At 67.9% G+C, this 105685-nt stretch carries 80 protein-coding genes, 3 tRNA genes and 2 pseudogenes; 47 read left to right on the top strand and 38 right to left on the bottom strand.

The features are described 5' to 3' along the window. Positions 1-95 precede the first annotated feature (95 nt). Positions 96-1346, bottom strand: coding sequence for a parvulin peptidyl-prolyl isomerase (locus AB1L88_RS21245; protein WP_367098705.1), 1251 nt, complete (start codon positions 1344-1346; stop codon positions 96-98). Between the two features lie 192 nt (positions 1347-1538). On the opposite strand from AB1L88_RS21245, the gene ggt reads away from it, so the two are divergent. The 5 genes from ggt to AB1L88_RS21270 all read left to right on the top strand — a co-directional run bounded on the left by ggt (position 1539) and on the right by AB1L88_RS21270 (position 6606). After that, positions 1539-3368, top strand: coding sequence for a gamma-glutamyltransferase (gene ggt / locus AB1L88_RS21250; RefSeq protein ID WP_367098706.1), 1830 nt, complete (start codon positions 1539-1541; stop codon positions 3366-3368). 211 nt (positions 3369-3579) lie between these two features. Then, the gene (locus AB1L88_RS21255) at positions 3580-3966 is read left to right on the top strand and encodes an HU family DNA-binding protein (protein ID WP_367098707.1); all 387 of its coding nucleotides are present in this window, start codon (positions 3580-3582) and stop codon (positions 3964-3966) included. Between the two features lie 128 nt (positions 3967-4094). Then, a complete protein-coding gene (locus tag AB1L88_RS21260) occupies positions 4095-4466 on the top strand; it encodes a cupin domain-containing protein (RefSeq protein ID WP_367098708.1) in 372 nt (123 codons plus the stop codon). A gap of 28 nt (positions 4467-4494) precedes the next feature. Next, positions 4495-4579, top strand: a tRNA-Leu gene (locus AB1L88_RS21265). 440 nt (positions 4580-5019) lie between these two features. After that, positions 5020-6606, top strand: coding sequence for a TolC family protein (locus tag AB1L88_RS21270; protein WP_367098709.1), 1587 nt, complete (start codon positions 5020-5022; stop codon positions 6604-6606). A gap of 91 nt (positions 6607-6697) precedes the next feature. Here the strand turns inward: AB1L88_RS21270 and AB1L88_RS21275 are convergent, their stop codons facing one another. From AB1L88_RS21275 to AB1L88_RS21285, 3 genes are all read right to left on the bottom strand, one after another. After that, positions 6698-9826: a CusA/CzcA family heavy metal efflux RND transporter gene (locus tag AB1L88_RS21275; RefSeq protein ID WP_367098710.1), complete on the bottom strand. Its 3129-nt coding sequence runs from the start codon at positions 9824-9826 to the stop codon at positions 6698-6700. A 46-nt stretch (positions 9827-9872) separates the two neighbouring features. Further along, positions 9873-11171 carry an efflux RND transporter periplasmic adaptor subunit gene (locus tag AB1L88_RS21280; protein WP_367098711.1) on the bottom strand — a complete coding sequence of 433 codons (1299 nt, stop codon included), beginning with the start codon at positions 11169-11171 and terminating at the stop codon, positions 9873-9875. Between the two features lie 210 nt (positions 11172-11381). Further along, positions 11382-11765 (bottom strand): hypothetical protein, encoded by a 384-nt coding sequence (locus tag AB1L88_RS21285; protein WP_367098712.1) that lies wholly within the window; start codon positions 11763-11765, stop codon positions 11382-11384. Positions 11766-12177: 412 nt separating this feature from the next. Here AB1L88_RS21285 and AB1L88_RS21290 point away from each other — a divergent pair, with 412 nt between their 5' ends. The 4 genes from AB1L88_RS21290 to AB1L88_RS21305 all read left to right on the top strand — a co-directional run bounded on the left by AB1L88_RS21290 (position 12178) and on the right by AB1L88_RS21305 (position 16318). Continuing rightward, on the top strand, positions 12178-13746 hold the full coding sequence (locus AB1L88_RS21290) for an amino acid permease (protein ID WP_367098713.1): 1569 nt from the start codon (positions 12178-12180) through the stop codon (positions 13744-13746). A gap of 17 nt (positions 13747-13763) precedes the next feature. After that, the gene (locus AB1L88_RS21295) at positions 13764-14591 is read left to right on the top strand and encodes a CDP-alcohol phosphatidyltransferase family protein (protein ID WP_367098714.1); all 828 of its coding nucleotides are present in this window, start codon (positions 13764-13766) and stop codon (positions 14589-14591) included. Positions 14592-14748: 157 nt separating this feature from the next. Next, positions 14749-14822 (top strand) — tRNA-Arg (locus AB1L88_RS21300). A 236-nt stretch (positions 14823-15058) separates the two neighbouring features. Next, the gene (locus AB1L88_RS21305) at positions 15059-16318 is read left to right on the top strand and encodes a glycosyltransferase (RefSeq protein WP_367098715.1); all 1260 of its coding nucleotides are present in this window, start codon (positions 15059-15061) and stop codon (positions 16316-16318) included. Between the two features lie 318 nt (positions 16319-16636). Here the strand turns inward: AB1L88_RS21305 and AB1L88_RS21310 are convergent, their stop codons facing one another. Next, a complete protein-coding gene (locus tag AB1L88_RS21310) occupies positions 16637-17734 on the bottom strand; it encodes a PA0069 family radical SAM protein (RefSeq protein ID WP_367098716.1) in 1098 nt (365 codons plus the stop codon). Positions 17735-18021: 287 nt separating this feature from the next. Between AB1L88_RS21310 and AB1L88_RS21315 the strand changes: the two genes are divergently transcribed. The 4 genes from AB1L88_RS21315 to AB1L88_RS21330 all read left to right on the top strand — a co-directional run bounded on the left by AB1L88_RS21315 (position 18022) and on the right by AB1L88_RS21330 (position 21054). After that, entirely contained in the window at positions 18022-18252 is a 231-nt protein-coding gene (locus AB1L88_RS21315; protein WP_367098717.1) for a hypothetical protein, read from the top strand. A gap of 119 nt (positions 18253-18371) precedes the next feature. Beyond that, positions 18372-19403 (top strand): transglutaminase domain-containing protein, encoded by a 1032-nt coding sequence (locus AB1L88_RS21320; RefSeq protein ID WP_367098718.1) that lies wholly within the window; start codon positions 18372-18374, stop codon positions 19401-19403. Between the two features lie 45 nt (positions 19404-19448). Next, positions 19449-20090: a nicotinamide riboside transporter PnuC gene (gene pnuC / locus AB1L88_RS21325; RefSeq protein WP_367098719.1), complete on the top strand. Its 642-nt coding sequence runs from the start codon at positions 19449-19451 to the stop codon at positions 20088-20090. After that, on the top strand, positions 20026-21054 hold the full coding sequence (locus tag AB1L88_RS21330; protein WP_367098720.1) for an AAA family ATPase: 1029 nt from the start codon (positions 20026-20028) through the stop codon (positions 21052-21054). The genes pnuC and AB1L88_RS21330 overlap by 65 nt, the downstream gene beginning before the upstream one ends. Positions 21055-21087: 33 nt before the next feature. Here the strand turns inward: AB1L88_RS21330 and AB1L88_RS21335 are convergent, their stop codons facing one another. The 3 genes from AB1L88_RS21335 to AB1L88_RS21345 all read right to left on the bottom strand — a co-directional run bounded on the left by AB1L88_RS21335 (position 21088) and on the right by AB1L88_RS21345 (position 25152). Continuing rightward, complete coding sequence (locus tag AB1L88_RS21335) at positions 21088-21549, bottom strand: hypothetical protein (protein WP_367098721.1); 462 nt, start codon at positions 21547-21549, stop codon at positions 21088-21090. A gap of 57 nt (positions 21550-21606) precedes the next feature. Beyond that, the gene (locus AB1L88_RS21340) at positions 21607-23883 is read right to left on the bottom strand and encodes a sialidase family protein (RefSeq protein ID WP_367098722.1); all 2277 of its coding nucleotides are present in this window, start codon (positions 23881-23883) and stop codon (positions 21607-21609) included. A 279-nt stretch (positions 23884-24162) separates the two neighbouring features. Beyond that, positions 24163-25152 carry a prolyl oligopeptidase family serine peptidase gene (locus AB1L88_RS21345; RefSeq protein ID WP_367098723.1) on the bottom strand — a complete coding sequence of 330 codons (990 nt, stop codon included), beginning with the start codon at positions 25150-25152 and terminating at the stop codon, positions 24163-24165. A 460-nt stretch (positions 25153-25612) separates the two neighbouring features. Between AB1L88_RS21345 and AB1L88_RS21350 the strand changes: the two genes are divergently transcribed. Continuing rightward, on the top strand, positions 25613-26371 hold the full coding sequence (locus AB1L88_RS21350; protein WP_367098724.1) for a hypothetical protein: 759 nt from the start codon (positions 25613-25615) through the stop codon (positions 26369-26371). A 108-nt stretch (positions 26372-26479) separates the two neighbouring features. On the opposite strand, the gene AB1L88_RS21355 is transcribed toward AB1L88_RS21350, so the two are convergent. Next, positions 26480-26950 carry a hypothetical protein gene (locus tag AB1L88_RS21355; protein ID WP_367098725.1) on the bottom strand — a complete coding sequence of 157 codons (471 nt, stop codon included), beginning with the start codon at positions 26948-26950 and terminating at the stop codon, positions 26480-26482. A 189-nt stretch (positions 26951-27139) separates the two neighbouring features. Further along, positions 27140-28240: a DUF1559 domain-containing protein gene (locus AB1L88_RS21360; protein ID WP_367098726.1), complete on the bottom strand. Its 1101-nt coding sequence runs from the start codon at positions 28238-28240 to the stop codon at positions 27140-27142. A 694-nt stretch (positions 28241-28934) separates the two neighbouring features. Between AB1L88_RS21360 and AB1L88_RS21365 the strand changes: the two genes are divergently transcribed. After that, a complete protein-coding gene (locus tag AB1L88_RS21365) occupies positions 28935-29294 on the top strand; it encodes a hypothetical protein (RefSeq protein WP_367098727.1) in 360 nt (119 codons plus the stop codon). A 111-nt stretch (positions 29295-29405) separates the two neighbouring features. On the opposite strand, the gene msrA is transcribed toward AB1L88_RS21365, so the two are convergent. Further along, entirely contained in the window at positions 29406-30143 is a 738-nt protein-coding gene (msrA, locus tag AB1L88_RS21370) for a peptide-methionine (S)-S-oxide reductase MsrA (RefSeq protein WP_367098728.1), read from the bottom strand. A 217-nt stretch (positions 30144-30360) separates the two neighbouring features. On the opposite strand from msrA, the gene AB1L88_RS21375 reads away from it, so the two are divergent. Further along, on the top strand, positions 30361-31902 hold the full coding sequence (locus AB1L88_RS21375) for a hypothetical protein (protein WP_367098729.1): 1542 nt from the start codon (positions 30361-30363) through the stop codon (positions 31900-31902). Here the strand turns inward: AB1L88_RS21375 and AB1L88_RS21380 are convergent. Further along, positions 31877-35575, bottom strand: a complete 3699-nt coding sequence (locus tag AB1L88_RS21380) for a HEAT repeat domain-containing protein (RefSeq protein ID WP_367098730.1) — start codon at positions 35573-35575, stop codon at positions 31877-31879. The two genes, AB1L88_RS21375 and AB1L88_RS21380, sit on opposite strands and share 26 nt — an antisense overlap. Before the next feature lie 341 nt (positions 35576-35916). Between AB1L88_RS21380 and AB1L88_RS21385 the strand changes: the two genes are divergently transcribed. Together AB1L88_RS21385 and AB1L88_RS21390 are read left to right on the top strand one after the other, a co-directional pair. Then, on the top strand, positions 35917-36267 hold the full coding sequence (locus AB1L88_RS21385) for a hypothetical protein (RefSeq protein WP_367098731.1): 351 nt from the start codon (positions 35917-35919) through the stop codon (positions 36265-36267). 230 nt (positions 36268-36497) lie between these two features. Continuing rightward, positions 36498-37265 (top strand): hypothetical protein, encoded by a 768-nt coding sequence (locus AB1L88_RS21390; RefSeq protein WP_367098732.1) that lies wholly within the window; start codon positions 36498-36500, stop codon positions 37263-37265. On the opposite strand, the gene AB1L88_RS21395 is transcribed toward AB1L88_RS21390, so the two are convergent. The 4 genes from AB1L88_RS21395 to AB1L88_RS21410 all read right to left on the bottom strand — a co-directional run bounded on the left by AB1L88_RS21395 (position 37262) and on the right by AB1L88_RS21410 (position 40501). Then, positions 37262-38092: an MIP/aquaporin family protein gene (locus tag AB1L88_RS21395; RefSeq protein WP_367098733.1), complete on the bottom strand. Its 831-nt coding sequence runs from the start codon at positions 38090-38092 to the stop codon at positions 37262-37264. The genes AB1L88_RS21390 and AB1L88_RS21395 overlap by 4 nt on opposite strands. Before the next feature lie 65 nt (positions 38093-38157). Further along, positions 38158-38832, bottom strand: a complete 675-nt coding sequence (locus tag AB1L88_RS21400; protein WP_367098734.1) for a DUF1080 domain-containing protein — start codon at positions 38830-38832, stop codon at positions 38158-38160. A 74-nt stretch (positions 38833-38906) separates the two neighbouring features. Beyond that, positions 38907-39230, bottom strand: a complete 324-nt coding sequence (locus AB1L88_RS21405; protein ID WP_367098735.1) for a hypothetical protein — start codon at positions 39228-39230, stop codon at positions 38907-38909. Between the two features lie 41 nt (positions 39231-39271). Then, the gene (locus AB1L88_RS21410) at positions 39272-40501 is read right to left on the bottom strand and encodes a hypothetical protein (protein ID WP_367098736.1); all 1230 of its coding nucleotides are present in this window, start codon (positions 40499-40501) and stop codon (positions 39272-39274) included. A gap of 501 nt (positions 40502-41002) precedes the next feature. Here AB1L88_RS21410 and AB1L88_RS21415 point away from each other — a divergent pair. Next, positions 41003-42433 carry an Nramp family divalent metal transporter gene (locus AB1L88_RS21415; protein WP_367098737.1) on the top strand — a complete coding sequence of 477 codons (1431 nt, stop codon included), beginning with the start codon at positions 41003-41005 and terminating at the stop codon, positions 42431-42433. 167 nt (positions 42434-42600) lie between these two features. On the opposite strand, the gene AB1L88_RS21420 is transcribed toward AB1L88_RS21415, so the two are convergent. The 6 genes from AB1L88_RS21420 to AB1L88_RS21445 form a co-directional block, all read right to left on the bottom strand. After that, entirely contained in the window at positions 42601-43140 is a 540-nt protein-coding gene (locus AB1L88_RS21420; protein WP_367098738.1) for a hypothetical protein, read from the bottom strand. 205 nt (positions 43141-43345) lie between these two features. Beyond that, complete coding sequence (locus AB1L88_RS21425) at positions 43346-43726, bottom strand: helix-turn-helix domain-containing protein (protein ID WP_367098739.1); 381 nt, start codon at positions 43724-43726, stop codon at positions 43346-43348. A gap of 1437 nt (positions 43727-45163) precedes the next feature. Next, a complete protein-coding gene (locus AB1L88_RS21430; RefSeq protein ID WP_367098740.1) occupies positions 45164-47047 on the bottom strand; it encodes a hypothetical protein in 1884 nt (627 codons plus the stop codon). Between the two features lie 310 nt (positions 47048-47357). Next, entirely contained in the window at positions 47358-48080 is a 723-nt protein-coding gene (locus AB1L88_RS21435; protein WP_367098741.1) for a YqaA family protein, read from the bottom strand. Positions 48081-48212: 132 nt separating this feature from the next. Beyond that, positions 48213-48680, bottom strand: coding sequence for a biopolymer transporter ExbD (locus AB1L88_RS21440; RefSeq protein WP_367098742.1), 468 nt, complete (start codon positions 48678-48680; stop codon positions 48213-48215). A 99-nt stretch (positions 48681-48779) separates the two neighbouring features. Beyond that, positions 48780-49730, bottom strand: a complete 951-nt coding sequence (locus tag AB1L88_RS21445; protein ID WP_367098743.1) for a MotA/TolQ/ExbB proton channel family protein — start codon at positions 49728-49730, stop codon at positions 48780-48782. 286 nt (positions 49731-50016) lie between these two features. Here AB1L88_RS21445 and AB1L88_RS21450 point away from each other — a divergent pair, with 286 nt between their 5' ends. Then, on the top strand, positions 50017-50361 hold the full coding sequence (locus AB1L88_RS21450; protein ID WP_367098744.1) for a hypothetical protein: 345 nt from the start codon (positions 50017-50019) through the stop codon (positions 50359-50361). A 53-nt stretch (positions 50362-50414) separates the two neighbouring features. Here AB1L88_RS21450 and AB1L88_RS21455 read toward each other — a convergent pair whose 3' ends face one another. After that, positions 50415-51185 (bottom strand): hypothetical protein, encoded by a 771-nt coding sequence (locus tag AB1L88_RS21455; RefSeq protein ID WP_367098745.1) that lies wholly within the window; start codon positions 51183-51185, stop codon positions 50415-50417. A 413-nt stretch (positions 51186-51598) separates the two neighbouring features. On the opposite strand from AB1L88_RS21455, the gene mqnE reads away from it, so the two are divergent. After that, positions 51599-52750 carry an aminofutalosine synthase MqnE gene (mqnE, locus tag AB1L88_RS21460; RefSeq protein WP_367098746.1) on the top strand — a complete coding sequence of 384 codons (1152 nt, stop codon included), beginning with the start codon at positions 51599-51601 and terminating at the stop codon, positions 52748-52750. Between the two features lie 494 nt (positions 52751-53244). Here the strand turns inward: mqnE and AB1L88_RS21465 are convergent, their stop codons facing one another. The 9 genes from AB1L88_RS21465 to AB1L88_RS21505 form a co-directional block, all read right to left on the bottom strand. After that, on the bottom strand, positions 53245-55263 hold the full coding sequence (locus AB1L88_RS21465) for a prolyl oligopeptidase family serine peptidase (protein WP_367098747.1): 2019 nt from the start codon (positions 55261-55263) through the stop codon (positions 53245-53247). Positions 55264-55366: 103 nt separating this feature from the next. After that, a complete protein-coding gene (locus tag AB1L88_RS21470) occupies positions 55367-56074 on the bottom strand; it encodes a hypothetical protein (protein WP_367098748.1) in 708 nt (235 codons plus the stop codon). 22 nt (positions 56075-56096) lie between these two features. Beyond that, on the bottom strand, positions 56097-57002 hold the full coding sequence (locus tag AB1L88_RS21475; protein WP_367098749.1) for a UbiA-like polyprenyltransferase: 906 nt from the start codon (positions 57000-57002) through the stop codon (positions 56097-56099). A 16-nt stretch (positions 57003-57018) separates the two neighbouring features. Further along, complete coding sequence (locus AB1L88_RS21480) at positions 57019-57660, bottom strand: flavin prenyltransferase UbiX (protein WP_367098750.1); 642 nt, start codon at positions 57658-57660, stop codon at positions 57019-57021. Continuing rightward, a complete protein-coding gene (ubiE, locus tag AB1L88_RS21485; protein ID WP_367098751.1) occupies positions 57657-58409 on the bottom strand; it encodes a bifunctional demethylmenaquinone methyltransferase/2-methoxy-6-polyprenyl-1,4-benzoquinol methylase UbiE in 753 nt (250 codons plus the stop codon). The genes AB1L88_RS21480 and ubiE overlap by 4 nt, the downstream gene beginning before the upstream one ends. Before the next feature lie 144 nt (positions 58410-58553). After that, positions 58554-58769 (bottom strand): type II toxin-antitoxin system HicB family antitoxin, encoded by a 216-nt coding sequence (locus tag AB1L88_RS21490; protein ID WP_367098752.1) that lies wholly within the window; start codon positions 58767-58769, stop codon positions 58554-58556. 8 nt (positions 58770-58777) lie between these two features. Beyond that, on the bottom strand, positions 58778-58966 hold the full coding sequence (locus tag AB1L88_RS21495; protein ID WP_367098753.1) for a type II toxin-antitoxin system HicA family toxin: 189 nt from the start codon (positions 58964-58966) through the stop codon (positions 58778-58780). Between the two features lie 90 nt (positions 58967-59056). Further along, complete coding sequence (locus tag AB1L88_RS21500; RefSeq protein WP_367098754.1) at positions 59057-59509, bottom strand: hypothetical protein; 453 nt, start codon at positions 59507-59509, stop codon at positions 59057-59059. A 122-nt stretch (positions 59510-59631) separates the two neighbouring features. After that, entirely contained in the window at positions 59632-60117 is a 486-nt protein-coding gene (locus AB1L88_RS21505) for an AAC(3)-I family aminoglycoside N-acetyltransferase (protein WP_367098755.1), read from the bottom strand. Positions 60118-61144: 1027 nt separating this feature from the next. Here AB1L88_RS21505 and AB1L88_RS21510 point away from each other — a divergent pair. After that, on the top strand, positions 61145-62446 hold the full coding sequence (locus tag AB1L88_RS21510) for a hypothetical protein (protein ID WP_367098756.1): 1302 nt from the start codon (positions 61145-61147) through the stop codon (positions 62444-62446). A 458-nt stretch (positions 62447-62904) separates the two neighbouring features. Then, complete coding sequence (locus tag AB1L88_RS21515; protein ID WP_367098757.1) at positions 62905-64755, top strand: UbiD family decarboxylase; 1851 nt, start codon at positions 62905-62907, stop codon at positions 64753-64755. A gap of 39 nt (positions 64756-64794) precedes the next feature. On the opposite strand, the gene AB1L88_RS21520 is transcribed toward AB1L88_RS21515, so the two are convergent. Beyond that, complete coding sequence (locus AB1L88_RS21520; protein WP_367098758.1) at positions 64795-66075, bottom strand: Nramp family divalent metal transporter; 1281 nt, start codon at positions 66073-66075, stop codon at positions 64795-64797. 45 nt (positions 66076-66120) lie between these two features. Next, a complete protein-coding gene (locus AB1L88_RS21525) occupies positions 66121-68397 on the bottom strand; it encodes a CehA/McbA family metallohydrolase (protein ID WP_367098759.1) in 2277 nt (758 codons plus the stop codon). Between the two features lie 298 nt (positions 68398-68695). Between AB1L88_RS21525 and AB1L88_RS21530 the strand changes: the two genes are divergently transcribed. Both AB1L88_RS21530 and AB1L88_RS21535 read left to right on the top strand, forming a co-directional pair. Continuing rightward, on the top strand, positions 68696-69982 hold the full coding sequence (locus AB1L88_RS21530) for an AsmA-like C-terminal region-containing protein (protein WP_367098760.1): 1287 nt from the start codon (positions 68696-68698) through the stop codon (positions 69980-69982). A gap of 164 nt (positions 69983-70146) precedes the next feature. Next, positions 70147-70869 carry a DUF1080 domain-containing protein gene (locus AB1L88_RS21535; protein ID WP_367098761.1) on the top strand — a complete coding sequence of 241 codons (723 nt, stop codon included), beginning with the start codon at positions 70147-70149 and terminating at the stop codon, positions 70867-70869. A gap of 478 nt (positions 70870-71347) precedes the next feature. Here the strand turns inward: AB1L88_RS21535 and AB1L88_RS21540 are convergent, their stop codons facing one another. Further along, positions 71348-72001 carry a CHRD domain-containing protein gene (locus tag AB1L88_RS21540; RefSeq protein WP_367098762.1) on the bottom strand — a complete coding sequence of 218 codons (654 nt, stop codon included), beginning with the start codon at positions 71999-72001 and terminating at the stop codon, positions 71348-71350. A 602-nt stretch (positions 72002-72603) separates the two neighbouring features. Here AB1L88_RS21540 and AB1L88_RS21545 point away from each other — a divergent pair. From AB1L88_RS21545 to AB1L88_RS21595, 11 genes are all read left to right on the top strand, one after another. Beyond that, positions 72604-75621, top strand: coding sequence for a zinc-dependent metalloprotease (locus AB1L88_RS21545; protein ID WP_367098763.1), 3018 nt, complete (start codon positions 72604-72606; stop codon positions 75619-75621). 311 nt (positions 75622-75932) lie between these two features. Then, positions 75933-76778 (top strand): class I SAM-dependent methyltransferase, encoded by an 846-nt coding sequence (locus AB1L88_RS21550; RefSeq protein ID WP_367098764.1) that lies wholly within the window; start codon positions 75933-75935, stop codon positions 76776-76778. A 112-nt stretch (positions 76779-76890) separates the two neighbouring features. Further along, the gene (locus tag AB1L88_RS21555) at positions 76891-77871 is read left to right on the top strand and encodes a S1/P1 nuclease (protein WP_367098765.1); all 981 of its coding nucleotides are present in this window, start codon (positions 76891-76893) and stop codon (positions 77869-77871) included. Between the two features lie 500 nt (positions 77872-78371). After that, the gene (locus AB1L88_RS21560; protein ID WP_367098766.1) at positions 78372-79127 is read left to right on the top strand and encodes an ABC transporter permease; all 756 of its coding nucleotides are present in this window, start codon (positions 78372-78374) and stop codon (positions 79125-79127) included. A 122-nt stretch (positions 79128-79249) separates the two neighbouring features. After that, positions 79250-80563 carry an ABC transporter ATP-binding protein gene (locus AB1L88_RS21565; protein ID WP_367098767.1) on the top strand — a complete coding sequence of 438 codons (1314 nt, stop codon included), beginning with the start codon at positions 79250-79252 and terminating at the stop codon, positions 80561-80563. Positions 80564-80783: 220 nt separating this feature from the next. Further along, positions 80784-82064 carry a polysaccharide pyruvyl transferase family protein gene (locus tag AB1L88_RS21570; protein ID WP_367098768.1) on the top strand — a complete coding sequence of 427 codons (1281 nt, stop codon included), beginning with the start codon at positions 80784-80786 and terminating at the stop codon, positions 82062-82064. 44 nt (positions 82065-82108) lie between these two features. Continuing rightward, positions 82109-82915, top strand: a complete 807-nt coding sequence (locus AB1L88_RS21575) for a hypothetical protein (protein WP_367098769.1) — start codon at positions 82109-82111, stop codon at positions 82913-82915. Between the two features lie 12 nt (positions 82916-82927). Beyond that, entirely contained in the window at positions 82928-84109 is a 1182-nt protein-coding gene (locus tag AB1L88_RS21580) for an acylneuraminate cytidylyltransferase (protein ID WP_367098770.1), read from the top strand. Further along, positions 84102-84986, top strand: a complete 885-nt coding sequence (locus tag AB1L88_RS21585) for an N-acetylneuraminate synthase family protein (protein WP_367098771.1) — start codon at positions 84102-84104, stop codon at positions 84984-84986. Before AB1L88_RS21580 ends, AB1L88_RS21585 begins: the two co-directional genes overlap by 8 nt. Positions 84987-85246: 260 nt before the next feature. Beyond that, positions 85247-86716 carry a DUF1501 domain-containing protein gene (locus AB1L88_RS21590; protein WP_367098772.1) on the top strand — a complete coding sequence of 490 codons (1470 nt, stop codon included), beginning with the start codon at positions 85247-85249 and terminating at the stop codon, positions 86714-86716. Between the two features lie 104 nt (positions 86717-86820). Continuing rightward, positions 86821-87066, top strand: a complete 246-nt coding sequence (locus AB1L88_RS21595; protein WP_367098773.1) for a hypothetical protein — start codon at positions 86821-86823, stop codon at positions 87064-87066. A 108-nt stretch (positions 87067-87174) separates the two neighbouring features. Here the strand turns inward: AB1L88_RS21595 and AB1L88_RS21600 are convergent, their stop codons facing one another. Both AB1L88_RS21600 and AB1L88_RS21605 read right to left on the bottom strand, forming a co-directional pair. Further along, positions 87175-88161, bottom strand: coding sequence for a DMT family transporter (locus AB1L88_RS21600; protein ID WP_367098774.1), 987 nt, complete (start codon positions 88159-88161; stop codon positions 87175-87177). Positions 88162-88308: 147 nt separating this feature from the next. Then, positions 88309-90051 (bottom strand): ATP-binding protein, encoded by a 1743-nt coding sequence (locus AB1L88_RS21605; protein WP_367098775.1) that lies wholly within the window; start codon positions 90049-90051, stop codon positions 88309-88311. A 549-nt stretch (positions 90052-90600) separates the two neighbouring features. Between AB1L88_RS21605 and AB1L88_RS21610 the strand changes: the two genes are divergently transcribed. The 11 genes and pseudogenes from AB1L88_RS21610 to AB1L88_RS21660 all read left to right on the top strand — a co-directional run bounded on the left by AB1L88_RS21610 (position 90601) and on the right by AB1L88_RS21660 (position 104703). Next, positions 90601-90674 (top strand) — tRNA-Arg (locus AB1L88_RS21610). Between the two features lie 376 nt (positions 90675-91050). Then, entirely contained in the window at positions 91051-91860 is an 810-nt protein-coding gene (locus AB1L88_RS21615) for a hypothetical protein (protein ID WP_367098776.1), read from the top strand. Between the two features lie 293 nt (positions 91861-92153). After that, on the top strand, positions 92154-92777 hold the full coding sequence (locus tag AB1L88_RS21620) for a hypothetical protein (protein WP_367098777.1): 624 nt from the start codon (positions 92154-92156) through the stop codon (positions 92775-92777). A 271-nt stretch (positions 92778-93048) separates the two neighbouring features. After that, positions 93049-94458 carry a DUF1501 domain-containing protein gene (locus AB1L88_RS21625; protein ID WP_367098778.1) on the top strand — a complete coding sequence of 470 codons (1410 nt, stop codon included), beginning with the start codon at positions 93049-93051 and terminating at the stop codon, positions 94456-94458. Positions 94459-95052: 594 nt separating this feature from the next. Continuing rightward, positions 95053-95607, top strand: a pseudogene (locus AB1L88_RS21630) (CocE/NonD family hydrolase); the annotation flags it as partial. A 490-nt stretch (positions 95608-96097) separates the two neighbouring features. Next, positions 96098-96904, top strand: a complete 807-nt coding sequence (locus tag AB1L88_RS21635; RefSeq protein ID WP_367098779.1) for an Hpt domain-containing protein — start codon at positions 96098-96100, stop codon at positions 96902-96904. Positions 96905-96907: 3 nt separating this feature from the next. Then, positions 96908-100000, top strand: a complete 3093-nt coding sequence (locus AB1L88_RS21640; protein WP_367098780.1) for a chemotaxis protein CheW — start codon at positions 96908-96910, stop codon at positions 99998-100000. Between the two features lie 11 nt (positions 100001-100011). Beyond that, positions 100012-100485, top strand: a complete 474-nt coding sequence (locus tag AB1L88_RS21645) for a chemotaxis protein CheW (protein WP_367098781.1) — start codon at positions 100012-100014, stop codon at positions 100483-100485. Positions 100486-100523: 38 nt separating this feature from the next. After that, positions 100524-102767, top strand: a complete 2244-nt coding sequence (locus AB1L88_RS21650; RefSeq protein WP_367098782.1) for a methyl-accepting chemotaxis protein — start codon at positions 100524-100526, stop codon at positions 102765-102767. Beyond that, positions 102764-103849 carry a chemotaxis-specific protein-glutamate methyltransferase CheB gene (gene cheB / locus AB1L88_RS21655; protein WP_367098783.1) on the top strand — a complete coding sequence of 362 codons (1086 nt, stop codon included), beginning with the start codon at positions 102764-102766 and terminating at the stop codon, positions 103847-103849. The genes AB1L88_RS21650 and cheB overlap by 4 nt, the downstream gene beginning before the upstream one ends. Beyond that, positions 103846-104703 (top strand): protein-glutamate O-methyltransferase CheR, encoded by an 858-nt coding sequence (locus AB1L88_RS21660; RefSeq protein WP_367098784.1) that lies wholly within the window; start codon positions 103846-103848, stop codon positions 104701-104703. The genes cheB and AB1L88_RS21660 overlap by 4 nt, the downstream gene beginning before the upstream one ends. Here AB1L88_RS21660 and AB1L88_RS21665 read toward each other — a convergent pair. Continuing rightward, positions 104637-105685 (bottom strand): annotated as a pseudogene (locus tag AB1L88_RS21665) (hypothetical protein); the annotation flags it as partial. The gene AB1L88_RS21660 and the pseudogene AB1L88_RS21665 overlap by 67 nt on opposite strands.

The raw sequence follows: 105685 nt of genomic DNA on the forward strand, positions 1-105685 counted from the left end.
GGCGAAGCGACGCAAGACCGCCGAGACTCGATCGAGTCTCGGGCCGCCCGTTCTGTTTCCCGCCGACGGATGGGGTCAGAGCCGACTCGAGCCGATCACTTCGGCCCGGCCGGGTTCGCGTCGGTGCTCGGCAGCGCCGGGGCGTCGGGGGCGCCGACCGGGCGTTCGACGTTCCCTTCGGCATCGGCCGGCGATTGCTGCAAGGCGCGGAGCTTCTCCTGGGCTCCCGAGGGAGGCAGGTCGACGTCGGGCTTCGACATGCGGGCCCGGCTCACGTCCTCGTCCTTGACGACGACCTCGGCCTCCTGGACGCCGGAATGCTTGACCTGGCCGGTCAGGTGGTTCTCGACGGCCGCCTGGACGAACAGCTCTTCCATCACGGTCTTCATCTCGGCCTGGAGCTTGGCCTCGAAGATCGAGGTCTTCACCTGGGCGACGAGGTTCTCGTCGTCGGTGTTGTACTCCTGGCCTTCTTCCACCCGTTCGCGCTGGAAGATGACCCAGGCGGTCTCGTTCACCTGAATCGGGCCGGTGTAGTCGCCGTCCTTGGGCTTGTGGGACGGGTCCTTGTCTTCCGGGTCGCCGTCGACGAGCTGCGCGAAGGCGGCCTCGGAGACGTGCAGGGGGTCGGCGAACCGGGCGATCGGCTGGGCCAGCAGGCCGCCGAGCACGCGGGAGTCCTGGTCCATCGACAGCTCCTGGGCCAGCTTCGAGAAGCCTCCCGGATTCTCCCGGACCCGGTTCCAGACGTCCTTGGCCTTGGCGAGGGTGTCGACCAGGATCATCCGGACGACGAGCTTCTCGCCGTAGAACGCCTCGAAGGCCTTCTCGACGTCCTCGTCGGTGACCTGGACGCGCGGTTCGGCCAGCTTGCGGAGCGCGACGCCGGGGAAGGCGATATACTCGGCATATTGCCGGGGGCTGACGTTCCGCTCGCGGGCCAGGGCCCGGAGGAAGTTCTCCCGGTTGATGCCGGCCCGGGCGGCGTCGCGGTCGATCTCGGCGTCGATCTCGGCGGCCGAGACGGCCATGTTCCGGTTCTTGATCGCCTGGTCGAGCAGGCTTCGCATGATCAGGGTGTCGAGGACTTCCAGCCCGTGACGAGAGACACACTCGTCGGCCAGCCGCTGACGAGAGATGATCTCGCCGTTGACGACGGCGATCGGGTCGTTCGGGTTCGCCGGCACGGCCCGGGGGACCAGCGTCGCCTGGTTCTGGGGCTGGGCCGTCCTGGCCTCGGCAGCCTGGTTTGCTTGCTGGGCCTCGGCGGTGGTGCCCAGGCCGAAACTCGCGGAAATCAGGGCGGCGAAGGCAACGAGCCGCCCTCCTCGGATCCGATCATCCATGTCGTCCCTCCTTGAACTGCTCGCGCCGGGGAACACCGACCGCGATCCGGCACGTTTCGGGCGTTACGATAGCCTCCATCCCCCTGCGGTCAACGCCGATTCGGGGCAATCCGGGCCGCCCCGGCCATTTTTTTTCACGCGAACCCCGCTGCTCGACCGATGATCGACCTTCGCCCTCGGAGAATCCTCGCCATGATGCCCCAGCGATTTGCCCCCGGCCCCCGGCCCTTCCGGCGTGTTCCCGGCCCGAAGGGTCGCCACGCCCAGCCCCTCGCGGTCCGGCGCGTGACGTTTCGCCGATCGATCACCGTGATCCTGGGGGTCGTGCTGACGGCCGTCGCGCCGGCCCGGGCCGATGAGTTCCGGTCGCATGTCGTCGTCTCGCAGGAGGCGAACGCCTCGGACGTGGGCCGCGACGTGCTGCGCAAGGGGGGCAACGCGATCGACGCGGCGATCGCCACGGCGTTTGCCCTGGCGGTCACCCACCCGGCGGCGGGGAACATCGGCGGCGGCGGCTTCATCGTCGCCTACCTGGCCGAGCAGGAGGAGGTGATCACCGTCGACTTCCGCGAGCGGGCCCCGTTCGCGTCCACCGAGCGCATGTATCTGGATGAGGGCGGCCGTCCCGTCCGGGGCTACCGAGCCGGCCCGAGGGCCGCCGGCGTGCCGGGGACGGTCCGGGGGCTGGCCCTCGCCCACGAGCGGTTCGGCTCCCTCCCCTGGGCCGACCTGGTCCGCCCGGCCGTGGCCCTGGCCGAGGACGGGTTCCCGGTCTCGGAAACGCTCGCCCGGTCGCTCAACGCCCAGTTGTTCGTCGACGACGGCGCGGCCGACCTGCTCGACGGCAGCGGCCGGGTCGATCGCCTGGCCGACTTCCCCAGCTCGGTCGCGGCCTTCCGCAAGGCCGACGGCACCCCCTGGCGAGAAGGGGACCGCCTGCGGCAGCCGGACCTGGCCGCCACCCTTGCCCGGATCGCCGAGAAGGGCCCCGACGGGTTCTACGGGGGCAAGACCGCCGAGCTGATCGTCGCCGCCATGCAAGACGGCCGGGGGGTGATGACCGCCGAGGATCTCGAATCGTATCGGGCCGTCGAGCGTCCCCCGGTCCGGGGCCGGTTCCGGGGGTTCGAGGTCTACGGCATGGGGCCGCCGTCGTCGGGGGGGATCGTCCTGGCCTTGATGCTCAGGATCCTCGAGCGGTTCGACCTCGCCGCCGACGGCCCCGACGCCCCCGAGACGCTCCACCGCATCACCGAGGCGATGCGGCGGGCCTTCTTCATCCGGGCGACCCGGATCGCCGACCCCGATTTCGTCGAGGTCCCGGTCGAGGAGCTGACCTCCCAGGCGCTCGCCGACGACCTGGCCGGGACGATCACGGCGGAAGCGACCCCGAGCCAGGACCTGGCCGATTTCCCCATCAGCGGCCTGGCCGAAGGCCCGGACACCACGCACCTCTCGGTGGTCGACCGCTTCGGCAACGCCGTCGCGCTGACCTACACGCTGGAGCTCGGCTACGGCTCGAAGTTCGTCGTGCCGGGGGCGGGGTTCCTGCTCAACAACGAGATGGGGGACTTCAACCTCGTCCCGGGCGTCACCTCCGCGTCGGGCCTGATCGGGACGCCCGCCAACCGGATCGCCCCGGGCAAGCGGATGCTCAGCTCCATGTCGCCGACGCTCGTCCTGAAGGACGGCAAGCCCCGGCTCGTCACCGGGTCGCCCGGCGGCCGGACGATCCCGAACACCGTGCTCTGGGTCGTGCTCAACGTCCTCGAATTCGGGCGATCGCCGCGCGAGGCGGTCGACGCCCCCCGGACGCACCACGCCTGGTTCCCCGACGCGATCACCGTGGAAGGCCGCTCGTGGCCCGCGGAGACCCTCGACGACCTGCGCCGCCGGGGCCACCGGGTCCGATCGACGGCCCTGCAGGGCGATGCCCACTCGATCGTCATCGACCCCGAGACCGGCGTCCTGCACGGGGCGAACGACCGCAGGAGGCGGACCTCGAAGGCCTCCGGGGACTGAGTCCCAGCGCCTTCGGGGTCGACCAAAGGCGGTATTCCCGCGAAAAAGACTGCCGGGGCGCAGTCAGATCGCAATTTTTCCTGTATATTTCGGGCCAGAGCGTCGATCTGGTTCCGCAGGAGCGTCGTTCGAGCCTCCCCATTGCGGGTCGGGGCCGCCAGGAGCGCTCCCACACGGATATTCGCACATCGATCAGGAGGGGATGCGACCCATGGCCGCGAAGAAAGCTGCCCCCAAGGCTGCGCCTGCGAAGGCGGAAGCCGCTTCGGCCAAGCCCAAGGCCCGGCCGATGACCAAGAACGAACTCTACACGACCATGTCGGAGAAGACCGGCCTGGCCAAGAAGGACGTGGCCAATTTCTTCGAGCAGCTCGACGAATTGGTCCGCGTCTCGCTGACCAAGCGAGGCGGCCCGAAGCAGTTCGTCCTGCCCGGCATGCTCAAGATCCGCCTGGCCGAGAAGAAGGCCACGCCCGCCAAGAAGGGTCGCAACCCCCAGACCGGCGAGATCATCGACATCCCCGCCAAGCCCAAGCGGAACACCGTGAAGGTCACCCCGCTGAAGGCCCTGAAGGATGCCGTCCTGACCGGCAAGTGATCGGACGATCGCCGAGGAGGAGGCAGAGCCGCGCTCGGCCCTCCTCCTCCCATCCCGGTCGGTCGGTCGGCGGCCGGTGTCCCTCCCCCTTCGTCCTGCCCCGATCTCCCTTGCGACGGATCACCGCGATGGACACCCCCGTCCCCCCCCAGGCCGGCCCGGGCTACCTCGTCCGACGCCTCGACGAAGCCCCCACGGTCCCTTGCCCGTGCGGCCAGAGCACCCGCCTGTTGACCTTCGAGGACGCCTCCCCCGCCAACTTCCACGTGACCTTCATCACCGATTCGGCCCGGCATTATCACGCCCGCTGCACCGAGCTGTATTACATCCTCGAAGGGACCGGCGAGCTGGAGCTGAACGACGACCGCGTCGCCGTGGAACCCGGCATGCTGATCCTCATCGAGCCCTACACCCGCCACCGCCTCCGCAGCGCGGACGGCGTCCGGACCCTCGTGCTCGGGATCCCCGCCTGGCACCCCGAGGACGAATACTTCGACTGATCGACCCCGCCCCAACACAGACACCCTGGCCGGCGTGGCGGAATGGCAGACGCAGAGGACTTAAAATCCTCCGGGGGGGAACCCCCGTGTGGGTTCGACTCCCACCGCCGGCACTCAACTCAAGTGATCGAGGCCCCCGGCCGAGGCCGCCATCCGGCTCGGCAGCGTGGGGATCGCGGCGTCCAGAGGTCCGGATCGCCCGGAGGATGCAGGCGGTTCCTCGCGAGAAGCCCCGCCGATGAGGGGGATCGCCTCGCCCTGCGCAGCATCCGTCGGCAACGCGGTGCCGCCAGGTCGCTTGCTTCAAGGCGCGAGGAGGGGGGGCGAGGAATCCCGGCGCAAGGGATGCAGGAGTCGGGATGATCCTGCCGAAAACTACGGTATGACACTCAGGAACGTGCCCGGTCCTGGCGCGTTTGCGGCGCGGAGACAGAATCGGATTCGGAGCGGCGGGGGCCCGTGACCTCCGGCCCGCCTGTTGCGTCCGCAAGATCGTGGTCGAGCACACAATCGGCATCCCGACCCGAGGGTGGCGTTTGCCATCGGAAATCTCATGACCAGACGCTCGAACAACCTGGCCGGCGTGCTGGCCCTGGCGATGATCTCGGCATCGTCTCCCGCGATGTCCCAGCAGGCGGGCGATCCGCCGGCGAGCACCTTCGGTCAGGGGTTGCAGGAGTCGGCGCTCGGGCGTGCTCCGGGTTCGATGACCACGCAGATGCCCTCCGATCGGCCCGACCTGCAGGGGACGATCGGCAACCGACCGGGCCCCGGCACGCCTCGCGTCCCCTTCTCGATCACCACGCCGGAATCGAGCCTCGCGCCGCCGGGGCTGGAGCGCGTGCTGCCGCTGCCGGAGCTGCCGATCGCGGAGATGCCGCTCTACGGGCCCCTGGAGCTGCCCACCGACCCCGACGCCCCGTTCGACCCGAACGCCCTGACCCTGGACCAGGCCATCCAGCGCCTGCTCGAGGTCAACCCGACCCTGCAAGCCCTGGCGTTCGAGCTGCCCCAGGCCGAGGCCGACGTCCTCACGGCCGGGTTGCGGGCCAATCCGATCCTCTTCACCGATGCGCAGATGATCCCCTATGAGCCGTTCACCGACGCTCGGCCCGGGGGCCAGACGCAGTACGACCTGAACATCTCGTATCCGCTCGATCTCACCGGCAAGCGCCGGGCTCGGATCCGGTTCGCCAGCCGGGTCCTCAGCGTGATCGAGGCCCAGTATCAGGATGCCGTCCGACGCGAGATCGACAACCTCTCCATCGCCTTCGTCGACGTGCTCGCGGCCCGGGAGACGGTGCGCCTGGCCGAGGCCGGGGCGCGAGGGCTGGAGAGCGTCCTCGAACTGACCCAGACGCTCCAGGAACAGGGGCTCCAGACCGAGGCCGACGTCAACCGCGTCCGGATCCAGCAGACCGACGCCGAGATCGCCCTGGCCGACAGCGAGGAGGCGCTCCGCCGCACCAAGCGGACCCTCGGGTCGCTCCTGGCCATCCATCCGGCGGAGGCCGAGACCATGCCGGTCGAGGGGCAACTCGTCGACCCGATCCCCGCCCCCCCCACGATCGAGGAGCTGACCGACCTGGCCCTGGCCGCCCGTCCCGACCTGCTGGCCTACCGGCTCGGGATCGATCGGGCCAAGGCCCAGGTGGATCTGGAGGTCGCCAACCGGTTGTCCGACGTTTTCTTGCTCTACCAACCGTTCACCTATCAGGACAACTCTCCTTTTGATTTGCCGGGGGCCACCTCCTGGGCCCTCGGCATCACCATCCCCTTGCCGGTCTTCAACCGGAACCAGGGGAACATCCAGCGGGCCCGGGTGAACTTCTCGCAGAGCCGGTCCGAGTACGATGCCGTCGTGCAGCAGGTGGTCGTCGAGGTGCGGCAGGCGGAGCGCGAGTTCCACACCTCTCGGGACGTCTTGCGCCGCGTCGAGGCCGAGCAGCTCCCGGCCGCCCGGCAGATCCTCGAATCGACCGATCGTCTCTTCTCGAGCGGAGAGATCGACGCGGTGGCCTACCTCAACGTTCGGCGCGAGTACAACGACGTGGTCCGTCGCTGGCGCGACCTGCTGGTCCGCCACCGCCGGAGCATGCTCGCCCTGAACACGGCGGTCGGCCAGCGCGTCTTGCCGTGACGGTCGGCCGCATCAGGGTGAGCGGTGGCCCCCGGGGAGGACGATCCCCGAGGGCCGCACGAGCAACCGAGCAGGCTCGCCTCGTCTCAGCTCAAGGGCCGGCCGTCGGCCCTTCGATCGGCTCGGGTGCCGCGTCGCGATCGTCGCGGGGGTCGTGTCGAGGCCCCCGGCCGAACATCGAGTACAGGACCGGCAGCACGATCATGGTCGTCAGGGTGCTGAATCCCATCCCCGCGACCACCACGGTGGCCAGCGGGCGCTGGACCTCGGCGCCGAACCGCTCGGAGGTCGCCATGGGCAGGAACCCGAGCGCGGCGACCGTCCCGGTCATCAGGACCGGGCGAAGGCGTTCCAGCGCCGCCTCTCGGATCGCCTGATCCTTGGGGACCCCGGCCTCGATGCGATTGCGAATCGCGTTGACGAGCACCAGGCCCATCAGCATCGACGCCCCGGAGAGGGCGATGAATCCCACCCCCGCCGAGATGGTGAAGGGCATCTCGCGCGACCAGAGCCCGAAGACCCCGCCGCTGGACGCGAACAGCACCCCTGTGAAGATCAAGGCCGCGTCTCGCGCCGAGCCGAAGGTCAAGTACAGCAGGCTGAGCGTGAGCCCCAGGGCCAGCGGGACGACCAGATACAGCCGGTTTCGCGCCCGGATCAGGTTCTCGAACTGGCCCCCCCAGTCGATGGAGTAGCCGGTCGGCAAGGTCAGTTCCTCCTCGATCCGCCGCTGGGCCTCCGCGACGAACGAGCCGAGGTCGCGCCCTCGGACGTTCGATTGGACGACGATCCGGCGCTGTCCCCAGTCGCGCTGAATCGTCGAGGGGCCGATCGTCTCCTCGAACCGCACGAGCCGGGACAGGGGGATGCGGGCCCCCGAGGCGGTCGGGATGACGATCGCCTGCAAGGCTCCGGGGTGGTCGCGGTAGCGTTCGGGCAGCCGGACGACCAGCGGGAATCGGCGGCCCCCCTCCTCGGCGAAGATCTCACCCACCGGGATCCCGCCGGCGGCCCGGACCGCGTCGAGGACCACCCGGGCCGGGACGCCGTGCCGGGCCAGGGCCGATCGATCGACCACGACCCGGAGCACCGGCAGCCCGGTCACCTGCTCGACGCTCACGTCGGCCGCGCCCGGGATGTCTTCGAGGATCCGGGCGATCTCGCCGGCCTTGTCCTGGAGCACGTCCAGGTCGTCGCCGAACAGCTTGACGCCGAGGTCGGCGCGGATGCCCGCGATCATCTCGTTGATCCGCTGCTCGATCGGCTGGCTGAAGACGGCCTCGGTGCCGGGCAGTTGCTCGACGACCTCGGCCATTTGATTGACGATCTCCTCCTGGCTGGTCGCCCGGGTCCAGCGGTCTCTCGGCCGGAGCGTGACGAAGACGTCGCTCAGCTCCAGCCCCATCGGGTCGGTGGCGACCTCGGCGGTGCCGATCCGGGTCCAGAGGTGGTCGATCTCGTCCGGGAACTCCTCCAGGAGGATCCGCTCCAGCTCGGTGCCGTAGCGTTGCGACTCCTCGTAACTGACGCTCGCCAGGCGGACGGTGTTGAAGACGATCGCCCCCTCGCCGAGGCGGGGGATGAACTCGGAACCGAGCCCCGTCGCCAGCCGGATCATGACCGCCATCATAGTCACGGCGAGCAGCAGGGTCTTCAGCCGGTTCTTCATCGACACGCGGAGGATCGGCCGGTAGACCCACAGCGCGATCCGGTCGAGGATCGTCTCCTTCTCTTCCTTCCCCTTCGAGAGGCCGAGCGAGGCCAGGACCGGCATCAGGGTCAGGGAGAGGATCATCGAGCCGACGAGCGCGAAGACCACGGTCAGGGCCATCGGCCGGAACATCTTCCCCTCGACCCCTTCGAGGGTCAGGATCGGCAGATAGACGATGATGATGATCAGCTCGCCGAACATGGTGGGCTTGCGGACCTCGATGGCCGCCTGGCGGACGATCTCCGTCTTCGAGCGGCTCGTGCGGTCCTCCGAGAGCCGTCGGACGCAGTTCTCGACCATCACCACCGAGCTGTCGACCACCAGGCCGAAGTCGATCGCGCCGAGGCTCATCAGGCTGCCGGCGATCCCGACCCGCTCCATCATCGACAGCGCGAAGATCATCGACAGCGGGATCGCCGAGGCCACGATCAGCCCGGCCCTCAGGTTGCCGAGGAACGCGAACAGGACGGCGATGACGAGGACCGCCCCCTCGAACAGGTTCGCCTCGACCGTGTGCAAGACCCGGTTGATCAGATCCGTCCGCCGGTACACGACCACCACCTCGACCCCCTCGGGCAGGAGACGGCGGACCTCCTCCATCGCGGCATCGATGGCCAGGCTCACGTCTCTCGAATTTTCTCCCATCCGCATGAAGGCGAGGCCGAGCACGACCTCTCCCTGGCCCTCGGCCGTGGTGCCTCCCCGGCGAATGGCGTGGCCGATGGTCACGTCGGACACGTCCCGGATCCGGATCGGCACCCCTCCGACCGAGGTGATGACCAGGTCGGCGATATCCTCGGTCGATTGCACCAGGCCGACCCCCTGGATCAGCGCGAGCTGGCCGCCCTGATCCACCGGGCCGCCGCCGACGTTCTGGTTGTTCTCCCGGAGCGTCTGCGAGATGTCGTCGAAGGTCAGGTTGTATTTGGCCAGCAGCGACGGGTCGAGTTGGACCTCATATTGCTTGGCCAGGCCGCCGAGCGTGTTGATCTCGGCGATCCCGGCAACGCGCATCAGGCGAGGGCGGACGACCCAGTCGTGCAGCGTGCGCAGCTCGGTCAGATCATGCACCTGGCTCTTGAGATAATAGTGGTAAATCTCGCCCAGGCCGGTGGCCACCGGCCCCATCTCGGGAGGGTCGATCCCCTCCGGCAATTGCAGGCCGGACAGGCGTTCCGAGATCTGCTGGCGGGCGAAGTAGATGTTGGTCGCGTCGTCGAAGATCGCCACCACCTGCGAGAGCCCGAACTTCGAGACCGATCGGACCTCTTGCAACCCCTTGAGCCCGCCGAGCGAGAGTTCGACCGGGTAAGTCACCAGCAGCTCCATCTGCCCGGGAGACAGGGCAGGGGCCACGGTGTTGATCTGCACCTGATTCGGCGTCGTGTCCGGGAACGCGTCGAGCGGCAGCTTCAACGCCGCGTTCACCCCCACGAGCACGAGGATCAGGGTCATCATCAGGATGAGGAAGCGGTTATTCAGACTCGCGTTGATCAGCGCATTGAGCATGCGAAATGTTCCCGACAAAGAAGGCCGATTCGAAGGGGAATTCCGGTCAGTCGCCCGCCAGCTCGGCCCGGCGCATCTCCGACATCAGGAAGAAGGCCCCCGTGGTGACGACCGGGTCTCCCGCTTCCAGGCCCCGCACGACTTCAATCATTCCCGGCTCGCGGATCTGGCGGACCTCGACGCGACGAGGCAGATAGCTTCCGTCGGACTGGTCGAGGAAGACGACCGTCGTGCCGGGGGTGACCACCTGCACCGCCTCTCTCGGGATCACGACCGATTCCCGGGGCTCGGCCACGGCGATCGAGCCCCAGCCGAACTGATTGGCCCGCAGCCGCCCCTCGGGATTGCCCAGGGTGGCGAGCACCCGGACGGTGCGCGTGACCGGATCGACCGAGGAATCGACCCACTCGACGGTCCCCTCGGCGGGGGGCTCGGCCCCGACCTTCGTGTCGAACGTCACCGGTTGCCCGGCGCCGACCCGGCTGAATTCGGCTTCCGGCACGTCGATCCAGACCCAGAGCGTCGAGAGGTCCGTGAGGAGGAACATCACGGTCCTCGGCTCCAGGGCCTCGCCGATCACGGCGTGCAGGTCGACGAGCGTCCCCTCGATCGGCGCCACCACGTCGAGCAGCGAGGAGGTGTCGTTCTCGGCGGTGATCGCCTCGAGATCGTCGTCGGAGAAGCCGAAATTGCGGAGCCGCTGCGAGGCCCCGAGCAGGTCGGCCCGCGCGGTGTTCAGGGTGGCCCGGGCTTCCAGCTCCCGGGCCTTCGGGAGGGCGTCGCTGGCCGAGAGGGTGATGGTCCGCTCCAGGGTCGCCTCGGCCAGCTCGGCCATCGCCCGAGCGGAGAGGTAGGTGGCCTTCGCCGTGCCGACCTCGGCCGAATCCACCACGGCCAGGCGATCGCCGGGCCGACATCGAGCCCCCCGGTCCACGAGGACTTCCCGCACCACGCAGGAGACCCGGGGGACGATCTCGGCATACCGCTGGCCGTTGTATTGGGTCTCGGCATTCCCCTCGACCCGTTCGACGAGCGTCCGGCGCTCGGCCGGGGCGGTTCGCAGCCCGATCCGCTGGGCGACCTCCGGGTTCCTGAGCCGAACCGGGGCAAGGCGAACCCCGGAGTCGCCCTCGTTGGCCGGGCCCGGCCCGGGGGCGTCTTCCTGCGCCCCGGTGGGTTCGATCACCGCCCGATCGGCCGATTCCCCGGCCTCGGGCTCATGCTCCTCCGCCAGACTCGAGAGGCTCGGGATTTCCACCAGATCCGGGCGGAGGACCGCCAGCAAGATGACGGCGATCACGGCGTAGGCAATCAGATTGCCAAGCCACGAGAAGAGGCGACTCATGGGATCGTGTCCTATTCGGGGCCGGAGATCGGTTGAGGGGGGACGGGTGGCTCGACCGCCGACGCCGAACGCGAGGCGCAGGGCCTCCCGTTCGCGACTCGACACGCCGCACCCGAGGGTTGGAAGGGCAGGGGGGTACCCGACGTTCGCGGACCAGGGGCATCGAGGAATGACGCCTCGGTTCGCGAGCGGAAAGGAGGGGACCGCGTTCTAGCAGCGGAAGTTCTGGAGCACCGCGCGCACCGCGAGAACATCGCGCTGTCGCGTCGCGAGAACCAGCCGAGCGTCCAGCTCGATGTCCGGCCGATCGACGGATCGGGTCAGGGGCATCGCCCACTCGTCGAGCGGCTCGCCGGATCGATCGACGACCAGGCAGGGGGAACAGGTCGAGGTGGGGGCCCCGTCGCAGATACAGGGGCCGAGGTCGGGGACCGAGAAGGGGTCGGACAGATCATCCGAGGGGATGGTGGCCGCCCCCGCCCAGCGGTAGAAGGCAAGCGACGACCAATCGTGGAAGCTTTCCCCGCTCAGGCACGGGCAAGCCACGATCCGGAACAGGAGCCAGCATTTCAACAGCACCCACAGGTGCGGCATGCCAACGTCACCCAATCACATGGGTCCATCGAACGCCTGAGACGCGACGCCTCCATTGATCGTATAAGGCGGCCCCCCGCGACGCAAGCTGGGCGCGTTTGACTCCTCAAAGTTCATTGAGGAAATCCTCGACGAGCGGCAGGCCCCGGCCCGCTCCGACCCGGGACGGTGCGGAGGCGAGCCGCTCGTCGGCGATCGCCCTCCGTTCCCCGAGGGCCGGGGAGGGGACATTCCCCGTCGAAACGGCCCCTCGGGGTGGGACCGGGCATGGGAGGTCCCGGAGGAAAGGCGAGTTGCGTTGACAACAGGTCGCGCAATCCCGGACGCTCTATGCTAAAACATTACCGTTCTTTCGCCGGACGTTCATCGTTTGTCTCCCCCCCCGATTGGCCTGATGACGAGGATCTGCCGCGTGTCTCAGGAGGCACCCACCGAAGACACCCACGAACTGGCCGGCTTCGGGTACCGGCAGAAGCTCGACCGGACCCTGGGGAGCTTCTCCTCGTTCGCCGTTGGCTTCTCGTATCTGTCAATCCTGACCGGCCTGCCGCAGCTCTTCTACATGGGCTACGCCGCGGGCGGGCCGGCCTTCTTCTGGACCTGGCCGGCGGTCTTCTTCGGCCAATTCATGGTGGCCCTCTGCTTCGCCGAGCTGGCGGCGCGGTATCCCCTGTCCGGGGGCGTCTACCAGTGGTCGAAGCACATCGGGTCGGCGGGTGTCGGCTGGATGGCCGGCTGGGTCTACCTCGCCTGCTCGGGGATCACGCTGGCGGCGGTGGCCCTGGCGCTCCAGATCACGCTGCCCCAGCTCTGGCCCGGGTTCCAGATCATCGGCTCGGCGGCCAATCCCGATGACGCCGCGAAGAATGCCGTGCTGCTCGGCTGCATCCTGATCGTCTTCAGCACGGTCGTCAATTCGGTCGGCGTCCGGCTGCTGTCCCGGATCAACAACGCGGGCGTCTTCGCCGAGATCGTCGGGGCGATTTTGCTGGTCGGCCTGATGGCGTTCGCGGCCCGGCGCGGTCCTGCCATCGTCCTGAATGTCGAGGGCCTGGGCGAGGGGCGGTCGCTCGGCATCCTGGGGGCGTTCCTGGCGGCGGCCTTGCCGGCGACCTACGTCATGTACGGCTTCGACACCGCCGGCTCGCTCGCCGAGGAGACCGACAACCCCAGGCGGCGCGCCCCTCGGGCCATCTTGCTGGCCCTGGGTTCGGTCGGGCTCGTCGGGGCCCTGCTGATCGTCACCGCCCTCTGCGCCGTCGAGAATCCGGCCGACCCGCAACTGGGCCTGGTCAGCGGCGGGATGCCGTACGTGATCAAGCAGGTCCTGGGCGACCGGCTCGGCCGCCCCTTGCTCTGCCTGCTGGTCGTGGCGATCACCGTCTGCACCCTGACCGTCCATGCCGCGGCCGTCCGGCTGATGTTCGCGATGGCGAGGGACAACAACCTGCCGTTCTCCGAGACGCTCGCCCACATCTCCGAGACGTCCCGCACACCCACCTGGCCGGCCGTCTTCCTGGGGGCCTGCGCCATCCTGATGCTGGTGGTCAACGTCAACTACCCGCAGGTCATCGAGGTGATGGCCTCGGTGGCGATCGTCTGGGCGAACCTCGCGTACCTGATGGTGACCGCCCCCTTGCTCTCTCGGCGGCTGCGCAAGGCATACCGGGGCGCCCACCCGCACCACTTCTCCGACGCGTTCTCGATGGGCCGGTGGGGCTTGCCCGTCAATCTGGTGGCCGTGGCCTGGGGCATCTTCGTCATCGTGAACCTGTCCTGGCCCCGCACCGAGATCTACGGGACCGACCCGGCTCGTCGTTACAGCGCCCCTCTGGCGACGGCCGCGATGCTGCTGGCCGGAGGCTCGTATTACTGGCTGGTCCGCCGACACAAGACCGGCGTTCTCGAAACCCACCGCGCGCCCGTCACACTCGCGCCGGCGACGATGGTGCTTGATCCTGAGGGAGGCGAACGAGGATGACATCCCGAGAGTCCGTGATGGGAGAGAACTTGACCACCAACGAGCCGGACGCCGAGCAGGGCAGCCCGGACGCCGGCGACCCGCTCCGCACCGTGATGGCCTGGGGCGTGCACCTCTACACGGCGCTCGGGCTGGTCATCGCCGCCTCCATCGCCGTGCTCCTGGTGCGGGGAGACGCCGACGCCTTCCGCTGGTCGTTCGCCCTGATGCTCCTGGCCACCCTGGTGGACGCCACCGACGGCACGATGGCCCGCGGCGTCGGCGTCAAAAGCGTCCTGCCGAATTTCGACGGGCGCAAGCTCGACGACCTGACCGACTTCCTGACCTACACATTCCTGCCCCTGCTGCTCATCTGGCGGGCCGAGATCCTCCCCGCCGGCATGGAGGCCTGGCTCCTGCTCCCGCTGCTGGCCAGCGCCTACGGCTTCTGCCAGGTCGAGGCCAAGACCGACGACGGCTACTTCCTCGGCTTCCCGTCGCACTGGAACGTCGTCGCCTTCTACCTCTACGTCCTCCCCATGCCCCAGTGGGCCGCCCTGGCCACCCTCATCCTGTTCGGGTTCCTGACGTTCATCCCCAGCCGCTACCTCTACCCTTCCCAGCCAGGCCGCCTGAACATGATGAGCAACTTCCTGGCCGTCCCCTGGACGTTCCTCCTGATCTGGATCCTCTGGCGCATCCCCTCCGAAGGCCCGCCCGTCTGGACCACGGAGATCCAGACCCTGACCCTCATCTCGCTCTACTATCCCGCGTTCTACATGGGTGTCTCCTGGTTCATCACCCTGCGACGCTGGATCGTCGACACCCCTCTGCGACGCCTGGGAGCGTCCGAATCCTCCCACTGACGCTTCCCTCCCGGCGAGCGCCGACCTTCCCCCGGTCGGCGCTCGCCCGTGCTCTTCTCTCCAGGCCTTTCCGCACTCCGATCACCCTCATCACGGTCGATTGGGCACCACCCGCTTGACACGGCGCCCGCAATCGGAACAATATCAGCAGTCCAACGTGCCCGTAGCTCAATTGGATAGAGCGTTAGCCTCCGGAGCTAAAGGTTGCAGGTTCAAATCCTGCCGGGCATACTTGCCGCAGCGCAGACGTCGCAACGAGGGCTGTTGCCGTCTGTCCGTTGAATGTGGCAGAGAAATAGCGGTTCTCGGCTCAGCTTGCAGGGTTGGGATGAGACGGGGGCCGGGCTCGGGTGGCGGCAAGGCCACCGGGCGTGAACCGACGGACGGATTGAGCGACTGCATCGTGCAGGGGGCGAACGATCGGCTCGCCCGGGACGCGCGGAAGCTCAACCGGATCGTTCGTCGCCATGAGAATCACACTGCTGACGGTCGGCACGATGGGAGATGTGCGGCCGTTCGTCGCGCTCGGGCTGGGCCTGAAACGGGCGGGGCATACGGTCGTCCTCACCACCGGCACCAATTTCGAACGATTCATCACCGGGCACGGCTTGCACTTCGCTCCCATGCAGGCCGATTTCCTCGCCCTCGTGCAATCGGACGAGGGGAAGGAACTGCTCCGGGGCAGTCCGCTGGCGGCCTTCAAGGCGCTTCGGACGACCATGCCGCCGCTGGTCCGGCAGATTCTCGACGACTCCTGGGCCGCCGCCCAGGGGGCCGATTGCCTGATCTTCCACCCGAAAGTGATCACCGGGTGGGACATGGCCGACTCGCTCGGGATCCCCGCGTTCGAGGCGGTCTATCTGCCGATGATTGTCCCCACCCGCCGGTTCCCCTTCCCGCTGCTCCCGGCCAGGACCCTGGGAGGCTCGCTGAATCGCCTGAGCTATGCGCTCAATCCTCTGATGACCCTGCCGCTTCGAGGGACGGTCGATCGCTGGCGGAAGGATCGGCTCAAACCGCAGACCCGACCGCGTCCCGGCAAGGGCTCCGGTGAGGGAGCCTCGCGGCCGGTGCTCCATTGTTTCAGCCCGAGCGTCATCACTCCGCCGGACGACTGGCCCGAGACGGTTCACACCACGGGGTTCTGGTTCCTCGAAGAACCGGAGTACACTCCCCCTCCCGAACTCGTCGCCTTCCTGGAGTCCGGCCCCCCGCCGGTCTACGTCGGCTTCGGGAGCATGGCGAGCCAGCAGCCCGAGGAGGTGACCCGGCGGGTCGTCGAGGCGATTCGAACATCGGGCAATCGTGGGCTCCTGGCGACCGGCTGGGGAGGGGTGGGGCCGGTCGAGGCGTCCGACGACCTCTTCTGCGTGGATTCCGCCCCCCACGACTGGCTTTTCCCACGAATGGCGGCCGTCGTGCATCACGGAGGGGCCGGCACGACCGCCGCGGGGCTTCGATTCGGCAAGCCGACGGTCATCTGCCCGTTCGCCGTCGATCAGCCGTACTGGGGGCGAGTCGTCGCCGGCCTCGGCGTCGGCCCCGAGGCGGTCCCCCAGCGCCGCCTGACCCCGGATCGACTCGCCCGGGCCATCGGCCAGGCCACCCGAGACGACGCGATGCGACGACGCGCCGAGCGCCTGGGCGAACGCATCCGGGCCGAGGACGGCGTCGCCCAGGCCGTCGAGGTGATCGAGACGACCCTCGACCGATCAAAAAACGGGTGAATGTCCCGCGCCTGGACTCGGGACAATTCCCCCCCCCGTCGACTCGCCCGGCAGGCCCCGGCCGATTCCAGGCGGCCGCCGATTCCGCCCTGGCCTCGAGGCACCTCGGGCAGTACCACGGGGCGGGCGTCTTCACGGGTCTCGGGCTGCGTTTGCGGCACGAGGCGCAGCGGTACCGCTTCCCCTTCACGGCGGTCTTCGGGCGGTTTCGCTTGCCCGACTGCGGGATGCACTTGGACATCGGAAAAGCCTCCGCGAACGTGAAATCCCCGCCTCTTCAGACGCCGCCACGCCGCCAGGGGTTCGGGCCGCCGCCCCTCAAAAGAACCGCAACTGATCGGACCCGGCCACCGGTCGTCGGAACAGGGCGGTCTCGTGCGGCGGCAAACCGCCGTCGAGGCCGAATTTGCGCGCGAAGAGCCGGAAGACGTTGCCAATCTGGTTCGCAATCTCCCCCTCGCCCTGCATCCGCTTGCCGAATTCCACGCTGTTGAGCCGACCATCACGCATGGCTCGGAGCCGCTGCTCGACCTTCCGCTGCCGTCCGGGTTGTTCCCGGGCGAGCCACTCCCGGAAGATCGGCGCGACGGCCAGGGGCAACCGCAGCATCTGGTATCCCGCGGCCCTCGCGCCGGCGTCGCGACTGGCCCGCAGGATCGCCGGGATCTCCGAGTCGTTCAGGCCGGGGATCACCGGGGCGATCATCACCCGCACCGGAACCCCGGCGTCCGCCAGGGCTCGGATCGCCCGAAGCCGCGCCGGGGGCGTGCTCGTCCTCGGCTCCATCGATCGGCAAAGGCCCGCATCGAGCGTCGTCAGGCTGAGATTCACGTGCACGAGGCGATCCGACGCGAGACGCCCCAGCAGGTCGCGATCCCGCACGATCAGGGCGTTCTTGGTGATGATCGACGCCGGCTGCCGGAACTCGGCCATGACCTCCAGGCACCGCCGGGTGAGCCGGAATCGGCGTTCGCCCGGCTGATACGGGTCCGTCACCCCGGACATGACGATCGGCTCGGGCGTCCAGGCCGGTCGGGAGAGGAACGCCCGCAAGAGCCCCGGGGCGGCTTCCTTGACCAGGATCTTCGCCTCGAAGTCGAGCCCGGCGTCGAACCCGAGGAACTCGTGGGTCGGCCGGGCATAGCAGTACGAACAGCCGTGCTGGCACCCTCGGTACGGGTTCAGGCTGTACATAAACGGGATGTCCGGGCTGTCGTTCCGGGAGACGACGCTGCGAGAATGATCGGGGAGATACTCCGTCGACAGGTTGCGCAGGGCGGCGAGATGATCGTCCAACGCCTCGGGGTCCGACTCGATGTGCTCGAAATCATCCTCATACGTCGGCCCTCCAAAGCGATTCGCCGGACGAATCTGCGAGCCTCGCCCCCTGGCAAACCGATCCGACTGCTCCGACATGGATCACCCTCCGGCAGACGCCCGTGTGTTCAGCCGTATCGTATCATGCCGGAGGCCCCCGTGAGGATCTCATCGCCTCGAAATCCTCGAAATGTCGGCGCGAATCGGACCCGAGTCGCCGCCGCGGACCCAGTGGACTCCGGAGACCCCGCCGAAGACAATTGAGTCGCGACCCGATCTCCCGTCGACGCGACCGCAGCATCCGTCCCGGCGTTTCCGGCGGTCAGCCGGCGCTCCGGGGCGGGGACCGTGACCCACCCCTCTCCCTCGAGCACGACGAGGCGGCCATGGCAACAGACGACGAACGCAAGCGAGCGCTCAGGGCCTTCAAGAAGCGTCTGAAACTGACCCGACTCGACGACGAATCGGGCCTGAGCCGGGGCGGCGGCAAGCGATCGGGGATCACCGGCATCACCCCACCGCCCGGCTATCCGCCCGAAGTCTGGGAAGAGCTCGTCGCCCTGGGCAAGTTGAAGCGCGACATGGGGGGGACCTACGCCCTGAAAGACGGCGTCTGATGACGATGACCCTGCCCGGGTTGAACCCGCACGGTCCCGCCGCGCATCCATGACTTCAGGGCCGTCGAGTCGCCCCCGAATCCCGCGGCCCTCCCCTCTGCGATGGACGAGAACCGACCATGAGCTTCGCGACGCATGTTCAACTTGCCACAATCGTCATCGCCTGCTGCCACCCCGTGCCGGCCCCGGGGAGGACGGCCGAGGACGACGGCCGACACTCACGGACCGTGGTCCTGACCTATCAGGCGACCGCCCGGGACATCCCCCCGGAAACCGAGATCCTGGACCTGTGGATCCCGGTGCCGCAGGACGACGCGAACCAGACGATCCACCGGCTGACCATCGATGCCCCGGGCGCCGTCAGCCTCTCGCGGGAGTCGACGTTCGGCAACCTCATGCTCCACCTCCGTCGCCATCGCCCCGAACCCGAGGTGAAGGTCACGCTGACGATTGTCGCGACCCGCGACGAGAATCGGGGCGGCGCAGATCCCCCAGGCCCCGACGAGCGATCGCGCCTGCTGGCCCCCGAACCCCTCGTGCCCCTCGACGGCCCGATCCGGCGGCGGGCCCTCGCCGCCACCGAGGGGATCGAGGACCAGGCAGACCGGGCCCGGGCGCTCTACGACGCGGTCCTCGACGCGATGACCTACGACAAGTCCGGCTCCGGCTGGGGCCGGGGCGACGCCCGATTCGCCTGCGAGGTGGGGCGGGGAAATTGCACCGACTTTCATGCCTTGCTGATTGGGATGGCCCGTGCCTCGGGCATCCCCGCGCAGTTCGCGATCGGCTTCTCCCTTCCCCCCGAGACGCGCGAGGGCACCATTTCCGGCTACCATTGCTGGGCGGAGTTGTACGTCGACGGCGTCGGCAGCGTTCCGGTCGATGCCAGCGAGGCCGACAAAAATCCCTCGCGTCGCGAGTACTTCTTCGGGAACCACGACCCCCACCGGCTGGAATTGAGCCGAGGCCGGAACCTGACGCTCGCCCCCCCCCAACACGGCCCGCCCCTGAACTTCTTCGTCAACCCTTATGTCGAACTCGATGGCCGTCCCTTCCCGAATATCGACCTCGACGTGACGTTTCGCGACGCCCAGCCTGACGAAGCCCCCGCGATCGGCCCCCGCCAGGATTCACCGGGAAACGACCCGTGATGCGTGAATCGTTGCCGCGTCGACGTCTCTCACGATGGGATCACCATGAGCACGATCGAGGTCATAGCGGTCGGATTCGGCTTGCTCTGCGTGGGGCTGACCATCCGCCAGAACATCTGGTGCTGGCCGGCGGGGCTGGTCCAGGTGTCGCTTTATATCCTGATTTTCTACGAAGTAAAGCTCTACTCCGACCTCATCCTCCATGTCGTCTACGTCTTCCTCCAGCTTTATGGGTGGTACTACTGGCTCCGGGGGGGCACGCGAGGCGGGCGGTTGCCCGTGACCCGACTCGGCCGGGCCGGGTCGCTTGGCTGGGTCGCGGTCGCGATCGCCGGAACGGGGGTTTGGGGATTCGTCATGGCCTCATACACCGATGCCAGCCTCCCCTACTGGGATGCCCTGACCACCGTCGCGAGCCTGGTGGCCCAGTGGCTGATGTCGAGAAAACGGCTCGAATCATGGCTGTTCTGGATTGCGGTCGACGTGGTCGCGATCGGCGTCTATCTCAGCAAGTCGCTCGTGCTCACCTCGGGCCTCTATGCCGTGTTCCTGGTCCTGGCCACGCTCGGCTATCGTGCCTGGCGGAACGCGATGACCGACCGATCGGAGGAGACGGACCCCGATGACGACCGGATTGACCCTCGGCAAATTTGCCCCGCTGCACCGGGGGCATCAACGGGTCATTGAGCACGCGTGCAAGCAAACCGATCATGTGATCGTGGTCGTCTACGACGCCCCCGAAACGACCCGCGTCCCCCTCCCGGTCCGCGCCGGCTGGATCCGGGACCTCTACCCCGAGGTCGAGGTCCTCGAAGCCTGGGACGGGCCGACCGTCGTCGGGAGCACCCCCGAGATCATGAGGCGTCACGAGGAATACCTCCTCAAGATCCTCGGCGGCCGGACGATCTCGCATTTCTTCTGCAGCGAATTCTACGGGGAGCATGTCAGCAAGGCGCTCGGCGCCCTGGATTGTCGGGTAGACGAGGCCCGATCCCGCGTGCCGATCTCCGGGTCGACGATCCGGGACGATCCCTTCCTGCATCGGCGGTTCCTCGCGCCCGAGGTCTATCGCGACCTCGTGGCGAGGGTCGTCTTCCTGGGGGCACCCTCCACGGGGAAGACCACCATCGCCCGGGCGCTCGCCCGCCTGCATCAGACGCAATGGATGCCCGAATATGGCCGCGAGTACTGGGAGGCCCATCAGCGCGACCGACGTCTGACCCCCGAGCAGTTGGTCGACATCGCCGAGGGCCATCTCGAACGCGAGGACGCCTTGATCCTCGATGCCGACCGCTTCCTCTTCGTCGACACCAATGCCACGACGACCTTCATGTTCGCGCAATGGTACCACGGCCAAGCCCACCCGCGACTCGCCCGGCTCGCCGACCAGTGCGTGCAACGCTACGATCTCGCCTTCCTCTGCGACGACGACCTGCCCTACGAGGACACCTGGGACCGGTCGGGGCTCGCCCACCGGACCATTTTCCAGAAGCAGATCCGAGCCGACCTGCAACGCCGACGCATCCCCTTCCTCACCCTACGCGGCCCGCTCGACGCCCGGATCGAAGGCGTGCAGCGCGTCCTTCGGGGCTTCGATCGCCATGCGCCTCTCGGTGATTGGCTCAGGGGCCAAGTGGGCCCACCCCCGTGACGAGGCCGCCCACCCGGGCGACCCGAGGACAGCTCACGGCTCGACGATCGCTTTCGCGGACGAGGCGGCGAGCACCCCTCCCGCGATGATCAGGAGACTCGCCAGCAGCAGACGCCCCCAGTGCACCTCACGCCACTCCGAGAAGACAAGCAGCCCGAGCAGGACGGCGACCAGCGTGTTCATGTTATAAAGCGGCACGAGCTGGCTGATCTGCGCCCCGTGGCGCCGCAAGGCAACGGCGATGCACCCGATCCCCCCCGCCCAGAGGGCCCCGAACAGGGCGGTCAGGGCCACGCCCTTCCGGCTGACGACGGCCTCGTGTTCGACCGCCGTCAGCAGGCCTCCGACCACCAGCACGGCCAGGCCCGTGATCACGAGATACGGCCCGGTCCCGATCCCGGTCCGCGCGCACGCTTTCTGCATCACCCCCGAGAGACCGAACAGCACCGCGGGCAACAACCCGCCGATCACCGCCGCCAGCATGGGATGTTTCAACCCTTCGGTCCTTCGCAGGAGTTCCGGAGCGATGTACAGCGGACACCGTGCGCGCGTTCAGTCTTCCGGCGACGCCGACGACGCCTTGTCGACCAGGATGCGCAGGCCGAGACTCGGGGATTCCGAGTCCTGGCCTCGCACATCCTCCTCCTTGAATCGTGCCATCAAGATCTCCCGCTCCTCGCGGCGCGAGTAGTCGTAGATGACGAAAACGGTCCCGTCGTCCCCCTCGACCCCGTCCGGATACGACACCCCGTCCCGCTCGTCGAGCAGCAAGCCGCCCGTCCAGGTCGAGCCGTCGTCCTCGGACAGGAAGGCCATCAGGTGCGACCTCCCGGTGGATTCGTCGATGGGCCCGTGCTTGACGAGCAGGAGATTCCCCGAGGAGAGTCTCCTGAGGAAGAACCGGGCCGACGGGTGGGCAATCCCCGACGGGGCCAATTCGGACCAGGTCCGACCGCGATCGGTCGATCGGCTCTCGCCGATCCCGTACGTGGTCCGGGCCAGCATCCAGAGCGACCCGTCGCCACGCTCGACGATCATGTGCTCATCAAACGACCTGACGTCCTTCGGCACGTTGCAGCCGCCCCTGACCGCCCACGTCCGGCCCCGGTCCGGGGAGACGACCATCCGGGCGCTCCGGTCCGTCTCCCTCCAGGTCGACGCGGGCAGGCACCACTCCCCCGAGGAGAGGACGAGCGGCTTGCCCATCATCACCCCGTCGGTCAGCCGCCTCGGCTCGGACCACTCCGCGTCCTCGTCGTCCGGATTGTCGCTGACCATCGCCCAGACTCCCCCGACACTCGCCCCGTGACCGACCGCCTGCGCCCAGAAGGCCCACATCCGCCCATCGGGGTCGGCCCAGACCTGGGGATCGAAGGCCCGGACCGGCCCCTCGCCATCCGGATCGACGATGACCTGCTTGCGGGACCAGGTCTGGCCGTCGTCGCCGCTGCTCGCGAGGATGACGTAATTATTCCGGTCCTCTCCCGGGGTGGGTCCCCCGTACCAGGTCGCCCAGAGCCTCCCCCCCTCGCTCCGGGCCAGGCTCGGGATCCCCTGGAACCGTCGCGATGCGCCACCATGGCTCGGGCCGGGGTCGGTGATGACCTTCGGGGGCTGCAGGAAGGCTTCGGACCCGTACTCGTCGAGCCAGGCGGGCAAGGTCCCGTCCCCCGTGAGTTCCCCATCGAGGATCCACGAGAGATTCAATCGCGCAAGCTTCCCACCCACGTATTGCGACGACTCATCCCCGTATTCGTACAGCAGGTATATCCAGCCCTCGCTCGGTGTCCCCGGCCGGCCCGCGGCCAGCGACGAGTAGGCGCTCTCGGCCTCGTGGACGAGCCGCTTCACCGGCCAGGTCGCCCCGCCATCGAAACTCGCCCACACCGTCAGGCGGACCCGCTCGTGACCATCGTGATCGGCATTGCTGGAAATCAGGATGTCTCGATCCCGGACCGGCAGGCGGGCGAACCCGGCCATCATGCCGAAATGGGCGTTGTAGTTCGCCCCCCGACGCTCCTCCCCCCGGTATCGGGGCCCATCGGGCACTTCGGTCGACGAGAACGGGTCGCCCCAGGTCGTCCCGCCGTCGTCGCTCCGGGCGAATACCCGGCCCGCCTGGAAGGGCTCATCGTCCGGGAAGAAACTCCGGCGGGCGCTGTAGATCAACTGGCCGTCGGAACGCTCCAGCAGGGCGCCTTCCCCCGTCCCTTGCAGGGGAAACGGCCCGCTCGACTGCCAGGTCTGCCCGCCGTCGTCGCTGTAAATCGCGGTGGCGTATCGGTCCGGCGACGGCTGGTAGACCCGGGCCGGCCGGATCAACCTCCCCGCGTGGGGGCCGCGACGCAGCGTCGTCCCGTGTTCGCTCATATGCAGGGAGGGGACATAACCGTTCGCGTCTTCCCGGAAGGTGGCCTCGCATTCTGCCCACGAGGCCCCCTGGTCCTCGCTCCGGTACACGGTCCGAGGGGCGGTCGAACCGTCTCGGGGCGGATGCTCGGGATGCACGAACATCAGCATGGCCCCCGATCGCTCGTCGACCAGGGCCCCGCCCCCGTGAATCCCCTCACCCACGTCGATCTCGGGGCCCCAGGAGTCCCCCCCGTCCTCGCTCCGACGGACCCGAATCCGCTCACTCCCCCAGGTGGCCACCACCGTCCCGTCCCGGCCGACGATCACATTCGGGAACCGTTCCTCATCAAACAGCGTCAGCTCGTCAAACCGCGCCGCCCCCAGAAACGGCCCCAATGCCCCGTCGGTGACCAGCTCCTCGGCCGCCCGGGCCGGGCCGCCGCCCCCTCCCGTCGCGATCAGAAGGATGAGAAGCATATGAACCCCTCGACGGCTCCGGGGCGTTTGGTCCTGCATCATGGCGATCCTCTGTCGTCCCTCAAGAGATCGATGGAGCGTTGAGCGTGGGACCGAAGCTCGATTCTCGATTCCGAACGCTCCGGCCCGGTTGCCACCCTATCGGAGCGCCCCGCCTCGATCCACCCTCCGCCCGGGCTCGATCGGTGGCCGGGGCTCCCCGATCGCCTCGCTCGTCAAGAGCCCCGGGAGGGCCGGACACGGCCACTCCGCCCGCGATCGCACCCGTCCCCCAGCCGATCAGGGCCGATCCGACGCCCCCGCCGGTCGATCGGAGGCATCCGCCCCGAGCAGGTGCGTGTCGAACCAGTCGACCAGGCTCGTCAGATCGTCCGCCAGGTCGGGCCAACCGTGACCGGCGTCGGCCTTGACCACAAGCTCGGTCTCGACTCCCTGCGCGCTCAGCGCCTCCAGAAAGCGCTCGGCCTGCTGAATCGGCACCAGTTTGTCCGCGTCCCCGTGCAGGATCAGGGTCGGCGGGTCGTCCGGGCTGACGTGGCTGATGGGGGAGATGTCGCGCCCGATCGCGAGCAGACGCTCCTCATCGGTGATGGGAACGTACACGTTCCGCGTCGCGTCCAGCTCGTGGAAATCGAAAGGGGCCTTGAAATTCTCCAGGATTCCCCGGCCGAGCGCGTTTTCGCCCGGCTCGCCGTAATTGAGGAAATCGGTCGGGGGGAACAGGCAGGCCACGGCCTGCACCCGGCTCGACGCCTGTTCGACCGGGTCGCTCGCCTCGGGATTTCCTCCGGTCCCCGCGGTCCCTTGCATCAAGGACAGGTGGCCACCGGCCGACCCCCCGAAGATGCCGATCCGATCCGGGTCGATGCCGTAATCGTCGGCGTGGTGGCGAATGAACCGGACCGCGCGGTGCATGTCGCCCAGGATCTCGGGGATCGTGAACTTCGGCTGGCTGCCGTGGACGACCGCGAAGACGGTGTACCCCCGACCCAGGAACGGCTCGATCAACGGCAAGGCGATGGCCTCATGCGCGGAGAACCAGCCGCCGCTGACCACGAAAATCAGCCCCACGCCCCGGCCCGGCCCCTCCTCGGTCGGCCGGAACACGTCCATCGTGAGGGCCGTCCCGTGCTTCCTCCCGTAGATCACGTCCGACGTCCGTTCGAAGGCCGCCTCCTCGCTCGCCCGGGCGGGCTCACCCGCCCCGCCGACGATCGCGAGGCCACCCAGGACGCCCAGGATCAGGGCACTGCTCGTCGCCGATCGCATCTTCGAACCCTTTCGCTCAGGAGAACGCGTTGCCGTCCATCGCTTCGGACAACCCCTCGTCGCGCGGCCGTTGGGGCCGCGCGATCGAAGGTCGATGGCCGCCATCAGACGCCCTGAGCATGGGCCGAGTCAACCGCCTCGTGCCCGATCGCCCCCGAGCCGCTCCCCCCGCCGGCCGTTCCGAACGCGTCGACGCGGAGGACGACCCCGCCCGCGACCGCCGACCGGCCCGTCCGCTCGCCGCCGACCGGGGCCGGGCGGCCGATCCCGCCCGAACACTCCGGCCCGATCCGCCCGGCCCGGATGCTCGACCGCCCGTTGCCGGCTGTGCTAAGATGATGATACGATCGGCTGTTGCGTCCGATCGGCCCCGACCCCGACCGGCCGGGCCGGGTCGATCGCCGCCGCCAGAATCGGAACGCAGCCTGATGGTCCGCCCGCACCAGATCGAGGATGCGCCATGCCCTTCGGCGACCCCGACCCCGTGACGCCCGACTCCTTCGGCCCGAGCAACGGTCGAGCCCTCGCCGACCCCGAGATCCCCGATCCGTCCGTCTCGGGCCAGGTCATCGAGACGACCGTCAGCCCGTTCCACTGCCTCTATCAAGACGCGCTCTGGCTGCACACGCAGAGCCACCTGCGGCTCCCCCGGTCCGAGAGCGAGGCGAGCCGGCTGGCCCGCGCCTCGTTCCTCCTCTACCTCCAGGCGGCCGAGGCGCTCGTCCACCAGGCCGCCGCCGAGCTGGCCCGGCCCGAGCTGGTCCACCTCCTGACCGACCCGTCGCGCCCCTTGCCACTGGGAGAGGCCTGGGCCCTGCTCCCGGCCCTCGCCGCCGAGGAACGCCCCCCGGCGCTCGAGCCTGACCGCCCACCCTGGCCCCAGTTCGCCGAGCTGCTCGCCCTGCGAGCCGCCTGGACGTATCCCGGCCCTCCCGCCTCGCGACGGGCCTACTACTCCGCCTCGGCCGACGGAACCGGCTTCGAGCCGCTCGACCCCCGCCGCGTCCCGGCCGACCTGGCGATCGCCCCCGACCAGCTCCGGTCCCCCCGGCTCGGCCTGCCGAGCGACCCCTACGCCCTGCGCCCGCACCACCTCGACAGCGCCCGGGCCGTCCTCGATCAGGCCATCACCGCCCTCGACCGCCGCCTCGACGGCGCCCTCACCCAGGACGGCCGCCACCGCAAGGAACCTTGCCGGGTCTTGCCCCCGCGTTCCTGAGGACTCGGTGGGCGGCTCGTCGGTCCTGGGACGGGGACGACCGGTCGTCCCCGGGCCATGGGGTTCGGGGTCGATTCCGGGTCGGGACGGACTCGCCCGGCCGGCTCATCAGTCCGTCAGGTCGAAGTCGAAGCCGTTCGATCGTTCCTCCACCGTGGCGGTCAGACCCGAGGTCGTTTCCAGCTCGTACTTGGCCGGGATCAGTTTCTTGGCCGCCTGGGTCGCGGCGATCACGTCGTCCTGGCGGCCCGCGCCCCCTTGCATGTTCGCCTCCACCCGGGAGTTGTCCACCTCAAGGGCGATGATCCGGATCTTGTACGACCCCGGGAACGCCCCGTCGTTGGTCCCCGCGGTCGAGAGGCGATAGCGCCCCCCTTCGATGGCCCCGGACGCGGCCCGCCCCGTGTTCTGGTCGTCGGGCACGAAGAAGATGTTCCCGTGCGGGACCGGCTCCCCGTTGTAGGAGACGGTCCCCGACACCGGGTAGCGCTTCCCCAGCCCGTCGCCGCCGCAGCCCGAGACGGTCGTCAGCAGGGCCAATCCCCCCAGCATCGCAAGCGATCGCGTCAGCCCATTCATCTGCAAGAGTCCTTGGGTGTGTTGCGTTCGTGAGTGTCGCGGAGGTCGCGCCCGGCCCCGGGAGAGCCCCGGGCCGGGGCAGGGGACCAACCGCGTGCCGCCCGGCCCGGCGATCCGGGCATCCTGCGCGCAGGAGGCTCGTCCCGCCGGGCCGAGGTCGGCGAAGTCATGCCGAGCGAGCGCGGCACCTCAGTACTGATCGGCCGAGATCACCTCGCCCCCGTTCCGGCTGCCGAGGGCGCAGTAGGTGACGATGTTGATGCTGTCCTTGAGGAACTTCACCGAGCCGTCGGCGAAGAGGAAATTGGCCCCGCCGGGGTGCTCGCTGGCGAACCCCTTGGCCGCGGCCCCGAACCGGCAGCCCAGCGGGGCACTCGCCGACTGCCAGAGATTCAGGCACGACGGGTCGTTCCCCGGCACCGTGTTCGAGTTCCAGTTCAACGGGATGGTCGTGCCCGCGCTCGACCCGTTGAAGTGCCAGAAGTTGCTGTCGGCGGCCCGGTACGGCAGGGTCTCCCCCACCATGATCGTGTTGCTCGTCCCGTCGCGGACGCCGGCCATGTTGGTCGTCTGCAACTCGCGATAGTCGGAGAACCCGCGCATGCGCCCCCCGCTATTCTTCGTCCCCCAGAACCCGTGATAGCCGATCCGAGGCTGGCCCGGCGGCAGCGTCGTCACGCTGGGAGGGGTCTCCCACGGGAGCCCGCCGTTGAGGATCCCTCCGGCGTAGTTGTCCCCGAAACTCAGGGCATAGCTCGACACCGGGACCCGATCGACCGGCGTGGTCGTCCCCGGCCGGAACGGCGGGTTGCCCGCCGGATACTGGCCGAGCCCGTTGGCCTGCCACGACCTCAGGCCCCCCTCGAGCTCCCCGTCCGACGGGCAGAGGAAGGTCGTGTTCACGGTCATCCAGGCGGTGAACATGGCCCCCGGATCCGGCCCGGCGCCCAGCGAATTGATGTTCAGATTGATGGCGTCGTACGTATTCCGCCCTTCGACCTGCGGGAGGATCAGCGCCCGCCAGCAGAGCAGATTCGCGTTCCCCGCCCAGACGTCCCCCTGGGCGAATCCGGTGATCCCCCCCGTGGGGAAGGCCCCGAACTGGTCGTGGTAGTTGTGCATCGCGATCCCGATCTGCTTCAGATTGTTCGTGCACTGCGCCCGCCGGGCCGCCTCCCGGGCGCTCTGCACCGCGGGCAACAGCAGCGCGATCAGGACGCCGATGATCGCGATGACGACCAGCAGCTCAATCAGCGTAAACCCAACCCGTGAACGAGCCTTGATATGCATAAGGGGTGCTCCCGCGCGCCAGGCGCAGTTGGAAAACACGGCGAGGTCTCAGGACGAGCCATCGTCGCGGCGTCTCGGAAAGGAATGTTCGGACGGGAACGGCACGCCGTGCGCGGTGGCGCGGCGAGGGTCGTCGGATCAGCCTCGGGAGAGTGTCCATCCCTGAAAGAGTTGAAACCCGTGATGCTCAGCCCGGCGGGGCCTTGAACCTCCATCGAGCTCGTCGAGACATCGGGGGCCTCTTCTGGAATATCAGGCTTCTCGATATTGGTCAAGAAACAAATCGGGATTTTCTGAATATCAACATTTCGCAGACCTCTTTGGATCACGAGTGTGTGCAAGGGTGTGGGCGCGGGAGGGTCGCCGTCGCGTCGCCGGGGCCGGGCCCGACTCGGCCCGGAGACCCGGCCCGCTCGGCTCCCCGCGAAGCCGAGCCGATCCGGGCACGCGCGGCCGCCCGCCCCGCCCGCCCCGGCGTGCCATCACGGGCGTCACCGGGCGGGAGCCCTCCCGAATCGACGCCCCGCCGCCGCGTCGAATCGCGCCGCCTCAGGCTGGCGGCACGGGCCTTGCTCCGCGACGATATCTGTCACTCGACGCCCGGATCGGCGACCTCCCGGACGCAAGCCCGACTCGCGCGATCGTCCGGGCGCCGTTCCCCCTGATCGTCGTCGACAACGAGGATTCACCACCGATGAAGCGTCACCTTGCTGCCCTGGTGGTCGCCGCCGCGGCGACCCTGGCCGTCCCGGGATCGAGCCGCGCGCAGGCCCCGGGCCTGGCCGCGCCGGGCTCCCCGGTCGTCATCTCGTCCCCGGCCGTGCCGGGCCCGACCGCCCCCGGCGCGATCGCCGTCGACCCGGGGATGACGTTCCCCTACAGCTACTCGGCGGCCTTCCCCAACCGGGCCCGGCAATACGTGCCTTACGGCCCGACCGACGTCTTCCCGTTCTACGGGACCCCTTACGGCCGGCCGTACGACCGCTGGACCTGGGCCTCCATGACCGGCCCGCCGGGCGCCCTGCAACGCTACTATTACCCGCCGGTGCGCTGAGCACGCACCCCCGTCAACGAACAAACCCGAAGGGAGCCGGCCGGCCATCGCCGCCCGCCCCCTCCGGGTTTCGCGCCTCGAACCGTCACCGTCACCGTCACCGGGCTCCGCTCAACGCATCTTCTCGCGGAACGTCTGGGAGAATTTCTTGAGCTTCGGCACGATCATCATCTGGCAGTAGCCCGCGCTCGGGTTCTTGCGGAAGTAATCCTGATGATACGGCTCGGCCGGGTAGAAGACCTGGAACGGGACGACCTGCGTCACGACCGGCCGCTTGAACACCTTGTTCTCGTTCAGGCGCTTCTTCAGGCCCTCGGCGATTTCTCGCTGCTCGGCGTCGTGGCAGAGGATAATCGATCGATACTGGGTGCCGATGTCCGGCCCCTGGCGGTTCAAGGTGGTCGGGTCGTGGGTCCGCCAGAAGATCTCCAGCAGCTCGGCGTAGCTGATGACCGACGGGTCGTACGTCACCTGGACCACCTCGGCATGGCCGGTCCTCCCGGTGCAGACCGCGTCGTACGAGGGGAAGGGGACCTGGCCCCCCGCGTACCCCGAGACCACGTCGTGCACCCCCTTGACCAGCTCGAAGACCGCTTCGGTGCACCAGAAGCAGCCGCCCCCGAAGGTCGCCAGCTTCGGCTCCGACGAGACCGGAGGCGTTGGTTCTTCGGACTGGGGCTCTTGCGGCGTCTCCACGCTCGGGTCCTCCTGGGGGCGATCGGCCGCCGGGCGGTCGCCCCGGGTTTGCGACGCTTGAGGAACGATTGCTCGGGAGGTCGGCTCCTGCTCCGGGGCCGGGCCCATCCCGCCCACCGCCAGGAATGTGGCGGAGACAAGTGCGAGGATCATCGTCAACGGGCTCCCAATGGGGGCCAGGGCCACCCCTGAGGTTCCGGGCCGCGCAGCCCGAACCGGGTTGGCCTGATCGCCAGCGGTCGCTCATATTGTATGCATCGGCAACCTGATTCCCAGAGAATCCCGGAATCGTCCCCGAGGATTTGCCCCTCGACCGAGGCGAATCATCCCCTGCGTTCCGGGCGGGCGACTCCCCCGAAGGACTTCGGCCATGCAAGACGTTCCACGAGTGCGATCGGGGCGGCGATCCCGAGCAGGAGTTTCGCTGCTGCTGATTGCGTTCGTCGCGACCGCCGGGGTCCTGTCCGGGGCCAGCTTCGACGAGCCCCCTCGATTCGACGGCGCAGGCTATGCCATGCTCGCCCGATCCATCCTCGGCGGCTTCGGCTACCGAGACATCGACCACCCCGACGCCGCCCCTCATGTCCACTTCCCGCCCGGCTACCCGCTTTCCCTCGCCGCCGTCTGGGCCGTCACGGGCCGATCGCTCGCCGCGGCCCACGCCTTCTCGATCGCCTGCACGGTGGCCGCCGTGGTCGTGTCCTGGTCCTGGTTCCGATGGCTCTATCCGGCCCGCGTCGCGCTCTTGCTCGGGCTCGCCCTGGCGATGAACTGGACCTGGCACCGCTCCGGCGGCGCGATCCGATCGGAACCGCTCTACGCCTTGCTCCAGCAGTTCGCCCTGCTGGCGACCGTCCTCGCGGTGCGAAGCACGAAGGCAAGGGCAGGGGAGGGCGCCTCGGTCGGCTCCTGGCTCGGCTCGCTCACGCTGACCCGGCTCGTCGGCGCGATCATCGGCGTGGCGGTCGCCCTGGAACTGCTCATCCGGCGACGGTTCAAACTGCTCGTCGCCACCATCGCCGCCGCCGGGCTGGTCGTCTCGCCGTGGGCCTGGCGCCTGGTCTCGACCCCGAACACCACCCACCTCGACTACTTCCCGAGGCAATCCCTGTCGCAGGTGATCCTCGGCAACGCCTGGTTCTACCTGCTCCGCATCCCCGACGCGCTCAGTGCCCCGTTGATCGAGGTCGGGACCGTCTTCGTCCCGCGGGCCGCCCCGGTGGCCTCGGCGTTCGCCATCGCATTTGCGGTCGTCTTCCTCGTCGGCCTGGCCCGATCGCTCCGGAGCGATCGGCGACGGCTGGCCGGCCTGGTCGTCGCCTGCAACCTGGCCCTCTTGCTCATCTGGCCGTTCACCGAGGCCGGCCGGTTCCTGATCCCGCTGGTCCCGCCCTTGCTCGTCGTCGCGCTGGAAGGGATCGCGGCGATCGCCCGGCGGGTCAACCCGACTCCCCTCCGCCCCCGGACCCTCGCGGCCGCGCTCCTGCTGGCCCTGGCCACGCCTTACGCCCTCTACGCCGCCCTGACCGGCCGGGCCGAGGCCGAACGTCGCCTGCAAGGCGTGGTCGACCCCGCCTTCGCCTGGATCGCCGAGTCGGGCGACCGCCCCGGGCCGATCATGACCATCTACCCGGCCGAGGCCTTCTGGTTCACCGGCCGCCCCGGCCTGACCTCCCTGCCGCTCAAGGGGGAGCCCGACGTGGCCGGGCAGATCGACCGTTATGGCGTCGCCTACCTCATCGCCACCGAAGGCCGCTTCGCCCGGGCCCTCGACGACCCCATCTCCCGGTTCGTCGCCGAGCACCCGGATCGCGTCCTCCTCCGCTGGTCGAACGACGACGAGGGGATCCGGGTCTTCGAGGTCCTCCCGCCTCCGGGCGAAGCGATCAATCCCCCCCGACCGGGGCCTTGAGGCTCATCAGGTACGCCACCAGGTCGGCGAATTCCCCGGGCTTGAGCGAATCGACCAAGCCCTCGGGCATGATCGACACCTGGCCGAGGCGTCGCTCCTCGATCCGCCCCTTCTCGACGCGGACGATCTGCGCCTCGGCATCGGCCAGCACCAGCTCCCCCGCCGATTCCTCGCGGACCAATCCCGCGACGACCCGGCCGTCGTCGGTCGCCACCAGAACCGGCTGATACCCGGTGGCGATCCGCTCCGACGGCTCGAGGATCGACCGGATGACCTCCGCGCGGTCGTACTTCGCCGCCAGCCCCGTCAAATCGGGGCCGATGTCCGAGTCCCCCTTGCCGTCGGCCGCGTGGCACTTCACGCAGCCGATGCCGTCACCGGCGAAGAACAACGCCTCGCCCCGCCCCGGGTCCCCTTCCTGTTCCAGGGCGAACGCCCGCAGCGCCTCGACCCCCGAACCGGCCTCGGCCCGGGCCAGCAACTCCTGGCCTTGGTCGGACACTTGCACGCCGAACGCCCACGTGCCGATCCCCTGCCGGACCCGCATCACCAGACGATTCGAACCTTCCCGCAACCGGACCCGCACCCGGTCGCTGTCGGGGGCATACGGCCGACCCGCATACTCGCTGACCTCCAGGATCGGCTCGCCGTTCAGCTCGACGATCATCGAGCCGCTGGAGCCGAACAAGAGCAGGGCCTCGCGCTCCGCGTCCGACGCGATCTCGGCCGTCGCGAACGCCGCCAGGTCGGGCGAGCCGGTGTCGTCGTAGCCGAAGCCGCCGACATCCCCTTGCCCCTCCTTCAGGTCGTCGATCACCACCCGCCCGGTCTCCGGCTCGGCCTCCCTCGGGTGCCAGGCGATCGTCCTGCCCTCGACCCCGGAATGCGTCTCCGAGAAATCGATCTCGGTCGATCCCAGGAACACCCGCGCCGTCGTCCGCGCGAACGGGCCGATCACCCGCCAGTCGACGACCGGGGTGAAGGTCGTCACCACCCGCTCCAACGCCTCGGCGGCAGGACTGGCCGGATCGACCGATCGCGCGTGCTCCTCCAGTGCCGGGCGCACCCGGTCCCGGATCGCCAGCAAGGCCGCCTCGGCCGATCGCCTCAGATCCGGGTCGCGATCCCCGAGCGCCCCCAGGAAGACCGGCAACGCCTCCGGCTCGGGCATCGCCGCCAAGGCCCGTACGAGCATCGACCGGAGCGACGGGTCAACCTCCCCGGAGCCGGCCATCTCCACCAGCTTCGGCACCGCCGGCCGATGACCGAGCGCCGCAACGGCCGCCACCGCCGCCACCCGGGCCGTCGGGTCCGGGTCGTCCAGCCGGGCGGCCACCCGGTCGAGCAGATGCCCCGGCAACCCCTCGACCGCCGCCAGCGCCCCGAGCGCCGCGATCCGGACCTCCGCCTCGCCGTGATCGAGGAAGCTCGCCAGGTCGTTCGGCGGCAGGGCCCCCGAGCTGGCCACCTTCGGCAAGGCCCGCGCGACCAGGTCGGCCGGGGCCTTCGGGTCGAACGCGACCGTGAACAACGCCCGCAACGCCTCCGGCCCCTGCAGGTGCCCGAGCGCATCGACCGCCGCGGCCCTCGCCGGCGCCGGGGCCAGCGGATCGACCACGATCCTCGCCAGCATCGGCACCGATTCCCGGTCCGCCAGGTCCCCCAGGATCAACGCCAACGCCCGCAGGTTCTCCCCGTCCGATTCCCGGCCCAGCCTCGCCCTCAGGTACGGCGCGGCCGACGGGCCGACTCTCCTCAGGCCGACGATCGCCCGGCCCCGGACCGTCGCGTCCGGGTCGTCCAGCGCCCGGATCAGGCCCATCGCCGCGACTCGCATCCCCTCCCGATCCCAAGCCTCGGTCTTCTGCGGCATCGTCCCGGCCAGCGGATTCGTGCCGAACCAGGCCCCGTCCCACTCGGGGACCTTCAGCAGGATCTCCGCCAGGTTCTCCACGATCTCCGCCCGAACGGTCGCATCGGCCACCTCGCCCAGCGCCTTCGACAACGCCTCGGCCACCGGCACGGCATAGGCCTCGTCGGTCAACCGGATCGCCGCCTCCTGCCGCGCCGGATCGCCCAGCGCCTCGCCGATCGCCGCCGCGTCCCAGGCCCCCAGTTCCCGGATCGCCCGGCGGATCGACCAGGCGACGAACGGATCAGGTTCGCCCAGCCTCGCCATCAATGCCGGTCCCGCCGACGGGTCGCCCAGCTTGCCCAGTGCGATGGCCGCCTCGCGCCGCACGACCGGCTCCGGGTCGTCGAGCAACCGTTCCAGCTCTGGCTTCGCCCCCTGGTCCTTCCGAATCCCCGCCCGCTTCGCCGCCTGTGCTCGCACGATCGGCTCCGCGTCCGTGACCATGCTTCGGATCGCCGCCGACGCCTCTGGGGTCCCGATCGCGTCGAGTGCCCAGAGCGCGTGCAGCCTCCCCTGCGTTTCGCCTTCATCCCCCTTCAACCGATCGACCAGCGGGGCCACCGCCGCCCCCCCTTGCTTCGCCAACGCTCGCTGCGCCCGGAGTCGCACACGGTGATTCGGATGATCAAGAGCTTCGAGGCCCAGCGACTCCGGTTCCTCGGCCCCCAGGTGCTCCCCGTCAGCCGGAGCCACACGGTACAGGCGTCCCGTCTCCGCATCCGGCAAGAGCCAGTTGCCGATCCCCCAGTCCACCACGTAGAGCGACCGGCCGTCGGCCGCCTCTCGGATCGAGAACGGGCGGAAATCGGCCACCGCCCCCGCCGAGACGAACGGCTCGCGGCGCGTCAGGCGGAAGGTCCCCCCGTTCGGGACCACCTCCATCCGAAAGACCGTCTGCAAGCCCCAGTCGCAGATGAACAGGTTCCCCCGGTACGCCTCGGGCAGGCCGCCCCCCTTGGCCACGATCCCCTGCGTCCCCGACCCGCCGAGCTGCCCCCCGACGATCGGCAAGGCCCGCTCGGGCTTCAGCAGGAACTCGTACGGATACCCGTAATGGCCGCCGACGATGTGGTGCGTCAGGCTGTTCGGCCACTTCTTGCTGTCGTCGTCGTTGCCGTAGGTGAAGATCTCGTCCTGAGCCGTCAGCATGGCCGACAGGGGGTTCCGCTCGCCGGTCGAGACCACCTCCAGTCCGCTGCCGTCGGGCCTGACGCGGACGACGCCACCCCCTTTGAGCTGAATGGTGGTCCCGTCCGCGCCGACCCCGTTCGGAATCCCCTTGTCCCCCACGGCGATGTAGAGGAACCCGTCCATCCCCAGTTCCATCCCGCCGGCGACGTGGTCATTCAGGCCGCTGAAGCCGGGGCGATCGGGGCCGAGGCCGGTCACCAGGTCCACCCGCTCGTCCTCCTCGCCGTCGCCGTCCGTGTCCCGGAAGGCCGAGAGAAAGGGCGCATGGACGACGTAGAGGGTCTCGTCGATCCATTCCAGGCCCATCACCGCCCACAGGCCCTCGGCGAACGTCGAGATCGAGCCGTCCGGCCGGATCGCGACCACCGAGTCGATCGGCTCGGTCGGCGGGCCGGGCATGTCCATCGGATCCTGCCCGAGGTAGACCGTCCCGTCCGGGGCGGCCACGATCGCCGTCGGGTAGAGGATCGCCGGCGCCTCGGCGACCAGCTCGATCGTCCACCCTTCCGGGACTTCCGGCAGCGCCGGGGCCGATCCCTGGGCGATCGCCGGCGATCGTCCCGTCACGGAAACGACGATCCCGAGGCACGCCATCGTGCAAGCCAGAGAACCAAGGACCGATCGGCGCATGGCAAAAACCCCCGGGCCGGGAGGAGTTCGGATGGATTGGCGATGCTCGGGCGGGAGACGGGTCGGGATTCTATCCGCAACCGACTTGACCGACAACGCGACCCGAAGTCCCCAGCCGGTTCGACCGAGTGACCGAGCGATCGACCGACCGGGCGACGATCTTCGCGCCCCGGCCCGCCGATCATACAATCGACGGGGCGTCCCGCGCCGCGTCGCATCGCGCCGGCCCGTCGCCGTTTCCAATGGTCTCGATGGCGAACCGCGTTCTGGAGCCTCCCGTGTCCCCGAGCTACGACATCCTCCCGGCACACCCGTCCCGCCCGGTGCTCCCGAAGAGCCCCTCCTACCCGCAGCGGATCCACGTCAAGGAGCGTCCCGAGCTGGAGGCGATCCTCGAGCACTGGGATCAGCGCATCGCCGAGGCCCGCCGCAAGCTCGACGTGCTCGGCCAGTCGCCCGACCGCGCTTCGTACGACCGGATGTACGCCCAGATGCTCGGCGCCCGCGACCAGATCGCCCACTGCGTCTCCCGGATGCCCATGGAGACCGGCGACCTCTTCGCCGAGGACGAGCACCGCCTGCACGAGGCCGTCGCCGCCCTGGAGCGGATCGTCCAGCGCTGGAAGTGACCCCCGCCGCGCCGGCCTCGCCGCGGGCGCCCGCGCCCGCCGACGCGCCGCCGGGGATCGTGTGATACGCTTAACCTGGCTATCGACGGATCGACACCCATCGACCAGGGCTCCGGGTCGGCTCCCCGCCCATCCGATCCCTGCTCGACGGGACGATCGCCGTCTGTCCGTCGGTCGGGCCGAGCCACACGACCCCGCGTCGCTTGACCTTGGTGAAGGCACCCACGCTCATGGATCACCCCCGCCCCGGCCGCTCGCGACGACGAGCCAACCCGACCACGCCGACGCTCGAATCCCTCGAAGGCCGCCTCCTGCTGAGCCGAGCCGCCCGCCCCTCGCCCCTCCGGGAGCCTCCGGCCCTGGTCCACGAGGCCCGAGTCACCCCGGCCCGGCCCTTCGCCGAGGCCCTCGCCCAGCGGCAGGCGGCCGCCATCGCCGCCCGGCAACACCATGCGGCCGAGGCCCGGCAGCAGCACCACGCGCCGATCACCTCACGATGGTCGTGGCTGGCCGACACCTACTGGTACGTCCCCCCGGCGAACCTGCCCGCGGTCGTCTACGACCCGTCGAGCGAGGCCATCCTGCCGGTCTCCGACCAGACGGTCTTCCACATCACCGGGTTCCGAGGCGGGTACTTCTGGGGCGTGACCGTCTCCCAGCTCCAGGACGCCGAGCCGACCTGCTCGACCATGGTCGGATCGGTGACGCCGGAAGGCCGGGTCCTGATCAATTTCACGATCGCCGACGACTCGACCAGCCCCACCATCACCCAGGGGATCGGCCGGATGAGGCCGAAGTTCGGCCAGTGGACGATGGAGAACCAGATGTTCTCGAACCCGAGCGGCCAGCCCCAGGTCGGCCACTGGGCCTACATGGTCCAGACCCGCCCCGGCCTGCCGAGCTGGGAATCCCTGCCCGGCGTCGGCGTCTCGGTCCCCGAGTTCCTCAGCAACTGCCCGGATCCCGGCCCGCAGCCGATCGGCCCGCCGACCCACTAACTGACGATCGTCCCCGGCGGGGTCGGTTCGTCCTTGCTCGGCAAGTTCGGATGGACCAGCAGGTCGTAGACGAAGACCCCGACCACGCCCCCGATGAGCGGCCCGACGATCGGCACCCAGAAGTACCAGCCGTGCGTCTCGAACGCCGCCGGGCCCCAACCGAGCAGCGCGGCGGCGATCCTCGGGCCGAGGTCCCGGGCCGGGTTGATCGCGTATCCGGTCAGGCCGCCGAGCGACAGGCCGATCGAGAAGACCAACAGTCCCACCAGGATCGGCTCGAAGTAGTCGCGGAACTGGGTGTTCCGCCGATCCGAGAGCGCCCGGACCCCCACCAGCAAGACGGCCGTCCCCAGGATCTCGCTGAACAAGGACCGCCAGGTCACGCCGAACGCCGGGGCGGTGAAGAAGACCCCCGCCCCTCCCGCCGCCGGGTCCTGCAATCGGCCCTCGACGAGCCGCCCCCGGGTGATCCCGTTGGCCGCCTCGAACGCCCGGAACGCCTCGGCGTAATCGACGTAGACGAGCATCGCCCCGGCGAACGACCCCGCCACCTGCGCGGCCCAGTACGCCGGCACGCGGGGCCAGGGCAATTGCCCCCGGACCGCCAATGCCAGCGTCACCGCCGGGTTGATGTGCCCCCCGCTGAGCCGGCCGCTGAGGTAAATCCCCAGCATCACCGCCAGGCCCCAGCCGGTCGTGATCACGATCCAGTCGGCCTGCTTGTCCAGCAGGACGACCGACCCCACCACGCCGTTGCCGAGCAAGACCAGCAACGCCGTGCCCAGGAATTCGCCAATGATCGCCGATTTCAACGGTGGTTCGTTCATGATCGGAGCAAGCCTAGACGGCGCGCCCGTCGCTCGCAAGAGGGCAGGGGCCCTTTCCGCTCAAGTCACTCGCCCGACAGGTCCTCGACCCGAACCTCCCGGAACTCGACCCGGCCGTTGTGGCACTGGAGGCCGATCCGGCCGGCCTCGCGCTTCAACCCCGTGTGCTCCTCGTCCAGCTCCGGATGCCGGTCGATCCGGTCGTCCACGATCGTCGCGTCGTTCAACCTGATCACCACATGCGGCCCTTCCGCCCGAATCTCCATCGCGTTCCAATCCCCGGTCGGCTTCAGGTGGCCCGGTTCGGCCGCCGCCACGTGGTAGATCGACCCCGTGCGCTGCCACGGCTGGATCGTCGCGTAACGCGGGTGGTCGTCGTCGAGGATCTGGATCTCCATCCCCGTCCGGGAAATGTGCGACGTGTCGGCCGGCGCCCGCAGATAGACCCCCGAGTTGCTCCCCGGCTCGACGATCCGGAACTGCAGCCGCAGGACGAAATCGGCGTAATCCCGCTCGGTCCCGATCCAGCCCCCTCGCTCGCCGTCGACGACGATGCAGCCGTCCTCGACCGTCCACGCCCCCTCGTTCTGCCCGCCGAACCGCTCCCAGCCGTCGAGCGACCGGCCATCAAACAGGGTCTGGCCGCCATCATCTTGCGCCGGCGATGCCTTGTCCTCGGCCCCAAGCATGGCCAGGGTCAACAACCAGACGAAACCCATCGGGGGGGCAATTGCGGTCATCGGTGCTCGTCTCTCAACGAAAGTCAAAAAGGTGGGAGGTTTGAAGCGGGTAGACGCGACTCCGACCTATCCCATCAGGTCGATCCCCACGGCCTGACGATGGCCGCGGCCTCCAGGCTCGGGTCGTCCACGTCGGTGATCCGGAACCGAAGCCCCGGCTCGACCGGCACCGGCAGATCCAGCAATAGCCGCACGCAGGTGCAATCGCGCTCGCTGATCGATGCCAGGGGGTGACGGCGGATCACCCTCGCCTCGACGTCGGCCGTCCGGATGTGGGTCATCCAGCGCGAGCCCTCGACGCAGCGTTCCAGGAGCTCGTCGATCCGGGCCGAATCGGCGGCCGTCACCAGGGCATCGACGCGGTCGACTTCGCGGGCATCGGGGTCTTTCCCGGACATCGAGCCTCCCCTCGTGGTCGTTCCTGCGTTGCGAAACCGCGTCACCGGGCCGTCGACGCCGGGCCATCCGCCTCGGCCGACGAGGCCAGCACCCTGGCCGCGAGGTACGACACCAGGTCGCCCCCCGACCGCGCATGCCGGGCCAGCAGGTCCGGCCGCCCGCTCGCCTGGCAGAGCTGCATCAGGCCGGGGCAGAGGAGCAACCCCTCGGGCACCCCTTGCAGATACTCGGCCGCCAGCGGGATCGCCTCCTCCTGCCTCCCCAGGCGGTCGAGCAGCCGGATCAAAATCTGGGCCGGCAGGGTCGAGGCCAGGTCGTCGCCGTCGGGGTCGGCCGGCTCCAGCTTGGCCCGGAAGTGGGCGATCGCTTCGTCGACCCCCTCGCCGAGCAAGGCACGCAGGTAAATCCCGTGGTCCTCGTAAAGCTGCTCGAACGGCGGGTCCCCCTCGTAGCGGTGCCGATCGCTCAGCCGACGGCCGTACTCGGTCAGGCCGACCGCCTGCCGGATCGCCTCCGGGTCCTGGAGCAACGGGCTCATCCGCACGACCGCCGCCAGATGCGACGTGTCGATGTGGTAAGCGTCGTCGTCGTACAGCCACGGATTCGCCCCCACCAGCTCGGCGATGGTCGCCCCGTCGGCCGGCTTCGGGCGCCCCGATCGCTCGATCTCGGCCGCCAGCGTGGCCCGCAACTGCTCGTGCAGGTACCGCACCAGGCGATCGGCGCAGGGCCGGCGGGTCGCCTCGTCGGCGGGCAGGTGCTCGAAGGCCGTGATGGCCGAGCAGGGGCCGTAGGAGACGAGGACCAGCTCGAACCCCCGGACCGGGTGGACCCCGTGCTGGAGCGCCAGCTCCATGATCTGCCCGAGCACCTGGCCGTCGGTCGCGGCCGGGTCCACCTGCTCGATCGCCTCGGCCACCGGCTCCTTCTCGCCGATCGTCCGGAAATACGGCCACGCGCCGATCAGGTCGCCGGCCTCCAGACGCTTCCGGCCGACCGTCCGCAGGGCCTCGATGTAGCGGTCCTCGTACCGGGTCCGGGTCGGCTCGGGCAGGCTCGACAACATCCCCGAGTAGACCGCGGGCAATCCCAGGTCGAGCCGGGCCTTCAACAGCAGGGCGTCGAGCAGGGCCCGGGGCTCCTCGCCGCGATCGAGCCGCGTGATGAGCCGGTCGATCGCCGCGGTCGCCCCCTCGTCGGTCAGGGCGTGGTCGAGTTCCTCAAACGCCGAGTCATCGACGGCGCGATCCGAAACGTTCGCGTCGTTCATCGGTCCTCTCGGGGCTGTTGATTGGTGGCGAATCGACCGAGATCGAACCCGGCCCGGACGGCGCGACGCGGCACGGCCCTTCCCGAACACCGGGACACTTCCTCCGCGTATTCTCCCCCCTTGTCCCGGCTCCTGGCAAGCGGCGATCGCCCCGAACCGCGACGATTGCCACGTCCCGACGCCGGCCTTCCCTGTCGTTTCTTCCCTCCACCTTCCACCCATCGCGAACCGGATGATCCTCCTCGCCCCGCTCGCTCCGGCAACCGAGGCCGGAGCGCGAAACCCGAGTCGCCTCGCCGAGTCCCAGGCGATGAGTCCAGTCGTCGCAAGACGTTCGCTCCTCTGTCCCTCCTCCTCATCGCTCTCCGCGTCTCCGCGTCTCTGCGCCCGATTCCGCCCCCCATCCCTCAACCCTTGCTGGGCGGTTGCGGGCGCCCCGCGGTGCCTTTACGATGACCTCCGAACCGATCCAATCCGCTCTCCCCGGACTTGGCCGATCCCATGAGCCGCACGAATTCCCCGGCCCCCGCCGTCGACGACCCACGCCTCGGCCAGGTCGATCAGATCCAGGAACCGCCCCCGACGCTCGGCAAGGCGCTCCGGCAGATCGGCCCCGGCCTGATCCTGGCCGCGGCGATCGTCGGCACGGGCGAGCTGATCGCCACCACCCACGCCGGGGCGAAGGCCGGATTCGTCATCCTCTGGCTGGTCATCATCAGTTGCTTCATCAAGGTCTTCGTGCAGGTCGAGCTGGGCCGCTTCGCCGTCTCCAGCGGCCAGACGACCTTCTCCGGCTTCCGATCCCTGCCGGGGCCGGGGCCGTTGCTCGTCTGGTGGTGCGCGGTCATGCTCCTGGTCACGCAATTGCAGATCGGCGCGATGATCGCCGGCATCGGCCAGGCCGCGTCGATGATCCTGCCGCGCGTCACGGTCCTGCTCGGCGGCAGCCTCGGCCTCAATGAACGTCCCGAATTATTCTGGGGGGTGCTCGTCACCGCGTTGACCGCCGGGATGCTCTGGACCGGCAGCTATCGCCTGGTCGAGCGCACGATGACCGCCTTCGTCGCCGTCTTCACCCTGATGACCGTCCTCTGCGTCCTCCTCCTGCCGCCCGACGTGGCGATCCGATGGGACCAGCTCGCCGAGGGGCTCACCTTCCGCATCCCCAACGACCCGACCATCATCATGGCCGCCCTGGCCATGTTCGGCATCACCGGCGTCGGCGCGACCGAGCTGCTCAGCTACCCCTACTGGTGCATGGAGAAAGGCTACGCCCGGTCGACCGGCCCCCGGGACGACTCGGCCGCCTGGACGCGACGCGCCCGCGGCTGGATGCGGGTCATGCAGCTCGACGCCTGGATCAGCATGGTCGTCTACACCATCGCCACCGTCGCCTTCTTCCTGCTCGGCGCGGCCGTCTTGCACAACCAGACCGAGGCCGGCGGCCTGCCCGATCGGGTCGACGAGATGATCCTCACCCTCGTGCAGATGTACGAGCCGGCCCTCGGCCCGACGGCGGCCAGGTGGTTCCTCGTCCTCGGCGCGATCGCCGTGCTCTACTCGACCCTCTTCGCCGCCACGGCCGGGACCGGCCGCCTGCTGGCCGACTTCCTCCGCGTCTGCGGCTACTACCCGAGCGATTCCGAGGAATACCGCCGCAAGTGGGTCCGCTTCTTCTGCGTGGCCCTGCCCATCTTCGGCCTCTTGCTCTACATGGGCCTCGGCAGCCCCGTGCGGATGGTCACGCTCGGCGGCCTGATGCAGGCGATCACCCTCCCCCTGATCGCCTCCGCCGCCGTCTTCCTCCGCTACCGAAGATCCGACCCCCGCGTCACGGCCGGGAAACTCTGGGACATCCTGCTCTGGATCTCGATGCTCGGCCTCATCTTCGCCGGCGGCTACCTCGGCGCCTCGCAACTCGACCTATTCTGATTGACGGCATCCACAGATGCCGTCAATCAGCCTTGGGAGCGAGGATAACGGCCGAGGCGATACCCCTATGAGCATTCCGGCTGGCCAGCGGATCGCCCCGACCATGTATTCCAACTCAAGCCAATTTGATAGTCTTAAAACTGCACACCAAGGTTAGTGGTGGTGTCCTACGTTGACTGAACAGCCGGCCGGTTGAACCATTCTGCCCAGGTCCATACGTGATCGGTCAGTCCTGCCGCCAGTGCCGGCGATCGCTCCTGCCAGCGCCCGTACCCATCCTTGACTCGTAGCGTCCGGACACACCAGCAGAAGTTGGCACTGTACAGCGTCAGGTAGGTCATCGCCTCATGGACCCGCCAGTCCTTGCTGAACCGGTACGTCTTGCGGGACTTCCGGGCGTTACGGCCCCGGTCGGTCGCGTTCTGCCGCTCGACGAACGAGGTGTTGACCCGGTGGCTCGCCGCCGACTCGCCCAGCGCGGCCTTCAGGCCCTTCGGCGCCCCGAAGACCTGCCTCTGCTCCACGGCGACGACGCGATTGTTCTCCCGGTGCTTGTGCACGGTCGCGTAGATCACCTCGTCCGGCAGCCGTCGCTCGGGCACGACGCGCGGCCGCCCCGGTGGGCGTCGCGGCGGTGCGGGCACCGGCTCGCTGAAGACCTCCTCGATCGCCGTCGCGTAGGCCGGGTACTCGTCGCTGGTCATCAATGGCGGCGGCTCGCAGCCCACCCGCTGCTCTACCTCCGCGACGATCGCGCGGGCATTCTCCTCTGTCCGTGCCCCGGGGACTACTGCCAGGACGAGCTTGTGCTCGGGGTCGAACGCCACGTAATCCCAGTAGTCGCCGCGGTGGTCGTCCTCGGGATTCGCGGGATCGCAGTTCTTCTGCTTCTTGGCGACGAACGACCACTTCTCATCGAATTGGACCTCGCGGGTCTCGGGGGGAAAAAGCCACGACCTCGTCGTGGGTGTCCTCCGCGTGCCGGCCGGCCAGCAGGGCCAGCCGGGTGACGGTATCCTTGTTGACCCCCACCAGCCGTGCGGTCTGGCGGACGCCGCAGCCGTCGGCCAGGTGCTGCAGCACCGCCAGGACCTTGTCGTGCGGCAGCTTGGAGTTGAAGAAGGGCGTGCCCTTGAACTCGGAGAAGCGGGCCTTGCAATCCCGACAGTAGAGCAGCCGGTGCCGGGCCTTGCCGAAGTGGTCGATGACGAGGATATTCCCCCGGTCCCTCCGTCCGTAGGCGACGCAGTCGGGGTTCTGGCAGCAGAAGCGGGCGAGGTCGTCCGTGGGCATGGCGCATCCGAGATCGGTCTGTATCGACGAGTCTAATCCTGGACGACCAGCCTACTCATCGCTAGAATCTCATTCAATAACTGCCGGACACCACCAGGTTAGTTTGGAACTGTCTAAAGCAACAGTTGATCTTCAACTTGGTTTTGAATGTAGAAGTCGAATCGACTGGCGAACCTCCTGCAAAGTTCCAACTGCGACATAACTCCTGAAATAATAACTATCAATCGGCATACAACAACTATTTGTGGGATTACCATTCGATCCTTTAGGACCAAGCACAAAGAGAGGCCCACACGCATTAGTGCTTGAGGCAATATTTGTATTGTGCACGTACTTGTAGTAATTGTAATTCAAGCTGCTTCCAATATTGGGGTTTGTAGACACGCCTTGGGGCCAAGGGGCGTAGAAACCCAAAGCAAATTGGCCGTTGGATGTGGAAAGGATCATGGGAAGTGAACTGAGAGGAGGCCACGAGTTGACCGGAACGCCTATAGTCACCAGGTTGTCCGAAGCAGGATCGTAAGTGTAGAATTCACTGAATTCGCGGTTGAGAAAACCTATTGGGCTGAAATTGGCCATATGAGTAACAGCTTGCGACAATGTTATGACAACTTCGAATCGGACAACTTTCGGATCTCCAGGGTAGTTGAATGCGGGCTCCGGCGGCATACCAACCGTAACCTGCTTAAAGATTGTGTCATTGGAGCGAACTGTATTATTCTCAGCAATGCAATAGCCATTCGATTCCCCTGGTCTCAGCCAAAAAGCTGGCCGAGATCGGGATTGCAACACATTGCCCGAAACCGCGTAATACTCTAGGAAACTGGACGTCGAAAGCTTTCGCCCGTCCCAGTTACTACCGGCTTCCGTGGGATTGTTGCATTCGCCAGACCCGTTGAGTTGGTAAGCAACCTGCAGTTGCCTCCCGTGATCCCATCGATTGATAAACTGTTTTCCGTTCCAAACCAGTGAGCTAATTGCTCCTGCTTCATATGACGACGACCTCAATGTGACAACGCCGTTCGTGATCGGCGTCGCAACGTGGCTTGGGCCCGGATTGTTGTTATTCGACTGCGCGAACCCCACTCCTGTCGAGGTAAATTAGAGTATTATAGGCGTCAGCGCGATGATTATTCTGATTGAGTATCTGATCATGGTGATATCTGCCTTATTTCCTTGTTTTGCTACACGAGGCATCCTGTACGGTAGACACACTGTATAGTAAAGCAGACCTATTTGGGTACTGGCAAGAATGGAAAATTTTTTAACGAATTTAAGGACAAATGCCGATATCCGTGGCCGTCAATATTCTCATGGACCCTGAATCCTTTGATTCAAGGGGGAGCTACGTATCCCAACCGACAAGCCGCGACGACGAAAACTCGGAGGGTTTCCCCTGGAGCGGCGGACTGGCGTACGACCCCTTGATCGTACTCGTCAGTCTCCGTGCTCGGAGAATCTCGGTGGACCGATCCTGAGCGGGCCCGGGGTGGCTATGACGACACGCATGTATCTCGAACGCCCGAAGCTCCAATGCGGGACCTCATCGAGGGCCAGGATCAGCCGATCCCGGAGGTCCCCCGCCGGGCGGTTCCAGCAGATGCTCCGCGATTCGGACCAGTCCGAGCCGTCTCCCGACCACCAAAGCGAGCCCCTGCCGACCCGCGACCACGCCGGCAACTCCAGGATGATCGGCGCTGACAGGTCCCCGAGCCGTCGCGGGAACTCGTAGTCCACGTACGAAGGCCAGCCGAGCGACAGCCCGGTGTCCGTCGATTCAGACGGCTCAATCCGGTGAGAGTCGACCCTCCGTCCGACGGCCGGCGTCGTCCGACCATCGCCCCGGGGATCGGGAGCGGGGCGGAGGGCCTCGGTCACGTCCTTGCCGCCGCAGAGGGCCTCCAGATCGTCAAGGCTCAGGCATGAGCGCAACACGTCGCCGACCATCGCGTCCGACACGACCGGGCTCGCGACCGTCGGACCCATGAGCTCCAGGGCGCCGCCCCATGCGTTGGGATACCATCTTGGCCGGATCGGGCCGAGCGTCGAGAGGGCCTGATCCCGCGAGATCCCCTCGCGTCGGCACAGGGCTTCGAGCCGGACGACCGCGGAGAGCGTCTCAGCCTGCGCCGCGAACCGATACGCCGCGAGGCCCTTGCCGAACGACCCGATGTTCAAGAAGAGGAGACAGAGGGCGATGCAGCCCGCCGCCCGCAAGGCCCTCCCGGGCCGATGATCGAACCGATGCAGCATCTCTCGCAGCAGGGGGGCGGTCACCAGCAGCAGGCCGGCCAGGGGAAAGAGGTGGTAGCGCTGGACGGCGAAGAGCCATCTCGGCTCCTCGATCGAGCGGAAGCCGTATGTGAGGGCATATCCGCCCAGGAGAAGGGCGAGTCCTCCCACGATCAGGGGGCGTCGAGGAGCTCTCCGAGCGAGGCCGATGGCCGCGATCAGCCCGATCAAACCGAGTGCCATCGCGACGCCGGTCGGCAGGTCGCCGACGACGTCGCCGAGGCCGAGCGTCCGGGGCAGGAGGACCCCTGCGGGGGCCTGGCAGGCGAGCCGGAAACCCCGGGCGAACTGCCCGTTCGCCCGGATGCCTTCGGCGATCGAATCCTGGGAGCCGAGCAGGCGGACGCCCAGAAAATAGGCCAAGGTCCCCAGCATCGGGACCGCCGCGAGCGTCGCGACTTGAAGGGGAGGGCGGCCCTCCCGACTGCCCGAGAACGACCTCAGCGACCCGATCGGGCCGGCAAGCACGCCGATCGCCGAGCACATCGGGGCGAGGCAAGCCGCCACGGCCGTAACAACGAGCCGGGGGCGGCTCGGCCGCCTCGCCGCCGCCCGGGCCCCCATCCAGGTCGCCAGGGTCCAGAACAAGGCCCAGGAGAAGCTGCTCGCCGAATACCACCAGGCGGCCTCAAGGTGGACCGTCGACAGCGCGAACCAGGCCGAGACCACCAGGGCGGTGGCCGATGAACCGGTCTCAAACCGGATCAGCACGCCGAGGCCCGCCGCGCAGAGGCCGAAGGGGATCAGCGAGGCCACGGTGTAGGCCATCGGCGCCGCCTCGAGGTGGCCGCCGGTGCATGCCCACGCGACCAAGGTCACGAGGTTGAAAAACGGAGCCACGTGCTCGTTGAAAGGGGAGGCGAGGACCTCGCTCGGCGCCATGACCCGAGCGGCCCCGACGCGGATCACGTCGTCGGAATAGAGGCTCGGGCTAGCGAGGCGGAGGCCATGCGGCGCGAGACAGATCGCGACGAAGACGACCCCCCAACCGACGTGGGTCCATCGCCCGCCCCGACGCGATTTGGGCATCCTGCTCTCGGCCTGCATGAATCGCCCTCCCGATCTCCGGTAAATGCCCTTGCTCGGACGAGCGCGGGGTCCAGACCGCCGGACAAGAACATCCGACGAGCCGAATACCACATCAAGAACGGCAGAGCAACCCGAACCGGGACGACCCGTGGCCGGAGCCCGCCCCGGGGTCCTTGTCGGATTCCGGGACCGACATGGCAGGGCCACGCGACGGAGCCTCGGGCGAACGGGACCGGAGCCGTCCTGCCCTTTGGACCTGACACCGGCCCCAACGCGGAGACTCCGTTCGAGTGAGCTGCGGTTTCGCCCCTCAGAGCACGAACTTCAGCACCGCGAAGCCGCCGACCAGGAGCACCACGAACAGCACGGCCAGCAGGTTGAAGTACTTCTCCACGAACACCCGGGCCGGCGGCCCCCACGTCTTGATGATCCAGGCGACCACGAAGAACCGGAGCCCCCGCGAGGCGATCGAGGCCAGCGTGAAGACGATCAGGTTCACCTGCGCCACCCCGGCCGTCACTGTCACCAGCTTGTAGGGCAGGGGGGTCAGCCCGAAGATGAACACGATCCAGGCGTTCCAGTGGTCATACACCTGGAACAGGTACTCCCCGCCCAGCCGATCGGCCCCGATCGACCTGATCAGGTAGCCGGGCATCGCGATGTCGTCACGCCCGTCGACCGTCACCAGCTCCACGTGTGCCAGGTTCTCGACGATCCAGACCCCCACCGTCTCCCAGGCGGCATAGCCGATCGCATACCCGAACATCCCGCCCAGCACCGAGGCGACCGTGCACCAGAACGCCAGCCGTATCCATCGCGTCGTCGCGGCCAGCACCAGGGGGATGAGCAGGACATCCGGCGGGATCGGGAAGACGCTGCTCTCGATGAACGAGATGGCCATCAGGACCGGCAGGCCGTAGCGCGTCTCCGCCCAGCTCAGGACCCAGTTGTACAACCGCCGATGCAGGGCCCACTTCGAGACCGGTTGCGCGGCCTCGGTCGCCACGGGGGCGGGAACGTCGTGCGATGCCATGTGCGGGCAAGACTCCTCAACGAGACGAAACGAAAACGCCCAGGCCGAGCAACAAGAGCGGAAGCAAGCCCCCGGCATCGCTCGCGATCGGTCGGATCGAGTCCACTCGATCCCGAGTTCACCCGATCGGGTTCATTCCCTTCGTGTCCCTTCAATCCAATTCAGGCCGTCCGAGGGGGCCGCGTCCGGCCGGGGCCGCACCAGCAGCGAGACGTTCTTGATGCCGGCCGCGTCGCAGCTCGACAGCACGTCGGCCAGGTCCTGGAAGCTCAGGGCCGCGTCCCCCCGGATCTGCACCCCTTGCTCGTCGTAGTTCGCCCGGGCCTCTTCCAGCACCTCGCGGAGCCCTTCCAGGTCGTACTCCTCGCCCCCCACGGCCACCCGGCCCGGCTCGATCACCGTCAGCCTCATGTCCTCGGGCGCGGCGGTCAGGGGGGAGGCGTCGCCGACCTCCGGCACCCGGACCTGGAACTGCAGGTCGTCCCAATCGTACAGCCTGGAGGCGACCATGAAGAAGATCAAGAGGCAGAGGATGACATCCACCATGGGCGTCATGTTGATGAACGGCATCTCCTCGGCGTTCTGTCCATCACCCAGCATGAGGGGCCTCGGCTCCGTCTCGGCCTCGAAGTCTCGTCAACAGGACGCGGGGCGAATCAAAAAGGGCAAGACCGTCCCCGATCGCGGGCCACCCCCGCCTCACAGGGCGCGTGACTCCGGGCGGGCACGCTCGGCGGCGGTCAGGCCCGGCATCCCCCGCCGATCGTTCCCGGCCCACGACTCGGCCGCCACCAGCTCGATCACCCGCCTCACCTGCTCGTCCAGATCCCGCACCAGCCGGTCGACCCGGCTCAAGAGGTAATAATAAGCAATCACCGAGACGATCGCGATCGCCAGCCCGAACGCCGTCGCCACCAACGCCAGGCTGATCCCGTTGGCCAGCGCCTGCCCCCGCGAGGCATCCTGGACCGCCGGGCCCCCCAGCGCGTCGAACGCCTCGATCAGGCCGACCACCGTCCCCAGCAATCCCAGCAGCGGCGCCAGCGTCGCCGTGCCGTTGAGCACCCGCACGTTGCGCTTCATGTCCGCGATCTCCGACGCCGCGTCGGCCTCGACCGCCTGCCGGATCGCCGTCGCCGGCTGCCCCCAGTAGCGGATCGCATGGCCGAAGATCCGGGCCACCGGGCTCTCGTGCGCCCGGCAGAGCTCGGCGGCGCGGTCCCGATCGAGCTTCCCCGAGGACAGCCGCTCCAAAAACCGCTCGACGAAGTCCCTCGGGATTACTCGGGCCCGCCTCAGGGCCACCATCCGCTCCAGCGTGAAGCCGAGCGTGGCCACCGAGCACAAGACCAGGGGAATCAGCATCGGGTTGACGCTTCGGAGCAGCGACAGGACACTCGAAGTCCCCACCGGCGCGGCCTCCTCGGCGTCGACTCCGGCCGCATCGGGGTCCTCCGGGTCCGCCCCGATCGGCGACCCGGTCAGGCCGTCCACCACCGCCTCGGCCACCGGATCGTCCGGCCCGATCGGCCCGGGTTCTTGCGGCTGCTCTTGCTCTTGCGCCCAGGCGATCGACACCATCACGCCCAACAGCGCCGCCAATCGCACCGCGAGCCGAAGACCCGGGACACCTGCTCGGACTCGGCCCATCGGGCACCCTCCCGGCCATCTCGATCATCTGGCCCGGCCCCGATCGCTTCCCAGAAAGCCCGATCAGGCCCGTTCCCCTCCTGGTTCGCGCGGGCCAACGCACACCCGGCACGCCTCCGCCCATCCGACTTTGTTCCGACGACGATTCTAGCGGCCCCGCTCCCCCTGTCAATTCAATCGAATTTCCGGGCCGGAACGAACTTGCACCCCCCTCCGCCTCGTATACAATACAGGCGTACATCGCGCGTAAACTTGGGCATCACGGCGAGGCGAGGAGCAGGCGGCCATGGCTCGATCACTGACCGCGACCCGGGGCGATCACCGTCCCGTCGCAGCGAAGGGACACATCGCTCAGCTTTATTTAACGATCGGCAGCACGCCGTACCACGTCCGGCCGGTCCTGGCCGACCCGGTCCTCGCGCGCCGGGCCTTCCAGTTGACCAAGCCCGACGGCACCCGCTACGACGTCTCCCAGGCCCATCACGGCCTGACCTGCGACTGCCCCGACTTCATCTACCGCCGCGACGGGCTCGACCCGCTCGGCTGCAAGCACATCCGCGCCCTCGTCTCCTGCGGCCTCGTCGAGCGCACCGAGCAGGAACTCCGGGCCGCCTCCCTACTCCCCTTCTAGGAGGCGGCTCCGTCCCCCGATTGATCATCCGGGCCGATCTCGCCCGATCGGCCTCACGTCCACCGGCCCTCCACCAGCGGCCTGACCATCTTCGGCGACCGTTGCAGTTTCAGCTCGCGCATCACCTCGGCCCGATCCACGTCTTCCTCCTGCGGGTCGAGGTCGATCCCCAGCTCCTCCGAGACGTCGTCGTGGGCGCCGATCAGCATCAGCTCGGCCCCCTCGTGGTTCAGGAACGACGGCGGATCCACCGCGACGAAGCGCCTGCCGTCGAACCGCTTCTGCAAGGTCTTGGGAAAATCGGCCCGCCGCGACTCCGACAGCCCCGCCCCCTTCGGCGACGACGCCTCCGGGTTCTTCACCGAGAGGATGTAGCTGGCCTCGGGCTGGATGTTCAATTCGTTCTGCACCGCCCCGGGCTGCTCGGGCAGCTCGAGCGCATAGGCCAGGTGCGTATGATCGCCGTGCCGGACGATCGCATACACCCCCTCGCCGGCCGGCCGCGCCGCCGGCTGATGCCGGGTCCCTCGGGTCTTCGTCTCGTACGTCTCCGCGGCGAACTCCTCGTGCGCCTCGTCCCGATTCGCGCAAATCTTCGACACGAACGCCCAGTGGCGCGAGCCGCCGTCCTCCAGCTCGGGCATCGTCTTGCGGCCCAGGGTGATCACCCGATAGCGCCTGGCTTTCCTCGGATGCAAGACCATCATCACCCGCTGGATGTCCTCCAGCCCCTCCGGGTCCGATTCCTCGACCCCCGGCCGGTACAGGAAGAAGATGTCTCCTCCCTCCAGCAGCTCAACTTTGGCCTTCTCTGATTTCGCCATCGTCAGGGTCCTCCGCCCGGTCTCGGGGGTTCGAATCGGCTCGACGGGCCGGCTCGACGCCCGCAGGGGTGTCTCGATCTCTCCGACCTCGCACCCCTGACAATTCCCTGCAGACCCAGTGCCAGCCGCCCATCAATCCCCCCGATCAAAACGCGCCGCCGAAGCCGGGGACTGCGACCTCGCGCCGAGCCTCGGAAACCCAGCCTCGAAACCACCTGGCCCTCATCCGAATCGTTTCTTCCTCGCCTCTCCTCCTCTCCGCGCCTCTTGCGTCTCTGCGCGCAATTCCCCTCCCCATTGCCCCGCTCCCCCCTTCGAACCGCGCCTTGATGGTCCGTTCAATTCCGACTAAACTTACTGACGAAACCGGGCCTCCCGGGACGAACTTCCTCAACAAACCTGGACCCCCTCGCATGGCGACCGACGACCCCCGACTGCTGGAGATCCGCGAGAAGGTCGAAGCCGGCCGTCGCCTGAGCTTCGACGACGGCCTGGCCCTCTACGCCTCGAACGACCTGTTCACGATCGGCGAGCTGGCCAACCTCGTCCGCGAGCGCTACAACGGCAATTACGCGTATTACAACGTCAACACGCATATCAACCCCACCAACGTCTGCGTCTATAAATGTGACTTCTGCGCCTTCCGCGCCGACCTGAACGACGAACGCGCCTACACCATGGGCGAATCCGAGATCAAGGAGCGGGCCGAGCAGGCCCACGCCCGAGGCGCCACCGAGCTGCACATCGTCGGCGGCCTGCACCACAAGCTCCCCTTCCAGTACTACGTCGACGTCGTCCGCTGGGTGAAGGAGGCCGCCCCCGAGATCCACGTCAAGGCGTATACCGCCGTCGAGTACGAGTGGTTCCGCAAGATCGAGCGCGGCTCGTCCCTCCGTGACATCCTCCAGCGCCTGCTCGACGCCGGCCTCGGCAGCCTGCCCGGCGGCGGGGCCGAGATCTTCCACCCCGAGGTCCGCGACAAGATCTGCGGCGCGAAGGCCTCGACCGAGACCTGGCTCGACGTCCACCGCACCGCCCACCAGCTGGGCCTGCACTCGAACGCCACCATGCTCTACGGCCACATCGAGCGCCCCGAGCACCGGATCGACCACATGATCCGCCTCCGCGAGCTGCAGGACGAGACCGGCGGCTTCCAGACCTTCATCCCCCTGGCCTTCCACCCGGACAACTCCCGGATGGACGAGATCCCCAAGCCCTCCGGCGTGATGGATCTCAAGACCATGGCCATCAGCCGCCTGATGCTCGACAACTTCCCGCACATCAAGGCCTACTGGATCATGCTCGGCATCAAGACCGCCCAGGTCGCCCTCTCCTTCGGGGCCGACGACCTCGACGGCACCGTCGTGCACGAGACCATCTACCACGAGGCCGGCGCCGAGACCCCCGAGGAGATGACCATCGACGAGATCCGCCGCCTCATCACCGAGGCCGGCCGCGACCCCGTCGAACGCGACACCCTCTACCACCGCATCGAGCGCGACGGCCCCCGCTGGTGGCCCGGCGAGCACATCGACGTCCCCGCCCTCGCCACCGTCGTCCGCTGAGCAACGATCACCCGCCCTCGCCGGATTATGACGCTTCTTGGACTACCGCTTCCCGTCAAACCTCGTGGGCTCCGGGTGCCCCGGGTTCCGCGCAGCGGACCCCGGGCCGAGTGGCGGTGGGCCCATGCGACTCCGCCCGGGGTCCGCTGCGCGGAACCCGGGGCACCCGCCGAATCACCGTGAACCCACCGATTCAGACGGGATTCGGTCGTAGGGTGCTGTCGAGTCTTCGAAGACGCCCCTCCGGCCTTCGATCCCGGATCGGTGCGTCTTCGAAGACTCGACGACACCCTACCGGACCCGACGCTCTCGGACAGAACGAGCCGCGGTGTTCCCAACCCTCGCCCCTCTGGGGGAGAGGGTGGCCGTCAGGCCGGGTGAGGGGGCTGTGCCCCGAACGCCACGCCCCGCCATCCGAACCTAGCCCCCCGTCCCAGTGATCGCGGCCGGAGGGGCCAGGACCGCTTCGCCCGAGCATCCGTCTGATGCTCGCCTCACTCCTCCTTCACCTTCCACCCCTCATCAAAGAATCCCGACGCCACCACCTCTCCCTCCCCACCGTCCCCGATCCGGAACACCGCATAATCCCCGAGCCTCGGGAAGAGCAGGGCATTCGTCCCCCGGAACGCGTCGGCCCCGAACGTGTGCCCGCTGTTGATCACCACGTACCGGGTCAAGCTCACCGGATTGGGCACGATCAAGGCCGGTGCATGATCGGCCGCCCCCTTCGCCTCCGCGAACCCGACCCGATCGCGCGTCCACGACACCGGAAGCCTCGGCAACAGTTGTCCCATCAAGCGATTGGAACCGGGGTCGCCGAACAGGATCAGGTGAGACCGCTTGAAGTCCTCGGCCGTCACCTCCGTGTCATTCTTGACCGGCAGGTCCCCCCGCATCCATCGGTCCCAATCCGCCGCGAACCGCTCCAAGCGCGCATCGGCCCAGTCCTGGACCGCCGGATTCCACGGCGTCCCCGTCCCCCTGACGCACAAAAACGGCCCCATGAACGCATCGTCAATCGGCCCCTGAAGCCCCGGATGCTTGCGCGTCCTCGTATTCAACTGCACGGCCCGCGACTGCTCGTAATCGAGCACGATCCAGTTCTCCCCCTCGCGCCGATAGTACGTATGCGGCAACAGGTTCCCCCCCGCATCCGACAGCGGCAGCGTCACCCCGTCGATCCTCGCGCGCTCCGCCACCTGCCGCTCGACCGCCAGCACCGCCACGTTCTCGGTCGCGATCTCCACCACGTCGCGGTCGTCCGGGTCCACCTCCGCATCGACCGTGGCCCGCCGGTAATGCTCCAGCAATTCCTCCACCTGAATCCACGCCGCCCGGTTGTACCGGGTCGTATACGTCACGAACCGCACCCGGGGCGCATCGTAATCCACCCCCCGGCTCGCATGCTCATCCAAAAACGCGTCGATCACCTCCTTGCTCGCCGGGTCCACCCGGTGCCCCATCCCGGCCCCCACCACCCGGAGGAAATCCAGCCCCTCGGCCCGCGTCTGCAAGCCCTCGGTCGTGGTCGCGAACCCCAACTCATTCAGCGCCTGCACGATGTTCTCCGACGCCTGCAACTGCGGGTCCTCCTCCCCCCCGTAGCCGACCATCGGCACGTTGAACGCATTGAGCGCGTAATCCACCGCGTCGTAAATGTGCAATCCCTTGCGCTGATACTCGGGCAGATCCGTCTGCCTCGCATACCTGATCGTCTCGCTGAATCCCGCCCCCGCCTCGACCCCCGCCCAGGTGCTCGGGTGGTGCAACCCCAGGTGCCAGGCCCCGGCCCCTCCCATCGAGAACCCCCGCAACACGATCCGCTCCGGATCGATCCGCTCGGTCCGGCGCACAGCGTCGATCGCCTCGAACACGTCCGACTCCCCCGCCCACCGATACGCATTATTCCCGCGCCCATACACGTGCAACACAATCCGATCGCTCAATCCTTCCGGCGCAACCTTCCCGTCGTGATCCCGAATGAACCTCACTTCATTCAAGCGCGCGTTCCTCCCGTGCAACACCACATCGAGCCTCACCCGCTTCGACCGATCCAGCCCCTCCGGCCGATACACCGCATACGGCTGCACCGACCCATCCACGAGCGACCGATACCCCCTGACCACCCCTCCCGCCGACGCTTCCCACGGCCGATCCCCCTCGATCGCCCGCCCCGCCCGTTCGAGGCCCCGATCGAGCGCCTCGATCGTCCACCGCGCCGAATCCTCCTCGAAATATTCCCCATGCCGCACGATCCACTCCGCCGCCTTGTGGAAGACCTCCACATCGGCCAGCGCGTCCCCCAACTCCTTCTGCTCGGGGGTCAACGCCTCCTCCAGCCGATCAAGCTGCTCGGCCAGCCTCGCCGTCTTCTCCCGAATCTCGGCGAGTTGCTCGTCACTCGGCGGATGCCCCTCGTCCTGGGCCTCCGAACGGGTCGGGACGAGGACGAGGAAAAACAGGAGGGTGATCGTCAGTCGAGTCCCCAGGCGGGGCTGCATTTCGTTCATCATCACGGCTCCGGGTCGAGCATGCGGGGGTTCCCGTCGGCTTCGCCGCCTCCGGGTTCGCACGATCCCCGAGTTTATCACGGATGGATGCCGTGCCCCACCCGGCTCAGGGTCCGATCCGCTCCAGCGCCGCGACGTAGTCCGGATACAACCGCTCGACCTCCCGCTGCACCCTCCTGGCCTCGCGGTACGGCCGGAGCCGCCCGAGGATCAACGCCGGGGCGATCAGTGCGGCCGCCACCGCGAGCGCCACCGCCTTCCAGCGACCCGGCCCGACGACGACCAGGCTCGCCAGCAGTCCCACGGCCACGAGCGCCGCCAGGCAGCCGATCGGGGCGAGCCGATTCATTAACGAGTGCTGGAACCGCTGCGCGTCCGTGAGCCGTTCCGCCAGCCGGCCCCCGAGGAACCCTTCCGGGTAGTCCATCTCATACAGCGTGATCGCATAGGATCCCGCAGGGATCTCGCAACGCTCTCCCATATGACGATGCTTGCGGAGGAACGAATCATCGTGACGAAAGGTGTACTCGATCCCCGCGAAGACCAGTTCCCCGCCCGGCACCTCGATCCCGCCGCCGCAGAACTCCGAGGCCCTGGCATGGGGAGCGAGTCCTTCGGGCAAGACGCCGTCGGTGCAGAGCCCCAGACTGTAACCGCCATCGGCCGCGGTATTCATCCAGACGAGCCGCCGCATCTCATCGAGTTGCTCGATCGCGTCCATGGGGTCGTCTGTATCGTCATACCCCTCGGGAAACACCTCAGGGTCGAACAGGACCATCGAAGCTGCGTCGGTGCCGCCCTCAAGGACGATCATCTCAACCTCCCTCCGGGGACGGTCAGACCAAGAGATCCACCACCCCGACCGCCAGCAATCCCAGGCTGATCCCGATATTCACCTGAAAGAACGCCACGTTCACCCGCCCCAGGTCGCTGGGACGCACGATCGCATGCTCATACACCAGCAAGGCCGCCACCACCGCCACGCCCGCCCAGTAAATCACCCCGAACGCCGGCACGCTCAGCCCCAGGGCCACCAGCGCCGCCACCATCGCCGCGTGACTCGCCGCGGCCAGCCGCAAGGCCCCCGCGATCCCCAGCCGCGACGGGATGCTCCTCAACCCACTCGACCGGTCGAAGCCCGCGTCCTGACACGCATAAATAATATCAAACCCGCCCACCCAGCAGAGCACGACCACCCCCAGCAACACCGGCGGCCAGTCCAGGTCCCCCCGCAGCGCGATCCACGCCGCGATCGGCGCCATCGCCAGCGCCGCCCCCAGCCAGTAATGCGCCAGGCTCGTGAACCGCTTCGCATACGAGTACCCGAGCAACCACAGCAAGACCGGCACCGACAGCACCATCGGCCACCGATTCTCCGGCAGGAACAACGCCGTCGCCCCGATGAACAGCACGGCATTCACCACGGTGAACACCGCGACCGACCGCACCGAGAGCCTCCCGCTCGGCAGGTGCCTCGTCGCCGTCCTCGGGTTGTTCGCGTCGATCCGCCGATCGACCAGGCGATTGAACGCCATCGCCGCCGACCGCGCCGTCACCATGCACAAAAGGATCCCGATCCATTCCTTCGGCCCCGCGTCCGCCCCCCCTCGCGGATCCAGCACCGCCATCGCCGCCCCCAGCAGGGCAAACGGCAGCGCGAACAGGGTATGGCTGAACCGGATCATCCCCAGGATGTCCGCCAGCTTCGCCCAGACGCCGGTCGAACGTGCATCAGTGCTCATCGGTTTCGCATTCCGATCAATCGTCCCGCCCCGCCGGCGGCTTCCCGCCGTATCCCCAACGCTCGATCAGGTCGTTCCCCACGCCGAGTTGGTCGCAGATCCGCCCCACCACGAAATTCACCAGGTCCTCCAGCGAACTCGGGTTGTGATACCACCCCGGCATCGCCGGCAAGACCACCCCGCCCGCCCGCGTCAACGCGGCCATGTTCTCCAGGTGGATCAGGTTCAAGGGGGTCTCCCTCGGCACCACGATCAACTTGCGACGCTCCTTCAAATGAACATCCGCCGCCCTCGTGATCAGGTTCGTCGTCACCCCGTGCGCAATGGATGCCAACGTGCTCATGCTGCATGGGCAGACCACCATCCCCCCCGTCGGGAACGACCCCGACGCGATCCCCGCCGTGAAGTCCGCGTGATGATGGAAGACCACCCGCCCCGGCCCCAGGTCGCCGAACACCCCCGGGTCGAACCGCGACGCCGACTGCCCCGGCGCGATCCCCGTCTCCTCCCTCATCACATGGGCGCCGCTCGAACTGATCGCCAGGTGCACCGTCCTGCCCGACCCGCACAGCACCTGCAGCAGCCTCACCGCATACGGCGCCCCGCTCGCCCCGGTGATCCCCAGGACGATCGGAAGGGGCCCCTCCGCCCGGCTCACGGCTTCGTCCCCACGTACAACGTCGCGATCCCGAACGTCAACGGATGCTGCACCGTCTCGACCAGGCCCCGCGACGCCATCAAATCGAGCATCTCCTGCCCGTCGGGGAACTGCATCACCGTCTCGGGCAGATATTTGTACGCATTATACTGATTCGGCGCGATCGTCTGCCCCACCTTCGGCAGGACATGCTTGAAGAAGGTCAGATACAACCTCCCCAGCACCGGCCCCCTCGGCCTCGAGAACTCCAGGATCGCCACCTTCCCCCCCGGCCTGGCGACCCGGATCATCTCGTCCAGCCCCTTCGCCGTGTCGCTCACGTTCCTCAGGCCGAACGCCACCGTCACCACGCCGAACCCGTCGCTCGGGAACGGCAACCGCTGGGTGTCCCCCTCGATCAACGTCACCCGCCCGTCGGCCCCCCGCTTCCTCGCCTTCTCGTTGCCGATCAGCAGCATTTCCCGGCAGAAGTCCGACCCGACGACCTTCGTCTTCCCCCCCGCCGCCCTGTCGTAGGCCAGCGCCAGGTCCGCCGTCCCCGTGCAGCAATCGAGCACCGGCACCCCCGCTTCCGGCGGCACCGTCTTGACGGTGAACCGCCTCCAGAGCGTATCAATATTCAGGCTCAGCAGGTGATTCAGCAGGTCGTACTTCCCCGCGATCGACGCGAACATCGAGCGCACCCGATGCCCCGACTTGTCGATCTCCGGCGCCGACACCGCGTCGTCCGATTCGGTCTGAGTGGCCACGTTCGTCCCCGTCCGTCCTCAAGGCTCGTTGATCAATCCAAAGGGGCAGCGCCGGCTCCCGTCATTTCCCCCTCGGATGATATAGACGCCCCGCCCGTTTTGTCCACGACGGCCGACCGCCACCCCGTCCCGCCCCCGTCTTGCTCAGGCGTCGATCTCCACATACTCCACCGTGCTCGACGGCTCCGGGATGGGCACGCCATCCTCCCTCATCCCCTCCACGTGCAGCTCAATCGCCTCCCTGAGCAGCCGCTCCGCCTCCTCGGCCGTCTCCCCCGTGGCGACACAGCCCGGCAAGTCGGGGACGTAGGCCGCGTAATTCGAATCGGCTCTCTCGATCACGATCGCAAACCGTCTCATGGTCGTGCTCACTGCTTCAGGCCCGCCTGCTCGAGAATGCTGTTCAGCGTCCCCGGTGGGAGTTCATCGCCCGGTTTCCCGGAAACCGTGATCCGCCCCGGCTTGGTCGGGTGCTTGAATTGCCGATGAGCCCCCCGCGTGACGATGAGCGTCCAGCCGTCACGATGCAGCATCTTCAAAACCGCGCCGACCTTCATTCGCTCAACATCCGCCCACGGAGCTTCGATGCAATCCCTTTCCCAAAGACCGAATCCAGCGGACCCGCGTGCCGCGCCCGATACCTGATCTTACCAGCGTTCCGCCCAGTAAACGACCTCGTCCGTCTCCTCGCTGATCGCCAGGCCCGCACTCGAACCGTGGTTCCACGCGTGACCGGGCGAGCCTCGATCTTCGGCCTCCAGGACATACAAGGTGAACGACGACGGAAACCCGCCCGACTCCCCGGGTCCGGTCCGGAAAACGGTCGTCGGCAGGCCATCCGGTTCATCCCGGTGGCGACTCGTCCCCCCCCCACCCTCGAACCTCCCGATCGCCCGACGGGCACACTGCTCCTCGATCGCAGCCACCTCCCGAGCCGGCAGCGTCAGTCGCAGTTGCAGCCAGCCGCCCCCCTGCAGGAAGCCCGGGAACGACGAGACATCAGCCGAGATCGCCGAACCGGGCACCTCCTCGGGAAAGTGTCCCGCAAGGCTCGACCACCCGTCCCTCAGCGCCCCGTACCGCGAAAGGTCGGTCACCACCTCCGGCGGCTCGAAACGACACCCGATGGAGACACAAAGCCCCAACAGCACGATCCCCTTCATTCGCATGGCCCGTCCCCGGAGATCCCGGGGCCCCTCCCGCCACCAGGAAGCACCGTCGATCACCCTCCACCCGACCCCGTCCCCCCGGGCATCCCCTCGCGTCGTGGAGTAATATCGAAGTGCAGCACGTCCTCCCGCCTACCCAGCTTCGAGTACAGCGCGATCGCCGGCTCATCCCCCCGATCCGCCTGCACGAAGACCACCCACGCCCCCCGCTCGACCGCGATGCCCCTCAGGCGGTCGATCAAGCCCGTCGCGATCCCCCTCCGCCGGTACGGCTCGTCCACCGCGAGGTCATACAGATAGATCTCGCTCCGCTCCCGCTCGAACTTCCGCAGCTCATACGCCGCCAGGCCCCCCACCACCACCCCCTCCAGCACGGCGGCAATCGCGATGAACTCCCGACTCCCCAGCAACCCCCTCAAATACCCCTCACTCGGCCTCGCCCCGTCATAACCCTCCGGATCGCCGAACGCCCTCCCGAACACCGAGAGCATCGCCCCCATCTCCCCCACATCCTCCGGCCCCAGCACCCGATACGTCACGCCGAGCCTCCCTGGATTTGCAACGATATCGCCTGACGACCCAACTCCGCAGACCTCCCGCCGAGGAACCTTGACTCGCGGTGCCTGCCAGGATGATTAAGGCCGCGAACACATAATATTATTGATTAGTGCGCAACCAGACCACCCGTCACGCCGCCCGACCATGATCCCTACTCAACGACTTATTTGCGATCTTTCAACTCGGAAAGAAGACGACAGAGACTTTCGAAGCTTTGAGACCTCAAAATGCTCATAATGTGATGATTATTATAAATTGTTCGAAGATCGTATTCGAAGAGGGCGACGATTTCCTTGTTGGATAGCTGCTTGAGTTCTTTGAGACTAGCAAGCATCTCAAAGAAATTTAGATAACGATACAATTCATCTGTCATCTCAGATGGCTGTTCCGACTGAATATCTCTTATCAATTCGGAGTAAGCTGGGTCAGGCTGATAGTCCAGCACAACCCGGACTTTGTTGTACCGGTTGTTCTCGAAGAACTGCTCGTGCAATGAGGAGAGCCATTCTGCTCGCCGCGTTCGATTCGCGTTCCTGTATGTGCACAGCGCAAAAATGCCGGCGACAATAATCGCTGGGGCTCCTAAGGCCGTAGCCATGTTCGCCGCTAATTCCCAACACATTGGCTACGCTTACCTCTCCTTCGCCGACTCATCACAAATCGGCAAACAATGCCTTGTGTTCTCTCTCAAACGCAAACAAAACATCGTGGGAATAACACGACGGATCATTCGTCGTGTCCCAGGCAATCGAGGGCATTATTTCGTGCTCCTTGCGGTGATGCAAGCACAAAACAGAGTACGTCAAACGACGAGGAGATAGACTGCCCTTAGCATCCATTTTCCCCAATGCGATGACTAAGCCTCCCGTTTTTCCCGATGGTATCGGTATCGGGTCTTCCTCCTCCGGGGCCGTGTTGCGCCCAGCGGCACGCCCCCAGAGCAGCCGAGGGCCCGGGGGCTCGGATCCCCGATCGATCGCATCGCACCACCCCACGAGAGAGGCCGCCATGAGTCACGCACCGATCCCCGGCGAACATCCCCGTCCCGATCCCGCCCCGCAATCCGGCCCCCGGACCGAGGCCGGCCGGCGTCGCAGCCGGCTCAATGCGAAGAAGCACGGACTGACCGCCGCCCTGCCCGACGGCGCCGCCGAGGCCGCACTCATGCAAGGCTTCGCCGACCGCTGGGCCGCCCAGCTCGGGTCCGACACCGAGGCCGAAGAGGCCATCATCCGCGCCTCGGCCGTCGCCTATGCCCGGTTCGAACGCTGCCGCAAGGTCGAGGACGCCACCCTGCTCGACGCCGGCCGCCGCGCCATCGCCGCCTGGGAGAAACGACGGCAGCGGGCCGCCCGCAAGGTCGCTCAGGGGCTGGCCGCCGACCCCAGCAACACCCTGGCCGACCTGGAAGCCGATTCCTTCGGCTGCGAGTGGCTCATCCGCCAGTGGCTCAAACTCGACGCCCTCCTCGAACAGGGGATCCCCTGGGAGCACGACCAGTTCCCCCGCGCCATGCACCTGTTCGGCCTCGCCCCCCGATCTCCCGGCCCCGACGCCTCCCCCCTCATCCAGCGTCTCTGGTACCTCGCCCGCCTCTGCTCCGGCTACCCCGTCCCCCAATCTCCCCAGTTCCCCCAGAATATCGTCTCCGGCCGGATCGCGCTGCGGTCGATCATCGCCGAGGAGCTCGACCGCCTCGAAGCCCTCCGCGACCGGCTCTGGCACGACCACGACCGGGCCGAAGCCCTCTCCGTCGCCCAGGGCGCCCAGATTGACACGAGCAAGGAGGGCCAGCTCCGCCAGCGTTACCGCCGCGAGGCGTACTCGGAGATGATCCGCGGCATCAACCAGGTCATGCGGCTCCGGGTCGAGCGGAGCAAGGACCAGGACCGCCAGTGGCACCAGGCCCACCCCGAATCCGGCCGCCGCCGCGTACCCCCCACCGGGCCGACCGGCGCCGGCTTCCCCAACGTCGACGTCGCCCCGCACTCCCCCGCGTCCCCTCCCGCTGTGAATCCTGATTTCAAACCTGAGCCCGAGCCCGAGCCCGAGCCGTCCCGCTCCCCCCATCCTCCCGCCGCGCCCGACGCCCCGGCCGCTTCCCGAAACGAACCGCAAGCTCCGGCCCCGACTCACAACCCCGATCGCCCGAACCCCATGCCATTCCACGAGATCCGCCCCGAGTCTCCTCAAGCTGACTCCGCCGACGATTGGCGCACCGAGCCGCGCCCGACTCCCCCCGCAGCCGCCCCCATCGCCCCGAACCCGACCTCCAACGCCCCCTCTCCTCGCCCCGACCGCCGCCGATGACCCGCTCCCATCCCGCGATCTCCCCCATCCCCCTCCCGATCGCCCCGGGACCCGGAGACCGTCCGCCCATGCCGATGCCGACCCTCGGCCCTGTCGAATGCTGTTTTCCCATAGGACCGATTCCCGTCAAACCTGGTGGGATCCGGGTGCCCTGGGTTCCGCGCCGCGGACCCCGGGCCGGGGGGCGGCAGGCCCATTGTGACTCCGCCCGGGGTCCGCGGCGCGGAACCCGGGGCACCCGCCGAAACACCGCGGACCCACCGATTCAGACGGGAACCTGGAGTACGCGACCCGACAAACCCTCCAGAACCGCCACCCCCCGGCCCCCCCAATCAGCCCCCCCGAAACCACCCGAGCATGGCCAAATCGCCCGAGATCACTAAGCTATCCCCAGGGAACGTCGCCCGCCCGGCTTCGCCATCCCTGGCCCCCGATGGAAACGAGCTTGAGACGCTGGCATGGGTTACCGATCGCTCGCCGACTGCATCGCCGACCTGAGGTCCAAGGGGGATCTGATCGAGATCGCCGCCGAGGTCGACCCTCGCCTGGAGGTCGCCGCCATCCAGCGCCGGGTGTACGAGGCCCAGGGCCCGGCCCTCCTGTTCAAACGGGTGAAAGGCTGTGCCTTCCCCGTCGTCGGCAACCTGTTCGGCACGATGGAGCGCACCCGCTGGATCTTCCGCGACACCCTGGAGGCCGTCCGCCACCTCGTCGAGTTAAAAGTCAGCCCCCCGAACGGCTTCAAGCGCCCCTGGCGCTATCTCGACGTGCCGAAGACCGGGCTCAACCTGCTCCCCCGCCGGGTCCGATCGGGACCGATCCTCAGCCACCGCACCACCGTCTCCAGCCTCCCCCAGCTCGTGAGCTGGCCGAAGGATGGCGGCGCGTTCGTCACCCTGCCGCAGGTCTACACCGAGCACCCCGACACCCCCGGCCTGGCGAAGTCGAACCTCGGCATGTACCGCGTCCAGCTCTCCGGCAACGAGTACGAGAAGGACCGCGAGATCGGCCTGCACTACCAGATCCACCGCGGCATCGGCGTCCACCACGCGGCGGCCATCAAAAACGGCGAGCCGCTCCGCGTCAACGTCTTCGTCGGCGGCCCCCCCGCCATGACCGTCGCCGCCGTCATGCCCCTGCCCGAGGGCCTGCCCGAGCTGAGCTTCGCCGGCGCCCTCGGCGGCCGGGCCGTCCGGATGGTCCAGGCCCCCGACTGGCCCTTGCCCATGCCCGCCGAGGCCGACTTCGTCCTCTGCGGCACCATCGACCCGCACGAGACGAAGCCCGAAGGGCCCTTCGGCGACCACCTCGGCTATTACGCCCTCGTGCACGACTTCCCCGTCATGAAGGTCGATCGCGTCTACCACCGCCCCGGGGCCATCTGGCCGTTCACCTCCGTCGGCCGTCCGCCGCAGGAAGACACCTCCTTCGGCCAGTTGATCCACGAACTCACCGGCCCGCTCGTCCCCACCGTCTTGCCCGGCGTCAAGGCCGTGCACGCGGTCGATGCCGCCGGGGTCCACCCCCTCCTGCTCGCCATCGGCAGCGAGCGCTACGTCCCCTATGCCCAGGAGCGTCGGCCGCAGGAGATCCTCACCCAGGCCAATGCGATCCTCGGCCAGGGGCAGATGTCGCTGGCGAAGTACCTGCTCATCGTCGCCGAGCAGGACGACCCGGCGCTCGACCTGCACGACATCCCCCGCTTCCTCCGCCACCTCCTGGAGCGGGTCGACTGGGAGACCGACCTCCACTTCCAGACGAAGACGACGATGGACACCCTCGACTACTCCGGCCACGGCCTCAACCAGGGCTCGAAGGTCGTCATCGCCGCCGCCGGCCGCAAGCGCCGCGACCTGCCCACCGAGATCCCGACCGATCTGGATCTGAACCTCCCCGACGGCTTCTCCAACCCCCGCGTCTGCCTGCCCGGTGTGCTGGCCGTGCAAGGCCCCCCGTATGCCCCCGACCACCGCGGCGAGGACCAGAGCCAGGCCGCCTTCTGCTGGTCGTTCCAGCCGGGCGACCCCCTCAACGCCTTCCCGCTCGTCGTCCTGGTCGATGACAGCGACTTCGCCGCGCACTCGCTCAAGAACTTCCTCTGGGTCACCTTCACCCGCTCGAACCCCGCGGCCGACATCCACGGCATCGGCTCCTCCACCTTCCAGAAGCACTGGGGCTGCCGCGGCTCGCTCGTCATCGACGCCCGGATCAAGCCCCACCACGCCCCGCCCCTGGAGGACGACCCCGACGCCGAGCGCCTGGTCGACTCCCTCGGCGCCCCCGGGGGCCCCCTGCATGGCATCTTCTGATCGGTTCACCAGCAGGGCAGGGCGGGGCAGCACGTCGGATCACGACGGGCCGATCCCGCCCCCTCCCAGCAGGCCGGTCAGCCGGCCGACCAGGTCGGAAATGCCGATCCCGGCGAACGTCACCAGCGTGAGGATCAAGAGCAGGTTCGACCCCCAACGGTTCCGGAAGCCCCGGCCCACCCAGTCCTCCCGGTTGTTCAGGATCAACAGCGTCACCGCCAGCAACGGCATGAACAACGCCCCCAGCACCGCATGGGCCAGTTGCACATGCCTGACGGAAAGATTAATCAACACCAGTGGAACTAATGCAATGGCGATCAAATACCCTCGATAGGCCCGCGTCCGGTCGAGGTCCACGTCGACGATGGCGTCGGCGTCCCCCTTGCTGAGCTGCCGGAAGTCGGCGAACAGGTAAGGGGCACTCTGCCAGACCCCCAGCAGGCTCGAGAAGACCGCCCCCCAGAACCCGACCAGGAAGACCCAACGCGCCACCGGCCCGGCCGCCTCCCGGAGCTGATCGGCCAGCAGCAACGCCACCTCGGCCCCCTGGCGATCGACCGCGATCCGGGAGCTGATCACCAGCATCGCGATCCCGAACAGCCCCGTCGCCGCGTAGGCAATCCCCAGGTCGATCCGGCAGAGCCTCGCCCCCTCCAGGCCCGATCGGTTCGACTCCCGGATCCAGTACCCGTACGAGAGCAAGGTCACCGTCCCGCCCACCCCGCCCAGCAGGCCGACCGCGTAGGGCAGATCCCCCGATCGGATCGTCGGCCGCGTCAGGCCCCGACCGATCGCCTCGAAGTCCGGACCCAGGAGCGCCGCCGCCAGGATCACGCACACGAACATCGACGCGACCAGCACCGCCATGATCCGCTCGAACGTCCTGAACCCCCCGAACCAGACCAGGACCAGGCCGCCCAAGGCATGCACCACCGTCCAGATCGCCTGCGAGGTGCCCCGGTCACCCAGCGGAAACAGGCCGTCCCCCGCCACGCCGCACGCCTTGCCCAGCGACCCTCCGGTGATGAGCGACCAGAGCAGCAAGTACGCCAGAAACACCCAGCGAATCCAGCCCCCCAGCCGCGAGGTCCAGCCTTCGAGCAGGGTCGTCCCCGTGGCCATCTGCCACCGGGCCAGCCCCTCGGTCAACGCCCACTTGAAGACGCAGCCGATCACCACCGCCCACACCAACGCCATGCCCGCCTTCGAGCCGGCGTAGCTCGCCGTCAACAGGTCGCCCGCCCCCACCCCGGTGGCCGCGACCAGGAGGCCGGGGCCGATCAGGACCAGCAGCGACGGACGACCCGATGACTTCATCATCGCTCCTTCATCACCTTGCTCTTTGACAACTCGGACTCAGCACAATCACTCGGCCTCGCTCTCGGCGAGGATCGAGCGGTACGCCTCCCGGGCCGCCTCGTAGGCGGCCTCGGCCGCCTCCCGATCCTCGGGCCGGATCCCCTTGACCTTCTGCGACCAGCACTGATCGACGCTCTTGAGGCACCACTCGGCCGACCGCTTCGAGGCCCGGACCGGCTCGTCGTCGACCAGGACGAAGATCGGGTTCGTGTGCGAACTGGGGTAGATACGCAGGGCCACCCAGCTCGATCGCTCGATCGGCACGTCGAACGTCAGGTCCCGGAACGAGCCGTCGGCCTCGATCTCCTGCCGGGCGACCGGCTCGCCGTTGACGACCACCTCCACCGGCACCCGTCGCGAGTCGTCGATCCTCGTCCGCTCGACATCCCAGTACGGCTGCTGGCTCAACGGCCGGTTGCGGATCGCCTCGGTCCGCTCCGTCGGCTCCGGTTCCAAGAGGGCGGCCACCGAGGCGGAGACGCGGACCTGCCTCGCCTCGTCGATCCTCAGCTCGCTGCCGTTTTCGCCCACGGCCACGTCCTCGACCTTGAAATCGGCCAGGTGGCTCCGGCCGTCGGAGACGTACGAGCGGCCGTCCTTGATCCCCCGGACCCACCGATCGAAGTCCAGCGCGCCGTCGATCTTGACGTACGACCGGCCCAGGCCGACCCGCTCGCCGTAGATGCAGGGGAAATCGGTCTCGCCGCTGATCACCGCCCGGTAGCCGCAGTTCAGGGTGTGGTACCAGATGTTCAACTCCCACGGGGCCGGCGTATCCACGCTGGAGATGAAGTCCACCGCGTCCTGGGTCACGGTCACGATGTATTCATTGGCGCCGATCCCGTCGAACGGCGGGATCTCGTAATTCGGCAACTCCATCGACTCGGTCTGCAGGCCCCAGCCCGAATGCGAGTAGCCGACGACCCCGCCTTGCTCCCTGCCCCACTGCAACACGGGCAGGGTCCAGCTCGGCCATTCCTCGATCAGGGTCGTGCCCGGGTAGTCGTCCTCGGTCAATCGGAGCAGGCAGAGGTGCCCGGCGTGCGACGAGGGGAAGCCGGAGACCTCCACGTCGTATCGCATCAAATAATCGTCGGTCGAGAGCGGGTGGATGTCCCCCTCGAAGAACTCCTTCTGGTAGTACCAGCAGGGGCCCCAGCTCAGGACGCAGCCGACCGTCAGGTCTTCACCCAGGATATGCCGCATCATATGTTCCGGCTCAACCCCTTCCGTCGGGCTTTCATAGTGGGCACACCCGGCCGCGTGGACGTGGTGGTCGCCCGAGAACCAGCCCTTCTCGGCCAGGTTCGCCCAGCGTTCCAGCCGGAACGACTCGGTCTGCGTGCCGGCCCCTTCCTCGACATTGATCTGGCGCGACTTGACCCGATACTCCGGCCCCCGGGTGTACTCGACGTCGAACGTCCCCGGCGGCAGGATGACCGACTCGCCCGAGGCCCGGTAGATCTGCGGGTGGAAGAAGAAGTCCGGCGCCAGCCGACGGCCAGGAGACGGATAAACACGTCCTCTCGCATCCCGGATCAACAGCGAGGCCATCACCGGCGTGTCGTCCTCGTCCCGGATGTCGAGCGAGACGACCACGCCCGGCTCACACTGGAACAGGACATCGACGTCGGAGCGGAAGCCGAGGTCCTGGGTCCCCTGGCCGACGTCGAAGGTCAGCTTCGCCTCGCGGGGGCCGGCGTCCCGGCTGTAGATCTGGATGATCCGGTATTCGAGGGCCAGGCCCGAGAGGGTCGGGTTCATCGGCCGGTCGTCGAACATGGCGATCTCGGTCCAGCGGTCGGGGATCGACTCGGGCGGGATCGTCTGGTCGGGCGACGGGGAGGCGGTCGACCGGGTGTAGATCGGCGCCGCGTTCGGGCTGACGACGCGGAGCGGGGCGGTCACGCCCGCCTCGTTGTGGACCTTGACCAAAAAGGCCCGCCAGCCTTGCTGCGTCAAGCTCGGCTCGGCCGGGCCCTGCTGGGCCTTCACCCGGCTCTCGGGGTTGATCGAGACGCCGACGAGGCAGTAGGGGTCGAGGATCTCCTGGATTGCATCGGAGCCTTCCGATTCATCCCCCATGACGAACGCCCGTTCCAGCCGGGCCCGTTCCTCCCGGCCGAGCGGCCGGCCGATCACCTCCAGGGCGTCGGCCACGCGGCGCGCCTGGGCCGCGAGCGGCTGGAGCGGGACGCCGGGAACCCTGGGCAATTCGCCGGCCTCGATCGTCGCCGGGGCCAGCAAGATCAGCACGGCCAGTACGCGGAGCGGGCCATTCATCGGGGAATCCTCCGGGGAACGTGCACCGAGCCTTGGAATCAGGAACGTCTCGGCCGACTCGTGAGGGGTGACCGGCTCGATGGCCGAGGGTCGATCACCGCCCGCCGGGGCCGATCGGTCGCATCGCCGAGGCTAGCCGGGGCGCCGGGCCGATGCAACCGACCGCCCTCGAAGTTCCGCTTGCCGGCTCCGACGGCTTGGGGTATGGTCCCCGCGACATTCCGGGGCGACGACCCGCGCCGCTCTCGTTGGCGGGCGGAGAGGCTCCGCGTCCCCTTCGGGCCTACGGAGGCTCGCCATGCGAGGTCCGAGACGCCGGCTCCTCGGCCGACGTTGGCTGATCGCCCTGGTGGTGGCCCCGCCGCTGTTCTGGACGGCCGTGCTGACGTTCGTGCCGACCGACTGGGCCCGACGCGCCATCGAGGATCGGGTCGAGCGCATCACCGGCTGCCCGGCCCGGCTGGAGCATGTCCGGTTCGGCCCGCTCGGCGGGATCCACCTGAGCGGCCTGGCGATCCTGGAGCCGGGCCAGTCGGCCGACGAGCGGACCGCCCCCTGGGTCGAGGCCGGCTCGGTCCGGGTGGATCTGAGCCTCGGGGCCTTGCTGGTCGGCCGGGGAGAACCGAGCCGAGTCGACGTGGGCGACCTCTCGCTCCGCCTGGCCCGCGACCGGGACGGGCAGTTCCCCCCCTGGCTCTTCCTCCAGAACGCCGAGCCTCCCGAGCTTTCGGTCATCGACGACCCGGCGGGCGGTTCCCAGACGCGGGGGCCGATTTCCTTCCGGCTCGCCCGGGGGCGGATCGTCTACGTCGACGCCCAGGTGGCCACGACGGTGGCGATCGACGACCTGAAATGCTCGGGGACCTGGTGGCCCTCGGTCGTCGAGATCGACGACCTGCGCGGGACGCTCAACGGCGGGACCTTCGCCCTGGCCGCCGAGATCGAGCGCGGGCCGGCCCCGGCCTTCATGGGGCACCTGGAGGCCCGGGGGGTGCAGGTCGGCTCGAACCTGGGGCTGCTGACGTACCTGGTCCCGTACCTGGCCGGGACCTCGGAGCAACTCGACGGCAAGCTCGACCTCGACCTCGAACTGAAGGGGCAGGGGAGCACCGGCGGGGAGATCCGCGACTCCCTGAGCGGCCGGGGGATGGTCCAGATCGACCCGATCCGCCTGGAAGGCTCGTCGCTGCTGATCGACCTGGCCCGGATCATGCCGGTGACCCAGTACGGCAAGGTCGGCTCGCTCCGGAGCGAGTTCTCGATCGACGACCGCCGCATCCTGAGCCGGAAGATCCAGCTCAACCTGGGGGGCACGCCGATCGTCCTGGCCGGCGGGTCGGCCTTCGACGGCCGGATCCATTATCAGCTCGACACCTCGCCCCTGGCCGGGAAGATCGGCCCGGACATGCTGGCCCTGCTCGCCGACGCCGGGCTCTCGCCCGAGGACCTGCTCGACCTGAAGATCACCGGCTCGATCGACCAGCCCCAGGTGCACGTCGGCCGGGTGACCATCAACGCCCGGCAGGACGGCCGATCGACGCTCGACGCCATCACCCGCCGGATCCGGGAACGCCTGCGCCGCTGATCGCCGGCCCGAGGCCCGGGCGCGGGCCTTCGATCGGCCGGGAGGCGGGATCGTTGTGGAGCCCCCCGGGGGGTGCTACGATGCCGGTCGGCCTCGGCCCCCCGATTCCCAGCGATTCCCCAGATGCGGCCGATGCCCGATCTTCCCCAGGAGACCACGACGCGATGAACTCCCTGATGAATCTCCCCGGACGCCTGGCGGCGAGCGCCCTGCTGGCGATCGGCCTCGGCATGCCGGCCCTGGCCGACGACGACGAGGCGATCGACGTGACCGAGGGCGGCGAGCAGATCGTCCTGCTGCAGGACGACTCGCTCGACAACTGGGCCATCCACGTCGACCCCCGGACCGAGCCTTACAGCCCCGAGTCGAAGGCCGAGGGGATCTTCACGGTCGAGGACGGCCTGCTCGACGTCACCGGCGAGCGCTTCGCCTGCCTGACGACCAGGGAGGCATACAAGAATTACCACCTGGTCCTCGAATTCAAGTGGGGCGAGAAGAAGTGGGCCCCGCGGGCCGACGTGATCCGGGACTCGGGGATCCTGATGCACTGCGTCGGGCCGGACAAGATCTGGACGACCTCGATCGAGTGCCAGATCCAGGAGGGGGACTGCGGCGACTTCTTCATGGTCGGCAACACGACCCTGACCGTCGACGGCGAGACCAAGACCGGCGGCCGGTTCATCAAGTCGCCCGACGCCGAGAAGCCCAACGGCGAGTGGAACACGATCGAGGTCATCTGCGACGGCGACCGGATCACCAACATCGTCAACGGCACGGTCGTCAACGACGGCACCGGCGCCAGCGTGACCGCCGGCCGGATCGCCTTGCAGTCCGAAGGGGCCGAGGTCTTCTACCGCAACGTCATCCTGAAGCCGATCGAGCGCTGATTGGCCCGAGTGATCGGCCGGCCGGCCCTCGCCCAGAACGACGAGGGCCGGCCGCCCTCGATCGGTCGACGGGGGTTTCCCCAGACGTATTCCGTCGTTCGGCGGCGTTGGAGGCTCGCGGTCATGGCGACGTCGCCGCAGTTGCCTGAGCAGGACGCCTCCGACCGCTGGCACTGCCCGGCGTTCGACCGCGTCATCGAGAGTGGTTTGTGCTGGGAGTGCAGTATGGCCGGGCATGGCGGGCCATCCGACACGGCCGAGTGGTTGCGCAGGTGGGCAGCCGGCTCCCGGTTCGGCTCCGTGGCCGGGTTCCAGGCCGTGTGTGCCGGTTGCCCGCATCGCCCGTGGCACCAGTCGACGGACCAGCCGGGGGACACTGCGTAACCGCTCCTCGTGCCGCAGCAAACCCGGCCCGCCGCGGCGCTCACGGGTCACATCGAGGCTCGTCTCGGCGGGCCGGTCCGCTGAGCTTCGTCGGCTATGAGACCCTCGACATGATCTTCCGCCTGCTCCGACGCACGAGGCCGATGGTCGCGACGGCGCCGATGCCGCAGAGGGCGAGGGTGGAGGGCTCGGGGATCATGAGGATCTGGCCCCGGATCTCGCCGGCGGGGAACTGCCTGGTGTGGAAGTTCAGGTAGGTCTGGCCCGCCAGGAGGTTCGGGATCTGGGCCGCGAGGGTGGTGTTGCGCCCTTCGGTGAGGTCCCACTTGCTGCTGATCACCCCCCCGACCCCGCTCGCGAACGGGGTGACGACGACATCGTTGGGGTTGTCGTCGTTGAAGGGGGAGCCGAAGAACCCGAAGACGACGGGGGCGTTGACCCCCGGGCCCGCGGGGCTGTGGATATGGGCCGCGACGAGGTCGTCGTTGGTGTCGGCGGTTTGCGACCCGGTGAAGTCGATGTTGAAGACCGTGACGGAGAAGGACAGGGCGGTCATGTCCGCGTTCAGGACCAGGCTGGCGTTGCCGAAGGATTCCGGTCGCGGATCGTCGGTGTCGGTCAGGAAGTCTCCCTGGCTCGTCTCCTGATCGTGCGACAGGATGGCGTAGAAGAGTGTCTCGGCCTGCCCGGCTGAAGCCGTCGCCAGGACGATGAAAAGGGCCGAGATCGCCGCGTTGCCTCGAACCATCGCAGGGGCTCCTCAAAAAAAAATGGAGGGGCAGGGGAGGCGGCGGGGCCTGCCCGACTCGGCGGGCGCCCTGATCCGCCCCCTGCCTCACTTTCGTTAGCAGAACCGGCATCAAGAGACACTTGAAATCCTGCCGCGTCCCGAAAAAGGGACTGGCCGAACCGCGAGGGACCGGGGACTCGGGGGGCGGGGGGGACTGCGGAGGAAGAGATGCCGGCCCTGCGCCCGGACAATGCCCCGCAGGAGGCGGCGCGAGGAGAAGGATCGCGCAGGGCGACCGTCTCGTCACAATCGGCGCAATCGCCCAGCTCGGCCGCATCTTCCCCGATTTCGTTCGGCGTGGGACTTGTTGCGTGCGGGGGAATTCGTCAGGATTGAAGGGCATGAATGATCTGGAGAATCGGTACCGATCCGGATCGCTTGCCGCTTCGTAGAGAGATACGAGACTCGACACGAGCCGCCCGCCCAACTCGTTCCCGCGGTGATCGCCGACCGACCGCTTGCCTCCTCTCCCCAGGTGGTCCGGGAATCGGGTCCTCGTCCGTCGTCCGAGAACGCTTCGAGCCTTCCTCCACGTTGATTGACCCCCGTAGAGAGACGCCATGATGATGCGCTTCCCGAGTTTCGGGTCCCGCTGGCTGGCTCCGATGCTTGGCCTTGCCCTGCTGAGCGGCGGGCTGGCCTCGCAGGCGATCGGCCAGCAGGAGGAGTCCCCCTCCGAGTTCCCGTCCGGCCCGATCCCGACCGGCCTGCCCCCGGAGATCATGGCCCGGCTGGCCTCGGGAGGGGCGAACGGCAACCAGGCCAAGCCCGACGACTTCCCGCCGCTCGACAAGGTGATCGAGGGGTACGAGAAGGTCGTCTCGATGCTCGACGGCAAGCCGAGCTTCTTCAACATCTGGGTCCGCAAGCGCGACGGCCAGATGCTGGCCGAGCTGCCCCGCGAGTACATGAGGCAGAAGCACTACATCGCCCTGACCGTGGCCAGCGGCGAGCGGTTCGCCGGCCTGCAGGCGGGCGACATGTACGTCTACTGGAAGCCGTACGACAAGCGCCTGGCTTTGATCCAGCCGAACGTCGAGGTGCGATCGACGGGCGACAACGAGTCGAAGGCGTCGGTCCAGCGGCTCTTCACCGACCGGGTCCTGCTCGACATCCCGATTTTGACGATCGTCCCGCAGGGCGGCCCGGTGATCGACCTGGACGAGCTGCTCGTCGGCCAGGCGGCGAAGTTCTTCGGCAACAGCGTCCGGATCAGCAACCCGAGGCTGGCGGCGATCAAGACGGCCAAGGCGTTCGAGCAGAACGTCGAGCTGGCCTTCGAGGTGCCGATGGAGGACGGGCAGCTCCGGACCCTGCACTACTCGATCAGCCTCATCCCCGAGAACACGGGATACCGCGTCCGGAAGGCCGACGAGCGCGTCGGCTACTTCACGACGGCCTACTCCGACCTGGGCAAGTTCGCCGAGGGGGAGAACCGGGTCCGCTACGTCAACCGCTGGCACCTGGAGAAGGCCGACCCGAGCCTGAAGGTCAGCCCGCCGAAGCAGCCGATCGTCTTCTACATCGAGCACACGACGCCGATCCGCTACCGCCGATGGGTCCGCGAGGGTGTGCTCTACTGGAACAAGGCGTTCGAGAACGTCGGCTTCTCCAACGCGATCGAGGTCTACTACCAGGACGCCGCCTCGGGCGCCCACATGGAGAAGGACCCGGAGGACGTCCGGTACAACTTCATCCGGTGGCTGAACAACGACGTCGGCACGGCGATCGGCCCGAGCCGGGTCAACCCCCTGACCGGCCAGATCCTCGACGCCGACATCATCCTGACCGACGGCTGGATCCGGGCCTTCTGGCGCGACTTCAACCAGGAGCTGCCGAAGATGGCCATGGAGGGGTTCAGCCCCGAGGCCATGGCCTGGCTCGACGCCAACCCGAAGTGGGACCCCCGCATCCGGATGGCCCCGCCGGCCGACCGCGACCTCTTGATCGCCCAGCGGGCCATGCGAGGCCCCCAGCCGCTCGGCGGGCACCCGGCCGGCTACGTCGACCCGACCCTGATGGGGGACAACGAGTTCGACGGCCTGATCGGCCGGATGAGCCAGGTCAACGGCCTCTGCCTGGCCGCCTCGGGACGCGCCCGGGACGTGGCCGCCCTCCGGCTGCACCTGGCGACGCTCGACGACGGCCACGGTCACAATCACGCCGCCCCGGCCGAAGGGGACAAGGACAAGGAGAAGGACGGCGAGAAGCCCAAGGACGAGCCGGAGCCGAAGGAGATGCTCGACGGCATCCCCGAGGAGTTCATCGGCCCCTTGCTGGCGGATCTGGTGGCGCACGAGGTCGGCCACACGCTCGGCCTGCGGCACAACTTCAAGGCGTCGGGCCTGTACACCCTGAAGGAGATCAACAGCAACGCCCTGAAGGGCCAGAAGCCGTTCACCGGATCGGTGATGGACTATAATCCCGTGAACATCAACATGGAATCGGGAGAGGTCCAGGGCGACTGGACGATGATCGACATCGGCCCGTATGACATGTGGGCCATTGAATACGGCTATACGACCGACGAGAAGGACCTGAAGAAGGTCCTCTCCCGGGTGTCTGAGCCGGAGCTGGCCTACGGGACCGACGAGGACACCGGCGGGCCCGACCCGTTGGCCCGGCGCTACGACTTCTCGAAGGACCCGCTCGACTACGCCGAGAACCAGATGCGGCTGGCCCGGTATCACCGCGAGCGGCTGCTGGAGAAGTTCGTCGACGACGGCGACAGCTGGGCCAAGGCCCGTCGCGGCTACGAGATGACCCTGGGCTTCCAGGTCTCGTCCCTGAACATGCTCGCCGGCTGGGTCGGCGGGGCGCACGTCAACCGCGACAAGAAGGGGGACCCGGGCGACCGCGACCCGATCGAGGTCGTCCCCGTGGCCCAGCAGCGCGCCGCCCTGGCGTTCATCATCGAGAACGCCTTCAAGGACGACGCCTTCGGCCTGACCCCCGAGTTGCTCCGGCGGATGTCGGTCGACAAGTGGCTCGACGGCGACGGCTACCGTTCGGCCCTGAACGACGAGCCGACCTGGCCGATCCACGACCGGATCATCGGCATTCAGGCGTCGGCCCTGACGATGCTGATGAACCCGACCACGTTGCGGCGGGTCTATGACAATGAGTTCCGGATCCCGAGCGACCAGGACGCCCTGACCCTGCCCGAGCTGCTCGAGACCGTGGGCGAGGCGATCTGGACCGAGCTGGAGGAGCCGGGCGAGGGGCCGTTCACCGACCGCAAGCCGATGGTCTCCAGCCTGCGCCGCAACCTCCAGCGCGAGCATCTCGACCGCCTGATCGACCTGACCCTGCCCAGCGGCGGGACCGGGGCGGCCCAGAAGCCGATCTCGAACCTCGCCCAGATGGAGCTCCGCGAGCTAAAGGAGAAGGCGACGAAGGTGCTCGACGCCACCAACGGCTCGGCCGACTCCTACACGAGGGCCCACCTGCTGGAGACCGTCGATCTGATCGACCGGGCTCTCGACGCCCAGGTGATTTACAACACTCAGGACCTCTTGCCCACCTCGGGCCGCCCGATGGTCCTCTTCGGCGAGCAGGGCGTGCCGTCCTCTCGCTGAGTCTCGGAGCAGGTCGGGGCGCCGTCAATCGAATCGCCCCGACCGAGTGATTGGTGTCTTGACAACGGCCGGAGACGATCCTCGATTGCCGACGAGGATTGTCTCCGGTGTCGTTTCCGGGGAAGCGTTTCGCTCGGCCTCTCGGGCCGAGCTTGACCGTTTGAGTCCGTCCGGGTAGAGAACGCTGTCCCGGTCTCTCGAAGCTCGTTCGCGCCGTCTGCTCGGGCGATCGGGCCTCGAACGGATTGATCGAAGCAGGTCAAACGGAAGTGCCTGCCGAGGACCGACCGGCCGCCAGGAGGAAACCGGCGATGCAAGGCGGAGCAACTGGGCATCGGATCGGCCTGGCCCATCGGGCCCGACAACGGCTCCGGCGCGTTGCCGAACGAACCCGGCACCACGTCCAGGGGATGCCGATTCGACTGGCCGAGCGGGCCGCCGGCTTACCCGTGCCGCCCCCTCGCCTGCTGCACGACATCGGCAATTCCGTCGATCCGACCTGGTTCCTCCGGGGAGGGCGCTGGGCGGCCGAGGACATTCGAAACGCCGTCGCCCGCCACGGGGTGCCGATGGAGGACCTCGGCGCGTTGCTCGACTTCGGCTGCGGGGTCGGCCGGGTGGTGCGGCACTGGTCGGGCCTGGCGGCGGCCGGGGTCGAGATCGTCGGGACCGACGCCAACCCGGCGATGATCGATTGGTGCCGCCGGCATCTCCGGTTCGGCCGCTTCGCCGTCAATACGCTCGACGGGCGGGTCGAGGCCCCCGACGATCGGTTCGGCCTGGCCTACGCCCTGTCGGTCTTCACGCACATGGGAGCGGCCCGGCAGCGGCACTGGATGGCCGAGATGCGGCGGGTGATCCGGCCCGGCGGCCTCCTGGTGCTCACCCTGCACGGCGACGCCTACCGAGACGGGCTCCCGCCCGGGCTGCGCGAACGGTACGACCGGGGCGAGATGGTCGAGGTCGGCACCGACCGCGAGGGGAGCAACGATTGCGCCGCCTTCCATCCCCCCCGGACGCTGGCCTACGGGCTGGCCGAGGGCTGGGAGATCCTGGAATGGCACCCCCGGGCGGCGCGCGGCAACCCGGTCCAGGACTTCTATCTCATCCGGAAGCCGAAGGACGCCGAGCGGCCCACTCCTGCGGAGTCGGGGTGATCGGGGACGGAGACGAGATCGGATCTGGGAAAAGGGGGGCGTGATCGCGTATTCTGGTTTGCCCACCACGATGCGTACCGCCCACCCCACCCCTTCGCCGAGTCCTCCGCCGATGCGATCCCTGTCCTGGCCGACCGGGTTGGCCGTTGCCCTGCTGCTGACCGCCGCCGCCGATCGGGCGCCCGCGGCGAGCCTCTGGAACGATTGCGGGCACCGGGTGATCGCGGCCATCGCGTTCGAGGAACTGAGGCCCGAGGCCCGTCGGGCGATCGTTGAACTCCTCGACCAGCATCCGGCCGCCCGGGATGCGACCTTCTGGGCGCAGCATCCGCTGAACGGTGACGATGCCGCGCTGAACTGCTTCATGAACGCGGCCGTCTTCCCGGACGACGCGAAGCGGCCCGGCCCGTTCAAGCGGTACGACATCGGCCGGGCCCACTTCATCAACTTCCGGATCATGGTCGATCGGGACGGAGAGGTTGAAGTCTTGCCGCCGTTGCGGGACCTGGAGGACGACGACCCGCACGGCGACATCCTCGAATCGCTGGAGACGAACCTGGCGATCGCCCGGGACCGCTCGGCCCCGGACTCGGATCGGGCGGTCGCCCTGAGCTGGATTTTCCACCTGGTCGGCGACCTGCACCAGCCGCTGCACACGGTGGCCCGCTTCTGCCCGGCGACCCCGAACGGCGATCGGGGGGGCAACGACATCAGATTTGACCGGGGAAACCTGCACGGCTACTGGGACCGGGCGCTCGGGTCCGATGCGTCGGCCGAGTCGGTCGAGGCGCTGGCCGCCGCCTTGCGGCTGGAGCATCCTCGGGAGTCGTTCGCGGCTCGCCTGGCCGAGTCGGACCAGGGGCAATGGTCGGAGGAAGGGGTTGAGCTGGCGCTGCGGTCGGTGTACCGCAACCTCGACCCGACGCTGGCCGAGTTCCCCGACATCCCGATCGGTTACGAGGCCGACGCCCGGGCGGTCGCGCGTCGGCAAGCGGCGCTGGCCGGGTATCGGCTGGCGGACCTGCTTTCCGGACTCGTCGCCGCGCAGGAGGCTGCCCCCGGTGCGGGGCGGGAAGCCCCCCACACCCCCTGAAATTCCCGGCGGATGCACGTTCACCAGGTTTTCATTTGACAAAAAATGGTGGCGCTCGATACGGTGATTCAGCCAGGGGAATTTTCAGAGACGTGTCACAACTGCTGGTCGAATCCCGAACATCATTCCAAGATCAAATCGTTCACTCTCGAACCCTTCGGATCCCATCCGCGGATTGAGATGGCGTTCCGATGAGATGCGACGAACGAATCCCGATGCCGACGAACGCCCCGGCGCACGCGGTCAGCCACGCCTTCGACCGGGCCGGGGACGCGGGATTCGTCACGAACGAGTTATCCACAGGGGGCCGCTTCGCGGTTTGAGTATTGGAGAGGGATCCAGGAACCACGACCGGAGACTCGGCGTCCTCGGCGGGGACGGTCGCATCGCCGAAGCCTTCGGCCACCCCACTGTCCGACTCTCTGGTCATCGAGGCCCCGTCGGGTTGGCAACTGGTCGACCTTCGCGAGCTGGTGGAGCGGCGCGATCTACTCGTGTTCATGACCTGGCGAGGGATCAAGGCGCGTTATGCGCAATCGGTCCTGGGGATCGGCTGGGCGGTCTTCCAGCCGGTCGTCACGATGATCATTTACACGATCATCTTCAGCCGGGTGGCGAAGATCTCGCTGCCGGGGAACCTGCCCTACTCGCTGGTGGCGTTCTGCGGGATCGTCCCCTGGCTCTTCTTCTCGACGGGGTTGACCGGGGCCAGTAACAGTCTGGTGCAGAACAACTCGATGGTCTCGAAGATCTACTTCCCGAGGATCATCCTGCCGCTCTCGCAGATCCTCTCGAAATTCGTCGACCTGGGGATCATGGGCCTGCTGCTGGGCCTGCTGATGATCGGCTACAAGATCGCGGGGTACGACTTCGCCCCGAGGCCGGAAGCGGCGGTCGTGGTCCCGGCCATGATTTTGCTGGCGTTCGTCGCGGTGCTGGGGATGAGCCTCTGGCTGGCGGCGATGGCGGTGCAATACCGGGACGTGGCCTACGCCCTGACCTTCGTGATCCAACTGGCGATGTACATCACGCCGGTGATCTACACGACCGAGATGATCCCCGGGCGCCTCATGCCGATCTTCGGCCTGAACCCGATGCTGGCGGTCATCACGGGCGTCCGGGCCAGCCTACTCGGCGCCCCGTTCGAATACCACCTCCCCTTGATCCTCGAAGGCACGCTGGTTGCCACGACCCTGCTGGTGACCGGCCTCTTCTACTTCCGACGATCGGAACGCCTGTTCGCCGACGTGGCCTAGCCTTGGTGTGCTCCGACTGCAAGGCATTGCCTCGATCGATCGATCGGTCGGGGCAGGCCAGGCCACCGCGTCGGTCCGCTTCCGATTCCCTCCGCATCCTCCGAGTGCCCCCGAACATCACCATGTCGAACACCGCCATCAGTGTCGAAGGGCTGAGCAAGCTCTACCGGATCGGAGTCGCCGAGGAGCGCCACGAGTCGCTGCTCTCGGCCTCGATCGATGCGATGAAACGGCCGCTGAAGAACTTCCGCAAGCTCTGGCGCCTGGACACGTCGCGATCGGGGGCCGAGGAGGAGGACGACCTGCTCTGGGCGCTGCGCGACGTGTCGTTCGAGGTGCCCCGGGGCGAGGTGCTCGGCGTGATCGGCCGCAACGGCGCGGGGAAGTCGACCCTGCTGAAGGTGCTCTCCCGGGTGACCGCGCCGACCGCCGGCCGGGTGGTGGTCAACGGCCGGGTGTCGTCGCTGCTGGAGGTCGGCACCGGATTCCACCCGGAGCTGACCGGCCGTGACAACATCTACCTGAACGGCACGATCCTGGGGATGACGAAGCGCGAGATCGACGGGAAATTCGACGAGATCGTCGAGTTCTCGGGCATCTCGAAATTCCTCGACACGCCGATCAAGCGGTACAGCTCGGGCATGAAGGTGCGGCTGGCGTTCTCGGTGGCGGCCCACCTGGAGCCTGAGATCCTGATCATCGACGAGGTGCTGGCCGTCGGCGATTACGAATTCCAGCGCAAGTGTCTCGGGAAGATGGAGTCGCTCGCCCACGACGCCAGCAACAACCGGACGGTGCTGTTCGTCAGCCACAATATGGGGATGATGCGGTCGCTCTGCACCCGAGGGGTCGTGATGCGTCAGGGCCAGCTCGGCTTCTCCGGCCCGATCGAGGAGGCCGTCGAGTTTTACGAGCAGGAATTCGCACAGATCGCCCAGCACGGGCTCGTGCGGCTCCCGGACGACCCCTCGCTCCCGATGCAATTTCACGAAGTCTGCGTGGCCGACGGCTCGGGGCAGCCCACGGATTCGGTCGACCTGTTCGAGCCGGCGACTCTCCTGATCCGGTACAAGGTTCGCGAGTCGCTACAGGGGGTCAATCTGGGCTTCAGCCTCACCTACCGAGGCACGAAGATTCTCGGCAGCTTCGACACCGACGAGCAGCCTGAGTTGCTCCAGCATCGAGCCCCCGGGGATTACGAGGTCCGGATCGAGTTGCCCACCGGCATCCTGAAAGCGGGTCTGTACACGATCAATTTCTCTTGCGGCCGGCCGAATGGGGCCCAGATGATTCACCGTCTGGACGATTTCATTCAGTTCGAGATCAAAGAATCTTTCGACCTTTCCCTGAAGAGTTACTCGGTACAACGCCCTTTTTTCGTGGCAACGCGTCTCAACTGGGAACGAGCCGAGGTCGATCTGCCGGCGGTGACCTGAGCTCGGTTCTCACCGGTGCGAGCGCCCTCATCAAGCCCGACGTTCCGAACATTCCCCGAGCGGGAACGATGTCTCGAGGTCGACATTGGCCGCAGGCTGGTCATGTTTGCGAGCACAACAACGGCTATCAATCCCCCATTCGGATTCATGAAGGCGTGAGCATTGAGAGTCGAAGATTTTCGTTCCGGAACCTGACGCGCTTCTTCGAAACGGACTGTCCATGAACCTCAGATCGATCTTTCACTTCGGCCGAACGACCCTGACCGACCCGGTTTCCGCCCGACGGAAAATCTCGGCGAAGCTTGGGCGGACGCTCTCGGGCAGTGTCGAGCTGGAAAGCCTTCTTGATCGTCGAGATGAAGGGAAAGGAACGCCGGTCGTCCATGCGGCGAACTTCGGTCAGTCGAATGCGGGCGACCCGTTCCTTGCCACGGTGCTTCGCGACCTCGTGAGCGTTCGTTGCGGCCCGATTCAATGGTCTGGCTTGCACGTTCACCGTGAGACGAAGCCGGAGATCATCCGCTTCATCAATCGGAATAAGGGGTTGATCATCGGGGGGGGGGGATTATTCCTCAAGGATACGGGAGCTAATCCGAACAGTGGTTGGCAATGGAATTGCAGTGTGGATTCCCTGAATGCGATTAAGGTTCCGATCGTCGTATTCGCCGTTGGTTACAATCGCTTTCGGAACCAGCCCGATTTCGAACCCGTGTTTCGGCAGCACTTGCTCCGCCTGGCCGAGAAATCCGCATACCTCGGACTTCGGAATTCGGGGAGCATCGAGGCGATCAAAGGCTACTTGCCGGAACGCTTGCATCACAAAGTCATTTATCAACCGTGCATGACGACACTACTAACACGCCTTTATGCCGATCAGCTTCGGGCGATCCCCAAGGGTGAAGAGTTTATCGCGGTCAATTGTGCCTTTGACCGGTCATCAATGCGGTTTGGCGAGAAGGAAGGCGCCATCCTCACTTCGATTGCCGAAGCCCTCCGCAGGCTGAGTCATCAGTATCCGCTGAAGTATTATTCGCACTTGCCAAAAGACGAACAATTTCTCACCTATCTGGACCAGAATCAGGTTCCTTACGAACTGGTGCGGCTCTCGGGGGCCTCGATGCAATCGATTCTCGAGGCATACGCCTTGCCGGCCTTGACGATCGGCATGAGGGGACATGCTCAGATGATTCCTTTCGGCTGCGGCCGTCCGATCCTCTCGCTGATCTCGCACGACAAGCTCCGCTGGTTTTTGAACGACGTGGGGGCCGAGGACTGGGGGATCGAGGTTGAATCGCCCGATCTCACCGATCGGATCGAGCATTCCGCACGCGACATTCTTGCGTGTCGCGACGAAGCCGAACGGCGAATTCACGAGGCAACTGCAAGGCTCTGGGGCATCACCCAGACCAATCTCAAGACGATGGCTGATGCCTTCGGTCTGCATTGGTCCCCATTCAATTCAATCATCCCCTCGAATCCCATTTCGCTCAAATCAACATGATCGAAACGCTTTACATAATGGGTAATGGGCCAAGTCTTGGACGCTTGACCGAGCAGGAGCGGGGCGTCATCGCCGGCTCGGACTCGATTGCGATGAATGCCTATGCGCGGCACTTCGATCAGGTCGGGATCGTGCCGACGCATTACCTGCTGCTCGATGAGGATGAGACCAGCCTGGAGGTACTCGCGGACGTTCCAGCGATTCTCGCCAGGGAACCGTTCACCAGAACCAGGCTCTGGTTGACTCAATCCTGGTTCGACCGCTTCCCAGGCGATCGGAGCAGGTGTCGGTTGGTCGAGCATACCCCGTTTTTTCGGGTTGCCAGTCCCCCTCAGTTCCGGATGCGCTTCTGGAAACCTGCGGTGAGGAGAGAAAACCTGCTTTGGGTCAAGGAACGCCTCGAATCGAGATCCATGGGGGTGCAAAGTCCTTTCTCGATGAGCCGACTGCTGCACTACTGGGCTAAATCAACCGATCAGCCCTTGTTTTGTTTCAGAGGGACCCTGACAGCGGCCCTCAATCTAGCCTGGTTGAAGGACTATCGGACCGTTCAGCTCGTTGGCGTCGATCTGACCGATGGCTCGCATTTTTATGGAAAAGAGGCGTATCAAGCCATCGTGGAACGAGATAATCAACGCTTCCAGACTGATACGAAACTCCGCCACGGAACCACGCTCTGGGTGGGCGACGGCTTCGCGCCACCGGTGCAGCCGGTTCTAAGCCGGATCGCGGAGTTGTATCGTCGTACGGGCCGTACGCTTTATGTCTCAAATCCCGAAAGCCTGCTGGTCCGGGAAGGCATCATCCCGCACCGTTCAATCGTTCCTCAAGACCTGGTCGCGACATCATAAATGACTCCTAGCGTGCTGACTGTCATCCCCGCCCGAGGCGGGTCCAAGGGAATCCCGAGGAAGAACGTCCTGCCCGTCGGCGGCAAGCCGATGATCGGTTGGACGATCGAGGCGGCCCGGGCGGCGAAGGCGGTTGATCGGGTTGTGGTTTCAACCGACGATCCGGAGATTGCCACCGTAGCGCGTCGCTTTGGTGCCGAGGTGGTCGACCGGCCTGCCGAGTTGGCCGGAGACTCGGCGTCGAGCGAGGCGGCCTTGCTCCACACGCTCGACGTCCTGCGGGAGCGGGACGGCTACGAGCCGGATCTGCTGGCGTTCCTGCAATGCACCTCGCCCCTGACCGCGGCCGAGGATATCGACGGGACCGTCGCAGCCCTGGAGCGCGAGGGGGCCGACTCGGCGGTGGCCGTCGTGCCGTTCCATTACTTCCTGTGGAAGCAGGACACCTCGGGCGAAGCGGTCGGGATCAACCACGACAAGCGCGTCCGGCCGATGAGGCAGGATCGGGAGCCGCAGTTCCTCGAATCGGGGGCCGTCTATGTGATGAAGGCCGCCGGATTCCGGGAGGCGAGGCATCGGTTCTTCGGCAAGACGGCGCTGTACGAGATGCCATCGGAACGCCGCTGGGAGATCGACGACCCGGTGGATCTGGAGGTGGCCGAGGTCCTGCTGCGGGCGAGGTCGAGGGCGGAGAAGCGGGCACTCTTGCCGGAGAAGCTCGATGCCCTGATCTTCGACTTCGACGGCGTGTTCACCGACAACAGCGTGACCGTGCTGGGGGAAGGGCAGGAGGCTGTCGTCTGCAGCCGCGGCGACGGCATGGGGCTGGAGATCCTCCGCAAGGCCGGCTGGCCGATGGTCGTGATCTCGAAGGAAACCCACCCCATCGTTTCGGCTCGCTGCACGAAGCTGAAGATCGAATGTATCCAGGGCATCGAAGATAAGATCACGACCTTGGGCCGGTGGCTCGACGAGCGGGGGTTCGCACTGGAGCGGACGCTGTATGTCGGCAACGACGTCAACGACCTGTCGTGCCTGACGGCCGTTGGCTGTCCGGTGGCCGTGGCCGATGCCCACCCCGAGGCGCTCCGGGCGTCGCGGATCATCTTGGAATCACCGGGGGGTCGCGGGGCCCTCCGAGAGCTGGCGGACCTCATTGCCTCACATTACGGAGCGTATCAGACTCATGCCTAAGGTTGTTTCGATCGGCGGTCGGCCGGTGGGCGAAGGGCACCCGGTGTATGTCATCGCCGAGATCGGCCTGAACCACAACGGCGACATGAAGCTCGCCAAGCAATTGATCGACGCGGCGGCCCTGGCGGGCTGCGACGCGGTGAAGTTCCAGAAGCGGACGCCGGAGCTGTGCGTCCCCCCCGAGCAACGCGACATCCGTCGCGAGACGCCGTGGGGCGAGATGACGTACATGGACTACCGCTACCGGGTCGAGTTCGGCAAGGAGGAGTTCGCCGAGATCGACCGCTACTGCAAGGACAAGGGGATCGCCTGGTTCGCCTCGTGCTGGGACGAGCCGTCGGTCGACTTCATCGAGCAGTTCGACCCGCCGTGCTACAAGATGGCGTCGGCGTCGCTGACGGATGACAGCCTGTTCAAGCACACGGTCGCCACGGGCAAGCCGATCATCCTCTCGACCGGCATGTCGACGATGGAAGAGATCGAGCACGCCGTCTCGCTCTGCGACCCCGAGAAGGTGGTGATCCTGCACGCGACCAGCACCTACCCGTGCAAGCCGGAGGAGCTGAACCTGCGGGTCATCCCGGTCTTGCAGGCGAAGTTCGACGCCCCGATCGGCTATTCGGGCCACGAGGTCGGCCTGCAGACGACCCTGGCCGCCGTGAGCCTGGGCGCCTGCGTCGTCGAGCGGCACATCACCCTCGATCGCGCCATGTGGGGTAGCGACCAGGCCGCCTCGGTCGAGCCGTCGGGCTTCCACCGGCTCGTCCGCGACATCCGGGTCATCGAGAAGGCCATGGGAGACGGGGTCAAGCGGGTCTACGACAGCGAGCTGCCGATCCAGAAGAAGCTCCGCCGCGTCGGCGCCGCGACCTCCTGACCCCCGGGCGAACCGGCAACGGCTTACTCGCCCCGCCGATTGCCGCCCTATCGCCCCCTCGATCGCTCCAACGCAAGCGAGCGCCTGCCGCCGGGTCGTCTCAGGACGATTGTGCGGCGGGCGATCGCTTGCGTGGTCGTTTCCGGGGCGATGCGCCGTTTCACCCGGGATTCAACTTTGGTATAACGGCACGTCGAATCGGCCACGATGCCGGCATTCGCCTGCGCATCGATCTTCCCGGAGGGATGGCGAGGACCGTCATGACCCGCAACGCATCGCGTCCCGGCATGCTTCGGCACCCGTTGATCTCCCGGAGGTTCGCGCTGCAGGCGGGGGCGATCGGCCTGCTCGGCCTCGGCTCGTCGCACCTGAGGGCCCTGCGGGCGGCCGATGCGATCGACCCGGCCTCGCGAGGGGATCGGCCGGCGCGATCGGTCATCTTCATCTTCCTCTCGGGCGGGCTGGGCCAGCTCGACAGCTTCGACATGAAGCCCGAGGCCCCGGAGGAGATCCGAGGCGAGTTCCGGCCGATCGCCACGAGCGTGCCGGGCCTCTCGATCTGCGAGCACCTGCCGGAACTGGCGAAGCGGGCGCACCTGTGGTCGCTCGTCCGGTCGCTGACGCACCCGTACAACGAGCACTCGCAGGGGCACATGGTCATGCTTTCCGGGCGGTCGATGCTGCCGCCCGGCTTCGACGCGACCCGGCCGAAGGCGACCGACTGGCCGTCGATCGCCTCGGTGGCCGGCGCCCTGGCCGGGCCCCGAGGCAACCTGCCCCCGGCGGTCGTCCTGCCCGAGCGGCTCATCCACAACTCGGGCCGGGTGATCCCCGGCCAGTTCGGCGGCCAGATGGGGGTGCGGCGGGACCCCTGGTTCATCGAGTCGTCGCCGTTCGACAACACCTATTACGGCGCCTATCCGCAGTACGGCTTCGACCATCAGGACCGGGGTCGGCCCGAGCCCGAGAAGGTCTTCCGGGCCCCGAGCCTCGACCTCCCCGAGGGCCTGAACGGCGGCCGATTGCGTAACCGCCTCGACCTGCTCGGCCACGTGGACGGCGTGCGTCGGGAGCTGGAGGACGGGGCGGAGGCCCTGGCCTTCGACGACCACCGGTCCTCGGCCGTGGCCATGCTGACCGACCCTTCGGTCCGCCGGGCGATCGACGTGGCCGGCGCGCCCCAGGAGGAGCGCGACCGCTACGGCGACAACCTGTTCGGCTGGTCGCTGTTGATGGCCCGGCGGCTGGTCGCCTCGGGGGTCGACCTGGTGCAGGTGAACCTCGGCAACAACGAGACGTGGGACACGCACGGGAACGCCTTCCCGCACCTGAAGGACAAGCTCTATCCCCCGACCGATCGCGCCGTCTCGGCCCTGCTCGACGACCTGCAGGCCGAGGGGCTGCTCGACTCGACCCTGGTCGTGATGGCCGGCGAATTCGGCCGGACCCCTCGCATCTCTCACCTGGAGAAGCATTACGCCCTGCCGGGGCGCGACCACTGGGGGCGTGCCCAGAGCGTCTGGCTCGCCGGCGGCGGCATCCAGGGCGGGCGAATGCTGGGGGCGACCGACCGGGTGGCGGGCGAACCGGTCTCCGATCCCCAGCGCCCCGAGAACTTCGCCGCGACCATCTACCGGGCCCTCGGCCTACCGGCCACCGCCGCCTGGCGGGACGAACAGGGCCGCCCCCACTTCATCTATCACGGCGATCCGTTCCCGGGCCTGACCTGACGGCGGGCGCGGGCGCCGGGGACCGGCGTCACGCCACCCCGAGAAATCCCCGATCGCATCATTTCATCCCTTCATTCTCACGCGAACACCCGCCACCCGTTGCCATGAACGAACTCCACGACGACATGGGGCGCGGGAATCTGCGGAAGATCTGGTGGTTGCTGACGGTCGTCATGGCGATCCTGCTCTGGTTCGTCGCGTCGTTTCTCCTGTACCGGTTCTGGTACGAGGATGAGCTCCCGACGCCGAAGACCCTGTTCAACCCCTGGACCAATGGCGGCAATCTGCTGGCCTGCCTGGTGATTTCCTGGTTGATCTTGCTGCCGTTCCGGCCCCGGAACGATCTCTGACCCAGATCGCCTCGCCTCGCGACGCGACGGACGCGCCGCTCCGGGATGACGGCCCCGGACGGTTTCCGGGGCGTCTCGACATCCCGGGCGGCATGGCATTGATCCCCCTCAATCGGCCGCCGACGAGGCGGCGACCGGCAGGGCAGGGGAGGGGGGGGAGGCGGCGGTCGCGACCGGCTCCGGGACCGCCGGGGCGCGGGGCGATCGATGAGGCCGGGCCACGTCGCGCAGGCGTCGCCGGGCCTGGGTGGTCAGCAGCGCCGTCGGGCCGAGGACGAACGCCATGCCGAGCAGGGTCATCGGCGTCAGGACGCGTCCCCAGATCCAGAGGTCGAAGGCCATCGCGAAGACCACCTGGGAGAGCCCGATGACGGCGACCCGGGTCGGGACGCCCAGGGCGTACGCCTTCGTCAGGCAGAACTGCCCGAGCGTGCCCGAGACGGCCACCCCCAGCAGGAGCGCGAGCGTCACGAGGTCGGGTCGGAGTCGGTGGGCGGTGCCGTTCGACGCCTGCACGAGGAGCCAGGCCCCGGCGATCAGGCTGGCGACCCCGGCGAAGTGGGCGACGACCGCCCGGGTGTCGACGTTGCGGAGCCGGTGCAGCCCGACCAGGGCCACCGCCGTGGTCAGCGAGCTGCCCACCGCCACCCCGACGGCGAGCGCGTTGCCGCCCAGATGGGGACGCTGGATCAGGACGACGCCGAACAGCCCGCCGAGCATGCCCAGGACCTCCAGCGCCGAGGGCATCTGACGCAGCCAGAAGGCCGAGAAGACCACGATCCAGAGCGGATACATGGTCGTCAGGGTCAGCGCATCGGCGACCGGCAGGACGGACATCGCATAGAAGTTGCAGATCAGGCTCACGCTGCCCGCGAGGCTCCGGATCCAGAGCGTCGGCGGCCGGAAGACCGCCAGCCGGACCCCGGCCGAGACCGCCAGCAGCCACGCCGAGCCGAACATGAACACCGCCCGGGTCAGGGCCACGATGAGCCAGTCGCAGCGGGGGCCGAGGGCATGGGTCAGGGCCCCCATGACCGCGAACGAGACCGCCCCGACGAGCATCCAGAGCGCGGACCGAAAAGCATTCGCATCCATGAATCGAAGTGAGTTAAGGGGAAGGAGGGGGGAGGAATCGGGGGATGGGGATCGCCGAAGAGGCGCGGGTCGGTCGATCGGTGACGACGAGGGGAGCGACGTTCGCCGGGCTCCCCCTGCGTCCGGGCACGTTCGCCGGCCCTCCCGTCAGGAGTGATGACGCGACGGCGGGAACGCGTCCGAGACCTTCGCCTGATTCGGCCCGAAGCGCGAGAGCGTGGCGAGCAGCTCCAGGCGATCGATCGGCTTGCCGAGGTAGGCGTCGCAGCCCGACCGGAGATAGCGCTCGCGGTCGCCGTCCATGACGTTGGCCGTCAGGGCGACGATGGGGGTCTGGCAGCCGATCGCCCGGAGCCGGGCGGCGGCGTCGAGCCCGCCGAGATTGGGCATGAGCATATCCATGAGGATGACATGGTAGCTCAATCCCCGCGCCTCGGACCGCTCGACGGCGTCCACGGCTTCCATGCCGTCGTTGACCACGTCGAGGCTGACGCCCGCCTGGCCCAGGATGCGGCCGATGAGGCGCTGGTTGCTCACCGTGTCCTCGGCCAGCAAGACGCGAAGCCCTTCGGGCAGGTCCACCGCCCGGTCGGCGGCCGGATCGGGCGAGGGGTCGATCGGAGCGCCGGCGTCCACCTCCTCTGAAAACCTGGGGATCCCGTCGAGGTCGCCGGGATCGATGGTCACGCGGACGGTCGTACCGGCATCGGGGGCGCTGGTGACCCGGATCGTCCCGCCGAGCAGCTCCACGAGTCGCCGGCTGATGGTCAGTCCCAGCCCGGTGCTGCCCCGGGGGTCGTCGCGCCGGTCGAGCCGGCCATAAGGGATGAACAGCCGTTCGATCTCATCCGGCGTCATGCCGATGCCCGAGTCGGAGACCTCGAATTCGAGCGAGGGGCGCGTCCCCTGGCCCGCCTGATCGCCGCAAGTCAAGCGGACCGTCAGCGCCACCCGGCCCTGATCCGTGTACTTCACGGCATTGCTGACCAGGTTGACCAGGACCTGCTTGAGCCGGACGGCGTCGGTCTCGATGCGGACGGGGATGCGGCCCTCGAAGCCGACCTGCAAGGCCAGCCCCTTGCGACGGGCGAGCACCCCGATGAGCGACTCGACCTCGGCCAGGACCCTCGGCAGCTCGACCGGGCGGCGGTCGACCTCCAGGCGGCCGGCCTCGATCCGGGACAGGTCGAGCACGTCGTTGACGATGTCGAGCAGGTGCTCGCCGTTCTCCCGGATGGTCCGCAGCGCGTCGAGGCGAGACGGCTCGTCCCCCGCCTGGACCTCGCGGAGCAGCTCCTCGGAATAGCCGAGGATCGCCGTCATGGGCGTGCGGATCTCGTGGCTCATGTGGGCCAGGAAGTCGCTCTTGGCCTGGTTGGCCGACTCGGCCTCGGCCGTCAGTTCGGCGAGCTTGCGGTTGGCCTGCTCGAGCGCCTCGGCATGTTCGGCCAGCTTCATCTGAGCGTGGGTCCGCTCCTCGATTTCCCCGGTCAGCCGCTCGTTCAGCCGCATCACCCCGGGCAATTCGAGCGCCCGGGGGACGATCGGGATCATGGCCAGCACGGTCAACCACGAGGCGGTCGCGGTGACGGCCTTCGAGACCCCGAGGAAGCGGTACGCCGGCCACGAGAACATGGTGGCGTCAATCAGGTGCGTAATCCCACACGTCAGGATGAAGAACCCGAACAGATAGAAGACCTTGTGGAACGGGATATCCTTGCGCCGCGTGACGAAAAAGAGCAGCACGCAAGGGATCGCCAGATAAGCCGCCCAGATCGCCAGGTCGGCCCCGATGTGGAGCCATCCGAGGGCGGGAGTCCACCCCGTTCCGCAATGCCAACGCGCGGGGAAACCGGAGGTCTCGAACAGGCGACTGAAGAAGTCGATCATGAATGATGAACCGCGAGCGGTAGGTCGAACAAGGTGCGCTGCAGATCAACCGATCGGCCCCGAGGCATGTCGCGTGTCATGCAACCGTGACAGGACAAGTCGTCACCGCTCGCTCGCGGTCATTCCAAGAGCGTTCGATGATGGCCCCGATCTGGACGGTCGCCGAACTCAGCAACGTTCCAGTGTACGCCCCGCCCCGGGCGATGAATAGTGCAACCGCGTTCGATTCACGGAGACTCGCCCCGCCCCGTTCATCTCCGAATTCGTTCGCAATCCCGCCCCTCGACCCGCCATCCTCCCCCCGTCGCTCCCCCTCCCCCCACCCGCATGATGCCGATGGAGGTCCCCCGACCCCGACCCATGCCGTCCTCGACGGCCTCACCCCCCGCCCGCTCGCCCCAAGAATCGATCTGGACATTGCATTGGCCGTCTCTGTAAGATAATCTCTCGACCTCCCGAGCGGTTTGATCGGGAATGATTCATTCCATCCCATCGAGACGCCCTGCCCGCCATCTTCTTCTCAACTCCGCTCGCTCGCTCCTTCTCAACGCACCCGTAGCTCAATTGGATAGAGCATCAGTCTTCGGAACTGAGGGTTGTAGGTTCGAGTCCTACCGGGTGTACTTGCCAGCAAACGACTTAGGACGAGCGACGACGCCGGCCACCACGGAAACGGGTACGGAATCGCAGCGTTTCCGGGGGTGGGTGCCAGTCCGGGAGGATGGTCTAAACGCGATGCCACGGATGCCGGGGGGCCGCTCGACCGACCGGCCCCCGCGTCGTCGCAGATCGCCTACAGACCTCGCACCGTCTCCACGGTTGCACGCACGACTTGAGTTCAATTCAGTGATAGCTTGAACAGTAGCCCGGGGCAAGAAGTTTCGGTTGTGATTCCGCGTAGAGGTGTCCGAGGGCAACGCGATGCTCGACATTGACCTTCGCGAAGAGGATGACGACGAGGCCGAGACGACCTTCCGACCCGCCCCCCCGAGGCGACGGTTGCACCCGGCCCTGATCGCCCTTCTCTGCGTCGTCGGCCTGGCCTTAGTGGGCCTGCTCACGGCCGAGGGTTTGGCGCTGGCCTTCGGCCGGACGGGGCCGGCACGCTCGCTCTTCGAGGCCAGACGGGCAGGGCCCCCGGTTGCTGAGATCGCCCCTGATGAGCCAGTCGTAGTACCCGCCAGCAAGGCACTCGAGAAGCTTGATCCGAGACTCTGCCCGTACGTCCCGACGCTCGAATACGATGCGGATCGCAACCTCACCGTCCTTTGGCTCGAACTCGGGACCCCGTTGGCGTCGAGCGGTCCAGGATGGGAGTCAGGGTTCGCCGAAGACGTGCACCTTGGCCTCGTCGCATGGGCTACCGGAGATGATCCGAGAAATCTTTCCCCGGTTTCCAGTTATCTGCTCGTGAGCCGATCCGACGGGCCTTTCCAGTCTCCTTCCGAAATCGAGGTGTTCACCGGGCATGATTCCATCTATCGCCTTGAGCACATCCCCCCCAAATACTTCCACGACGCCCGCACCCCATTCAATTATCGTGAAGTCGATGCGTTCTCCATGAGGGAGGGTCCGCTTAAGTCGGTCGGCATCGCCGAGGAGTTAGTGCTCTTCATCGAGGGCCGCGCCTATTCGCTTACCCGCGCCCAGCAGGAAGGCGTCATGTGTTTTTTCGACGCGGTCTGCTTCGAGGATCGCCGGGAGGACGCCCTCCGGGGCGATTCAGCGTTGGCACGAATGAACCGCGATGCCCGGTTCACCAACGCGATACACTCCTGGATGAAACTGCGGTCAGAGCAGACCCCCTGAACCACGGAATCCCCCCGATCCGGCCGCGCCCCGGCCGCCACCGATCAAGACTGACCCAACCGACCGATCGCCACAACGCCCTGTCCCGTCGCCCGTTGCGACGGCTTCACGAGGACGGAAAATCGTCCCCTCGCCCTTCGGAACTGAGGGTTGTAGGTTCGAGTCCTACCGGGTGTACTCTCTCTGACCCACTTCGCCGAAAGTTGTGCTTACCCGCCGGTGGTCGGTGGTGCGGCCCGGAAGGCTCGAAGAAGTAGTACCGGTACTACTTCCGGGGCCTTGAGGCATGCACCATGCCCGAGTTCCTGCCATCACGGCGCATCCCCAAGTACCGTCATTACAAGCCGAAGGACCTCGCCGTCGTCCGCATCGAGGGCAAGGACTCTTACCTCGGCCCCTACGGCTCTGCGCAGAGCCACGAGAAGTACCGACGCCTGATCGCCTCCTGGCTGGCGAACCTGCCCGACGAAGCCAAAGCCGCGGGGAAAGACACCCAGTCCACCGCGGCCTCCCTCTCGATCGCCGAGCTGCTCCTGGCCTATGTCCGTTTCGCCGACGGGTATGACCGCAAGAACGGCCGGCCGACGAAGGAGGCCGAGAACATGCGGCAGGCCATCCGGCCCCTGCGCGATTTGTATGCGATGACCCCCGTGCGGGAGTTCGGGCCGAAGTGCTTGAAAACGGTCCGGCAGGCGATGATCGAGGCCGGCCACTGCCGCAATGAGATCAATCGTCGTGTCCGCCGCATCGCTCGGGTCTTCAAGTGGGGCTTCGAGGACGAGCTGGTGCCGTCGGACGTCCATCAGGGACTCAAGGCGGTCGCCGGCCTTGTTGACCTTCGCCGGCCAGGCATCGGAGCCGATCGCGGCGCGATTCGCGAGGGTGAGCGTCAGGGTCGCGGTGGCCGAATCGGCTGATCCCTGCGAAGGAGAGGCCGGACGGACTGGAAGGCCACGGGCCTGGACACCCCGGGTCCAGGCCGGGCGACGAGGCCCGGCCACCCTCGTCGGGGGCGTGCATCGGGTCGGCAGCCCCCGAGTCGGTCGAGCCTCCCGACCCCGACCCGACGCCCTGGCAAGCTCGGCCGCCCCTCTCTTGAGATTCCTTGGCGCTCGCCGGCACGACTGCTAGAGTCTGGTTGTTCAACAACGGTTCGTCTCCCCCAGGCCCAGGGACAGCGAGGCCCGGATGATTCGACTGCTCGGCCCCGGACCCCGGCTCTGCGACGGCTACCGACGCCGGGAGGTCCTCCGCATCGGCGGCCTCGGCCTGCTGGGCGGCCTCGGGCTGCCGGACTTCGCCCGAGCGGGCGGCGGCACGGACCCCGCCCCCCTGGTGGCGGGCAACGCCTTCGGCAAGGCGAAGTCCTGCATCGTGTTGTTCCTGATGGGTGGCCCGCCGCAGCACTCCACCTGGGACCCCAAGCCCGACGCCCCCGCTGAGGTCCGGGGGGATTTCGGCCCGATCGCCACGGCGGTCCCCGGCCTCTCGATCTCCGAGCTTCTGCCCCGCACCGCGCAGGTCGCCGACAAGCTCTGCCTGCTGCGGGCCGTCTCGACCGGCGACAACGCCCACTCGTCCAGCGGCTATTATATGCTCACGGGACGGCCGCATCAGCCCCAGAACTTCGAGAACGCCAATCCGGGGCCGCCCAACGACGCCCCAACGATCGGTGCCTTGCTCGGGAAGCTTGGGGAGTCGGCCGGCCCCTTGCCGCCGTCGGTCACACTGCCGATGCGGATCTTCAACACCGACGGCAGCGTCTGGCCGGGCCAGGATGCCGGGTACCTCGGCCGGGCGGCCGACCCGTGGCTCCTGAACGGCCGGCTGACGCCCGAGGGCTACCACGTTCAGGAGATTGACCTGCCCGCCGACCTCGACCCGGCCCGGCTCGGGGATCGGATCGGCCTGCTTGACCGGATCGAGCGCCGCCTCGATGCCGAGGCCCCAGGCGTCATCGACGCCTTCGACAAGCACTCCCGACGGGCCTTCGATTTGCTCCGCTCCTCCGGGGCCCGCCGCGCCTTCGACCTGCATCGGGAGCCGGAGACCGTCCGTGAGCGATACGGGGAGACGCCCTTCGGCCAGGGGGTGCTGCTGGCCCGGAGGCTGGTCGAGGCCGGGGTCCGGCTGGTGCAGGTCAACTGGTATCGAGGGCCGGACGAGCCGACGGCGAACCCCTGCTGGGACAGCCACGTCGCCGAGTCGAGTCGCTTGAAGGAGGTGCTCGCGCCGCCGACGGACCTGGCCTTCTCGGCCTTGATCGAGGACCTGGACGCCCGGGGGATGCTGGAGGAGACGCTCGTCGTCTGCATGGCCGAGTTCGGCCGCAGCCCCCGGCTCGACGGCAACGGGGGCAGGGGCCACTGGGGCCCGGTCTTCTCGGTCGCACTGGCCGGCGGAGGGATCCAAGGCGGCCTGGTGTATGGCTCGTCTGATGGGATCGGGGCCTACCCCCGTGACGGCCTGGTGCGTCCGGAGGACCTGACCGCCACCCTCTTCCATTGCCTCGGATACGCCCCGCATTCCGAATACCTCGACCCGATGGGACGCCCGCACCCGATCAGCCGGGGAGAGGTGATCCACGCCATCCTCTGAGTGACTGCGCCCCGGCCCGGGCCCCCGTCGGTCCAGCAAGTGCCATTGATCGGCAACTTACCTCTGCGTTGAGAGCGCCTCGACGGCCACCCGGGCAGAGGCAGACGAGCGGTCGAAGCTGACCAATGACTTCGGAGGTCGTGTTCGAGGGGTTAGCCGGGATCATGGAACGTCGGGAACGGCGGGCAGGGCCGAGGTCGTGGCAGCGCATGGGCACGAAGTTCCTTGCAACAGACAAGGGCCGGGGCTTCAATCCCTCTCTCATTCAATGGGCGATTCCTCCGGCGTTCACCGCGAGGATTTCGGATCGAAAAGCACCCCCGCCCATCGAGAGGAGATGGAATCCGCCGACCACGTTGAACTCCCCCTTCACAAGGGGCGAGCCCGATGGTCAGGCGGAGAGTCAGTCTCCCAGGTTGACAGCACGATCGTCGCACTCGAGATGGATCAGGGCCTGAGCGACTCTGGCGATGTCGGCCCGAGAGGCTCGGCCTCGCTTCCGGCCGACGGGAACGACAGCGCGACGATTCCCAGTACCCGACGAGAGGACCGGAGGACTCATGTTCGCGAGACACCCCGTAGTACCGGTCCCACGGCCTGGTCCGCTCGCCGGGAGGGTATTTCGGCGAGGACATCGACGTGCTCTACGACTTCGTCCGCAGCGGCAACCCCGAGCGTCGGCCCCACTGGGACTGCACCGTCCGAGACACCGAGATGGCCGGGCAGATGATCCGCCTGACCGGCGACTTCAATGACTTCTGGGCCGGCCGCGACGACCTCAACAGTCTGGGTCCGCTGAAGGCCGCAACCCTGATGGCTCACGCCTTCAACGACTGGAACGTGATGCCCGAGCACAGCGTTCGGATCTATCAGGCGATCAAGGACAAGGGCGTCCCGGCGCAGATCTACTTCCATCAAGGGGGGCACGGTGGCCCGCCACCCCCGGAGCAGGTCAACCGGTGGTTCACCCGGTACCTGCTCGGTGTCGAGAACGAGGTGGAGGAGGGGCCCCGGGCCTGGATCGTGCGCGAGCAGGACGACCGTGCGCAACCGACCGCATACCCCGACTACCCGCACCCTGACGCCCGGTCCCGAGGAACGATCTTCGACCGAGGCCACGACCGATTGATCGGCCCGGACACTTTCTGAACCCCCGTCCGTTACGTTTCGGGATCCCTGGTCAGCTCCGTCGATCATGAAGAACCTCTGGAACCGGTTCAGGGGGCGCCGGCTCATCCGAGGCGACCGGCAGCGACCTTGCCCTGTCGACGGAGATGTCGGAGGTGCGCGCGAGCGATGTCTCTGGGCCGATCGGAGAAACGCCAGGTCGATGCCAGGCCCTCTTTGCCACCTGCAGAGACTAGGAAATCTGGGAGGACCTGGAAGATTTGGTGATTGCTTCTCGCTCGATTGCTGTCTAAACTTCTCGCATGAGGTTTGGCCTCGTTCTGAGTGCTGTCTTGATTCGACCTTGTCTCCTTCGGAGTCGAGGCGAACCGCATCGGGATGGGGGTCGTCGGGCTAGCGCGTTCGCCGTCAATCGCTCGAGACCGTCGCTCAGTCAAGGTCGCGTTTGAAACCAATTCTCGTGTCTGTCGACCGCAAGGCGATCGCCCCTGATAGGTCGTGAGGCCCCCCAATGAGCGGCGAGACAGGGCTTGAAGGTTACTCCCTGGAGGACCTCTTCCGGTCCGAGGTGGAGTCCCACCTGGAAGTGCTTGGGGCCGCGCTTCTGGAACTGGAGCGGTCGCCGGGCGATCCGTCTCGTGTCGACGAAATGATGCGGGCGGCCCACTCGATCAAAGGGGCGGCTCGCGTCGTTCGAGTGGAGGCGGCAGTCCGCGTGGCCCATGTCATGGAAGATTGCTTCATCGCGGTCCAGAAAGGGACGCTGACCCTTTCCCCCTCAGACATCGATGTGCTGCTCCGGGGCGTGGACCTGCTCGGGAAGATCTCGGAGGCGACGAGGTCCCCCGAGGACGATCTGACAACTCGGTTCGAAGAGGCTGTGCAATCGCTCGTCGTCGAGATTGGTGCCATCCTCTCCAGCCAGGGGCAGCCGGGAGGCGCATCTCCCAGGCCGGACGCTGCCCCTGCTCCCGCCCCGATCACACCGCCCCCCGACGAGCCTGCAACGACCTCGACGGACGAGACGATCGCGTTCCCGGAGTTCCTCGACGCAGGGGCGGCGGAGGAGATCCGGATACGATTCCTCTCGGCGGCCGGCCGGGGGTGCGACGCCGTGCGGATTGACCTCCGGGGGACGAAGGATCTGGATGTTCAGGGGCTTGTGCTGCTGGCCGCGATCCCCCGGCATGTTGCCCGGCACGGCCACCCGAAACTCCAACTTGTGGGGGTGTCGGAGGCGATGGAGGTGGTCCTCCGCGTGACGGGGATGGACGCAGCCTACGGCCTGGGTGTCCACCCGTCGTCTCGGGGCGCGTGATCGATGAAGCTCCCCTCGGACGAATTCGTGATCCAGGCTCGGGAGCACCTGACGGCCCTGGAGCACACCCTCCTGTCGCTGGAGGGCTCGGGGTCCGGACCAGGGACCCGGGAGCGAATCGACCGCTGCCTGAGGATCGTGCACTCCATCAAGGGGGATGCCGGCTTCCTCGGATTCTCGGCGATCCGGACCCTGGCCGACGCGATCGAAACGCTCCTGGAGGCGCTTCGGGAGCAGGACGGACCGCCCTCGGCTCCGGCCGTCGAGCGTTTGCTCCTGGCCCGAGACCGGATGGCGGCCCTCGTGGATGACCTCGAAGGGGGGCGTACGGCGGATCTCGGGGAACTGATCGACGACCTGGGACGAGTCGCCCGCAAGTTGCCCGGGTCCGCCGCGAGGTGGGACATCGATCTCCGCGGGGTGGACCGGAGCCGGGACGGCCACCTCGCCGGCTTCTTTGCGGCGTTCGAGCAGTTCGGCCAGGTGGTAACCCCGGAGGTCGCGATCGAGGGCGGCGAGCTTTCCGAAGGGCTCCCCGCAGGGCCGGTTCGCTTCCGGGCCAGGCTGTCACCCGAGGTACCCCGGGGGGAGATCCTCCGCGTGATCGGACTGCCCGAGGAGGTCGTGGCGGATGCCGTCTTCCCGCTGTCCGTCGAGCTGGGAAGCTGGTTAGATTCCAGCGGCCGGACCCTGGTGCCGCTGCTCGCCGACCTCGATCGAGCGGGGCGCGTCGAGGAGGCCCGGCTCGACTTCGTCCAGGACGACCTGGACGGCGGCCTCACCCCGGGGCCGGTCGTGCTGAAGGGGAGGCTCCGGACCTCGATCCCGGAGGGTGAACTGGGCAAGCTCCTCGCGTTGCCCGTCGCGGCGGAGGGCCCCGGAGTCGCCGTGCTGTCCGCGCCTCCCGAGGTCGAGGTGGGCATGCCCGACGCGGGGTCGGGGACACTGCCCGCCCCGGTCGCCTCGGCAGCCCCACCACCCGCAGAGCCCGAGCGGGCCGCATCGCTGCGAATCAACGTCGAACTGCTCGACCGCCTGATGACGCTGACCAGCGAGCTGACCCTCATCCGCAATCAGTCGCTCCTCGTCTTCAACCTGGACGACGACCAGATCCGGCCCATCGTGCAGCGGCTCGACGGCGTCACCTCGGCGCTCCAGGAGACGGTGCTCCGCACCCGGATGCAGCCGATCGGCAACCTCTTCGGGAAATTCCCGAGGGTGGTCCGCGACCTGGCCAGGCAGCTCGGGAAGCAGGTGGAGCTGAGGCTCGTCGGTCGGGATGTCGAGCTTGACAAGACGATCCTCGAACAGCTCTCCGACCCGCTGACTCATCTGGTCCGCAACAGTGTCGATCACGGGATCGAGGCCCCCGCCGACCGGGTCGCCGGGGGCAAGTCCGCGGCCGGCCGCATCACCCTGTCGGCGGCGCACGAGGAGGGCCGGATTCGGATCGAGATCCGGGACGACGGGCGAGGCCTCGACCCGCAGGCGATCCGAGAGAAGGCGCTCGGCATGCGGCTGAAGACCGAGGCCGAGCTCGACCGCATGTCCGACCGCGAGCTGTCCATGCTGATCCTGGTCCCGGGCTTCTCGACCGCCAGGGCCGTCTCCGACGTGTCCGGCCGAGGGGTCGGCATGGACGTGGTGAAGACGAACATCGAGCATCTGGAAGGGACGCTGACGATCGACTCGACGCCGGGAGCCGGCACGGCGATGATCCTCCGGCTGCCGCTGACGCTGGCGATTATCCCCTGCCTGATCGTCACCGTGGGAGGGGAGCGGTACGCCATCCCGCAGCGGGACCTGGAGGAGGCCGTCTGTCTGCTCCCCCGACTGGCCGGCCGGATCGAGCGGGCGTTCGACACCGAGGTCTACCGGCTCCGGGGTCGGCTCTTGCCGATCGTTCGGCTGGGTGAGGTCCTCCGCCGCCGGAGCCCTTCCGGCACCGCGGCCGAGGTCCGGGACGAGCCGGCGGAAGATCCCGGGCAGCAGGTCGCGTACATCCTCGTCCTCAGGGCGGCCTCGCGACGTTTCGGGCTGGTGGTCGACGAGGTCCGGGGGACGGAGGAGGTCGTCGTCAAGCCGATGCACCCGGCGATCAAGCCGATCGGCATCTTCTCCGGCGCGACGATCATGGGGGACGGCCGGGTCGCGCCGATCATCGACGTGGCCGGGGTCGTCGAGCACGCCCGGCCGAGCTTCGAGTCGGCGGCGGAGGAGGTCGCCGAGCCGTCGGGCGATCGCGGTCGGGCGGGGGCGGCACAGCCGCAGCGCGTGCTCCTGTTCGAGCACGGCCCGCACGAGCAGTTCGCGCTGCCGCTGCTCCAGATCCGTCGCGTCGAGATGGTCGACCTCGACCGGGTCGAGCGCGTCGGCGAGCACGAATACGTCGCCGTGGATGGGGTGTCGCTGCGTGTTTTGCGGCTCGATCGGGTGATGGACGTCTCTGCCCCCGACCCGACGACGGCCGTCGCCGGGAGGGTGCCCCTGATCCTGCCGAAATACGTCGCCCAGCCGATGGCGATCCTCGCGAGCCGCATCGTCGACACCGAGTCGCTCTCGGTCGGCCTGCAATCCCACCCGGAACACGAGCGGGGACTGCTCGGCTCGGCCATCGTCCGAGGCCGGATGACGCTCTTCCTGGATCTCCACCGGCTGTCGGGCCGGCTGTTCGGCGAGCCGACGCCCCTCCCCCCAGCCGGTGCGGGGCAGGGGGGACGCCCCCCTCGGCTGCTCCTGGTCGACGACACCCCGTTTTTCCTCGAGGTGGTTCGACGCTATCTGTCGGAGGAAGGGTACGAGGTCGAGACGGCCACCGACGGCCTGGAGGGCCTGGACCGGATCGCGGCCGGCCCGCCGTTCGACCTGATCGTCTCGGACATCGAGATGCCGGTCATGGACGGCTGGGAGTTCGCCCGCGAGGCCCGCCGGCGGGGCGTCCCGACGCCCATGCTCGCCCTGACCTCCCTGAGCGGGACCGCCCATGAGGCCCGGGCCCGCGAGTGCGGCTTCGACGAATACGAGGTGAAGCTCGACCACGACCGGCTGATCCGGAAGGTCGGTGCCCTGCTGGCCGCTCGGGAGGGCCGCAACTGATGGGGGCCCCCATGGCATCGTCTCGCCTGTTTTGTACGTTCCGCCTCGACCGCCGCCTCTTCGGCGTCGACCTGCTCGACGTGAAGGAGGTCACGGCGGAGACGACCGCGACTCGCATCGCCCATGCCCCCGACGAGGTGCTCGGCCTGGTGAACATCCGGGGCCACATCTACCTCGCGCTCGACCTGCGACGGCTCCTCGGCCTGCCCGCCTCGGCGGTGGGTGCCGAGAGCCGCCTGGTGCTGTTCAAGCCGACGGTCGGCCCCGCCTTCGGCGTGATGGTCGACGAGATCGCCGACATCCAGGCCGCCGAGCCGGGCCGCATCGCCTCCTTCTCCCGGACGGGCCCCGGGGCCGCGGCCCCGGGGGTGGGGCGCGTCGAGTTGATCGATTCCGTCTGCCAGTTGGCCGACGAATTGCTCGTCGTCCTCGCCCCCCGCCGCTTCCTGCCCGTTGTTGAGCGGGTCCTGGCCGGCCCGGCCTGACTATCCCCACAATCGCCACCGAATCGCAGGGCAACACCGTGAAGAACCTCAGACTCGCCCAGAAGATGACCGTCCTGTCGCTGATCTTGATGGGGTCGATCGTCGTGCTGGCGGTCGTCGCCCTGACGCAACTCACGGCGCTCGACGCACAGGTCCGGCAGCTCGTGGACGGGACGCTCGTGAAGCGTCAGACGCTGGCCGACCTCGAGTCCACGCTGTTCATGAGCATCCGCGCCCAGAAGAACGCCATCCTCGCCCCGGACGACGAGGGGTCGAGGCAGTATGCGGAGGAATCGAAGTCGCTCCTGACAGACATCCGCTCCGCGCTGGACCGGCTCCGGGGCCTCACCTCGGCCGCGGGGGGCGACACCCAGTCGGCGGCGGTCGAGGCGCTCGGCGAGTCGATCGACGCCTTCCGAATGATCAACGAAGAAACCCTGGACCTCGCCGTCCAGAACACGAACCTCAAGGCGAGGGCCCTGCTCGCGGGGGATCACCGGCGCCAGGTGGAGTTGCTCGCCTCGCTCCTGCGGAGGGAGATCGGCGAGGCGGCATCCGTGCAGGCCCCGAGCCCCGAGGACCTCTCGCGATTGCGGTCGCTCGCCGAGGCCCTCGCCGCGTTGCTGGAGATGCATCCCGCGCTCGTCCGGCACATCGAATCCTCCGACAGGCAGGAGATGACCACCCAGTCAAGCAGGCTCGCGGACCTTCACTCCCGGGTCCTCGCGGGCCTGGAGGCGGCCGCCGGGGGAGACGCGGCCGGGACCCCGGAGGGGGCGAACGCGCTGGCCGAGCTCGAGTCCATTCAGGCTGGCATCCTCAAGCTCTCGGAGACGGACTCGAACAACCGGTCGGTCTCCCTGTCGCTCCTCGAAGCGAAGGCCGCGGCGGATGGGTGCTCGGGGCGGATCGACGAACTGGCCGACCTCTTCGCCCGGGAGGCCACGGCGGGCCGGGACCGCAGCGCGGCCGCCTACAGGGTCGGGCTGGCGTGGATCCTCGGCGTCGCCCTGGCCGGCCTGGTGATCGGGGTGGGCGTCGCCCGGTTCGTCACGCGGTCGGTCACCGGGCCGGTCCTGGAGGTCCGCGACCTGACCCGGGCGATGGCCGACGGCGACCTCCGGCGGCGGATCGCCCTGGACCAGGGGGACGAGGTCGGCCAGCTCTCCGAGGCGACTAACTCCCTCGCGGACGCCTTCAGCACGATCGTCGCCGAGATCCAGGGGGTCTGCGAAGGGATGGCCGAGGCGGCGGGCGAACTTTCCGGCGTCTCGAATCAGCTCGTCTCGCAGAGCGAGCAGGCGTCGTTGAAGGCCTCCAGCGTCGCCGGCGCCTCGGAGCAACTGACCATGAACATCGGCACGATGGCCTCCGGCGCCGAGGAGATGAGCACCAGCGTGGCCTCGATCAGCTCGGCCAGCGAGCAGATGAGCATCAATGTCGGCACGATCTCGTCGGCCGCGGAGCAGACCTCGACGAACGTCAATTTCGTCTCCCAGGCGGTGGGGGAGATCTCCAGCTCCTTTTCCGACGTCCTGAAGGACGTTCAACAGGGGTCGAGCATCGCCGAGGAGGCGAGCCGGATGGCCGACTCGGCGACCGAGACGATCCAGCTCCTGAACCGCTCCGGCTCCGAGATCAGCAAGGTCACCGAGGCGATCAAGATGATCGCCCTCCAGACCAACCTGCTCGCGCTGAACGCCACGATCGAGGCGACCTCGGCCGGCGAGGCGGGGCGGGGCTTCGCCGTCGTCGCCCACGAGATCAAGGAACTGGCCAACCAGAGCGCCAAGGCGGCCGAGGACATCGCCCGCAAGATTGAAGGCGTCCAGGACGGCACGAGGCGTGCCGTCCTGGTCATCCAGGGCATTTCGGAGATTATCAAGGAGATCAACGCCTCGTCGGGTAGAATCACGGGGTCGGTGGAGAAGCAGACACGGTCGGCGACCCTGATCTCCCAGAACGTCTCGGAAGCGAGCAAGGGCGTGAACGACATCGCGCGGTCGATCGCCGAGGTGGCCAAGGCCGCCGACGACATGGCCCGGAACGTGGCCGAGGCGGCCCGGGGGGCCACCGAGGTCTCTCGGAACGTCGCCGAGGCGGCCAAGGCCGCCAGCGGGATCTCCTCCGACATCCACGGCGTCAGCGAGGCGTCCCGATCGACCAACGATTCCGCCTCGCTCGTCCACACCTCCGCCGAGCAGCTCGACCGGACCAGCACGCAGTTGCGGGGCCTGATCGGCCGGTTCAAGGTCGCCCCGGGAGGGGCCTCGGGCGTATGACTCCGGAGCCGCTGCGCATCCTCATCGTCGACGACTCCCGCATCTTCCGATCGGCGATGGCGGAGGCGCTGGCGGGGCATCCGGGCGTCCGGGTGGTGGGCTCGGTCTGGAGCGGAGAGAAGGCGATCGACTTCGTCCGCGACTCCCCCCCCGACCTCGTCACCCTCGACCTGAACATGCCCGGCCTCGGTGGCCTCGACACCCTCAGCGAGATCCGGAAGCTGAACACCGCCCGCCCCGGCACTCCCACCGTGGGCGTCCTGCTCGTCAGCGCCCTGACCGATCGCGGGGCGGCCGTCACCGTCGAGGGGCTTTCGCGCGGGGCCTTCGACTTCATCCGCAAGCCCGACGGACCGGACGACCGGGCGAACGCCGAGGCCCTCCGGCAGCAGCTCTTCGAGAAGATCGACCTCTTCGCCCAGCGTCGCCGGCGGTCGCCCCCCCCGGCCGTCCCGGTGCCAAAGCCCCCCCCAGCAGTGCCGACCGACCAGCCCGGCCGGTTTCGCGCGGTTGCCATCGGCTCGTCCACGGGAGGGCCTGAGGCGCTTGCCCAACTGCTTCCCGAGTTGACGGCTCGGACGACGGCCCCGGTGTTTATCGTCCAGCACCTTCCCCGGGGCATGACGCGTTACTTCGCCGACAGCCTCGGCCGGAAATGCTCGTACCGGGTCGTCGAGGCCACCAATGGCGAGCCAGTCGTGTCCCGGACCGCCTACATCGCCCCCGGGGGCCGGCACATGACCCTCCGAGGAAGGGACGACCGGGTCACCATCGCCCTGAATGACCAGCCGCCCGAGAACGGCTGCCGGCCTTCTGTCGACGTCTTCTTCCGCTCCGCCGCCGCCGCCTATCCCCGCTCGGTCATCGCCGTTGTCCTGTCCGGGATGGGCTCCGACGGTGCCCGAGGGCTCGGGCCGCTCAGGCGAGGCGGCGGTTACGTGATTGCCCAGGACGAGGCGACCAGCGTCGTCTGGGGGATGCCCGGCGCCGCGGTCGCCGCCGAACTGGTCGACGCGGTCCTGCCGCTCGAGGCCATCGGCCCGGCGATTGCCACCCTGCTGGAGGGCGGATCCCCTCCATGAAACTGACCCCGGAGACCTTCGACGCGATCCGGGAGGTCGTCCACGACCTCTGCGGCCTCGTGGTTGGCGACGACAAGCACTATCTGGTGGTCACGCGCCTCGAACCGGTGCTGAAGCGGCTCGGCATCCCCTCCTACGAGTCGTTCGTCCAGGGGCTTGCGGGGCCGGACGCAACTCACCTGCGGGAGCAGCTCGTCGAGGCGATCACGACCAAGGAAACCTCGTTCAACCGCGACGGCCACCCCTTCGAGACGCTTCGCCGCTCGATCCTCCCCGAGCTGGCGAGCCGCCTTCTCGACCGCCGAGCCGGGCCGGGACCGACGCATGCGCGGTGCCGCATCTGGTGCGCCGCGGTGGCGACCGGCCAGGAGGCCTACAGCGTGGCGATGGCCGTCTCGGAGTTCCTCGCGAGCCGGCCCGGCCTGGAGCTGTCCCTCGACGACTTCCCGATCCTCGCGACCGACATCTCCGCCAGGGCGCTGGCGATCGCCCGAGAAGGCCGTTACTCGACCGAGGAGGTCCGACGCGGCATCTCCGAGGACAGTCGCCTCCGCCACTTTCGTCGCGACGGCGAGAGCTGGATCGTCTCCGAGCCGCTCCGCCGCATGATCGACTTCCGCCGCCTCAACCTCGCCCGGCCGCTGCCCAATCTGGGGACGTTCGACCTGATCCTCTGCAGGAACTTCCTGATCTATCTCGATGACGACACCCGTCGACGGCTTTGCCAGGGGTTCCACCGGGCGCTCAACCCCTCCGGTTTCCTGATGATCGGCGCGGCCGAGAGCCTCTATGGGGTGACCGACTCCTTCTCGGCGGAGCAATTCGGCAAGACGCTCGTCCACCGGAAGCGATGATCGTCTGACGACTCGGGGCGAGACACCGGCGTGATCGGCCAGGGGGGCGCACCGGCAACGCAAGGCATGGAAGTCGAACACGAGGCCCGAGGCGTCCCGGTATGTGATCCCGGCGGCATCCAGGTCGATCCGCAGCATCCCGGCCCCCTTATCGGGCAGCGGGAAGGCGGGGCCTCGGGGGCGATGCTGGCCAGGAACGGGGCCAGGTCGGCGGTCAGGTCGGCGGCCAGGGGCAGCGTTGCGGGTTCCCCGTTCTTCTTGCAGACGGCGGCCACCGTCACCGTAGGGGCCTCGGGATCCAGGTCGAAGGATCGGGGCGTGCTGCTGGCCAGCTCGGAGAACCGTAGGCCGGTCGCAACGGCCAGGCGATCGCACAGGGCTCGGGCCGGGCCGTTCATCTTCCGGTAGGCCGGTCCCTCGTGTGCGGCCCGGACAAGCCGGGTCAGTTCTTCGACCGAAAGCGTCCGGCGATCGTGTCGGCGATCTTCTCGGGCGTTGTACCCGGACAGGGCCACGAGGGCATCATCCCGCGTCCGGCCATCCTTCCAGGCCCAACGGCTGAATGCTCGAAGCGCGGCCCGATGATGGTTCACACTCTGAAGCGACAGGCCAGCATCCCGAAGCATGGTCAGAGCGGATTGCGTCCGGTCCCGAGTCAGGTCGGGCAGTCGGAAGGATGCCAGGCGATCGGCCAGGCGTCCGGCGATCCGTTCCCGATCGGCTCGGGAAGTCTTCCGGGGCAGGGCGGCTTCGGCCATCGGGGCGCCTGCGATCAAGGCGGCCACCCGTTGAACCCGCTCCAGACTCATCCCGGCATGCTTCGGTGTGTGGCTGGATGCGATCAGGTGGGCATGCCAGGCGTCAAGATGATCGGCGATCGGACGGGCCTCGTGGGCGCGGATCGCATCGGCTCGGGGGTCGATCAGACCGGCCCGAAGTTTGGCGGCCTTCGACTCTGCCTCTCGGGCCATCGTCTCAGTCA

The sequence above is a fragment of the Tautonia sp. JC769 genome, from assembly GCF_040717455.1.
Classification (GTDB): domain Bacteria; phylum Planctomycetota; class Planctomycetia; order Isosphaerales; family Isosphaeraceae; genus Tautonia.

Coding starts and splice junctions, on each gene's coding strand:
- AB1L88_RS21560 (WP_367098766.1), top strand. CDS start 78,372: ATGACCTGGCGAGGGATCAAGGCGCGTTATGCGCAATCGGTCCTGGGG.
- AB1L88_RS21510 (WP_367098756.1), top strand. CDS start 61,145: ATGAGTCACGCACCGATCCCCGGCGAACATCCCCGTCCCGATCCCGCC.
- AB1L88_RS21645 (WP_367098781.1), top strand. CDS start 100,012: ATGGCATCGTCTCGCCTGTTTTGTACGTTCCGCCTCGACCGCCGCCTC.
- AB1L88_RS21555 (WP_367098765.1), top strand. CDS start 76,891: ATGCGATCCCTGTCCTGGCCGACCGGGTTGGCCGTTGCCCTGCTGCTG.
- AB1L88_RS21340 (WP_367098722.1), bottom strand. CDS start 23,883: ATGCTTCTCATCCTTCTGATCGCGACGGGAGGGGGCGGCGGCCCGGCC.
- AB1L88_RS21605 (WP_367098775.1), bottom strand. CDS start 90,051: ATGATCGACTTCTTCAGTCGCCTGTTCGAGACCTCCGGTTTCCCCGCG.
- AB1L88_RS21440 (WP_367098742.1), bottom strand. CDS start 48,680: ATGCTGGGTGATGGACAGAACGCCGAGGAGATGCCGTTCATCAACATG.
- AB1L88_RS21520 (WP_367098758.1), bottom strand. CDS start 66,075: ATGATGAAGTCATCGGGTCGTCCGTCGCTGCTGGTCCTGATCGGCCCC.
- AB1L88_RS21405 (WP_367098735.1), bottom strand. CDS start 39,230: ATGTCCGGGAAAGACCCCGATGCCCGCGAAGTCGACCGCGTCGATGCC.
- AB1L88_RS21315 (WP_367098717.1), top strand. CDS start 18,022: ATGGCAACAGACGACGAACGCAAGCGAGCGCTCAGGGCCTTCAAGAAG.
- AB1L88_RS21245 (WP_367098705.1), bottom strand. CDS start 1,346: ATGGATGATCGGATCCGAGGAGGGCGGCTCGTTGCCTTCGCCGCCCTG.
- AB1L88_RS21415 (WP_367098737.1), top strand. CDS start 41,003: ATGAGCCGCACGAATTCCCCGGCCCCCGCCGTCGACGACCCACGCCTC.
- AB1L88_RS21625 (WP_367098778.1), top strand. CDS start 93,049: ATGATTCGACTGCTCGGCCCCGGACCCCGGCTCTGCGACGGCTACCGA.
- AB1L88_RS21365 (WP_367098727.1), top strand. CDS start 28,935: ATGAAGCGTCACCTTGCTGCCCTGGTGGTCGCCGCCGCGGCGACCCTG.
- AB1L88_RS21305 (WP_367098715.1), top strand. CDS start 15,059: ATGAGAATCACACTGCTGACGGTCGGCACGATGGGAGATGTGCGGCCG.
- AB1L88_RS21535 (WP_367098761.1), top strand. CDS start 70,147: ATGAACTCCCTGATGAATCTCCCCGGACGCCTGGCGGCGAGCGCCCTG.
- AB1L88_RS21430 (WP_367098740.1), bottom strand. CDS start 47,047: ATGCCCAAATCGCGTCGGGGCGGGCGATGGACCCACGTCGGTTGGGGG.
- AB1L88_RS21570 (WP_367098768.1), top strand. CDS start 80,784: ATGAACCTCAGATCGATCTTTCACTTCGGCCGAACGACCCTGACCGAC.
- AB1L88_RS21660 (WP_367098784.1), top strand. CDS start 103,846: ATGAAACTGACCCCGGAGACCTTCGACGCGATCCGGGAGGTCGTCCAC.
- AB1L88_RS21545 (WP_367098763.1), top strand. CDS start 72,604: ATGATGATGCGCTTCCCGAGTTTCGGGTCCCGCTGGCTGGCTCCGATG.
- AB1L88_RS21435 (WP_367098741.1), bottom strand. CDS start 48,080: ATGGCATCGCACGACGTTCCCGCCCCCGTGGCGACCGAGGCCGCGCAA.
- AB1L88_RS21295 (WP_367098714.1), top strand. CDS start 13,764: ATGGGAGAGAACTTGACCACCAACGAGCCGGACGCCGAGCAGGGCAGC.
- msrA (WP_367098728.1), bottom strand. CDS start 30,143: ATGATCCTCGCACTTGTCTCCGCCACATTCCTGGCGGTGGGCGGGATG.
- AB1L88_RS21635 (WP_367098779.1), top strand. CDS start 96,098: ATGAGCGGCGAGACAGGGCTTGAAGGTTACTCCCTGGAGGACCTCTTC.
- AB1L88_RS21495 (WP_367098753.1), bottom strand. CDS start 58,966: ATGAAGGTCGGCGCGGTTTTGAAGATGCTGCATCGTGACGGCTGGACG.
- AB1L88_RS21530 (WP_367098760.1), top strand. CDS start 68,696: ATGCGAGGTCCGAGACGCCGGCTCCTCGGCCGACGTTGGCTGATCGCC.
- AB1L88_RS21395 (WP_367098733.1), bottom strand. CDS start 38,092: ATGAACGAACCACCGTTGAAATCGGCGATCATTGGCGAATTCCTGGGC.
- AB1L88_RS21330 (WP_367098720.1), top strand. CDS start 20,026: ATGACGACCGGATTGACCCTCGGCAAATTTGCCCCGCTGCACCGGGGG.
- AB1L88_RS21390 (WP_367098732.1), top strand. CDS start 36,498: ATGGATCACCCCCGCCCCGGCCGCTCGCGACGACGAGCCAACCCGACC.
- pnuC (WP_367098719.1), top strand. CDS start 19,449: ATGAGCACGATCGAGGTCATAGCGGTCGGATTCGGCTTGCTCTGCGTG.
- mqnE (WP_367098746.1), top strand. CDS start 51,599: ATGGCGACCGACGACCCCCGACTGCTGGAGATCCGCGAGAAGGTCGAA.
- AB1L88_RS21455 (WP_367098745.1), bottom strand. CDS start 51,185: ATGGCGAAATCAGAGAAGGCCAAAGTTGAGCTGCTGGAGGGAGGAGAC.
- AB1L88_RS21595 (WP_367098773.1), top strand. CDS start 86,821: ATGAACGAACTCCACGACGACATGGGGCGCGGGAATCTGCGGAAGATC.
- AB1L88_RS21590 (WP_367098772.1), top strand. CDS start 85,247: ATGACCCGCAACGCATCGCGTCCCGGCATGCTTCGGCACCCGTTGATC.
- AB1L88_RS21600 (WP_367098774.1), bottom strand. CDS start 88,161: ATGGATGCGAATGCTTTTCGGTCCGCGCTCTGGATGCTCGTCGGGGCG.
- AB1L88_RS21465 (WP_367098747.1), bottom strand. CDS start 55,263: ATGATGAACGAAATGCAGCCCCGCCTGGGGACTCGACTGACGATCACC.
- AB1L88_RS21350 (WP_367098724.1), top strand. CDS start 25,613: ATGCCCTTCGGCGACCCCGACCCCGTGACGCCCGACTCCTTCGGCCCG.
- AB1L88_RS21280 (WP_367098711.1), bottom strand. CDS start 11,171: ATGAGTCGCCTCTTCTCGTGGCTTGGCAATCTGATTGCCTACGCCGTG.
- AB1L88_RS21255 (WP_367098707.1), top strand. CDS start 3,580: ATGGCCGCGAAGAAAGCTGCCCCCAAGGCTGCGCCTGCGAAGGCGGAA.
- AB1L88_RS21375 (WP_367098729.1), top strand. CDS start 30,361: ATGCAAGACGTTCCACGAGTGCGATCGGGGCGGCGATCCCGAGCAGGA.
- AB1L88_RS21285 (WP_367098712.1), bottom strand. CDS start 11,765: ATGCCGCACCTGTGGGTGCTGTTGAAATGCTGGCTCCTGTTCCGGATC.
- AB1L88_RS21275 (WP_367098710.1), bottom strand. CDS start 9,826: ATGCTCAATGCGCTGATCAACGCGAGTCTGAATAACCGCTTCCTCATC.
- AB1L88_RS21400 (WP_367098734.1), bottom strand. CDS start 38,832: ATGACCGCAATTGCCCCCCCGATGGGTTTCGTCTGGTTGTTGACCCTG.
- AB1L88_RS21540 (WP_367098762.1), bottom strand. CDS start 72,001: ATGGTTCGAGGCAACGCGGCGATCTCGGCCCTTTTCATCGTCCTGGCG.
- AB1L88_RS21310 (WP_367098716.1), bottom strand. CDS start 17,734: ATGTCGGAGCAGTCGGATCGGTTTGCCAGGGGGCGAGGCTCGCAGATT.
- AB1L88_RS21620 (WP_367098777.1), top strand. CDS start 92,154: ATGCCCGAGTTCCTGCCATCACGGCGCATCCCCAAGTACCGTCATTAC.
- AB1L88_RS21525 (WP_367098759.1), bottom strand. CDS start 68,397: ATGAATGGCCCGCTCCGCGTACTGGCCGTGCTGATCTTGCTGGCCCCG.
- AB1L88_RS21640 (WP_367098780.1), top strand. CDS start 96,908: ATGAAGCTCCCCTCGGACGAATTCGTGATCCAGGCTCGGGAGCACCTG.
- AB1L88_RS21270 (WP_367098709.1), top strand. CDS start 5,020: ATGACCAGACGCTCGAACAACCTGGCCGGCGTGCTGGCCCTGGCGATG.
- AB1L88_RS21355 (WP_367098725.1), bottom strand. CDS start 26,950: ATGAATGGGCTGACGCGATCGCTTGCGATGCTGGGGGGATTGGCCCTG.
- ggt (WP_367098706.1), top strand. CDS start 1,539: ATGATGCCCCAGCGATTTGCCCCCGGCCCCCGGCCCTTCCGGCGTGTT.
- AB1L88_RS21425 (WP_367098739.1), bottom strand. CDS start 43,726: ATGCCCACGGACGACCTCGCCCGCTTCTGCTGCCAGAACCCCGACTGC.
- AB1L88_RS21550 (WP_367098764.1), top strand. CDS start 75,933: ATGCAAGGCGGAGCAACTGGGCATCGGATCGGCCTGGCCCATCGGGCC.
- cheB (WP_367098783.1), top strand. CDS start 102,764: ATGACTCCGGAGCCGCTGCGCATCCTCATCGTCGACGACTCCCGCATC.
- AB1L88_RS21450 (WP_367098744.1), top strand. CDS start 50,017: ATGGCTCGATCACTGACCGCGACCCGGGGCGATCACCGTCCCGTCGCA.
- AB1L88_RS21345 (WP_367098723.1), bottom strand. CDS start 25,152: ATGCGATCGGCGACGAGCAGTGCCCTGATCCTGGGCGTCCTGGGTGGC.
- AB1L88_RS21320 (WP_367098718.1), top strand. CDS start 18,372: ATGAGCTTCGCGACGCATGTTCAACTTGCCACAATCGTCATCGCCTGC.
- AB1L88_RS21445 (WP_367098743.1), bottom strand. CDS start 49,730: ATGGGCCGAGTCCGAGCAGGTGTCCCGGGTCTTCGGCTCGCGGTGCGA.
- AB1L88_RS21410 (WP_367098736.1), bottom strand. CDS start 40,501: ATGAACGACGCGAACGTTTCGGATCGCGCCGTCGATGACTCGGCGTTT.
- AB1L88_RS21470 (WP_367098748.1), bottom strand. CDS start 56,074: ATGATCGTCCTTGAGGGCGGCACCGACGCAGCTTCGATGGTCCTGTTC.
- AB1L88_RS21260 (WP_367098708.1), top strand. CDS start 4,095: ATGGACACCCCCGTCCCCCCCCAGGCCGGCCCGGGCTACCTCGTCCGA.
- AB1L88_RS21565 (WP_367098767.1), top strand. CDS start 79,250: ATGTCGAACACCGCCATCAGTGTCGAAGGGCTGAGCAAGCTCTACCGG.
- AB1L88_RS21360 (WP_367098726.1), bottom strand. CDS start 28,240: ATGCATATCAAGGCTCGTTCACGGGTTGGGTTTACGCTGATTGAGCTG.
- AB1L88_RS21475 (WP_367098749.1), bottom strand. CDS start 57,002: ATGAGCACTGATGCACGTTCGACCGGCGTCTGGGCGAAGCTGGCGGAC.
- AB1L88_RS21515 (WP_367098757.1), top strand. CDS start 62,905: ATGGGTTACCGATCGCTCGCCGACTGCATCGCCGACCTGAGGTCCAAG.
- AB1L88_RS21585 (WP_367098771.1), top strand. CDS start 84,102: ATGCCTAAGGTTGTTTCGATCGGCGGTCGGCCGGTGGGCGAAGGGCAC.
- AB1L88_RS21490 (WP_367098752.1), bottom strand. CDS start 58,769: ATGAGACGGTTTGCGATCGTGATCGAGAGAGCCGATTCGAATTACGCG.